We start from the raw sequence: 115,343 nt of genomic DNA, 5'->3' as shown, positions 1-115,343 counted from the left end.
TGTAAAAGGAAAAATCGACATTCCAGCAAACCCAAAACGCATTCTCATAGATGGATATTTAGGCAGTGCAATTGCATTGGATGTTCACCCTGTAGGTGCAACAACACAAGATTTAAAGAATGTACACCTGAAGGACAAGATCAAAGGGATAGAGGACATTAGTGACGAGCGTTCAGCTGAAAAAGCACTTAGCTTAAAGCCTGATCTAATTATCACCGCAGTACAGGATGAAAAAATCTATGATGTGTATAAAAAAATAGCGCCAACACTCGTATATCCTTACAATTCATTCAAAGACGCACATGAGGAAATCACAACTTTGGCTAAGGTGCTAAACAAAGAAGAGGAAGGAAAAACGTTTCTCGCCTCTTTTGATCAACGTATTGAAGCAGCTCGAAAAAAAGTAAAGTCTGCATTAAAAGAGAATGAAACAGTTTCCATCATGGGCGCATTTAAAAACGATGTGTATGTGTATGGGAACGGAATTTACCGAGGCGGACAGGCGCTATATCAACAATTGAAAGTGAATCCGCCAAAAGAGGTTGAAGATACAATTTTAAACAGTAAAACAGGCTATGAGGTACTCTCCTATGAAACCCTTCCGAAATATGCAGGGGATTATATCTTCATTGATGAATCCAATGGCGGGACATTTGATAAAAATAATTCCATCTGGAAGAGTTTAAAAGCTGTTAAAAAAGAGCAAACCTATCAACTGGATGCAGAATTCTTTTGGCCTTATGATCCCATTGCAGTCATGAATCAAGCTGAAAAGTTTGCTGATTTATTGACAGATTTATCTCATCATTAGGAGGTCTGTCAATTGTTTAAACGTTTTTTTTCATACTACAAACCTTATATGGGACTGTTTATATTAGATTTTTCCTGTGCGGTACTGGCTGCCTTACTCGAACTATCCTTTCCGCTAGCCATCAGTAAAGTGATGGACGATTTACTGCCCAATGGTAATTGGGAAGCCATTTGGTTCTGGGGCAGTTTGCTGCTCATTTTATATGTCATCAGTTCCACCATGCATTACGTTGTGACTTATTTTGGCCATAAGTTGGGGATCAATATTGAGACCGATATGAGGAATCAACTATTCTCTCATGTACAAAGAATGTCATTCCGTTTCTTTGACCAAAAGAAAACAGGCAAGCTCGTATCACGCATGACCAATGATTTAATGGATATTGGAGAGATGGCACATCACGGCCCAGAGGATTTATTTATCGCCATCATGACATTAACGGGCGCGTTTGGTTTGATGCTATCGATTAACTGGCAGCTTGCGGTTCTCACATTTATTGTCGTTCCATTCCTGATCGGATTATCAGTCTACTTTACGAAAAAAATGTCTGCTGCTTTTGATAAAATGTTTTCAAGCATTGGACAATTCCATTCACGAGTGGAAAACAATATTAGCGGCATTCGTGTGGTGAAGGCCTTCGGGAATGAGTCACATGAAATGGATCGTTTTATCGAGCATAACGAGCAGTTTAGAAAAACAAAACTGACAACATATCAAATGATGGCACTGCATACAGCAGTGAGTCATTTACTCATTAAAAGTGTCACCGTATTTGGACTGGTGTGCGGTGCATGGTTTGTGCTGCAAAAAAATATGACATATGGGGAATTTGTTTCATTCGTGCTATTAACAGGTATTTTCTTAGGACCCATTCAACAAATCAATGCAGTCATTGAAATGTATCCAAAAGGTGCAGCAGGCTTTAAACGATTCGCATCACTGATCGACCAAACACCAGATGAAAAGGATGATGAGGATGCAATCGAAGTCCATCAGTTAAATGGGAATATCATTTTTGAGCATGTATCTTTTCAATATGAATCAAACAAACCTGTTCTGCATGACATCAATCTTGAGGTCAAACAAGGAGAGAAAATTGCCATTGTCGGTCCATCTGGTGCTGGAAAATCGACGCTTTGTAATCTGCTTCCCCGGTTTTATGAATGGCAGGAGGGGAGTATTACAATTGATGGCATAGACACGCGAAAGATGACACTTGCATCGCTGCGCGCACAAATTGGTGTCGTGCAGCAGGAGATTTATTTATTTCATGGAACAATACGTGAAAACATCCAATACGGAAAACTGAATGCATCTGAAGAAGAGATTTGGCAAGCAGTAGAGAAAGCTCAGCTAATGGACTTAGTCAATAGTTTGCCAAAAGGACTTGATACAGTCATTGGTGAGCGCGGGATGATGTTATCTGGAGGACAAAAACAGCGTATCTCCATAGCACGTATTTTCTTGAAAAATCCGCCCATTTTCATTTTAGATGAGGCGACCTCTTCGCTTGATACCGAGACAGAGTCTTTTATTCAAGCATCACTAGAAGAGCTGGCTGAAGGACGAACGACCTTTATCATTGCGCATCGTTTAGCGACAATTCAGCATGCCGATCGCATTATCGTACTCACAAAAGAAGGCGTAAAAGAGCAGGGAAAACATGAAGAATTACTCAAAATGGATGGACTTTACCGTCGTTTATACGAAACACAATTTAGAATGTAACATTTCAAAAAGGGCTAAAAATCATTTTAGCCCTTTTTGATGTATAGAAAATGAGAAATTAACTGCGAGGCGCAAATAACATCACACTGACTCCAGCCAAACAGATCAAAGCACCCATCCAGTCATATAGATCAGGTGTTTTTCGATCGACCCACCAGCCCCAAAACACAGCAAGAATGACAAAAACACCGCCATAGGCAGCATAAACCCGTCCGAAAGTCGGAAACTGCTGGAAGGTTGGAATGACGCCATATGCAACCAAGATGAGGCTGCCGGCGATCCCAAAGCTGACAGGTTTTGCTTCACGCAGCCAAAGCCATACCAAATAGCCTCCGCCAATTTCTGCTAAACCTGCTAATAAAAAAAGAACAATCGTCACCATCATATACGGACACTCCAATTTCTCCAATTTACACCCTATTATGACATGTGGAAAGAATGCGTTCTACCTCAATTGAATTGAGAGGGAGACGAGAGCTTGCTAAAATCAACTGATCAGAGAGTGGTCACACATGGATTCTTGACTTTTGTACCATAAGTGATCCAAATGGTTTGTTATGTCGTAAAGTAAATACATTCTCATGAGGAGCACACTTCCTTTTTCAGCGCTCTTTTTTTCTCCTTGAAAAAAGAGTAAAGTACAAGGTAGGCTTATTTCAGCAAATCGAGTGATAAGCAATACGTGAAGGATTTCATGATGGATGCGCATGCTCTTTCTCATGAAAAAGGAAGGAGATGACCATGGACACATTGCAAGATTTTGAGCTGTATCACAAGATCAAATATGATCGTCACAAGCCCTCGCTTGAAGTGCTGTACGATCGTTATGAACGTGTGTTATATTCGTTTATTTATAAAATGACTGGCAGCCGTGAGCTCGCGGAGGAAGTGCTTCAAGAGGTCTTTATCAAGCTCTGGCGCGGCATAGGAGAATATCATACGGATAAAGGGAAATTCTCCTCGTGGTTATTCATGATGTCACGAAACACGGCCATTGATCTCATAAGAAAGAAACGGAATGAAACGGCTTTGGAAGATGAGCATATTGAATATTTAGCCGATCATCAAGAAGATGTATCAAAAGAAGTGGAATGGAACGAGGAAAAACAAATCATACGTGAAGCAGTATCTACACTGTCAAAAGAACAGCAAGCCATCATAGAAGATGTCTATTTTAAAGGGATGACACAAAAGAGCATCGCGGAAAAGCTGGGCATCCCTATTGGTACGGTAAAGGGAAGGGTTCGATTGTCATTAAAGCATTTGCGATCAAAACTGTCTCGCGGAGGAAAGGAGGAAGAGGCATGACTCAGTGTAAACATCAAGTGATTGATTATTTCAACGGGCATTTACAAGGAGAAGAAAACGCGCAATTTGAAGAGCACATCAAGCACTGCTCAGCTTGCAAAGAAGAGCTTGAAGAATTGACATCGCTCATGTCTGACATTCCATTTCTAGCCGAAGACCAAACACCTCCGGCAGGGATGAAAGACCGTATTTTATCCCAGGTGTTTGAAGAAGAGACAGTAGAAGAAAAGAATAGCCATAGAAAAGAGCTCAAGGCTGCATCTGAGCCAAACGAAATCAAACCACTGAAAAAGAAACGAAACCAGTGGCTCCTACCGCTCGTTGCGGCATTGTTTCTCATTTCAGCAGCTGGAAATGTGTATTTCTTAACGAATGGAAAAGAACAGGCGGAAGAACCTGTCAGAGTTGTTGCCACAAAATCACTGGCATCGTCCGCATCACCAAAAACGACAGGTGCTTTTTCAGTGATAGAGCATAACGGCAAAAAAGAACTTGTGGTGAGTGCAGATGGCTTAAAGGGTCAGCTTGATTCATCTGCTGTTTATCAAGTGTGGCTCATTAAAGGAGATCAGCCGGTGCCAGCCGGTGCCTTTAAAACAGATAACAAAGGGGAAGGAACCGTCACCTATGCGTTATCTGAAAAAGAAGCAAGCGAATCATGGGATACCGTGGCTGTTACCCTTGAACCAAAAAAGGATAACAAGCTTCCGCAAGGTCCTGTCGTACTAAGTGCTGCTTTTTAAGTTTGATTCATGAAAAGGATGCCTTCTTGAGGCATCCTTTTTTGATAGCGAAGGGGAACATTTCGGCCAATGAAACGTAGTACATATGGAGGTGAAACAGATGAAAACATCCATAGAAAAAGACCTATTTCTCTTATCAGTTAGACACGCATTGATTGCCTGTTATTTTTTAGTGTTTCCGTTCGTTGCACAAGTCCTTTATACCCCGTCACCTTTATTGATCGCCCTCATCGCTCTTTTTATGATTCATAACCTAACAGAAAGTATCATTTGGTTCTACAAATCGAGAAAGATTAGAAAGCACCAGTCTGGTGATCTATCAAAACGCTGGCATGTCTTTAGCCAGCTCGTCCAAAGACTTGAACAGCTCATCATTCTCGGTTTTATAATTCTATTGATCAATGAATGGATACAAGGAAGGGCGGATCTATCTACACTCTCATTCACTTTTTTCCTATTGATCGTTGTTTTTCTGCAGCACATTCAGTTTTACTACGTTCAGCTGTTTTTTAAATCCAACAGCTGGTTCACTTATGTTCCTTCTTTGCAAAAGGCACGTCCTTCATACATGGCGAGAGAGCGAAAGGCCCTGAAAAGGTCATAAATGTGCCATCACTCGTTTGATCCAGCCATAAACATCAGAAAATTATGATAAAATGTGGAAAGAAAGAATGGAGAAAGGGAGTGCGAGCGAGTGAAAGCAGTTGGACTATTGGAGTATTTGCCGATTGAGCATGAGCAAAGCCTGATGGATCAGGAGGTTGAAAAGCCTAAAGTGTCTGGCAGAGATGTACTGGTGAAGATAGAGGCTGTGTCCGTGAATCCAGTTGATACAAAGGTGAGATCACCGAAGGATCAGAAGGAAGAAAAACTGAAAATTCTAGGCTATGATGCAAGCGGTACGGTTGTTGAAGTAGGTGAATCGTGTACATTGTTTCAGCCAGGTGATCACGTATACTACGCGGGAGATATTACACGTCAAGGCTCGAATAGTGAATATCAGCTTGTGGATGAGCGTATTGTGGCGAAAAAGCCTGCCAATCTATCCTTTGCAGAAGCCGCCGCGATGCCCCTTACAACAATTACGGCTTATGAGGCTTTATTTGACCGGATGCATATGAAGCGGAATGCTGAAGGCTCAACCTTGCTGATTATTGGTGGTGCAGGCGGTGTTGGGTCTATCGCCATTCAACTAGCCAAATTAGCGAAGGCAACTGTGATCGCTACCGCATCAAGACCAGAAACAAAAGAGTGGTGTCTGTCATTAGGAGCCGATCATATCATTGATCATCATCAGCCGCTTTTAGCGCAGCTCGAGGAAAAAGGAATAGGCGAAGTGGATTTTATTTTATGCTTAAATGATACAGATGGACATTTCAAAGGCATGGCAGAAGCTATCAAACCGCAAGGCACGATCTGTACCATTGTCGAAAACCAGCACAACCTAGACATTCAATTACTCAAAAATAAAAGTGCGGCATTTGTATGGGAATTCATGTTCACACGCCCTATGTATGAAACAGCGGACATGATCAAACAGCATGAGCTTTTGACAGAGGCGAGTGAGTTATTTGAGCAGGGAAAAATAACGCATACCTTAACAAAGGTTCTCAGTCCGATCAATGCTGCTAACTTGAAGCAGGCACATCAAACACTTGAGCAAGGAAAGATGATTGGAAAATTTGTGCTTGAAGGATTTGAGAGAGGAGAGAGCGTATGACGTCATTACAATATCCGATTGGCTTATATGAACCGGTAGAAACAAAAACGAAAGCACAGCTTGAAGCATGGATGGATCAGCTGGCTGCAATCCCCGAAGAGTATGAAGCGGTGACCGCACCGCTGACAGATGCTCAGCTTGATACACCTTATCGGCCGGGAGGATGGACTGTTCGTCAGCTCATTCACCACGTAGCAGACAGCCATCTGAATGCATACTTACGATTCAAACTTGCTTTGACAGAAGATACACCGGACATACGTCCATATGATCAGGAGGGATTTGCCTCACTTCCTGACAGCAAGGCGCCCATCAGTTTATCCCTGCCTTTGATCAGCAGTCTGCATCGCAGGTGGGTCACTTTACTGCGGGGAATGTCAGAGGAGGACTTCAACGCTTCTTATTATCACCCTGCCGATCAACAAACGGTGTCCTTATATGATGCAACGGGAATGTACGTCTGGCATTCAAAGCATCACCTTGCCCATATCACGGAATTAATCAAAAGAAATCAGTGGAATTAAAGGAGTAAACGCATGTCTGGAAGAAGAATTGTCGGCGCCATGTTTATTTGTATGGCTGCATTGTTTTATTTAGCGAAATATGTTCTTTTTGAGATACGCTATAGTAACAGCTTAGGCTCAGAAAGAACGATTGAGGAACTTGAACAGCTGCTCCCTGGCGGTACGTGGATCAGCATCTTTTTTCTCATCATCGGTTTAGCCTATCTTTTATGGGATGACAGGGAAGTGATTCGTAAAAATCTTATCACCCCAGATCGACAAGTAGAAGAAACAAAAAAGACGGACTCCAAGTGACCGTCTTTTTTCCTTTTCTTTTGTTAGCCGCGTTCAGGACGCAGTGCTTTTTCTAAGATAGCAAGGCCTTCATTGACTTTTTCTTTTTCCTCGTCATTGAGCCGCTGCAGGGAATTTTTGATTTTTTCGTGTCCTTTTTGATAAATGCTTCTGAAAATATTTTTCGCTTCCTCTGTCAGCTCTACAACAATGATTCTCCGGTCACGCTCAGAGTGCTTTCGCACGACAAAGTTAGACTGTTCTAACCGGTCAAGCAGACCTGTCATATTGGACAAAGAAGCGCCCATTTTTTCAGCGATTTCGGATACTTTGAGAGAGCCATGGTTATTGAGCAGCATGAGCACCTTCATTTGAGGCATACTCATATCAAGCTTCATCCATTCAGAAACATCTCCAAGGCCTGCAGCTGTGAGCACTTTCATATAAAGAACCCATGTCTTTTTTTCCTCTGGAGATAGAATCTCTTCTTTTAATACGGTGGTGTCATGAATATTATATTCCACGCTTGTTCACTTCCTTTAAGCGGCTCTTTTTCTTTATATTACTGATTTTTACTTCTAATTGAAAGGTTCGTCAAGCTTTTGAATGTTAAACTGCATGAATTAAGTGGTATTTGTTGTATAATAATGGTCAGTTGAAATAATTGAAGCAACCTAGAAAGTTGGGAAAAACATGTGGAACAAAAAAACGGGTATGACGGTCTTAAAAATGCTTTTTCCGATCGTGATTATCCTTGTCTTGATCTTTGTCGCGAAGCAGGAGCTGAGCGGACTTTCCATTAAAAAGACGTTTTATATTATTGACAGCTTGAACCGAATGGACTTGTTTATTCTTGTCTTTCTTGGACTTGTCGCTGTTTTATCGATGTCCTTATATGATTTTATTTTACGAAAAAGCCTGAATATGCCGATCAGCGGCTGGAAAACGATTCGCATTTCCTGGATTGCGAACTCCTTTAACAGCGTTCTTGGATTTGGCGGTCTATCAGGAGCAGGGCTTAGAACGCTTCTCTATAAGGAGTACATAACAGATACGAAAAAATTGCTGAAAGGCATTGCCCTTTTGACTTCCTCTGTCCTTTTGGGCTTATCTATTTTCAGTGATTTGATCTTGGTCAGGGTGCTTCCTGTTGAAAGTATTATCAGCCAGGAGCCGTGGCTATGGGCATTTGTCATTATCTTTGCCTGTATTGTACCGATTTATATCGTCATGGCATCCCTTCGAAAAAGCTCGATTGAGAGCGGTGAAAATGGACTGAAACATCCAATTTACGCTTATATCGGTGCATCGTTTTTAGAATGGCTGGCAGCTGGTCTTGTCATGTACATGGCTGTCGTCTCTATGGGAATGAATGTCGATGTCCGAATTGTATTAGGTGTATTTGCGATTGCGTCAATCGGCGGTTTAATCAGTATGGTTCCGGGCGGATTTGGTTCGTTTGACCTCATCTTTTTACTGAGCATGCAGTACATTGGTTTCGATAAAGAAATGGTGCTGACGGCGCTCGTCTTGTACCGCTTCGTGTACTCAATCTTCCCGTTTATCTTAGGGCTTTGTCTAGCTGCTTACGATTTAACGGGAACGACACTTAGACGCCTTGAAGGCAATCCGAAAATGGCGCCTGCCATTGAAACAACGAACGTCTTAATTGTTTTGCACCGTGCTTTATTAATCCGTTTATTGTACGGATCATTATCGATTTTAACCTTTGGAAGCGGCTTGCTTATCATGGCGTCTGTTGTGCTTCCGGTCGATCGATTAGGTGTGATTACCAGCATTCCGCGCTTTCTGTTATCGGGATTTAATGGTCTTTCTTTAATGTTCGGAATCATTCTGATGATTTTGTCCATTGAAGTGTATAAAAGAACGAAAAGGTCGTACGTGCTGACAATGATCTCCTTAGCAGGCGGTTTTGTGTTCACTTTGTTAAAGGGATTTAACCTCAGTCTGATCTTTATTTTGCCAGTCATCATGGCTGTGTTTTTCTCTCTTCGAAATCAATTTGTGAAGCAGCAGGCACCTTATTCCTTGAATCAGTTTGTGGCGGCAGCCGCTGGTTATTTACTCGTGCTGTTTAACTATAATGTCATTGGCAACTTTATTTGGACAAAAATCGGGCATTTCTTAAGTAAGGATTACTTGGTGCATAATGAACGGCATATCACAATGACAAGCATGATCGCTCTCATCGGCGTACCGCTTTTCTTCTTCATTAGTAAATTGATCTTTAATAAGAAAGCATTTCCGATTGGAGAAAAAGCAGATGAGGAAAAACTAAAATCGTTTTTAGAAGAAAAGGGGGGAAATGCTCTCAGTCATCTTGGCTTTTTAGGCGACAAAAAACTATTTTTCTCAAGTGATGGAGAAGCGATGCTTCAGTTTGGGCGAATTGGGCGCTGCGTCATTGTGCTCGGAGATCCATCTGGACGTGAGGCGTCTTATCCGCTTGTACTTGAAGAGTTTTTAAAGGAGACAGAAAAAGCCGGCTACCGCGTTGCTTTTTATCAAGTAGAACGAGAAGGAATGGCTCTCTATCATGACTTAGGCTTTCACTTCTTTAAGCTTGGGGAAGAAGCCATGGTCGATTTAGAAACGTTTTCTCTGTCAGGTAAGAAAAAATCAAATTTACGAGCTGTGGCGAATAAGTTTGAACGAGAAGGCTACACCTTTGAAATGCTGGAACCGCCCTTTTCGGATGAGTTGATCTCAACCTTAAAACAGATCTCTGACAGCTGGCTCGGAAAGAAAAAAGAAAAAGGATTTTCGCTCGGTTATTTTCAAGAAGACTATCTACAAAAGGCACCGATTGCGATTCTAAAGGATGAACAAGGGCAGATCATTTCCTTTGTATCATTGATGCCGATGTATCAAGAAGGGGAGATTTCCATCGATTTAATGCGTCATATGCATGATGCACCGAATGGGATGATGGATGCGCTGTTTATCCACCTGTTTCAATGGGCGAAAGAAAGAGGCTACAAATCGTTTAACATGGGAATGGCACCTTTATCGAATGTGGGGACGTTCCACCAGTCCTTTCTCACGGAGCGTTTGGCAAGTGTCATTTTCAACAATGTCAGATATATGTACAGCTTCAGCGGCTTACGGTCTTTTAAACAGAAATATAAGCCTGAATGGCGCGGGAAATATTTAGCGTATAAAAAGAATACGTCACTTCCTGTCACAATGGTGCTTGTCACCAAGCTGATCGGGATGGACCCCAATCGAAAGCGGCGTCCATAAACCAAAAGACCTTTACCTTTCACTAGGTGAAGGTTTTTTTAGACAAAAGAATAGCAAAAGTGGTAAAGTTGAAGGGTAAGGGGGATGTTCATATGACATTAAATGAATGGTTTACAAAGGGATTAGCTGAACGTACATATGTACACAATATGGAGAAAAACCGGGAAAATCTGCTCACGGTGTACAACCAGTACGCAATTCATCAAAAAGAAAAAGAGCTGCTGCAAAAGCTGCAAAAGAAAAAACTCAGAGCGCTTGTCATCACTGCGGATTGGTGCGGAGATGCGATGGTCAATGTACCGATTTTCATGCGTATTGCAAATGAAGCACTCATTGATGCGCGCTATTTCATTCGGGATGAGCATCTAGACCTGATGGATCAGTATTTAACGAACGGGACCGCAAGATCGATTCCGATTATCGTCATCATTGATCAGGATGGGAATGAAGTGGGGAAATGGGGCCCTCGCTCAGCAGAAGCACAGCGCTTTGTCGACGAGAAAAAACCGGACAAAGATGCACCTGATTATGAAGAAGCTTTTCAAGCATTTGCGAAAGAAGCCGCACATCACTATACGACAGACCGCTACTTATGGAAAGATATTGAGAAAGAAATAGTAGAAGTTTTGGCAAAAATATAAACCAAAAGACTACTTCGCCGCAATGGGAAGTAGTCTTTTTTTATCTTGTTTTTGCGTTTTACCTACAAAACCACCGCATAAAGATGTAGAAAACCGCAGAATTCTATCAAATACCGCAGAAAACCGCAAAGCACCACGATTTTCCCAACCACTTTTAGTTGAAAAACCTCATATATGCCATGAAATCAATGATTTTGCCCTTATCCAAAGGCTCATATAACGCACAACGGTTGGCTTTTTCCCAATACAAGAGGCCCAGCAACTATAGTAATCTAGTTGTAATCTCCTTTGAACGAACTAAAAAAATGACGGAAAAGGACAGGCGATCAATTTATGAAAAAAATCATTTATCTCGATCAAGAAAAAAAGAAGCTCGCTGAATCGAAAAAAAGAGAACAGCGTTCCATTAAATCACTGAGGCTGCTTGTGTTTTATGACGGACAAAGCCCTGCATGTGCAAAAACGATTGATGTGTTAAGATCACTCGATTGGAAAAATCGGATTCACTTTGAATCCTTTAGACACTCGCAGCTGCTCAAACTGAATAAAATAAGTGAAGAGAAGGCGGAAAAACGAATCGTGTCTATTTCCCTAGCCAAAAATCAAAAAAATTCAGGGATCTATACTTGGCTGCGTATGGCTTGCCATATCCCTGTATTATGGGGAACGGTCCCATTCATCATGCTCAGCATCTGGCTTGGCTTTGGACAGCATGCGTACGATTTCTTTGCAAAAAGACGGTATATTCATTCTGTCAAACGGGTGAACCATCATGATACAGATCAACAAGAGACCATTTAATAAATAGAAAAAGCATGACCTTCGATCGGCAGAAGGTCATGCTTTTTTGTAATAGGGAAGATATACTGTTAAATGATCTAACAGTTTCTTTGTGTAGGACTTATAGGCCTGCTCATCAAGCTCAGCACCTGCATAGGTAAGCAAGGTTCTAAGCGCAAACAAATATTCACTGTGCAGCTCATTGTGTTCAAAGTAAGGAAGGGCTGCTTCGACCAAATAGGTTTTCAAATCAAGAGGGTTTTCCTCAATCATCAATTTATAGATTTTGATCATATATAAACAGTTTGGCTGAATACGAGGCTGTTTTAACAGCTCGTGTATGTAGGGAAGTGCTTTTTTGCGGTCATATTCAGCATATAGTGTCGCAATTTCATATAGCGTTTCACAGTAACGATCTTCTATCTGTTCTTGATTAAAGTAATTGAGTGAATCTAGTAAATAAGGCACAGCTGAAGAGAAATCACCTTCACGTTTTAAGAGCACCCCGTAATAAAAATACGCGGACATTTTAATATAGGCATCAGGGTGAAGGGACGTGTGCAAAATCACTTCCTTTATATATTTTTTCGCAGTTTGATAGGCTTTTAGTTCAAGTGAGATCACGCCGTGAATGAGTGTACAGTGAATAATCCGCTTGAAATTGTTCTTTTGTCTATATAAATCCATCGCTTGATGTGTCGCTTCAAGCGCATCACCCAGCTGTCCCATGTTTCCAAGTGCTTTTGCATAATGATAATACAAATCACTTTGTTCGACTGAAGCGTAGGAAAAGCAGCTTTCAAGCTTTTTCAGCCCATCTTCAAGCTGACCAATTTTAATTTGATGAATGCCGTCAAGATATTCAAAAATTTCTTTTTCCGTTTCAATAAAGGTTTTTTCGAATTTTTTGAGCACGCGGTGTGTTTTTAAGGCAAGCGGCTGTTTATCCGTTAATAAATAAAATTGAAATAAGGACAAATGATACTGAATGCCTAAATCGAGCGAAAAGAACTGCTCCTCATGCTGAATAATCATTTCTGCATTTTGTTCAGCCTGATCGAGAGCATAGAAATACATATTCATTTGAAACTCATCCAAAAGTGACAGTAGATGACGCGCCTTTTGTGACAGCTTTTCTTGGCTGATGCCAAGCCGTTCAAGCAGCAGATTGATCGTATCTTGATTGGCCTCCTTTGAGCCATTTTCAATTTTACTTAAATGAGAGACAGAACAAATTCCTTCTGCCAATTCAGATTGGGTCATATTTTGTTTATAACGGTAGAGTTTAATGATTTGTCCAATATTGATTTTCATTCCATCCAGAAGCCTCCCTTCCAATCATGGTTGAAAGCCTTTTGACAAAAAAACAGATCAGATAAAATGGTAATACTTGATAATCATTTCATCATCTTGGCTTTTTTCTCAAAATTTGTTTAAAACGTAATATGATTGTAACATTACTTGAAAAAGTCAAACAACTATTTAGCAGACGGGGAGGAGGGATACTTGATTTGCAACTGCACGAGATGACGTTTATAATGTGAATGAGAATCAATTTCAATTAAGTTGATTGAAAGGATGACATATATGCCAGAAACGAAACAACAAACAGAAGCGTTAACGGTTCGAGACGCTGTCAGATATAGACGATCGATTCGAAAATTCAAAGACACACCGGTGACGATTGAGCAGCTTCAGCCGTTATTAGAGGATGCGGTCTATGCACCGAACCATAAAATCACGGAGCCGTGGCGCTTTTTATATGCGGTGACGGATGAAGCCAAAGCGACTTTTGTAGAGCGCTTCATTGCTTTCTTTCAGCGCAACAACCCAGATGCAAAAGAAGAAAAAATCAATCATTACAGAGATTACTTCTCCAAGGTCCCAGCGCTTTTACTTGTCGTACTAAAAGAAGACGAGAACCCTGTGGTGAGAAATGATGATTTTGCCGCTGTGAGCGCGCTCATTCAAAATCTTCAGCTGCTTGCGTGGGATCAAGGGATCGGTATGGTATGGAAGAGCGGACGTATTTTATACGACAAAGGCTTTCAACAAGACATGGGATTAAAGGAAAACGAACGGTTTGCTGCGATCCTTCATATAGGTTATCCAGAAGAGGTGCCTGAGGAAAAATCACGTCAGAAAGCATCAAGTCTTCTTACTGAAATCAAATAAAAGAAAAGCAGACCGCTGAATGAGGTCTGCTTTTTTACTTATTGTTTTTTGGCGCGCTGATCGGCTGCTTTCATACGTGCCATTGCTTTTACGTCATTCGGATCTGCAAGTTCTTTGGAAAATTCAACATATTCGCCATCCGTCTCTTGTGCCGCGAGCTCGTGGTTGGATTTTTTGTGTTGGTCTTTTTTCAAAGCCTTTCCCTCCTTTACAAGATCACTTTAGTTATGTGCTTGTTGGAGGGGAATATCCATTTTATTTGTTTCTTTTTTCTGCTGCTCTTTCCGCTTTTTTGAATTCCTGCTGATACAGGACTTCCTGGGTTTTCTTCAGCTTCGAAGTTGGCTGGTGTTCTTTTTTCTTCATCAAAATCGCCCCCTCATATCATTTCTAATAGGATGGGTGTTTTTGACAACATTTATTCCTTAGAATGCAAAATCGCTTCTTTTAGTTCAGGATGCAAAAAGTCATAAGAAGAAAGCAGTGCTTTTTTTGGCAGAGCACGCTGACCTTCTAAAACAAGTAATGACATTTCGCCAAGTACCGTTTTCATCGCAAAAGATGGGACCTTCAGCCAATGAGGACGGTGAAGGACAGAGGCGATGGTTTGTCCGAGCTGCTTCATTTGTACAGGATTCGGAGACGTGACATTAAGTGGTCCTGAAATGTCGTCGTTTTGAATGGCATAATGAATGAGGTGTGCCACATCCTCGACATGTACCCATGAAACCCATTGTGTGCCAGAGCCCATGGTCCCGCCGGCAAACAGCTTATATGGCAGTGCCATCAGTGGCAGTGTCCCTTTTTCTCCTAACACGACGCCAAAGCGTGTGTAGACCGTACGAATGCCGAGGGCTTCAATCTTTTGTCCCTCAGACTCCCAAAGCTTTGATGTATGACTTAAGAAATCAGTATCTGCAGGAGGTGATTCCTCCGTAAAATCTCCTGTTTGAGATGTGCCATAAATTCCGACAGCACTTGCTTGAATCAGCACAGATGGTTTCGATTCCTGCGCTTCTATAATGCGTCTTACCTCTTGTGTTGATTTGAGACGGCTGGAGAGGATGCCTTCTTTTGCCTTGTCTGTCCAGCGTGTAAAAATGGATTTTCCAGCAAGGTTAATCCATACATCGATGGCAGGCAATTCATGCTCAGGCGCAGCACCTTCGGTCAGCCACTGCACATAATGTAAATGATTTTGTTCGGATTCCTTTGGATTTCTTGTTAAAATATATAGATGATGTCCCTCAGCAGCGAGCACTTTTGTGATATGCTGGCCGATAAAACCGGTTCCTCCGGTAATGGCGATATTCAATTGACATCTCTCCTCTCATATACATACCTATATCTTTCACGATTTTGAATCAGAAGAAACATCCTGACTGTTTTGGAAAAGGAGTGATCACAGGATGCCCTATATTACAAAAATTTCTGCTCAGAAAAACAATACAGAGCGGGTAAACATCTTTCTTGATGAAAAGTACGCCTTTAGCGTTGATTTAGATGTGCTCGTCCAGCACGATTTGAAAAAAGGAAAAGAGCTGGACGAAGCAGATATCATTGAGATTCAATTCGGTGATTCGGTGAAAAAAGGATTTCAGCAGGCCGTTGATTATTTATCCTACCGAATGAGATCAGTGAAAGAAGTCACCGATTATTTAACGAAAAAAGAAATCCCTGCACCTGCTATTAGTGAAATTATACACAAATTGAAGCATTATAAGTATGTAAATGATCTTGAATTTGCAGAAGCCTATGTCAGCACCCACCGGAAAACGAACAGTAAAGGACCGTCCGTCCTAAAAAAAGAATTGAAGCTCAAGGGGATAGACGATGACACGATTGAACAGGCGCTATCGCAATACCCTGATGACCTACAGCTCGAGGAAGCTGTAAAGCAGGTGCTCAAGCTTGTCAAAAAAGAAAAAAATCGTTCTGCAAAAGAGATCGAGCAGCGCATCAAGCTGCAGCTGCAGCGAAAGGGATTTTCGTTTGAGATCATTGATAAAGCCCTTCAAGAAGCCTATGATGGACAAGAAGAGGAAAAGGAAGAAGAAGCCCTCCTTTATATGCTGGAGAAGGCAAAACGCAAGGTAGGATATGACGGATCATTTGAAAAAAAGATGAAAGTGAAGCAATTTTTATTCAGAAAAGGCTTTGATCTCGATACAATTGATCACGTTTTAGACAAAGGGGAATGACAGATGGAAAAACGCTATAGTGAGATGACAGAATACGAATTGAAGCAGGAGATTGCCTCCCTTTCTGAAAAAGCACGAAAGGCTGAGCAGCTTGGCATTGTGAATGAATACGCAGTTTTAGAACGGAAAATCGATATGGCGAAAGCCTATTTATTAGATCCAGCCTTGATTCAAACGAAAACAACTTACCAAATCAAAGACACAGAAGAAGAGTTTTATGTAGAATATCTAAATGGCGTTTTTGCGTGGGGATACAGAGTATCGGCTCCAAATAAGGAAGATGCCCTGCCGATTTCAATGCTGACGCAAAAGGACTGATCGAGCGCGCGGACAAACCGTCGCATTTGCGCTTAGGCAAGAAGAAAAAATGCTAACATTTTAAAAAGGGACTGATCTTAGTGATCAGTCCTTTTCTTTACTTCGAACGCTGTTTACGGACGTTGTTCTGAAGTACGATGTCGTGCTGCGTTTGCTGCGTTTCTCCGTTGACCTGAGAGGCAGAATGCTTTGCATTTGCCCATGGTTGAGGGTAAGCGGTTGTCCTTAATTGAACAAAGTCTGCCATATACGATTTCCCATTTGAACTCATATCTCAAGCACTCCCTTTGGAAAAATTAGCGTTTCCCTGATGCCCTCATACGTTCCTGTGGACGTGTATTCGTTTCACCATTCGGCCGTTTAGAGGCATAAGCATCTGTAGCGCCTGGTTCGCCTTCAAACTTGTGATTTACCTGATTTGGAAAGCCTTTTGCTTTATTACGCATATCGATTCCCTCCAAACAATACAAATCATTTGCGTCTTTTGAAGACGTAAGGGTAGTATATGAAAAAAGAAGTTTTTTTAAAAAGGCACTTTCTGCTAGATGAAGGAGGAACAGGCATGGAACAATACTTTGAGCGACTAACAGAACAACTTATGGAGAAAAACAATATGCTGACATATGACGAAGCACGTACATGGGTAGAACTGCTTTGGAGTGATTTTGAAACGACTTATGCAAAGGCTGGCCGCAAGTATAAAGGACAGGAAACAACAGAACGAATTGTCCAAGAGTGGATCGAGAGCTACGGCGCGCAGCTGCATTTATTTCAAAATAAACAATCAAAGGCAAATGAGCATCTGCAACAAAACAATCGAGGGCTGCTTCACTAAAAGGTTGCCCTTTTACTTCCATTCATCTTTTTCAATCATTTGGAAAATATACTAATGAACAAATAACTTTATGACACAATACCCAGTCTGTGATCGAAATTACAGGCTTTTTACAATGATTAAACTTAAAATTACATTAAATTCATCTTACCGAAAATCACTGGAAATAAAACTCTGATATAATGAAACGATTGAAGACACATGTAATTTATGGATAATAAAAAAGGGTTTCGTTTTCTGACAAAAAAGGAATAATGAACATATCAGACTATATGAAAAAAGTGAAGAGAAGGTGCGATATGGAACGGGAACTGCTCTCTGTGATAATTCCTTCTTACAATGAAGGTGAAAACATCAGACGAATCTTTGAGGCACTCGAGGAAGAGTTTCGCGATTTTCATTATGACTTTGAAATCATCTTTGTGAATGATGGAAGCAAAGACAACACGCTACAATACATGAGAGAGCTCTCTCGCAAAAGTGCAAAAGTTAAATATATTTCCTTTTCGCGTAACTTTGGAAAGGAAGCCGCTATTTTGGCAGGTCTTGAACATGCAAAAGGAGCAGCTGCGATTATTATGGACGCCGATCTGCAGCACCCGACGTATTTAATTCAGGACTTTGTCAGAGGGTATGAAGAAGGTTATCATCAAGTCATTGCCAAACGGAATCGGAAAGGTGACAGCAAGCTGCGCTCATACCTGTCATCTATGTACTATAAGGTGATGAACAAGGTAGTAGAAGTGGACTTGCGTGATGGCGTCGGGGATTTCCGTTTAATCTCACGCCAAGCCATCGATGCACTGCTTCAGCTGAAAGAGGGAAATCGTTTTTCGAAAGGGCTTTTTTGCTGGATTGGGTTTGAAGAAAAGGTCATCTATTATGAAAATGTAGAAAGACAGCATGGTGATACAAAATGGTCACTAAAGAAATTATTTAACTATGGCATAGATGGCGTCATTTCTTTTAACAACCGCCCGCTGCGAATTTGTTTTTATACTGGCATACTGATCTTATTTCTCTCATTGATTTACATCGTAGCCACCTTTATTCAAATCGTCAGAACGGGCATTATGGTGCCGGGTTATTTTACTTTAATATCGGCTGTCCTGTTCCTCGGAGGTGTCCAACTTTTGAGTCTAGGTGTGATTGGAGAATATATTGGCCGTATCTATTATGAAACGAAAAAGAGGCCGCATTATTTAATCCAGGAATCAAATGTGATGGAACAAGAGACAAGCTCAAAGGAACAAGACCGAGTGTTAACACAGTTATTTAAATAACGTGGAGTCAAATAACCGGCAAGCACGAATCGCTTGCTGGGTTGTTTTGTTTCAAAGAACAGTGGATCTTTTGTGGAAAGGATTTAGATGATGAAACGTAGATGGATAATCATTGGAATGTGCCTCATTCTCGCTTTATTAGGCCACTCTTTTTTCTTATATGAATATACGCAAGGGCGGTACATGACAGGAGATGGAGACGGGATCTCGCAAATGCTCCCTTTTAAAAAGCTGCTTTACGATGAATACGTCAAAGGGAACTTCTTTTATTCCTATCAATTCGGACTGGGCGGCGGTACATATACGCAATTAGGTTATTATTTCACAACGTCGACTGTCTTTATGGTCACAGTCGCTGTCGTCTGGCTGATGAATGCGCTCCATCTCATCCAGTCAACGGACATTCATTTCTGGGCAAATGCCGTCATTTGGCTGAGTGTGATCAAGCTGACGCTTATTCTTTTCATCGCTTACCGTGTGCTTCTTTCAATGGTTCAGCATAGGCTGAGCGCATTAACAGGAGCCGCAATCTACGGATTGTCTATTGTGTATTTTCGGCATCAAACGTTTTGGGAGTTTTTCACCGACAGTATGATGTGGCTCCCGCTGCTTGTACTTGGGGTTGAACGGATTTTCAAAACAGGTAAGCCGGCTTGGTTTATTGCGAGTTGCAGCCTGATGCTCATCAACAATTTTTACTTTGCTTATATTCATTTTATCTTTTTAGCGATCTATCTTGTCTTTAGGTATATTATCAAGCTGAGAAGTGAGGAGCATGGGTGGAAGGTGTTCTGGACGCTGGCGGTCTCTACGCTGTTATCCTTTGGAATCAGTGCTGCCTTTTTTGTCCCGTCTGTCTATGGATTTCTTAATAATATAAGACCTCCTTATGAACAGGCCATCCCTTGGTTCGAGCTGCATGATCATCTGCTGTTTACAAGCAGGGTGTATTTATTACCTGTGATCTTTCTCATTTGTATGTTCCTCGTTCCGCTTTACCGGAACAGGTGGTTTTTCATGTTTACATCGATCAGCGTTCTGCTCATTGTTTTTCATTACAGTCCAAAGATGGCGAGCGTGTTTAATGGTTTTTCAGCACCGCAGTACAGGTTTGAATACATTCTTGCTTTTACAGTTGGAGTGGTCGCAGCCATCACCATCAAGCATTTCTCGCAAATTGAATGGAAGTGGAAAAAACGTGCGGTCTTAGGCGCTTGGATCGTGTTTCTTCTCGCAGTCATCTTATCAGAACGAGCAAAGGGAAATATGGATGTTGTTGTATTTACAGGCATAGGACTGCTTGTGATCAGCTTGTTTTTCCTTGTGATTCATGCAGAAAAACGCCAGCACCTTCGTCTCTTTTCAGCTGTGCTCATCGTTTTCAGCTTACTGACAGCAGGCGTGTATCAGCAGGGCTACTTATCTGAAAGAAGCAATATTAAGAGCGTATCAGATACGTATCTGAATAGTGAGGCGTATGCTGGACATGAGCAAATGAAGCTCATTCAGCAGATTCAAAGCCGCTCCTCAAAAGATCCGCTTGCCCGGATTGATTGGATGAATGGCGTGCGCAACAACACCCCGTTATTTGAAGGCTTTCAAGGCATGAGTGCGTATTCAAGTATATTGAATCAGCATTTGCTCAATTTCTACTGGAATGACCTGCAAATCGATATGGGACGTGAAAGTGTCAGCCGTTATGCAACAATGGGGGACAGGGCGAATTTATACAGCCTGACCTACGGAAAGTATTATATGAGAGACAATACGATGCCTTACTCACCGCCAGCTTATTTTAAGCCAATATTGGAAAGTGAGCATTATAAAGTGTATGAAAATACACGGCCGCTGCCATTTGCAAGAACAACAAGCACGATTTATTCAGAAGAATCCTTAAAAAATGCCTCAGCACTTGATAGGGAGCATGCGATGCTGCAGGGTGTGATTTTAGACAAAAAAGGAAACGCTGAAATTGAGCATGCGCCAGATCGAGTCAAGGATACAAAGATTCATACGGAACAAGCTGTATACGAACACGGCGTGCTTGATGTATACGGAGAAACAGGCGGTCTGAATATCACGCTGCCAGATGATATGGCCCGCGCTGGGGATGTGTATGTGAGCTTTTATGTGAAGCGGACAGACCGGAACGAAGGATTTCAGTTATCCGTTGACAACTACGTCACCTCACGAAAAAGCAATACATCCATCTACAAAACAGGTGTCAATGAAGTGACGATTCGAGTCCCTGCAGAAAAAATCCTTTCCATTCGAGTACCAAAAGGGACGTATGAGCTCGATCAACTAAAGCTGTATCAAGAGCCTTACCGCATTCTAGAAAAAGCATATGAAAAAGAAAAACAGGATAATGGCAGCCAGCAGGTAAAGCTCGAAAACAACCGCTTTACGATTTCATATGATAACAAACGCGGCGATGATTATATGATCTTGCCAGTACCATATGAAAAAGGCTGGGAGCTCACGGTAAACGGAAAGCAGACCGATATTGAACAAGCCAATTACGCCTTTATCGGTTTTCCAATAGAAAAAGGCAAAAACGAGATTGTGCTAACCTACTATCCGCCTTATATCAGAATTCTTGCGTTGATTTCACTCGTCAGTTTGATTGGTGCGATCCTATATGCACGGAGAAAACACAAGAAACACCACTTTTCATCATAAGTGGTGTTTTTTTATCTTTCATCTCATACGTAAGTTTCTTCATCCCATTCAATATTGTATTCGTTCATTTTTTTATCAATATCGTTTTGAATACTCATGTGCTGAAATAGCGCATTCAATTCTTCTGTCCTCTTTCTTCGATCCTGTTCATAATAATAGAACGCATCTCGATAATCATGATCCCTCAGCATCTTTGCTATGACCATCGCATCTTCTAGACTATACGATGCTCCTTGACCAACAAAAGGATTAGCCGTATGTACAGCATCACCTACAAGAACAACGCGTCCTTTTGACCACACAGAGAGATTCTTGATTTCATAAATACTTCTTGGGAAAAACATCTCTGTATGATCGATAATGTCATAAAGGTGCTTCGGAATATTCCAGCCTTCCATTTGTTGATATAATAACTGTCGAATGGTTTCTTTATTGGCTTTCTCAAAATGTTTTGTAGGTAACTTCTCAGGACACTGAGAGAAAGCTTGCCATAAAATATTCATTTTATTTGTTGGATGCGCTTTTCCAAAAATGAATTGAAAGTTTCCGTCATTGTAAAAATAACTTGTTGCCTCATCCAATACAAAATCCTTCACAAACGATACCCCTTGAAGTCCCCAAAAACCGCTATAGTCTAATTTAGCATTAAACGCAACCGCTTCTCTTGTTTTCGAAAAAGTTCCATCTGCTCCTATTACAATATCACCTGTTATCACAGTTTCATCTTCAAAAAGAACTTGAACGGAATGAGGTTGCTGTTTGATCGAGGTTACCTTTTTGTTGTATTTCACTTCTATTCCTTGGCGTTGCACTTCCTTTAAAAGAATGGTTATGATTTGTGCTCTCATGACGTTGATCAAAGGGGCATGATGATATTTTTCACTATGATTGTTAAAGATTGCTTCCACTTCATTTTCACTGTTTATTTGCTGGATTTTCTTTATCACGGTTGCATTGGCTATCACTTCATTTTTACACCCGATTTCATCCAAAATCTTTACCCCATTTGGAGACAGTAAAAAACCTGCGCCTGTTTCTAATTTTTCATCTGACCTGCTTTCATAAATCGTACTTTCCATTCCAGCCTTTTTTAAAAATAAAGAAGTAGCCAATCCTGCTACACCACTGCCGATAATGATCACATTTTGAGATTTCATCATTTTTCCTCCTTTTTTATAAACAGACCGGTCGGTTTATTTTAGTGCAAAAAAATAAGCTTTTTCATGTAGGACAGCGTATGACAATTCCCCCTTTTTATTTGGTAATTAAAGTATATGATAATATGTTATACATGATTTCGCAAGGATGAAACAAACCAATTTCTGATAAAACAAACATGGAGGAGATAACAAAACATGAACAAAGACACCGTGATAAAACACTATCAACACTCCATTGAATGGGTACAGTCGCTAACGGAATTAACAGACAAAGAGTGGCGCAGCGCCATCGCTGAGGGAAAATGGAGCATTGCTGAGATCATCGCTCATTTCGTTTCGTGGGATGAATTTATTTTACACGACCGTTTAAAGGAATGTTGGAACGAGCAAGCGTTACCGCAGGCACCTGATGCGCATGAAATGAATCAGCAGTCAGCCGAAAGAGCAAGAAAGGAAGAAAGAAGCGAGACGATTGGGCGATTTATTTCTGTCAGAACAGAATTACTTCAAGAAATAAAAAAATCGAACCATCTCGCTGGAATGAACCTTTTTTTATTGGTCAAACCATGCTGACATTATTAAGTTATTTCCAAGGGCTGATCGAACACGATATCCATCATATGAAGCAAATCACTGAGCTTCTTTCTCAAACGAAAACGTCGCATAATCAAACAAAAAATGAAACAACCAAAGGCTTAGGGCAAAGAGAATTTCCTCAGAAGTAGACAGTAAAATGCCGCCTACCAATTCATCTGATAAATAGACAGCACCCCAAATAAACAAGAGATGAATTGAAATGGCATAGAAAACGATGGAGCGTTTTTTGGAACGGCACTTTCTAACAATCCTCATGAGCACATGCTCCACATGCTCAAAGGATATCCCAAGTACCACATAGATGCCCATAAATAAAAGCATCGATAAAATCGATTGATAAAAAGCACCCGTTAAATGAAAGAACAGTACACAAAACAACAAAAATATGTAACAGACAGCCGACGCCGCCATGAGCCATTTCAGCCCTTGCCATAAAGCGTGAACAGATTGCTGCATAGTTGAACAAACACTCCTTTACATGAAGATACCTGCAAAAAGGACAGCCTTTTTGCAGGAAGTTATATGTTAATCCTCTTTTTTAGGTGCAGCGATCACAGGATGTTTTTCAGTATCAAGCAGTTTTAAGAAATCTTCGCCTTGATCTAAATGATCAAGAACAAGCTGTTTCGGTGTGACCGCAAGCCACTGATTGAGTGAAATGTCTGCATAATGATCGCTCTTAAAGATTTCTAAGAAATAAAGCGGTTCGTCGCCTGTATTTTCTACATAATGTCCCATCGCAAATGGGACATATCCAACGTCTCCCGCCTGATAGTTGAAGGTTCTCGCATGTCCATCAGAAGCAAATACCGTCATTCGAGCTTTTCCAGAAATGAAATATTGCCATTCATCCGTATTTGGATGCCAGTGCAGTTCGCGAATGGCACCTGGATCAACTTTCACAAGAGCAGATGCAATCGTTTTAGATGCTTTGAAATTGGTAGAGTCCGCAATCCACACTTGTCCGCCGCTTGACGTAATCGGCTCTTGTTTTAAAAGCTCATATTTAAAGGAATTCGGGACTTCTCCTTGCTCTGTTTTCACCTTGTCACATTCAAGGGAACCAGGAATTCCTTTTTGGAAAATATACTTTTCTTTCTCTGGCAGCTTGTCAAACTGCTCTTTTGTCATACCGAAGTTCTTAAGCACGACTTCTTCTGGCGTATGGGCAAGCCAATCGGTTACTTGGAACGTACTATTTTCTGAGAATGACCCATCATCAAACACAAGCAAGAATTCAGCTCCCGGTTCAAGTGCTTGGATAGAGTGCGGCAGGCCAGAAGGGAAGTACCACAAATCACCCTCAGTCACATCCTCTGTAAAATTGCGCCCCTCTGCATCAACAGATGTAATCCGGGCTTCCCCATAAATCATGTACGCCCATTCCGCTTCCTTATGCCAGTGAAGCTCACGAATCGCACCAGGCTTTAGCCGCATATTGACAGATGCAAGACTTTTAGAGATCGGCAGTTCGCGGACCGTTACCTCTCGGGCGTAGCCGCCTTTTTCTAAACGATTGTGTGTATCAGAAAAAGAATATTTCAGGTTGGAGACAGTTCCATGATCGGTTTCTGGCGGCGTGAGCATATCTGGATTTTGTCTGTCCCGCTCGAGATTACGTGGAATTTTGACCGTTGCTCCTTTTTCTCCTCGAATCGGCTGTGGTATTCCATTTGGCTTTTCACTCATGATAAAATCCCCTTTCAACATCGTATTGTGTGAGGTGGCAAAAGGCCTTTCATTTCGCCCTCGTTTTCATAAGGTGAAACGAATCAAGCAGATGTCAATCTGATTCATCATTTTTTTGAGCAGCGACTAATCGTTGGATGAGCTTGCTTAATTCATCAAACTTTCGTTCAAAGCGTGTCAGCAAGTAAACCGTCAAAATGGCAGGAAAGCCAGCCTGACCGAGCTGCTTCAGCCATTCCTCTGAAAAAAAGGTCTCCATTTGTCTCACCTCCCAGCGGATACTCGTCTTCTATATAAGTGGTATGAAAGAAGAAAAAGGAAAGTAGAGGGGGAGAAAATGAATCATTAGACCCGTTTCACGAAGTTTACTTTTTTTAACTTTTGTCCACTTAATGCTAGTAGAGGGAACAAAGGGGAGGATGCACATGGATTATCGGCTGTTATTGAAAGCAAAATGGAAAGAAATCATTGATCACCCGCTCATTCAGCAGTTTTTAAGCAACCCGAAAAACGAGCAGCTGCTCCGGCAAGTCATGGAAGAGCCAAACGAGGAAAATGCCAAAAAACTAGATTCCGAGTTCAAACAGTTCTATCAGAAAATCCGCATCATCAAGTATATCTCCACAATGATACGCATCTTTTCAGTCGACTTTGACAAACGAGTAAAAAAGAAACAGCAGCGTTTTCCGCTCATACTCGATCATCCTGATACGCAAGAAGTGAAAGACCCTGTTCAAACAGATACGTATGAAGCCGTGCTCTTCAACCAGCAAGACCTAGGGGAGCACTTGCAAGATCAAACATTGTACAAGGCCTACCAGCAGCTCACAGACAAACAAAAAATGGTCTTAACCCAAATCTATGTCGAAGGCCAAACGATGAAAGAAATAGCCGATCAGTTAGGCGAAACAAGACAAAACATCTCAAACATTCACAAAAAAGCACTCAACAAACTAAAAGAAGAAACAGGGGGAGATGTCCGTGCACGGAGACAAAATCACCAATGGAGAAATGGAAGAACTCATTGAAACCTTCACACCCATGATCAAAAAGAAACTACAAAACACGGCATATCAAGAAAGAGAAGACCTCGAACAAGAACTCTACATCAAACTCATCGAAAAAATAGACCGGCTGATTTATCAAGAGGGGCCTGGCTTTTGGGAGTTTATTGTGGAATATATGACGAAGTTGTAAGAGAAGCTGATGGTGCGAATGTGAGGTGAACATAAAATCCCCGGTGCATTCGCACCTTTTTATTCGACAAAATTGAGAGAAAATGTATATTTTATGAAGGGAAAAACAAAATTCTTTATTGAAAGTTGTGGATTTTGCCTATCATTTCCTGAAAAATGTTACAATTAGGGCAGAAATCGCAGTCGCACTCTACATGAGTGCGTGGATTGAAATATTTCCGATTCGATGACAGGCACGTCCACTTTTTGTCGCACTCTACATGAGTGCGTGGATTGAAATCCTTTGACAGTCACAAATTTAACCGAAGAATCTTCGTCGCACTCTACATGAGTGCGTGGATTGAAATATGCATGTATCTATATTGCGCCCACCCGAATGATGGTCGCACTCTACATGAGTGCGTGGATTGAAATATCTTGATTTATCGTCTTTGAATCCATATGAGCGTCGCACTCTACATGAGTGCGTGGATTGAAATATGTTGTTGTGCATATTGTGTCTGATTAGCTTTTGTCGCACTCTATCTGAATGTGAGGAATAAAATTCTTGTCAGTAGGTAGCTTGAAAGATTTATTGACATTGCGCTTGAAATAGGTGTGAAAAACATAAATCTGTCTCGCCATTTTATTAATGAATTCAAAGATGTTGATGAAGCAGCGAAATAAGTATGATTATCATCAGTAATAGTTTTTAATTAAATAGGATTAAGAGAGATTCGGTGCGAATGTGAGGTGAACATAAAATCCCTGGAACATTCGCACCTTTTTATTCGACATAAATGGGTAAAAATGTATATTTTGTGAAGGAGAAAACAAAATTCTTTATTGAAAGTTGAGGATTTTACCTATCATTTCCTAAAAAATGTTACAATTAGGGCAGAAAACGCAGTCGCACTCTATATGAGTGCGTGGATTGAAATAAAAATATTTATTGTCTCGTCTTTCACTATATTTGTCGCACTCTATATGAATGCGTGGATTGAAATAAGAAGAGAAGAGTATATTATATGTGAAAATACCAGTCGCACTCTATATGAGTGCGTGGATTGAAATCATTCAATGGTCTATATTCTGTTTCAAGGTTTGCTGTCGCACTCTACATGAGTGCGTGGATTGAAATTTCCATCTGCAACCGTTGTTTATATCCATCAAGTCGCACTCTACAAGAGTGCGCGGATTGAAATTTCGGTTTGTAACTATATTTCGCACCTCTTACAGTCGCACTCTACAAGAGTGCGCGATTTTAAATGATTGTCTCTTAAACGGGTATAGCCACCTCAAATCCATCTTCTTACAATATCCTCTTTCAATTAGCCATCAAATATACTGTTCATTTGTACAGTGAAAACATGACTCCTTGCAGTCATGTTTTTTTCTTCTTCTTTTTCCTAAATAAACCTTAAAAAATCTCAAAATAAGTCGAAATGAAAAGTAGTCATTTAGATTCAAATTTTATCCATTCGTAGTGAATGATGAAGGAGGAATTGTTTTGGGTGAAACGGAGCGAACCGGTAAAGTTGAGCAGCTGATCTTAGAGAATTATCAAAGATTAAACAGCATGATATCCGAAGAAGTAGACTTTGCTTCTAATCATGGCGGGCTGACAGGAGATTCTAGAGAAGTGATGTGGTTGGAGTTTTTTCGGAAAATTATTCCTAAAAAATATTCATTAGCACAAGGTGTCATCATTATTGACTCAGAAGGAAATCATTCTAACGAAGTCGATATTGCCGTATTTGATGAACAGTATACACCGTATGTGTTCCAACACAATTCGTTGAAGTTTATACCGATTGAGGCGGTTGCGGTTGCTATTGAATGTAAAAGCTCTAATTTGAAAGAAAAAGGTTTAGAAGAATGGTCTGAAAAAATAAAACGGCTAACACCAAAAACAACAGGAATTGCTAGAATGGCTACAGGTTACTTTACAAGTGAAAGTAACACACAAAAGAGGACGCGTCCTTTACTCATTTTAGCAAGTAACTTTAAAAGAGAAGAGGACCAAACAATTTCAAATAAAGCAGCTGAATTAGCGGTGTCTTTTGATTTTATGCTCATGAAAAAAAGCAATGAATTTCAATTAAAAGTACCTAATGAACATGAACATCTAAGATGGTGGTCAAACGAATTAAATTGTTTCAAACAAGAAAAACGATCTAAGGAAGAAGAACAATTTCTAGATGAAAACAAACTCAGCGATTTACGTATTGATGGATACGATCTGTTGACGCTAAACTTCCAATTAAATCAATTGCTGATGCTCATTAACAATCCCATGTTTTTCCCTCACTATGCATATGCCAAGCTGTTTCAGAAACAGATAACAAAGTGAAGAAAGGAGAGCGACATGACAAGGGAATCTAGTAAACCCAAAACCAATTGGCATGATGTGAAACATGCGATTGACACGAAAATCCATGAGGACCAAAGACTTTTTAAAGAGCCGCTTACTATTCATTTGGTTACGCCAATGTTTGGGGGAGGGCCCCAATCAAACTCAATTGATCAAGACAGACCGATTCGAGAAAGTGCAATTCGTGGTCATCTTCGTTTCTGGTGGCGTGCAACTCGAGGAGCTGCTTGCAAAAATGCGAATGAATTATCTAAAAGAGAAGCAGAGATATTTGGTCATACAGAACAAGCGAGCCAGATTCAAGTGGTAACCCATTATGAAACAGACGAAGTGAAAAGAAATTCAAAAGTATTTTTTAAAAAGAAAAATCATCCTTTTCCACGGTATGTTCTTTCAAATATGAAAGATGAAACACCATACCTCATGAAGGCGCAATTTTCTTTAAATATCCGGTTATCTAAAAAAACAACCCAATATGAGTTAATCAAAAAAGAAGTTGAAGCTGCCTTGTGGGCTTGGATCAACTTCGGTGGACTTGGGTCAAGAACGAGACGTGGGTGTGGCAGTTTATATTGCAAGCAATTTTCACCATACAACAAGAGGACAAAAAGCCAATTGGAAAAATGGTTTGAGCAAAAGCTTTTAGAATATGACATTCAATTGCCAGTATCAAGTCGAGAATGGCCAACGCTTAGTCGAGAATTCAAAGTACAGGCATTTCCATCATCAATTATCTCAAGCTGGCGATCCGTCATTCAGACATATGAAACATTTCGAAGAAGGTCAAACCCGAATAAAAAAATGGGGAGAAGTTGTTGGCCGGAAGCAGATACTATTCGTCTGTTAACAGGTAAGGCTAAATCAGGTCATGAAACCCCATATCCAAAAGAGAAACCATTTGAATATCAAGCATTTCCTAGAGCTCAATTTGGTTTGCCTATTCAGTTTCGATTTGCTCCTAAAGATAAGGGGAAAGACCCAAATCCTACAATGCTCCTACCTAAAGGAAAGGATCGCTTAGCTTCACCACTCATCTTAAAACCGTTAGCTATTAATCAAAAGGAATCAGTGGGCATGGTGATGGTGTTGCAGCAACCAAAGATCGAAGCTTTATCGCTTTTAGGGAAAGGAAAGCCTTTGCCTGATGTGACAGATGAACAAAGTATCTACCCAACAGCCACCTACTCAAAAAACCCATTACAAGACGAGAGTGGCCGGACGCACTCATCGGCGATTCAAGCCTTTTTACATAGCAAGGAGGTGCAAACATTTTGTCAGAAGAATCAAAAAAACAAACATTAATGCTATTTTCTATAGGGCCTGTTCAAGAATTTATTGCGCAAGCAAGGCGGACGCGTGATTTATGGTTTGGCTCTTTTCTACTTTCTGAATTAAGTAAAGCAGGTGCGAAGAAATTTCAACAACTGGGTGGAACGCTTATTTTCCCTGTGTTCAACGAATCCTCTGCAGAATCAAACAACGCACCAAATAAAATATTGGGGGAAATCTCACACGAACAGCCTTCATCCGTTGCAAGACAAGTGAAAAAAGCAATATATGACAAATGGAAGGAATACGCAGATTTTGTAAGAGGGAAAGTTGATCCTTATATTCAAAAAGGCACATGGAATCGACAAGTTGATGATTTATTGGAATTTTATGCTGTGTGGACTGAGATGCAAACTCAAGAGGAAGCGGCAAATGCGTCCGCAAGTCCATATCATATGGCTCTTCAAGAAGTCGAAGGTTTAATGGCGGCAAGGAAGACGTTAAGAGATTTTAAACAAAATGAGCCAGGGGCGTTATTCGGTGAACCAAAATCATCACTTGATGGTGGACGAGAGTCTGTTTTCCAAAAGCAAAAAACACCACAGCAAGTGGCGCAACTAGCGAAATGGGGAATTGGTGAACATGAATCATTAGATGCGATTTCAGTGATCAAACGATTGTCCTTACATAAGCACCCGAGTATGACATTTCCATCTGTATGTGATAAAGCTTTTGCTCCCTATCAAAATATGTTGGACCGAAATGAACAGATGAAGAAAGCAGCCACACAATATGTGAAAAATGTAGAAACGTATCTTGAGAATACGAACCTGACAGTATCTCCTATTGATTGGAGTGAGGCATCGCTTTTTTATGAAAGAAGAATTGAAGATTTTCTTGAACAACGAGGACTTGTCGGGACCACACGAACAGAATCGAAAAACGACATCACACAGCTGCTCGAAAAATATTTCAAAGGTGAATACAGCAAACATCACGGCCAGCCGATCAAACCACCAGTACCTTCACCTTACTATGCCTTTCTCATGGCCGATGGAGATAAGATGGGCAGCCAACTGCGAAATATACAGCATGTAGAAAGTCATATTGCATTTTCTAAAACACTCTCAACTTTTGCTTCAAAGGCTCGTGGGATTATTTCCAAATGTGAAGGTACATTGATCTATGGCGGTGGAGATGATGTCATGGCTTATGTACCGGTGCACCAATGCTTAGAAGCAGCTGGGAAATTACAAAGAGAATTTGTTTCAACGATGAAGGCTCATCAACATAGTGAAATATCTCCTTCGATTTCAATTGGAATTGCCATCGTTCATATGCTTGAGCCTCTTGAAGAAGTAAGAAGCATGGCACGTCAGGCCGAACAATATGCAAAACAAGAGCGAAATTCATTAGCGATTCATTTCCAAAAGCGAGGCGGAGGAGACACAATGAATATCTCAGTCTCATTTCAAATAGATCCAGTTGCCTCTATCCAAGAGATGACTACGTGGTTAAAACAGTCTTATTTCACATCTGGCTTTGCATATGGCTTACGAGAGTTGTATCAAACATACGAACAGTCTTCTTTTAGAAAACAGCCGGAAATATTAGATGAACTCATTCCACTAGAGATAAGACGTCTTGCATTCAAAAAGAAAACGGAAGCAAAAACAGAGCAAGAAACGAAAGAGTGGATCGATCAATTGATTGCGAAGTATATACCGAAGAAGAATACATTAGAAGAATTACATACAATCGCTGAATGTATGATCATTGCTCTTCAACTGGAGGAGGTAAGTGGACATGCCTGAAAGATGGTTTCACATTCAACCGCTTGATCCGCTGCTTATTCGTGATGCACGCCCATTTCAAAGTGTACCGGGTATACGGGCGCGTTCACTAAACGATGTTCCGCCAAGTGTGGTCGCAGGAACACTTCGAACAGCACTAGCGAAGAAACGACAATCAATCAAACACACGACGCCACTTTCTTATTATGCGAAATCTCTTGTGCGAGGTCCTTTATATCGCTGGCATGATCATTTATATGTGCCAATGCCTAATGACCTTGAGTTATTCGATGATGAGTATGGCATGTATCAAGTGAGACCGAAGCCAATGAATTCGAAAGGCCGGGGCTTTTTTGGTACAGGAAAAACAGGACGTTTTAGTGAAGAATTATGGCCGCCAGTTGGAGCTGGTGCTCGTAAAAAAATGAAATCGCCGCCTGCTTTTGTATCACTAAAGTGGATGGTGAACTGGCTGACAGACGCAGTGAATGAGAGTCAGGTGAAGGAAGCCTTGACTGAATATCAACACATGCAGAAGGAAAATCATTCTTTCAAAAAGGAAACACCACCGGCATTTATTCCAGCATTACAGCGTCAGGAACGAACACAAATTGAGGTGGAAACTGGCAGTAAAAGAGCAAAAGATCAGCATCTATTTTCAACAGAATCGCTCTTATTCCCAGATGACTTTAAACTGGAGGCGGGAATAGAGTTATCTACTGAAGAGTCAGAAGGATTAAAGCCTTTCTCAGGCATTCACCCGATAGGTGGTGAACGTCGGCTGGCTCATATAGAAGACAGGCCACATGTATACCAACAAGATTGGACATGTCCGGATGCTATTAAAGAATCGCTTAAGAACAAGCCGTATGTTCGCATGATATTGGCGACACCTGCTTATTTCAGTAAAGGATGGCAGCCCGGCTGGCTGGATGAACAGCTCATGTCAAAACCACTATTTGATACAAATGTACGACTGAAATTGGTTTGGGCATCTGTTCCACATTGGCAGCCTATCTCTGGATGGAGCTTAGCAAATAAAGACAAAGGGCGTGAAAAAGCAATACGCCGCTTAGTCCCCGCAGGTAGTGTTTACTTCTTTACAGTAGAAGAAGGAGATCCAGCAGAACTGGCCGAAAAAATGTGGCTTCAATCAGTATCTGATCGTAACCGGCGCAAAGAAGCGTTTGATCGTGAAGATGGCTGCGGGTTAGCACTTTGGGGAACATGGACACCGAATGAATAAGAGGAGTGAGAAAATGGAAGCAAGCCGTTGGTTTTGGATACATTGTTTATCCCCCCTTCATATTGGAGCGGGTGAAGGAGTTGGCGTGATTGATATGCCCATTCAACGAGAAAAAGTAACAGAATGGCCGATTATACCTGGAAGCAGTATCAAAGGCGTGCAGCGTGAACATTATCGCGCGAAAGGACAAGACACATTCGTACAAAAAGTATTTGGTACACAAGGAGATCAAGATGGAAGCGCAGGAGCAGTCGTCATGACAGATGGCCGGTTATTTTCATTCCCGGTGGCGAGTAGATACGGTACATTTGGATATGTGGCAAGTCCACTCATATTGAAAAGATTAGCCCGCGATGCAAAAGCATTAGGCGTATCGCTGGATATCCCTGATCTCATCGAAGAATCAAGCACGCTAGTCACCATGAATTCTAAATTAGTAGAGAATGACGAATTATACCTAGGTGAATTCCAAGGGGCTGCAAAAAAATCTCCACAACTAACCGATTTTGCTCAAAAGATGGCCAAACTTTTATTCGACGATAAACAATCACAAACTCTTTGGATAGAACGATTTGTGATTGTAAGTGATGACGTTTTTCAATACATTGTCACCATGAATTCTGAAGTGACACCTCGTATTAGAATTGATCATGAAACCCAAACAGTTAGTAAAGGAGCTCTCTGGTATGAAGAGTATGTACCAGCAGAAGCCATATTTTATGGGCTCATGTGGTGTGATCGTGTCGATGGAAGCAATGATTTATCTGTTAGACACCAACTTTTAAATCAACTAGAAAAACAGATGTATCTTCAATTAGGTGGAAACACAAACGTAGGTAAAGGAAGAGTATCCTGGCGTATGACAGGAGGGGAGGGATCATGAAACTCATTCAACATCATTATGCTGAGAAAGCGTATCAACATGTGATGAATGCCAAATCGAATGAGGAGAATTTCTCAAATCAATATGGACAACTCTGTCACAGATTCGCCTCAATGATCTTAACAAATGGATTAAGGCTCACCATTACATTTTTTGAGGCAAAATCAAAAAAAGGAAATGCTTATCAACAATTCGTTCAAGATATAAAAGAAACACTAGATATACAAGGAGATTGGTCAGCTTCCAATCGAGATTATTTAATCAAATCAAGACAAGCTTTAAGTGCATCTGTTTGGTTAAAAAGATATGCGGAATCTATTTTAAAGGTGGAACAAGGGGCGGAAAATGTGGAGGACATCCAATGAATCTGTCATTAACCTTAAACAAAAGCAAATGGGAGATTGGTGGTTCTACATTGTCGGACATCATAAAGGACAGTTCGAAGAAGCAGTCATTTTATGAAAATGTGATTAGTGTACATCAAGAACAGTGGAAAAAAAACAATCACTTGTTGTATGAAAGATTTGTGGAGCAATATTATGCCGATACGAAACCCACATGCCTAGTCAAGTCCATATCGCCGTTAGTCATTGGACATGGTGGAGAGGGTGTACTTGAAACGGGATTATTATTACACCCGATATACGGCGTTCCTTATTTACCAGGAACCGCTTTAAAAGGTGTAGCCTCTCACTATGCCCACTCTGTATTAGGTGAAAACTTTCCAGAACTAAAACAAGGTGGTAGTGATTACAACACATTGTTTGGAACAAACGAACGTGCTGGCATCATCGAATTTCATGATGCGCTCATGATGCCTGAGACGGTAGGAGAAGCATTCAAAGTGGATGTGATGACACCACATCATTCAGACTACAACAGCGTCAAGCTAGATAAGATGAACAAAGGGGGAAGTGTTCCAGCCCCTCGAGACGATGATTCACCAACACCGATTCATTTCTTAACGGTGGTCAACGGCCGCTTTCAACTTCTATTGAAAACAAAAAAGAATCTATCAGAAGATGCGGAATGGCTCGAACTCGCCAAAACCATCTTACTAGGCGCTTTAGAACACGAAGGAATCGGTGCTAAAACAAATGCAGGTTATGGAAGACTTAAAATGGACGACGTCATTTCATAAGACTAAGTGCGAATGTGAGGTGAACATAAAATCCCTGAAACATTCGCACCGTTTCATTCAAAAAATGAGAAAAAATGTATATTTTTTAAGGGTGAAAACAAAATTCTATATAGAAACTTAAGGATTTTGACGATCATTCCCTAAAAAATATTATAATTAGGGCGAAAATCGCAGTCGCACTCTACATGAGTGCGTGGATTGAAATTAATAGTTAGTGTGTTTAGTAGTTTTTTCATACAATCGCACTCTATATGAGTGCGTGGATTGAAATTCTTCAGCATAATTTTCTAGCTCCACCAATTTCGTCGCACTCTACATGAGTGCGTGGATTAATAATTGCGAAAACATAACTCTGCCTCCTGACTCAGTAGTCAAGTATCTAATTGAATTCAATTGTTGCTGAAATATAAATAAGAATGATTAACAAGTTTCAATAGATTTAAATAATTAGATTTCATACTAAGAAAAAGTCGGTGCGAATGTGAGGTGAACATAAAATCCCTGGAACATTCGCACCGTTTTATTCGACAAAAATGAGAAAAAATGTATATTTTTTAGGGGTGAAAACAAAATTCTATATAGAAACTTGAGGGTTTTGACGATCATTCCCTAAAAAATGTTATAATTAGGGCAGAAATCGCCGTCGCACTCTACATGAGTGCGTAGATTGAAATCAAAACAGTCTCTATTTATTACATAGTTTGAAGGGTCGCACTCTACATGAGTGCGTGGATTGAAATTATCGGCAGCCGTTGGATAAATCATGATGCCCTGCCGTCGCACTCTATATGAGTCTGAGGACTGAAATTCTCGTCAGTAGGTGGCTTGAAAAATATATTGACAATTGTGCTTGATTTAGGTGTGAAAAACATGACTCTGGATCTGTAGTCATGTTTTTAAATGGATTCAAAGCTGTTGATGAAATAACTACCTTTAAGCAATAGTTTTTAATTAAATAGAATTAAGAAAAACTTGGTGCGAATGTGAGGTGAACATAAAATCCCTGGAACATTCGCACTGTTTTATTCGACAAAAATAAGAAAAATTGTATATTTTCAGGAGTGAAAACAAAATTCTATATAGAAACTTAAGGGTTTTGACGATCATTCCCTAAAAAATGTTATAATTAGGGCGAAAATCGCAGTCGCACTCTACATGAGTGGATGGATTAAAATTGCGAAAACATAACTCTGCCTCCTGCCTCAGTAGTCATGAATCTAATTGAATTCAATTGTTGCTGAAATATAAATAAGTATGATTAACAAGTTTCAATAGATTTCATACCAAGAAAAAGTAGGTGCGAATGTGAGGTGAACATAAAATCCCTGGAACATTCGCACCGTTTCATTCGACAAAAATGAGAAAAAATGTATATTTTTTAAGGGTGAAAACAAAATTCTATATAGAAACTTGTGGGTTTTGACGATTATTACCTAAAAAATGTTATAATTAGGGCGGAAATCGCAGTCGCACTCTACATGAGTGCGTGGATTGAAATACTGCTTCAATGTATTTTTTAACAAGCAGATTGGTCGCACTCTATATGAGTGTGTGGATTGAAATATGATCATTAATTCTAGTGAATTGCCCGTTACGCGTCGCACTCTACATGAGTACGTGGATTGAAATCTCTGTAATATCAATCAGGTGGCTAGTGATCTTGTCGCACTCTACATGAGTGCGTGGATTGAAATATTTTTGGTGATATACAATTTTAATGATGAATCGTCGCACTCTATATGAGTGCGTGGATTGAAATTTAGGACAATCTTCATACCTCGCGATGACTTCGAGGTCGCACTCTATATGAGTGTGTGGATTGAAATTTGCATTTTCTTGGAGTCTTTCTGTCTCTTCGCGTCGCACTCTACATGAGTGCGTGGATTGAAATGGTGAATGGTGGGAAAAGACAAGAAAGCTTGGTGTTGCACTCAACATAAGTGCATAGATCACTGTTTCTGCGAATTACATAAATTCAAATATCTATCCAGTTCAAAATTTACACAAATGAATAATCAAAACAATGTACTTTCCCCCTAAATCCAAGCCCTACACAACAAAAAAGACTCGCTCACACAGAGCCGAGTCTTAATTTTTTTTGCAGTTTTTCTTCACTGAAAATCCAGCCGGTATAGGAATTTTTGATTTGGTGGTCCATGTCGATATGGCAGATCGCGACAAAAGGATAGTGACCTTTGCTGCGGTAGCGCAAATCAATGAACCGCACCTCGTAATGATCCTTGTATTTATCCACTTCCCACCGGTAGACAGGGGAGAAGGAGAGAAAGGCTGAAATGTTTTCATCTTGTTTGGCAATTTTCATAATTTCGGTGTCAGGGACCGGCACCCGGTTAAAGGTGTCTAAAATGACAACCTCTCCATTCATACTGCGCCCAACATGGAAAGAGGATTTACATTTCACGGCAATGCGCCATTGTCTGAACTTCATTGTAGGCGAAATAATAATCTCTTCAATTTCATCGAATCGTGCACGCAGCTGACGTTTAATCTGAAGCTGCATGATGACCCTCACGATATAGTAACAGAAAATCACGGCATACAGCGTAATAAACGTATAGCCGGGATGTCCGCCAATCGCCCAAACGACAATGGCGACAAGGTGTGTAAAAAAGATAAACGGATCAAACGTATTAATGATCCCAAGTGCTACCCATTTCTTTGAAAATGGACGAATGGCCTGCGTACCGTATGCATTGAAAATATCGACAAACACATGAAGCACAACGGCTAATAGTGTCCATAACCAAAGGTGAAGTAAATTCGCCCCCGGCACAAATGGAAAAATCACAGCCGGAATCAGCAATGACCAGAACAGTACAGCCGGAATGGAATGTGTAAATCCTCGGTGATTTCTTATATAAACCGCATTATTTTTTAGTTTTAGCACAGTATCAATGTCTGGTGCTTGGGAGCCGGCGATGGTCGCAATCATCACGGCGTGTGCCATGTGTGGATCTGCGCTGACGGCTGGATCTAAAAGTGCAAGTCCCCCAAGAGAAATGCCCATTACTACATGAGTACCAGTGTCCAATTGATTACCTCCTAGTTGTCATGCTTAGGAACAATCATACAAAGTATACGTCTCCAATCAAGACTATGTGCAAAATCACTTTTGCTTTATCCCGATTTAATGTAACATGTTAACGTATCTACAAACAGTATACAACAAATAAGGTTCTATTCAGAACGTTAGCCCTCGGTCCAATGAGAAGGAGTATAGATATGAAAGACATTCAAGAAAAGCTGGACCGCAAAGATATTGCGGGCTTTCAGCATGATTTAATTGATTGGTATGAAAAAGAACAACGAACATTGCCATGGCGTGAAAATCAAGATCCATACCGCGTCTGGGTATCAGAAGTGATGCTTCAGCAAACGAGAGTAGATACGGTCATTCCGTACTTCAACCGGTTTATGGAGCAGTTTCCGACGGTGAAAGATCTCGCTTTAGCTGATGAAGAAAAGGTCATGAAAGCATGGGAAGGTCTTGGCTACTACTCAAGAGTGCGTAATTTACAGGCAGCTGTGAAAGAAGTATATGAATCCTACGGTGGCATTGTCCCTGATACGAAAGAGCAATTTTCAAAGCTCAAAGGTGTAGGCCCGTATACGAGCGGCGCAGTGCTGAGTATCGCCTATAACAAGCCGTATCCTGCGGTAGACGGCAACGTGATGAGGGTCATTTCTCGTATTTTGTCCGTATGGGATGATATTGCAAAACCAAAAACGAGAAACATTTTCGAGTTTGCAGTCGATCAGCTCATTTCCCGGGAAAAGCCGTCAGAATTCAATCAAGGGCTGATGGAGCTTGGTGCGCTCATTTGCACTCCAACATCCCCTGCCTGCCTCATTTGCCCTGTGAATATGCATTGCTCGGCACTCGAGGAAGGCGTTCAGCATGAGCTCCCAGTGAAAAGCAAAAAGAAAAAGCCGACTGCAAAATCAATGGCAGCAGCGGTGTTATTTGATGACGCAGGCAACCTATATATTCATAAGCGGCCAAGTACAGGCCTTCTTGCGAATTTATGGGAATTCCCTAACATGGAAACCATGAAGGGAAGAAAAACGGAAAAAGAACAGCTGATTGATTTCTTAAAAGAGGAGGCGGGTGTACAAGCGGAGCTTGGTGATTTAGAAGGCACCATTCAGCATGTATTTACCCACCTCATCTGGAATATTTCTGTTTTCTTTGGACGAGTTACCTCTGTATCTGATGACACGATGCTGAAAAAAGTCACAACAGAAGAATTTGAGGCGTATGCTTTGCCAGTCTCACACCAAAAAATTTGGAAGCTGGCACTTGAGCAGCCTAGTCGTATTTAACCGTTGTACCGTGGGTATAATCAGCTTCATTTCGGTGCAATCCCCCGCGGTCTTCAATTTCAGAAATGATTTCTCGATACTTAGATTGCCCTTCTTCATTCAAATAAGGTAAAATTTGTTGGAAAGCATGATGAAAGTAAGCAAGCTCAGTATCTTTCCATTGATCCTTGGACATCATGCCAAGCTGGCTTAAATCGCGTCCGACATACATGAATGTAACCTCCTAATAGGAACTTTCCTATTAGTGTGAAGCGAATGAACGAAAACTATTCAAATCAGGAGATGAACCATAATGAGTCAACGTAAATGTGCATTAATTACAGGAAGCAGCAGAGGAGTAGGGAAAGAAGTGGCCCTTCGCCTCGCTGAAAAAGGATATGACATTGTCATTAACTATGCGAGAAGCAAAAAAGCCGCACTTGAAACAGCGGAAGAAATTGAAGCGATGGGTGTCAAAACATTGGTTGTTAAAGCCAATGTAGGCCAGCCTGAGAAAATCAAAGACATGTTTCAGCAAATCGATGAAACCTTTGGCCGTTTAGATGTATTTGTAAACAATGCGGCTTCAGGTGTTCAGCGTCCAATTATGGACCTTGAAGAAAATCATTGGGACTGGACGATGAATATCAATGCGAAAGCCTTGTTATTCTGCGGACAAGAAGCGGCGAAACTAATGGAGAAAAACGGCGGCGGACATATCGTCAGCATTAGCTCTCTTGGCTCTATTCGCTACCTTGAAAATTACACAGTAGTCGGCGTATCAAAAGCAGCACTAGAAGCTTTGACACGTTACCTTTCAGTGGAGCTTTCACAAAAAAATATCGTCGTCAACGCTGTATCAGGCGGCGCGATCGATACCGATGCACTTAAGCACTTCCCGAACCGTGAAGAGCTTTTAGAAGATGCGAAGAAAAATACACCTGCCGGCCGAATGGTGGAAATTAAAGACATGGTCGACAGCGTGGAATTCCTTGTATCAGGCAAAGCAGACATGATTAGAGGCCAGACGATTATTGTGGATGGCGGACGTTCTTTGCTTGTTTAAAAAAATCATGAATAGGATGTACACCTTCTGCACAAATTAATGTGCGTGGAGGTGATAATGATGGATCAACAACAAAACAAAACAAACGCACAACAAGTGAAGAAACAAAACCAAGCTGCTGCACAAGGTGGTCAATACGGCACTGAATTTGCTAGCGAGACTGACGCACAGCACGTAAAAAAATACAATCAAAAAGCTGAGCAAAACAAACAACAAAACAGCTAATCACTGAAACAAAGGAAAGCACTTCATATACGAATGAAGTGCTTTTCTTTTTGCCTCTCACCACCATCCGACAAAACCTGTAAAACCTCTACATAAACAGTCAAAGGATTTCCTCCTTCTTTCAAGAAATGGTATACAGACAAAAAGTGGATTCGATGAAAAGGGAGGAGTTAGATGTCTGATTTTGATCAGCTTGTAAAAGAACAAATGCAGCTCATGGATCAGCTGCTCGATGTGCAGGGAGAACTCGATCTATGCTTAGAAACAGAAAAACAATTGCTGCAGGATGAAAAAAAAGAAGAGTGGCATAGGCTTTGTGATCAGATCAAACAAAAACGTGAGGAACTGCAAAAAGTGCAAACCTTATTTACAAAACAGACAGAAGAGGTCATCAATTCATATAAACAGATGGAAAAGAGTTCTAGCGTGATGTAAGTCAGTGTGCCGTTCAATTGGGTTGAATGGCTTTTTCATTTCATTTTTTAATGATGTAACGGTATAATATAATAGAGACATGTTTAGTTGGGAAATTAGGTCTTTGGACTGTTAGGTTTGTTTGTTATAGAAAGTAGGGGAGAAAATATGGGCTATCCCAAGGAAGGAGAAACCATCCAAATTCAAAGCTATAAACATAATGGCTTGATCCACAGGATTTGGAATGAAACCACCATTCTGAAAGCAACGGAATTGTGTATCATTGGTGCAAACGACCGTACAATGGTGACTGAATCCGACGGCCGTACTTGGATGACGAGAGAACCGGCTATTTGCTATTTCCATGCAAAACAATGGTTTAATGTAATTGGGATGCTTAGAGATGATGGGGTATATTATTACTGCAACATCAGCTCTCCTTTTGCGACAGATGATGAGGCAATTAAGTATATTGATTACGATTTAGACGTCAAAGTCTTTCCAGACATGACGTACAATATTTTGGATGAGGACGAATATGCAGATCATAAGAGGCAGATGAATTATCCAAAAGAAATCGATAGTATCTTAAGAGAGCATCTGAATACATTACTGCATTGGATTCACCAGCGGAAAGGTCCGTTTGCTCCTGAATTTGTGGATATGTGGTATGAACGTTTTTTACATTATACAAAATAAGCAAGAGCATCCAAAAACCTGTTTGGCTTTTTAGGCTAACAGGTTTTTGACTGCGTACGGATAAGAGGCACTGATAGATTGGGAAGGAGATTTACATGGGGGTCATTAAACGCTACATGGCTTTTGTAACACCGTATAAAAAACAGATTGCATTAACAATGGTCATCGGGATGATTAAATTCTCGATTCCGTTAACATTGCCTCTGCTTTTAAAGTATGTCATTGATGATGTCATTCAAGGCTCGGGGTCTGCTGAAGAAAAGACATCAACTCTACTGATCATAATGGGAATCATGCTCGTATTATTTTTAGTGATGAGGCCGCCTGTTGAATACTATAGACAATACTACGCACAGTGGACAGGCAGTAAAGTATTGTTTGATATTCGGGAGAAGCTGTTCTCACATATTCAAAAGCTAAGTCTTCGTTATTATGCCAACACGAGAACAGGAGAAATTATTTCAAGAGTGATCAACGATGTGGAGCAGACAAAGGAATTTGTCATCACAGGTCTCATGAACATTTGGCTGGATATGATGACCGTACTGATCGTGATCGCCATTATGTGTACACTGGATATTAAGCTCACCATCGTGTCTGTCATTATTTTTCCGCTATATGCGTTTGCAGTAAAATATTTTTACGGACGGCTTCGTAAGCTGACAAAAGAGCGGTCACAGGCACTGGCTGAAGTGCAAGGGCACCTGCATGAGCGGGTACAAGGAATGCCGGTCATTCGAAGCTTTGCGATTGAAGAATATGAACAAGAGAATTTTCATGATGAAAACAAAAATTTCTTAAACAAAGCAATCAACCATACGAATTGGAACGCCAAAACATTTGCTGTCGTCAATACCATCACCGACATTGCGCCGCTGTTAATCATTGCATTTGCGGGTTACACCGTGATTAACGGGTCGCTTTCAATTGGGACGATGATCGCCTTTGTCGGCTATATTGACCGGATGTACAACCCGATTCGCCGTCTCATTAACTCATCCACGACGTTAACCCAGTCCGTTGCATCAATGGATCGGATCTTTGAGTTTATTGATGAGCCATATGAGGTCACAGACCGGCCGAATGCAAAAGAAGCCAATCATTTAAAAGGAGAGGTAGAGTTTAAAAATGTGTCGTTTCGTTATGAACACACGCAGGAAGAGATTCTGCACAATATCTCCTTGAAAGTAGAAAAAGGACAAACGGTTGCGCTTGTAGGAATGAGCGGTGGAGGGAAGTCGACACTCGTCAGCTTAATTCCAAGGTTTTATGATGTCACAAACGGGTCACTTGAAATTGACGGCATTGATATAAAAGAGTACAAAGCAAGAAGTCTTCGAAATCAAGTCGGAATGGTGCTGCAGGATACATTCCTATTCAGTGACACGATTAAAGAAAATATTGCGGTTGGTGACCCTGAAGCATCTTTTGAAAAAATCGTGTCGGCTGCAAAAGCGGCAAATGCGCATGATTTTATTATGTCTCTTCCTGAAGGATATGACACGAAAGTAGGAGAACGGGGCGTGAAGCTGTCAGGCGGACAAAAGCAGCGGATTTCTATTGCAAGGGTATTTCTTAAAAATCCACCGCTGTTGATTTTAGACGAAGCGACGTCTGCACTTGATTTAGAAAGTGAGCATTACATTCAAGAAGCGATGCAAAAGCTGGCGAAGGATCGCACAACTTTTATTGTCGCACACCGATTATCAACCATTACACACGCTGACCAAATTGTGGTCATGGAACAAGGCGAAATTGTGGAAAAAGGAACACACGAAGAACTAATGAACCAAGACAGCCACTATCGTCATTTATTTACCATTCAAACATTAAATTAGTAGAAGCCTATCCGATTCTATCGGATAGGCTTTTTTATGTTGTCAAAAACATGACATATTTCCCAGCTTGTCTCAATACAATTTTAAAAAGTATGACGGGGTGGTGAATATGTGAAAGAACAAGACGTGCTGCTAGATGTCAAACAGCTGTCCATTGCGTTTCAGCAGAAAAAGCAAAAAGTGCCCATCGTCCATCACATATCGTTCTCGATTCAAAAAGGGGAAACGTTAGGGATTGTGGGCGAATCTGGCTGCGGGAAAAGTATCACAAGCATGTCATTAATGGGATTGAATCAGCAAACCGATACAACGGGCGAGATTCATTTCGAAGGGCAAAATCTGTTGTCACTTTCAGAGAAACAGTGGCGAGAGATAAGAGGAAATGACATTTCGATGATTTTCCAAGAGCCTATGACCTCTCTGAACCCATTGATGACCATCGGCAAACAAATGACGGAAGCCCTTTTCACACATCAAGCAATCGGTCAGAAAGAAGCAAAAGCGAAGGCGATTGATCTTCTTCAAACAGTTGGGTTGAAGCAAGCGGAATCGTTACTTAAAAAATATCCACACGAATTATCAGGCGGTATGCGCCAGCGTGTGATGATTGCAATGGCAATGCTTTGTCACCCCAAGCTTATGATCGCTGATGAACCGACAACTGCACTTGATGTGACCATTCAAGCGCAAATCCTTCGTCTGCTCAAAAAGCTGAACGAAGAGATGGACACTGCTATTTTATTTATTACCCACGATCTAGGCGTCGTGCGGCAAATATGCCAGCGAGTCATGATTATGTATGCCGGTCGAATTGTAGAAGAAGGAACCGTTGACCGTATTTTTCAAAAACCTCTGCATCCCTACACGAAAGGTCTTTTCGCCTCAGTTCCATCGTTTAAAGAGAAAAAAGAAAAACTCATCTCTATTGCAGGTTATGTGCCTAAGCCAGGAGCCATCCGGTCCGGATGTCAATTTGCACCACGCTGCCCATATCAAATGGCGCAATGTCTTGAAAGAGATCCAGCCTTACAATCCATTGAACAGAATCACCGCGTGGCATGTTTTCTAATGGAAGGAGGAGAAGACACTGAGTCACACACTCTTGCAAGTGAATCAGCTGACAAAACGGTATGACACAGCCGCTTTTTTTTCTAAACATAAACAATCGACTTTGGCTTTAAATCAAGTGTCCTTTCACGTGAAGGAAGGAGAAACGCTTGGCATTGTTGGTGAATCAGGCTGCGGGAAATCAACACTTGGCAAAAGCCTAATGAGATTGACTGAACCGACGTCAGGCTCTATTCAATTAAAAGGGCAGGAGATCACCCTTCTAAAAGAACGAGATATGCGTTCCTTAAGAAAAGACATTCAAATGATCTTTCAAGATCCATATGCTTCTTTAAATCCAAGAATGAAAATCAAAGATATTTTAGAGGAACCGCTGATTGTCCATCAGCATGGGACGAAAGCAGAAAGACGGAAACGGGTAAAAGAGATGCTGCACATTGTTGGTTTTGATCCTTCCTACGGAGAACGTTATGCGCATCAATTCAGCGGCGGACAAAGGCAGCGTATCGGTATCGCTAGAGCACTTATAACGCACCCAAGTCTAGTTATTGCCGATGAACCAGTTTCGGCTTTAGATGTATCCGTTCAAGCGCAAATTTTGAATTTGATGCTTGAATTGCAAAAGACGCTTTCTCTGACGTATTTGTTTATTTCTCACGACCTTGGGGTTGTCAGATATATGAGCGACCGGATCGCCGTCATGTATGCTGGGCGCATTGTCGAGATGGGGCCTGCCGAAGATGTGTTTCACAGTCCGCTCCATCCCTATACGTCGCTGCTTCTGAAATCCATTCCACATATGGATCACGTACTAGAGGCGCAAGATGTGGCAGCAGAAGAGACCACATTGATGGAACACGGCGGCTGTCCTTTCTACAAAAGGTGTCCAAAAAGATGGGAGAAATGCTTGAAAGCAGTTCCTGCTTTGTATGAGGAGGCACCTGGGCACGCGGCCGCGTGTTATTTATATCAAAAGGAGGAACACAATGAAGAAGACATGGTTATTCAGTAGTTTCATTTTTGTGCTGGCACTGGCGCTCTTTTTAGGGGGATGCTCGTCTTCACCGACATCGGAAGAAAAGGCAACAAAAGATACCCTCGTATTTGGCAGAGGGGGAGATTCCACTTCACTAGATCCAATCACAACGACAGAAGGCGAAACTTTCAAGGTCACAGAGAATATATTTGAAAAGCTTTTGAATTACGGTGAGAAAGACACGACCATCCATCCTGGACTCGCAACAGAATGGGATGTTGCAAAGGACGGAAAATCATACACGTTCTACTTAAGAAAAGGTGTGAAATTCCACGATGGTACAGACTTTAACGCAGAAGCAGTGAAATTCAATTTTGAGCGCTGGATGAATGGAGACGCAGAAAAGTTTCCTTACTATGGTATGTTTGGCGGCTATAAAAAAGATAAAGGGCATGTCATTAAAGACATCATCGTCAAAGGCGAGCATGAAATTGAATTTCAGCTAAAGCGACCGCAGGCGACATTTCTCAAAAACATTGCTATGTCACCATTTGGCATTGCCAGTCCAGCGGCCGTTGAAAAAAGCGGTGATTCATTTAGAGAAAATCCAGTGGGGACAGGGCCATTCAAGTTTAAAGAGTGGAAGCAAAACGACCGTATCGTGTTAGAAAAAAATAAGGATTATTGGCAGAAGGATAAACCAAAGCTGAATCAAATCATCTTCCGCTCCATTCCAGAAAACTCTGCTCGTTTAAATGCCCTTAAAACAGGCGAGATCGACTTAATGGATGGCGTGAATCCGTCAGATTTAGATGGCATTAAAACCGACAAAGCACTCCAGCTCATTGAAAGACCATCGATGAACGTAGGGTATATCGGACTGACCGTCACAAGAAAGCCGCTTGATAACAAGCTGGTTCGTCAGGCACTTAATTATGCGGTCGATAAAGAAGCGATTATTGAGTCATTTTATGGCGGACTTGCTGAGCCAGCAAAAAACCCATTGCCGCCAGCTTTAGAAGGCTACAATGACGACATTGAGCCATATCCGTATGATCCAGAAAAAGCGAAAGAACTATTAAAAGAAGCGGGCTTCCCTGACGGCTTTCGCATCAAGCTTTGGGCAATGCCTGTACCACGTCCATACATGCCAGATGGGATGAAGGTAGCAGAAGTCATTCAGTCAAATTTTGAAAAGGTCGGCGTCAAAGCAGAAATTGTGACATATGACTGGGCAACCTATTTAGATAAAGCAAGTAAAGGGGAAGCAGATGTGTTCTTATTAGGCTGGACAGGGGATAATGGTGATCCTGATAATTTCATTTACACACTGCTGGATAAAGACAGCATCGGCGGTAACAACTATACATTCTTCGAAAACGATAAAATGCATGACATCCTCATTGAAGCGCAAACAGACACAGATCAAAAGAAACGAAATGAGCTGTATAAAAAAGCGCAGGAAATCATTCATAACGAAGCGCCTTGGATTCCATTGGTGCATTCAATTCCAATGCTCGCCGCATCTAATGATTTAAAAGGCTACCAGCCGCACCCAACTGGTTCAGAAGCTTTAACTGACGTGTATTTCGAATAAGCAAATAAGGGAGATCTTGTATCTCCCTTATTCAAACAAAGAAAAAGGCGGTGAAAGCTGTTTGTTTGCTTATTGTATGAAGCGGGCAGGAATGCTCATCCCAGTACTGATCGGAATGACATTGGTCGTGTTTTCAATTATTCGTTTTATACCTGGAAATCCAGCGCAGGTCATCTTAGGACAGCGGGCAACGAAAGAGGCAGTAGAACAATTAACGATCCAGCTCGGTTTAGATCAGCCATGGTACGTTCAATACGGTCATTATATGCTTGGCCTTTTAAAAGGGGATTTAGGGACTTCCATTCGAACAGGAGCGGCTATTGCCCAGGAAATGAAGCCTTACTTATTTGCGACGTTAGAATTGACCTTTTTTGCCATGGTGCTGGCGATTGTCGTGGGAGTGAATGCCGGAATCATTAGTGCTTGGTTTAAGCATTCCTTCTTTGATTATGCCGCAATGTTTATTGCACTCATCGGAGTGTCCATGCCGATTTTCTGGTTAGGTTTAATGGGGCAGTGGCTGTTCTCGATCGAATTAGGTGTTTTGCCGACAACGGGCCGAGAAGACGTAAGGAATCCAGTGGAGTCGATCACGTATATTCATACACTGGACACGCTTTTGCAAGGCCGGTTTGATCAATTCGCTGACAGCATCAAGCATTTGATCTTACCAAGTACAGCACTCGCCACAATCCCTGCAGCGATTATTGCGAGAATTACAAGGGCAAGTATGCTGGAAGTGCTTCATTCAGACTTTATTCGAACAGCAAAAGCAAAAGGGGTACGTTCATTGTTCATCATTTATCAGCATGGCCTGAAAAATGCGCTCATTCCGATCTTGACGATTATTGGTCTTCAGACGGGCCTCTTGCTTGGTGGAGCGATTTTAACAGAAACCATTTTTGCTTGGCCGGGAATCGGGCGGTATATATATGACGCCATCAGTTATCGTGATTACCCTGTCATTCAAACAGGTATTCTCGTCGTTGCGCTTATATTTGTCCTAATCAATTTCATTGTGGACATCTTGTATGCGGTCATTGATCCAAGGATTAAATATTAGGGAGGGAGAGTGACAATATGGAAGCACAAAAAGAGCTTGAACCACCTCAGCCAAAAGATGAACGCTCTCAATCATTGATTCTTGAATCAATGAAGCAGTTTTTTCAGCATAAGTTGGCAGTCATTGGCAGTGTGATAGTCTTTTTATTTCTGATCCTAGCAATCTTTGCACCGCTCATTGCTCCTTATGGAATCAATGAACAATCACTCGGTGAGCGATTTAGTGCCCCTTCAGCTGCACACTGGTTTGGTACGGATGATTTCGGCAGAGATATCTTTTCAAGAGTTGTGCATGGAGCACGGATTTCCTTATGGGTGGGCTTCTTCTCGGTCCTCGGGTCTGTCATTTTAGGCACACTGCTTGGATTGATTGCAGGCTATGGCGGAAGAGTGCTAGATGCTGTGATCTCCAGACTGTTTGATATTTTACTTGCTTTTCCTAGCATTCTATTAGCGATTGCTATTGTCTCCATTCTAGGCCCCTCCTTACAAAATGCCCTTATTGCCATTGCGATTATTAATGTCCCAACCTTTGGACGGCTCGTTCGTTCAAAAGTGCTGAGTATTAAACAAGAAGAATACGTGCTGGCAGCAAAGGCGGTGGGGATGTCACACCGCCGCATCGTACTGCGTCACATTCTGCCAAATAGTATGGTGCCAGTCATCGTACAGGCAACGCTAGCAATCGGAACCGCAATTATTGAGGCAGCCGCTCTAGGCTTTTTAGGGTTAGGCGCACAGGCGCCAAGCCCAGAATGGGGGAAAATGCTCGCCGATGCGAGACCTTATCTCGTTCAAGCCCCTTGGACATTATTCTTCCCAGGGATAGCGATCATGCTGACGGTTCTAGGCTTTAACTTGATGGGGGATGGATTAAGAGATACATTGGATCCTAAAATGAAGAAAATAAAATAAGACCGATTCTCATAATCGGTCTCAGCGCGCGGTCAAACCCTCGCATTGGTGTCAGTCCTGCGTGCCAGGCTCGTTCTTCCTAGACTGGATGACAAAGAGCTAAAATAAAGACCATTTTAGCTCTTTGTCAACAATTTAAGGACGATTCTTGGAATCGGTCTTTTCTGTTTATGCTTCTTTTTCTTCTGTCTCAATTTCACTATCTTTTGGGTGATACGTCTGGAAGCTTGTAATCAATGTATCTAAGTGCTCTAATTCATCACGGTATTCGATGATGCTGGACATGACATTCAGCATGTTGTAATCGAGCAGGTCATTTTCTTGGTTTTGCTGATGCTGAATAAATGATTTCGTTAACGTCTCAAGGCGAAGAGAGCATTCATTTTGAAATTCATCGTCCTGCGGCTTCATTTTTCCGACAAATTTCATCAAGGTGCGCTCATGCCAATATAATAAATAATCAATTTCATCCGTTAAGCTTTCCCTGAAATGCTCTGGCATCAAATGAATTTCATTTTCTAATTTATGAAGCTTTTTCAGTAAATACAACGCGCGATTTGATGTCATAATGGCCTGCCTGAACAAAACAAGCTTTCTTGATTTGACATACGTGGTTTTCTTTAAATAGCTTCGTTCTTCTTTGTATAACAAGTAAATGTGATCTAATTTGATCATGCGTTCTTTTATTTGATCGATGTCATCCTTTAAAGTGGAATGATCAGTAGACTGTCTGGAGGTCAGACGGATCCATTTTAAAATCTCCTCCGTATTTTCCATAATGTGATGAACAAGTTTTGTTTCATACTTTGGCGGCAGGAAGATTAAATTCACTAAAAATGAAGAAAGAACTCCTAACACCACAGTAGCTGTTCGAATTAAGGCAAAGGAAAGGAAATGATCCCCTGCACTTTCTAAAATCGCGATGACGGTTACAAGTGCAATCGGAATGGTGTGTTCAATCTTCAGCTTTAAATTAATGGCGATGACCATGACGGCGGTTAAACCGATAATGACTGGTCCTGTGCCAAAAAGCAGACCGAACGTAATGGCAAGTGCTGCTCCAATAATATTGGCTTGCACTTGATCAACAATGGTTAAAAAAGATCGATAAATAGATGGCTGGATAGCAAATACAGCTGCAATTCCCGCGAAGACGGGTGTTGGCAACCCAAGCCACGTTGCCAGGTAAAGCGCGAGTACAATGGCAATACCAGTTTTTAAAATACGGGCTCCAAGTTTCATTGGTTTTGTCCCTGCATTCCTTTCTTTTCGATAATAGATGATCACTCGTCATTTATCATTCATATTTTGATGAAACAACTAAGTAATATACAGCGGTCTTCCGAAATATTCAAGTGATTTTTGAAAGTTCATGAAAACATCTAAAGAAGGTATTGAGAAGAAATGTAACAGATTCGCACGCTTTTGACAAACAAGAGCTGGTCAATAAAAAAACAGGCGCATGTTTTTACGCCTGTTTTGGACTTCATTATGATTGTTTCAGCTGTGCAAATGCATGATCTACTGCTGTTAGCGTCTCAGAAATATCTTTTTCAGTATGTGCGATCGTTAAGAACCAAGCTTCATATTTAGAAGGAGCGAGGTTAATGCCTTGCGCGAGCATTAATTTGAAGAAGCGGGCAAACATTTCGCCATCCGTATTTTCAGCCTGCTCGTAGTTCACAATCGTTTCTGTTGTGAAATAAATTGTGAGAGCGCCTTTTAAGCGATTCACTGTAATATCTACCTGATGCTTTTTGGCATGGGCTAAAATGCCTTCTTCTAACATAGCGCCAAGCTGGTCAAGACGCTCGTAAACGCCGTCTTCTTTTAATAATTCCAAGCAGGCAATACCTGAAAGAATGGATGCAGGATTTCCTGCCATTGTGCCAGCTTGATAGGCTGGTCCAAGCGGAGCGACTTGTTCCATAATTTCTTTTTTACCGCCGTAAGCGCCGATAGGAAGTCCGCCGCCAATAATTTTTCCTAATGCAGTGAGGTCAGGTTTTACTTGAAGCAAGTCCTGTGCACCACCATACATAAAGCGGAAAGCGGTAATGACTTCATCATAAATCACCAGTGCGCCTTTTTCGTGTGTGAGGTCATTGACCTGCTGCAGGAAACCGTCCTTAGGCTCTACGATGCCAAAGTTCCCGACAATTGGCTCGACAAGGACAGCTGCTACTTCATCACCCCAGCGGTCTAATGCTTCTTTATAGCTGTCAATATCATTAAATGGAACGGTAATGACTTCATTAGCGATACTCTTTGGTACGCCCGCTGAATCAGGTGTTCCTAAAGTGGAAGGACCAGAGCCGGCTGCCACTAGCACAAGGTCAGAGTGGCCGTGGTAGCACCCGGCAAACTTAATGATTTTTGTTCTGCCTGTATATGCGCGAGCTACTCGAATCGTTGTCATCACCGCTTCTGTACCTGAATTGACAAAACGAACTTTGTCCAAAGCAGGCATGGCTTCCTTCAGCATTTTAGCAAAAGTGACTTCATGCTTCGTTGGTGTTCCGTAAAGGACACCTGTTTCAGCCGCTTTCGTGATGGCTTTTGTAATATGCGGGTGGGCGTGTCCTGTAATAATAGGACCGTATGCAGCCAGATAATCGATATAGCGGTTTCCGTCAACATCCCAAAAATAAGCGCCTTCTCCTCTTTCCATCGCAACGGGTGAACCGCCGCCTACTGCCTTATATGAACGAGACGGGCTGTTGACACCTCCAACAATGTGCTCCAGCGCCTCTTGATGTAATTTTTCTGATTCTGTGAATTTCATAAATAGCCTCCTATCTCAACGTATCACGTCGTCTATCATTATTTTAACATGCCGATGCAAGCGTCCTTAGTTGAATATCCTCTCAAAATTGGATAGGCTAATTAAAAAATAGGTTGGAGGGATTGTGTCATGACAATCGAAGTAGGGCAGCAAGTACCTGACATTGAATTAACCGGTGACAACGGGGAGAAAGTAAAGCTTTCTGATTTTAAAGGAAAACATATTGTTCTTTATTTCTATCCAAAAGATATGACACCAGGCTGTACAACAGAAGCATGTGATTTCCGCGACCGCCATCAAAGCTTTGCAGAATTAGATGCTGTCATTATCGGTGTAAGCCCAGACAGTCAGGACAAGCACCAAAAGTTTAAAGAAAAACATGATTTGCCGTTTCTGCTTCTTGTAGACGATGAACAGAAATTGTCTGAAGCCTTTGGGGTATGGAAGCTGAAAAAGAATTTTGGCAAAGAATATATGGGAATCGAGCGTTCAACGTTTCTTATTAATAAAGAAGGCACGCTTGTGAAAGAATGGCGAAAAGTAAAGGTAAAAGACCACGTAGAGGAAGCGCTTGAGGAATTGAAAGCTCACGCTTAATATCCTCACAGGATGAGATCGGCAGTCATGCCGGTCTTTTTTGTAAAGAAGAATAGGTAAAAAAGAGGATTGTAATTGACAAAGTTTCTGCTCTGGGGGTACACTATTTATAAAGATTATAATATAAGAATATTTTTGAAGAGAGGTGCATGATGAAATGGCTGCTCACGAACTAAAAGACGCTTTAGATGCTCTAAAAGAAACCGGTGTTCGAATTACTCCGCAGCGCCATGCCATCTTGGAGTTTCTCGTAAATTCTATGACTCACCCAACCGCGGACGATATATATAAAGCACTTGAAGGAAAATTTCCAAACATGAGTGTCGCAACGGTTTACAACAATTTACGAGTCTTCCGGGAATCTGGATTAGTAAAGGAATTAACGTATGGTGATTCCTCAAGCCGATTTGATTTTGCGACATCTGACCACTACCATGCGATTTGTGAAAACTGCGGAAAAATCGTAGACTTTCACTATCCTGGCCTTGATGAAGTTGAACAGCTTGCATCCCATGTGACAGGCTTTAAAGTCAGTCATCATCGTTTGGAGATCTATGGTACTTGTCAAGAATGTGCGAAAAAAGAAAATCATTAATGAAAAAGCTGACCGTTTAAATGGTCAGCTTATTTTTATGACTTTTTTCGATTGTAGGATTCATCAAACTCTTTACCTTCTAATGCTGGATCAAGTGTAAGCGGCTCCCTGCAATGCATGCACATGTCCACCCGCCCAAGCACTTTTGTTTCCTTCTCACAGCCTGGACAAACGACACGTACCGCCTTCGTAGAAAGCATACCAATCCAAAAGTAAACGGCTGTACTTAATCCAATCGATAAGACGCCTAGCAGCATAAAGAAAGTCGACAGCCAGATCGATTCCTTGAAGAACACACCGATATACATGATCAGAAAGCCAACAAAAACCAAACTAAGTGCAAATGTTCTGATTTTATTAATCTTACTGGAGTATTTCGCCATCCCTAGTCCCCCTTATCTCCAATATAGCACATTTTACCTTTCCGTTTGAATTAGTTATAGAGTTTTGTGAATAAATTGCTTATAATGATTCAATGATCTTTTTTCATGTATTGAAGGAATTTTGATTCTATGAGGAGAAATACATAGCATTAGAGAAGAACTTTACACCCGAGTATTGGAGGAATCACTATGGAAAATCTTCTCCGTCCTATTTATCAAGAGAGAGCAAGCCATCCAGACACATTAGCTGTGATTATAGTAGAAAGAAGACATAAAGTATCTTCTGAGACGGATAACTTTGATGCAGCACTTTTAGTCATCGTAAAAGAAGCGGAAGAGCCGTTATTTATCAAGCACTATGAATCAGATCACCAAACAGCTTCTTTAAATGTTGTCACAGATGATCAACTGAAGGAATGGATTACCCTCGGTACTAACCGCCGAATCATCGATTGGATTTTGAATGGCAAAGTCCTATTTGATCGAAATGAATATATCTTCAACTTAATTGATGAACTAAGTACATTCCCGTTTTCAAACCGCAAGCTTAAAATCGGTTTAGAATATGGCAAGCTCATTCGCAGATATATAGAAGGAAAAGCATTTTTTGAGTCAAATCAATTCCTTGATGCATATAATTCCATTGTGCATGCCCTGCATCACTTAGCACGTATTGAAGTAATTGATAAAGGCTTCCATCCAGAAGTGACCGTTTGGAACCAAGTGCGTCATATGGAGCCGGAAGTATACAAACTTTATTCAGAACTGATTGAAAGCCATGAAAGTCTGCATAAGCGTTTGGAACTTCTATTTTTAGCAAATGATTTTTTGATCCATTCAAAAGCGGAGATTGGTGCCGCTCATTTGCGTCATGTCATGGAACAGAAGGATATATGGCTTTTTGGTGAGCTTCTTGCACACCCTGATCTAAAGTATTTCACGCCTGACCTTAGCGTGATGATTGATTTCTTTGTGGAAAAAGGAATTGTTCAAGTGGAGCCAATTGAGACAAAGGGACAAAAAATCTATCATCGAGGATATTTTGTGAAAAAAGATATTGACGCATGAATATTATGATGGTATATTATTAAACGTCGCTAACGAGCAACTGAGTTGCTTTGAAAGAAAAGCTGACAAAAAGAAATTCCAAAAAACACTTGACGCACACGGCGCTCAAATGTTATATTAAGAAAGTCGCCTCTGAGCGATAATGAAGATGATCTTTGAAAACTAAACAAGACAAAACGTACCTGTTAATTCGAGTTTTTATAAAAAAATCCTATGATACTTCATAGGTAGTCAGTCAAACTGGCGAGGCAGGAAATGATCACATGCTAAGTTCGCTACATCGTGTAGCAACGCATGTGTGATATGCATCCTGCATACCTCGGAGAGTTTGATCCTGGCTCAGGACGAACGCTGGCGGCGTGCCTAATACATGCAAGTCGAGCGGACAGAAGGGAGCTTGCTCCCGGATGTTAGCGGCGGACGGGTGAGTAACACGTGGGTAACCTGCCTGTAAGACTGGGATAACTCCGGGAAACCGGAGCTAATACCGGATAGTTCCTTGAACCGCATGGTTCAAGGATGAAAGACGGTTTCGGCTGTCACTTACAGATGGACCCGCGGCGCATTAGCTAGTTGGTGGGGTAATGGCTCACCAAGGCGACGATGCGTAGCCGACCTGAGAGGGTGATCGGCCACACTGGGACTGAGACACGGCCCAGACTCCTACGGGAGGCAGCAGTAGGGAATCTTCCGCAATGGACGAAAGTCTGACGGAGCAACGCCGCGTGAGTGATGAAGGTTTTCGGATCGTAAAGCTCTGTTGTTAGGGAAGAACAAGTGTGAGAGTAACTGCTCGCACCTTGACGGTACCTAACCAGAAAGCCACGGCTAACTACGTGCCAGCAGCCGCGGTAATACGTAGGTGGCAAGCGTTGTCCGGAATTATTGGGCGTAAAGGGCTCGCAGGCGGTTTCTTAAGTCTGATGTGAAAGCCCCCGGCTCAACCGGGGAGGGTCATTGGAAACTGGGAAACTTGAGTGCAGAAGAGGAGAGTGGAATTCCACGTGTAGCGGTGAAATGCGTAGAGATGTGGAGGAACACCAGTGGCGAAGGCGACTCTCTGGTCTGTAACTGACGCTGAGGAGCGAAAGCGTGGGGAGCGAACAGGATTAGATACCCTGGTAGTCCACGCCGTAAACGATGAGTGCTAAGTGTTAGGGGGTTTCCGCCCCTTAGTGCTGCAGCTAACGCATTAAGCACTCCGCCTGGGGAGTACGGTCGCAAGACTGAAACTCAAAGGAATTGACGGGGGCCCGCACAAGCGGTGGAGCATGTGGTTTAATTCGAAGCAACGCGAAGAACCTTACCAGGTCTTGACATCCTCTGACAACCCTAGAGATAGGGCTTTCCCTTCGGGGACAGAGTGACAGGTGGTGCATGGTTGTCGTCAGCTCGTGTCGTGAGATGTTGGGTTAAGTCCCGCAACGAGCGCAACCCTTGATCTTAGTTGCCAGCATTCAGTTGGGCACTCTAAGGTGACTGCCGGTGACAAACCGGAGGAAGGTGGGGATGACGTCAAATCATCATGCCCCTTATGACCTGGGCTACACACGTGCTACAATGGACAGAACAAAGGGCTGCAAGACCGCAAGGTTTAGCCAATCCCATAAATCTGTTCTCAGTTCGGATCGCAGTCTGCAACTCGACTGCGTGAAGCTGGAATCGCTAGTAATCGCGGATCAGCATGCCGCGGTGAATACGTTCCCGGGCCTTGTACACACCGCCCGTCACACCACGAGAGTTTGCAACACCCGAAGTCGGTGAGGTAACCTTTATGGAGCCAGCCGCCGAAGGTGGGGCAGATGATTGGGGTGAAGTCGTAACAAGGTAGCCGTATCGGAAGGTGCGGCTGGATCACCTCCTTTCTAAGGATATATGGAGCAGCGTACGTTTTCGTCTTGTTTAGTTTTGAAGGATCATTCCTTCAAAACATGTCTCTAGCGAGACAGGATTGTTCTTTGAAAACTAGATAACAATAAGTAATACATTCACATTGAATGCAATGCAAAGTTCATCACACATAGTGATTCTTTCTAAAGTAAGAAATGGTTAAGTTAGAAAGGGCGCACGGTGGATGCCTTGGCACTAGGAGCCGATGAAGGACGGGACGAACACCGATATGCTTCGGGGAGCTGTAAGCAAGCTTTGATCCGGAGATTTCCGAATGGGGAAACCCACTGCTCGTAATGGAGTAGTATCCATACTTGAATACATAGAGTATGAGAAGGCATACCCGGGGAACTGAAACATCTAAGTACCCGGAGGAAGAGAAAGCAAATGCGATTCCCTGAGTAGCGGCGAGCGAAACGGGAACAGCCCAAACCAAGAGGCTTGCCTCTTGGGGTTGTAGGACACTCTATACGGAGTTACAAAGGAATGATATAAGCGAAGAGGTCTGGAAAGGCCCGCCAAAGAAGGTAACAGCCCTGTAACTGAAATATTATTCTCTCCAGAGTGGATCCTGAGTACGGCGGAACACGTGAAATTCCGTCGGAATCCGGGAGGACCATCTCCCAAGGCTAAATACTCCCTAGTGACCGATAGTGAACCAGTACCGTGAGGGAAAGGTGAAAAGCACCCCGGAAGGGGAGTGAAATAGATCCTGAAACCGTGTGCCTACAAGTAGTCAGAGCCCGTTAACGGGTGATGGCGTGCCTTTTGTAGAATGAACCGGCGAGTTACGATCCCGTGCAAGGTTAAGCAGAAGATGCGGAGCCGCAGCGAAAGCGAGTCTGAATAGGGCGCATGAGTACGTGGTCGTAGACCCGAAACCAGGTGATCTACCCATGTCCAGGGTGAAGTTCAGGTAACACTGAATGGAGGCCCGAACCCACGCACGTTGAAAAGTGCGGGGATGAGGTGTGGGTAGGGGTGAAATGCCAATCGAACCTGGAGATAGCTGGTTCTCTCCGAAATAGCTTTAGGGCTAGCCTCAAGGTAAGAGTCTCGGAGGTAGAGCACTGATTGGACTAGGGGCCCCTACCGGGTTACCGAATTCAGTCAAACTCCGAATGCCGATGACTTATCCTTGGGAGTCAGACTGCGAGTGATAAGATCCGTAGTCGAAAGGGAAACAGCCCAGACCGCCAGCTAAGGTCCCAAAGTATACGTTAAGTGGAAAAGGATGTGGAGTTGCTTAGACAACCAGGATGTTGGCTTAGAAGCAGCCACCATTTAAAGAGTGCGTAATAGCTCACTGGTCGAGTGACTCTGCGCCGAAAATGTACCGGGGCTAAACGTATCACCGAAGCTGCGGACTGTTCTTACGAACAGTGGTAGGAGAGCGTTCTAAGGGCTGTGAAGCCAGACCGGAAGGACTGGTGGAGCGCTTAGAAGTGAGAATGCCGGTATGAGTAGCGAAAGACGGGTGAGAATCCCGTCCACCGAATGCCTAAGGTTTCCTGAGGAAGGCTCGTCCGCTCAGGGTTAGTCGGGACCTAAGCCGAGGCCGAAAGGCGTAGGCGATGGACAACAGGTTGATATTCCTGTACCACCTCCTCACCATTTGAGCAATGGGGGGGACGCAGGAGGATAGGGTAAGCGCGGTATTGGATATCCGCGTCCAAGCAGTTAGGCTGGGAAATAGGTAAATCCGTTTCCCGTAAAGGCTGAGCTGTGATGGCGAGCGAAATTTAGTAGCGAAGTTCCTGATTCCACACTGCCAAGAAAAGCCTCTAGCGAGGTGAGAGGTGCCCGTACCGCAAACCGACACAGGTAGGCGAGGAGAGAATCCTAAGGTGATCGAGAGAACTCTCGTTAAGGAACTCGGCAAAATGACCCCGTAACTTCGGGAGAAGGGGTGCTTCTTAGGGTGTTAAAGCCCCGAGAAGCCGCAGTGAATAGGCCCAGGCGACTGTTTAGCAAAAACACAGGTCTCTGCGAAGCCGTAAGGCGAAGTATAGGGGCTGACGCCTGCCCGGTGCTGGAAGGTTAAGAGGAGCGCTTAGCGTAAGCGAAGGTGCGAATTGAAGCCCCAGTAAACGGCGGCCGTAACTATAACGGTCCTAAGGTAGCGAAATTCCTTGTCGGGTAAGTTCCGACCCGCACGAAAGGCGCAACGATCTGGGCACTGTCTCAACGAGAGACTCGGTGAAATTATAGTACCTGTGAAGATGCAGGTTACCCGCGACAGGACGGAAAGACCCCGTGGAGCTTTACTGCAGCCTGATATTGAATGTTGGTACAGCTTGTACAGGATAGGTAGGAGCCTTGGAAACCGGAGCGCTAGCTTCGGTGGAGGCATCGGTGGGATACTACCCTGGCTGTATTGACCTTCTAACCCGCTGCCCTTATCGGGCAGGGAGACAGTGTCAGGTGGGCAGTTTGACTGGGGCGGTCGCCTCCTAAAATGTAACGGAGGCGCCCAAAGGTTCCCTCAGAATGGTTGGAAATCATTCGCAGAGTGTAAAGGCACAAGGGAGCTTGACTGCGAGACCTACAAGTCGAGCAGGGACGAAAGTCGGGCTTAGTGATCCGGTGGTTCCGCATGGAAGGGCCATCGCTCAACGGATAAAAGCTACCCCGGGGATAACAGGCTTATCTCCCCCAAGAGTCCACATCGACGGGGAGGTTTGGCACCTCGATGTCGGCTCATCGCATCCTGGGGCTGTAGTCGGTCCCAAGGGTTGGGCTGTTCGCCCATTAAAGCGGTACGCGAGCTGGGTTCAGAACGTCGTGAGACAGTTCGGTCCCTATCCGTCGCGGGCGCAGGAAATTTGAGAGGAGCTGTCCTTAGTACGAGAGGACCGGGATGGACGCACCGCTGGTGTACCAGTTGTTCTGCCAAGGGCATCGCTGGGTAGCTATGTGCGGACGGGATAAGTGCTGAAAGCATCTAAGCATGAAGCCCCCCTCAAGATGAGATTTCCCATTCCGCAAGGAAGTAAGATCCCTGAAAGATGATCAGGTTGATAGGTCTGAGGTGGAAGCGTGGTGACACGTGGAGCTGACAGATACTAATAGATCGAGGACTTAACCTATATTCTAATGTGAAGCATGAACATTGTTATCTAGTTTTGAGAGAACATTTTTAAAATATCTCTTGATTTATTTTCAATACATAGTATAATATCTTTTGTCACTAAATTGTCTGGTGATGATGGCGAAGAGGTCACACCCGTTCCCATACCGAACACGGAAGTTAAGCTCTTCAGCGCCGATGGTAGTTGGGGGTTTCCCCCTGTGAGAGTAGGACATCGCCAGGCTTTCTTCATTCCGCAGTAGCTCAGTGGTAGAGCTATCGGCTGTTAACCGATCGGTCGTAGGTTCGAATCCTACCTGCGGAGCCAATTTGGAGAGCTGTCCGAGTGGCCGAAGGAGCACGATTGGAAATCGTGTAGGCGGTAACCCCGTCTCAAGGGTTCGAATCCCTTGCTCTCCGCCACAATTTACATAATAAAGGGCCCGTTGGTCAAGCGGTTAAGACACCGCCCTTTCACGGCGGTAACACGGGTTCGAATCCCGTACGGGTCACCATTTTTTATAGAATACACACCAGCATTTTTTATTCGGAGGATTAGCTCAGCTGGGAGAGCATCTGCCTTACAAGCAGAGGGTCGGCGGTTCGAGCCCGTCATCCTCCACCATATCTTTTATATCGTCGCGGGGTGGAGCAGTTCGGTAGCTCGTCGGGCTCATAACCCGAAGGTCGCAGGTTCAAATCCTGCCCCCGCAACCAAAATGGTCCGGTAGTTCAGTTGGTTAGAATGCCTGCCTGTCACGCAGGAGGTCGCGGGTTCGAGTCCCGTCCGGACCGCCATTTTTCAAAAGAATACTTGGCTCGGTAGCTCAGTTGGTAGAGCAACGGACTGAAAATCCGTGTGTCGGCGGTTCGATTCCGTCCCGAGCCACCACTATTTGCCGGTGTAGCTCAACTGGTAGAGCAACTGACTTGTAATCAGTAGGTTGGGGGTTCAAGTCCTCTTGCCGGCACTGTTTTTCAAAAAGTGGAGGGGTAGCGAAGTGGCTAAACGCGGCGGACTGTAAATCCGCTCCCTCCGGGTTCGGCGGTTCGAATCCGCCCCCCTCCACCATTTTTATTTTCATAGGGGCATAGTTTAAAGGTAGAACAGAGGTCTCCAAAACCTCCGGTGTGGGTTCGATTCCTACTGCCCCTGCCAATTTTCTTAATATGATTCATAACATCTATGGCGGTTGTGGCGAAGTGGTTAACGCACCAGATTGTGGCTCTGGCACTCGTGGGTTCGATTCCCATCAATCGCCCCATTTTATTATTGGGCTATAGCCAAGCGGTAAGGCAACGGACTTTGACTCCGTCATGCGTTGGTTCGAATCCAGCTAGCCCAGTTGATGTGCGGAAGTAGTTCAGTGGTAGAACACCACCTTGCCAAGGTGGGGGTCGCGGGTTCGAATCCCGTCTTCCGCTCCAATAATGGCGGCATAGCCAAGTGGTAAGGCAGAGGTCTGCAAAACCTTTATCCCCGGTTCAAATCCGGGTGTCGCCTTTTTTGAAAAGACTGCCGGGGTGGTGGAATTGGCAGACACACAGGACTTAAAATCCTGCGGTAGGTGACTACCGTGCCGGTTCAAGTCCGGCCCTCGGCACCATTGTTTTTTAATATAAGATGCGCTCTTTAATGATCATGCCGGTGTGGCGGAATTGGCAGACGCGCACGACTCAAAATCGTGTTCCTCACGGAGTGCCGGTTCGACCCCGGCCACCGGTATCAGTATTATTATATTGCTTAATTTAAAAGAAGATTATTTTGCTCGTAAGCCTTGATTTATAAGGGTTTGCGAGCTTTTTCTTTTTATCGAGTATGCGATAGGAAACGATTGAATTTCGAATGATTTTATACATTTTTTACACAATCATTTTCTCAAATACATTGATTGTTTCTCTTGTTCATCTTTCTCTCGCAGCTCTTTTCGTGTTGCTAATTACTTTGTATTTAGATGCTGTACTATAAAATGTTAACTGATGAATATTTGTAGGCATATTTTTAAATAGCTTTTTAAAGTGCTTCATAGTCTTGGAATCCATTATTATAGTTCGGTTTGATTGCTCATTTTTTGTAGGACCGAAGCCTTCGTGATGTCTTTTCAAATAGCCCCATGTTTTGTTGATTCTGATAGTATTGTTTACAAAATCAAAATCATTTCTCGTTAATCCTACAAGCTCTCCAAAACGCATTCCTGATGTTAAAGCTAATAGTAATAGTGAATAACCCAATCCTTGATCAAGTCGATTCCAGATCTCTTTTAACAGCAATTTGCTTTCTTTATAGTTTAAGCTCTTTTGATCAGATTTTTTAGCAGGAACTGTCCAAGTTATATTAGCATTTCTAGTAAAATCGCGATGTATAATTTGTTCATCCACTGCGTCCTTCACACAAGAACGAATATGAGTATTGACCTTTAGCACGGTTTCCTTAGCTTTATTACAGCCGAAATCTGCTTTTATTGCCCTAGACGTGTATTCATAATGCTTAAGAGTAGTAACACTTATATTTGTCTTATAAAGCTTAACCCATTTGTCAAAATACTCATCTATTGGAACAGGTGTTAGAGGCGGAAGCAATCCTTTGCTTAGTTGTGACTCTATTTCTGCCGCTGCTATTTGAGCTTCTTTCTTAGTACTAAAGACTCCCTTGCGAATTGGTCTTGACTTCCCGTTTACAACATGACTTACTGTAAACTGATATGTTTCACCTCTCTTTTGAATGTTAGCCATATTTTCCCCTCACTTTAATGATAGGGGTGGACGGCCGAAATAGGTTACCCCTATCTTAACAAGTTTCAATAAATTTTGTAGTTACACTTCATGAATATTGTTAATTACTAAATATTTGGTGGGAATTTTTCTCCAAAAACTCAGCTTTTTTTTGTAGCTTGAAAACACCATGTTTGCCCTTTTGTTTTTGGATAAAAGACAAACCCGCCATATTCCACATCAAGCGATGTTCGAAACCTTTTTGGATAAAGAATATTCTCTTTAATCCATTCATGTTTTCTACTAAGTCTTGTTCAAGATCCTTCATTGACCAATAAACGCCTTTTAATTGCTGCTGTTTTAGTTCTTGCAACTCTACTTTTGAAACAATGAATTACACAAGTTTACCCATGCTGTTAGTGAAGTTAACCCAAGTGAGTGGGATGTAAAAATATTATTTCCGGAGTTTGATTATTTGAGAGAAGCAATTTCTAGTTTATTAACATATACTCTTTTTGACTCTAATGATAGACCACTAGATACTAAAGGTAGTGGACATACGAATGATGAAAGGCTTATTAATGCTGGATCCCAGAATGATTCTATTTATTTATTTTACAGAGAAATACATCAGACCCAATTTATCTATTATGGTAGGGTATTTTTAGTTGACTATAAAGTTTATGCTGATAAGCCCTCAATTTTTATTTTATCAACAACCAAAAGCATGGCAGTAGGCGCTAGTGCTTACGCAACTGAAATGAACAAGACAAGTTTGATTGAAGATGATTTTATACCTGACCAGGAAGGCGCAAAAAGAGTCAAAACACATGTAAGTTACGAAAGGAGTTTAAAAAACCGAGCAAAGGCAATCGAAATACATGGGACGGTTTGCAAAGCATGTGGTTTTGACTTTAATTTGTTTTACGGAAAAGATTTGGCTTTCCATTTTATCGAAATCCATCATGTAATCCAACTTTCGGAACTTCGGGAGGGAACAAGTATTAATCCTGAAACTGATTTGGTTCCTCTATGTTTAAACTGCCACAGTATGATTCATCGTAAAAGGGAAAGTACCCTGTCGGTAGAAGAGCTAACTATGGCAATCGAAAAAAGAAGGAAGCAAGTGCTATTAAAATTATAAAAGAGCTAGTTGGAATTCCTTATCAAAGGGGTTCCATTTTTATCATGATAGATATTAATCATTTCTTCCTTTTTAGAGACTCCAGCAGAAAAGATTTAGACTGAACGCAAATGATATTCGCTCCACTACAGAGAAATAGTGCAGATCCGGTTATCTACTTCATAATTTCCCCCAGAATACAATCATCTGAAAAAGTTTAAGGCATGACATGGTTAATAATTAAAATGATTTTTCTCCTAGAATACCAATTTCTTCAGGAATTGTAGTAAAATTATTATTATATGGCTAGGGCGTATTATTTGCACCGGGAAATAGTACCCATTAGAAACAGAGGTAGGAAATCCTAATGGGCATAACTGTAACGATGCTCTTTAAATCCTTTAAAACTGGGAGAATTGGCGGCACTCAATGAAGCCATCATTGAAAATATGCCCGAACAAATAATAGATTTTAAAAAAATAGAAAGAGAGGTTAATAATAATTGATATGACCATGATAAATGTTATGAACGATTTTTCTTCCCCAAAGTATGATGAGCATCGAATGGCAGTCGAAAGGTTGCGTAAAAAAGGACGGGACTGGGATTTTATTAAATATTATGGCAAGCATGATGTAGAGGGGCTAAAATATAAACTTGAATTATTACAAGAAGCCGATCAGATTCCAGAAGATTTGAATGCACAAATGTGGTTGGCGATCGTAGATTTTTTGCGTGAGGCAGAAGAGCTTGAACAGTTGATTGAAGAGAAAATTGCCAATAATCGTATTTTAAGTCGTCGGATAGATAATGATTTGACGATTCCAACTAGCGCCGCAAGTAGCTGGCTATTATATAAGAACAAGTTAATCCAACAACGTTGGACTGATGAATCGATAAAAGATGTTGAAAATACAACAATCAGTATTTTAAGAAAGCTCCGGGTAGAGACAGAGAATCCGATAAAAGGTTTAACCATTGGTCATGTGCAGTCAGGTAAAACAGCAAGTATGGCTGCATTAATGGCAATGGCAGCTGATTGGGAGTTTAATTTATTCATCGTTTTATCCGGAACAATTGAAAATTTGCGTAAACAAACAGAAGATCGTCTCATGGATGACTTGAAAAATCCAGGAAATCTTTCTTGGGAACGTTTAAGTCAGCTTTCATTAAAGCCGGGTTCTTCCCATAAAGTCAGCAGTCTTTTATTGAATGAAAGGTCACGTGACCGTTACTTAAATGTATGCTTGAAAAATAAGACACGATTAAATGATTTAATTCAATGGTTAAAAGAAGATGGAAAAAAGCTTTCTCAAATGCGTATTATTATTATTGATGATGAATCCGACCAAGGTGGAATAAATACAAATGATGTAAATGATTCCTTGGCGGAACGAACAGCATTGAATAAAGCAATTGTAGAACTCGTGAATATTCAAGCAAATGATGGTTCGAAACCATTAAGTATGAATTACGTCAGTTATACAGCTACACCCTATGCAAATTTTTTAAATGAAGCTTCACAAGAGTCCTTATACCCACGTGATTTTGTTGCTGTTCTAAATCCGGCGAAAGAATATTTTGGTGCCAAACAAATTTTTGGTTTAGACAATAATGAATATTATCGCGGGTTGCCAATTGTTCGTGAAATTTCCATTAACGACCGTGATTTAGTAGTAGATGGTATTCATAAAGGAGAGGAATCATATTTACCACAATCATTTGAAGATGCACTCCATTGGTTTTTATTAGCTACTTCCATTATGCGTTATCGTAAATATAAAAAGCCGATAAGTATGCTTGTACATACGAGTCAAAAGCAAATACATCATCAAATTTTTGCTGATTTAATCAACTCGTATTTCAGAAGTACATCGAAAGCGCAAATTATTGAAAATTGTAAAGTATTATATGAACAAGAGCAAAAAAAATTTACAAAAGAAGACTTTGAAATGGAGTTTGAAGTTTATCCAAATAAAGAGGATGTAAAAGATTATCCGCCATTTGAAAAAATTGAAGAAGAGCTAAAACGTTTAATCCGTCAATATCCTTCTCACATCAATGTGTTAGAAGATACAAAACGATTGGAATATCATGACGGATTGCATTTATGCATCGATAACTGTGCAAATAATGGTATAACGGAAGATTTAGAGCATGTACGTTTAGTATATCCAGATCCAAAATCACCAAATTACCCTGCTCCAGCGCCAGCATTTATTGTTATTGGTGGTAGTACATTATCGCGTGGTTTAACTATTGAGGGGTTAGTAAGCACATATTTCCTTCGTGCGACCTCTCAGGCAGATACGTTACTTCAAATGGGGCGTTTCTTTGGTTATCGTAAAGGTTATGAAATGTTACCGCGTATTTGGCTAACAAAGGATACAGAAGCGAAATTTAGATTTATGGCTACCCTTGAGGAAGAATTACGTGAGGATATTGAAACATATATTTTAGAAGGTATGGATGCCAACGAATACGGACCAAAAATTAAAAACTCACCGAAAGTATCATGGTTGCGAATTACAGCAAAAAAACGTATGCAAAGTGCAGAGGAAATCGATTTGGACTTCTCTGGGACATCGAGTCAGACCATTGTATTTGATGATGATGCGGTTATTCAGAGACAAAATATCAATGTAACCGAACAATTTCTAAATCATTTAGGTTCGCCAAACGAAACACGGAATAATCGAGGTCTCTATTGGGTAGATGTGTCGTTCCAACAAATTATGGATGACTTTTTCCGTAAATTTACATTTAGTCAGAATGGTGAATTCTCTAATATTGAAACCTTTTTTGAATGGTATCAAAAGAAACAAACGGAAGCCGGTTTTACTAACTGGAATGTCGTTTTATCTAGCAGTGGTAAGTTAGATGATCTCACACATAAACAATGGATAGTCTGTGGTCGTGGTGTAGGGCTAGCTACACGTAGTCGTCGTGGATCGGCTACTGGCGAAAAAATTAATATTGGTGTGTTACGTACTCCATCTGATTTATATGCAGATATGACGAAAGAAATGTATGACTCTATTCCAGAGGAATTTAAGTTAACACAAGCTGGGAAAGCAGAGCGCGCACGTATTGAAGATCAATTAGAAGAAATTGATCAAAAACAGCAAAAGAAAAGTGTTGTAAATGAGATACGTAAAGTTGCCGGTATTGGTTTAACACCTCAGCTACTTATATATCGTATTGATAAAGATTCAAAATTTGAAAAAGGACAAGGCCCAAATACAAAAGAAGCTGATAAACGTTATGACTTAAATGCTTCAGAAGATTTAATTGGTGTTAGTTTGTTTGTTCCGGGGTATCGTTCGGGCAAAAATTTAGCTACAAAATTGTCAATTCGAATTGAGAATCCAATGGGGGAGTCTGAAACGGAAGAAGGAAATGAGTAATGCAAATTGAGATTGCAGAGTTTGGGAAAATGTCCCAAACTGGCAGTTCATTATTAAAACTTATTCAAAATAACGATTTACCGATTTTAGATTTACTTGTCCGTGAAGCTGTGCAAAATAGTTTAGATGCGGGTATTCGTGTAGAAGGGCATGACTCTGTGTATGTGGACATTGGCATCAAGGATGTCAATGTCCCGAACTTTGCTAAGCATTTGGATGGAATTACAGATCGATTAATCGAAAAGTATGGAGCCTCCCCACAAAAGGCGATTTATATTGAAGATGCCAATACAACCGGATTAACGGGTTCATTAGACTTTAAACGTTCACCAAATGGCAATATTTTCAAACTAATCTATGGGATTAGCATGGCACAAGAAACACCAGGTGCTGGCGGGTCTTGGGGATTAGGGAAAACAGTTTATTTCCGTATAGGCATTGGCTTAGTTGTTTACTATACACATATTTTAAATGACAATGGTTGTTACGAGCATCGTTTAGCTGTGACATTAGTAGAAAACGAGAAAATGCCGGATCCGATTATTCCAAGATCCGCCGGAAAAGTCCCGAGCGGAATTGCCTGGTGGGGACAACGTATTTCATCTGATCAATTTGATACTATTCCAATTACAGATCAAGTATTGATTCGAGATATTTTACAATCCTTATCTATTGAGCCGTTTGAGGGTGACCGTCTTGGTACAAAAATCATAATTCCATTTATTGATGATCAGCAGTTACTAATTAAGCACGAAATCAATCCAGATGAAAACAAGCCATGGGAATCAAATGTAGTCGATTATATACGAGTGGGAATGCAACGTTGGTATGCACCGCGCTTAGCTAATAAAAAATATCATTATGGAAAATATTTAGACGGGCATGTCAATGGAGAGAGGCTAGAAAAGGACGATTTTTTACCAGTATTCCTTGAGTTACAATTAATGTACAACGCAGCTGCACTCGGTGTTAATTCAAATCGTTATTTTGTCAATGACATTCAAATTCGTAATTACTTTGAACACAATAAAGTAAATAACGCGGGGCGAGTAGCGTATAGGAAGTTCACTATGAAGGAGCTAGATATGCTAGCACCTTTAAATGGTCCGAGTCCATTTACATGTGTGAATAAGAAGAATCTGTATGTTGAGCAAAATGCTCCAATAATGGCTTATGCAAGAAGACCGGGAATGATTGTGAATTATGAAACAGATGGCGAATGGTGTAAAGGACTGGGTGCAACAGAAGAGAACGAATATTTAGTGGCTATTTTTGTGCCAAATTCCAATACGAAATTACTGAATCCAGAAAATGATGTCGTAGATTTAGAGGGCTATTTACGAAAAAGTGAGATGGCAGATCACACCACTTGGACAGACCTTATTATAAAAAGTAAACCGTTTGATATTGTTGAGAAAATTCGAGCACAAGCTCGCCGTAAAATCAAAGCGTCATTTGAAAATAAAAAAGAAGTGAAAGAAAAGCAATCTCTTAATAAACTAGCACGCAATGTTGGAAAGATGCTATTACCGCCGACCGGATTTGGACGTCGTGCTTCCAGTCGCAATCGAGCGGGCGGTCCGAAGCCTCCCACTATTAGAGGTAATCGTGGCAATAGTTTTACGATTGTATCACAAAAATATTTAGAAACTGGTACTTTAGAAGTTCATTTTCAATTGAAACTAGCAAAAAATGTTGCTGCTTTTACAATAGAGTTATATATTGCTTCCGAAGGTGGGAAAATCTCAGCAATGGATTGGGAATCAGTAGATAGTGTAGGGACACCATTCCCTGCACAAATTACGTACTATTCTTTCCCAAATACTATGGGTCTATTTGGGAGGTCCTCTGCTCAAAAAAGTGACAGCAAAGTGTTGCATGCTATACGTATTGAGAAAAGCGAAGTGCCAGTTGAATGTTCAGGTATATTAGTATTCACTTGTACTGACCCTCATGTGCAAGTCGAAATGTTGATGAAGCCAGAAGGAAGTGTAGACAATGGCTAATAAGATTAGCATGCATCGACTTTATAATGAGGCTATGGAAGAATTGTTAGATGTCTCGATAGATTTCCAGTTCTTTTACAGGGGTGAAGATGGTAGAGAATATGTCCTCAATCAAACTGAAGACTATGAATATAAAACATTGTTGAGTAATGAAGATGATAGCTGGGACTATGTAGAAAAAGGTTTTGGGCTCTCAGGCAATTTAAAACTAGGATGTCCATCCAGTTTGTTCGGACCAACGCAATTGGTAAATAGTGATGCCGAGTTAGGGATTGCGATGCAATGGCTGTCAAAGCAATCTTCTCAGCGCGGTGTTATCCCGGTTGGAACCATTACAAGTACAACGCTGAATGGTTTGATTATACCTATTGATTATTATTTCCCAAACGATAAATTATTTGGCGAAGTATATATTTCAATTGTCATTTATTTAAAAAAAGCGAGCCGCAATGGAATGCATGGACAATCACAACTACCAGGTACGATCTTAGGGAAGTTAGTAGAATGGGCTATTATTTTAGATGGATCTGGTTCGACATTCCCGATTGTGCTTGTAAATGAACCGGATAAACCTTTATGGTATGTCGACTTCAATTATACTGAGCCTTTAGTTGAACCGTTTGACAAAGAATATATCGCGATTTATTTAAATAAAGCACATGTCGCATTCCCGTCGATTCAAAACCCGAAAACGAAGCTCGATCAAGCATTATATGTGGAGTTTTTAGCAAGCGCCCTTCAGCTTATATTGCAAAACTTGATGGAATGTCCGGATTGGTATGATATTCAAGACGGGAGAAACTGCGAAGAAGGTTCTATTGGGCAAGTCATGCATTATTTTAAAACAACTCTGAATTGGGATTTCGATACGCCAGAAAAACTTGCGATGTCTCTTCGCAAAGATTTAGAGACAAGAGTAAAGACAGGTGAAATGTAGTGTGGGAAAGTGTGGTATATACAAAAGCACAAGCAAAATTTAAGTTTCAGCAAATTATGTCCGAACCGGAAAACTGTGCACCACGACAAGTCAAAGCGCCTTTCGATCAGCTGCGTGAAATCATGATGAATGAAAAAAAAACATTTTTAATGGATGGAATGAAGAAAATTAATTCTTATGCATTTGATTTGCATATGGGATTGTTATTGTACCGTGTACTAAAAGAATATTACCGCTTTAATGAGAGATTAGCAGCTCAAGATGAGATATGGCGTTATTTATCGTTAGAAGTATTTCCGGACTTAGTATACGAACGTTATGGGATGAATGATCAACGTTTTTTTAAAGGAACACGTCGTATTTGGCTGAAAGGTATTTGGTGGTATATTCATCTTTCTTGGCAAGGAACAGAGGAAGAAACGTTCGATACATTAAAAGATGATTCGTCGGATGAAATCCTACAGCTACTCGACCGATCAGGCACCGGCGGTTATCGTTTAGAACTGACACGCGAAATTATGCGTCAGTATAAAATACATGCTAGTAGCAAAGTTCCACAATTATTTCGTCGTGTGTTGAAATTAAACACCGCACGGTTAAATATGATTGAACCTAATTTAGTAGAAGGTGGCATAGAAACATACGTAACTGATTTGTATAATTATTTTTTAAATGATTTTTGCACAATTGGAGAAAAGAGTCCGGTATATGGAAAAATTACAAAAAATTAGAGATAGGTTCGCTTATTTTCGAATATCTGCAAAACGTTCCATCGCGTTCAAAGAGCTTTATTATTGGATTATAAAAATTGATGGGAAGCAAGGTGTTGCAATTGAAATCCCGACAGATAAACATGTAAATGAGCGGTTTGCCAGCATATCTTATTATACGAAAGAAATTGTAGTTGGTGGTGAAGAACGGCATTTATTAATGTTGCTATCCGATCATCCGAAGTTATACGATGATTTTGCAATTATTTGTTCAGGCTTTTTAGAGAAAGTACTCAATGCAGAATCCTATCAAGAAATCAAACAGAATCCAATCTCATGGTGGCATTCGATGAAAGAACTGATGGGCAATGCCAATATTGAAAAGGCAACCTATAGTGTAATAGCAGAAATGCTAAGTTATTATCATTTGCTTAAAGAAGAAAGGGACGTTTCTTGGGTTGGACCATTTGGTGGTTCTATTGATTTTAATTGTAATGATGGGAGTTATGAGGTGAAATCGACTGTAGCACGATATGGTTCAAAAATTACAATTAATAGTCAATACCAGCTAAAAGCAAAATATTTGTTATTTTATCGTTTTGAGCCAGATGTACACGGTATTTCAATTCAGGATATGGTAACAAAATTAGTAGAATTGGGAGTAGAAAAATCGGAAATAGAACGTGCACTTGAAAAGCTAAAATATCCACTTGGCAGTGAGGTTCGAAGAAAATCATATCGCCTGCTCGAAGTAAAGAAATATGAAGTCGATGAAAGCTTCCCAAAAATCGTACCAGAAAGTTTTAAAGATGAACAGTTGCCAAAACATATTAGCGGACTCGTTTATACATTAGATTTAGATGGTTTGAATGGGGCAGTTATCGACTTGAAGGAATTCCAATAGAAATAGTGATGTTTTTTTAAAATGAGCATCAAGGACGTAATTTCAACGCTCCAGATGAACGCAAAGAAGGTTTTGCCAAGATAACTCAATTCAGAAAACGCCTCTTCAGAGGCGTTTTTAAAATTAATTCGAGTAAGGAGTGGGTGAAAAATCAAACAGACCACTTTTTCCGGTTATTAAACAAAGGGAGTTTATCATTCACACTTACTTTGGTGGTAAGTTGTTGTTTTTTCATTCCGGTTCGAAAGAAAAACCCACCCAAATAATTAGTGAAAAGTGACGATAATCCTCCGGTATACTGAGGATATGAGGTCTCAAAAATAACTGTAACACATATATGTTAAGGTTAGTTATTTGCATGTAAAGTTGATGTAAATAACGGGAAAAGAATTATTATACTAATACTTAATCGCTGTTCCGGAGAACAAAGCAACGCCAATCTGCCCACCGTAAACGCCAGCCAGTCAGTCATAGTAATGGCATACGCGCCAATACTTGTCTTTCTTTACACTCCAAAATCCATGAAATAGGTTTCATTATCAATTTTATAGACTCTCACACTTGTTCTTCCGTAAGCGATGACATCCTGTGCGTATACTCTCCCACCGAAAGGAACACCAATCCGGTTACGGAAATACCGTCCCATGAGGCTGTTGTTCTTTTAATATTTACAAATAAAAATCCTTTTACACAAGTTTTACACTTTAACCGAATAAAACCTTGTAATTTCAATATTTATTAACCTATTTCGACCCCGGCCACCGGTATCTTATTACTGCTTGCTAATGCAGTGAAATCAACGTTTCTTACACTTTGTAAGGAACATTTTTTATTTATCTTCAATACGATTCTTATAAAAATAACGTGTACATATAATCGTGTGCGTACCTGTCATTAAACAAGGAGGAAATTTTATGACAAGGCGTACAAATGAATTATCAAATGATGAATTATCCATTATTAACTCACCGAGAATTGTAAAGGAAATCGATTTTAAAACGGCTCTTTCTTTATTTGTTGACGATTGTAAAATAAGAAATCTTAGACCACAAACAATCCAATATTACAGAAATGAATTATCGGTTTTTTATAAAATAATTCGAGAAAAGGAATTTAACCCTGCTCCTACCAAATAAAAAGCATAATTCTGGACATGAAAGAAAAAGGATTACAAACAGTTAGCATTAACACACGTTTAAGAGCCATTAGAGCATTTTCTAATTTTTTGAATCGCGAACGGCATATTTTAAAAAATCCACTAAATTACATAAAGCTACTAAAAGACCGTAGGAAAGTAGTTGAAACCTTTACTAATGAACAGCTTCAAACGCTTTTTAATCAGCCAAATTTACGCTCATTTGTTGGAGAGATTATACTATTACTGCTTGAAACAGGCATACGTGTGAGCGAATTAGATGGAATTTATGTTCAAGACATTTTATTGAATGAATCTAAACTTCATATCAGAAATACTAAGACGTATAAAGAGTGGATCGTACCTATACAGTCAAAGATGAAAACACAATTACTAAAATATATTCAAATTCGTGGGGGAATGGACACGGATGCTTTATTTGTCACTCATGATGGTGAAAAATGTCTAAAAGGCAATTTCAGAACAGAGTGACCTATTACGGCAAGCAGGCAGATATTAAAGGGGGAAGAGGCTCCTGCCACACGTTTAGACATACCTTTGCAAAATTAAGTGTAAAGAATGGTGCAGGAATTTTTGAATTAGGGCATACGAGTATAGTAATGGTGAGAGTATATGTCAATCTGTTTAGTGATGATGTGATGGATAAGCATAAATACTTTTCACCATTGATTAATCTTAATGTCAGAATGTAAATGAACTTTTCAATCAATCTACTTTGATTAAATATTCAAATTATTGTATATTTATAATGTTAAAGGAGGGATATATTTGGAGATAAAGTTTGCTAATTTATCAGATACATCGGTAATACATGATTTAATGATAAATGCATTTATCGAGTATAAAGACGAAATGCCACCTTCAAGTGCTTTGAAGGAAACTGTGCAATCCGTTTTAATTGCCTTAAAAGACGGAGAGAGGAGTTTAATTTGTTATATTGATAATCAGCCAGTTGGGATGGTTCGCTTTAAAATAAAAGAAGATAGTTTATATTTTTATAGACTATCAGTAATTCCAGAAATGCAGGGTCATGGTATTGCAAAAAAATTATTAAGTTTTTTAGAAGATTTTGCAATACAAAAAGAATTAACTACGATATTTTGCAAAGTTCGTATGACCGTGACTAAAAACATAAAATTATATAGTTCAATGGGGTATTACATCTACGATGAGGAAGTTGTACATAAGCCAAATGGTTTAAGTATAAAAGTTGTTTCAATGATGAAAAAACTAGGTTGAAAAATTATCGAAGTGAAAAAATAGAAGATTATTTGCTTGAATTAAACCAAGTCAATTATACTAATACTATTATTAGGTCGAAAGTAGATGAACTTTTTATTCCGGCTCAAACTGAAATTGAAAAGACAAAACTTGCTTATGAGTATGTTCGTGATGAAATATCTCATTCTTGGGATATACAAGGGAAACGAGTAACATGTAATGTATCGGATGTATTAGTGTATAAAGAAGGAATATGCTCGACCCCGACCACAGGTATCTCTTAAAAGTTTTGTCAGCGGGATTTATCGCCAATCTAACGTTACTCTCTTGTGGTGAAACGTTTTTTTTGTGTTAAATGAAGTATTGAGATTTAAAATATAAATCTATTAAAAAATAGAATCATGTTATTTCTCTTAGCAATATCAATATACGAAAGCTGCTAAAGCATTTAGAAAAAAAGAATTTCTCCTATGCTCCAAGGTATTTAGGGATTGATTGTCCTTTATTGATGGCGTAGCTGGCCATGATCCCTTAAAAGAATACATGTGCTCTCACCAAGTCTTAAAAGAAATAGCGAAAATGCTTAGACTGTATCATGATGCTGTTTGTGATTTTTCCATTCCAGGCAATTGGGAACGAATGGACAATACGCCTGGAGAAATAGAGGTTGTATGCCATAATGATTTTGCGATGTACAACATCATTTTCAAAGATAAAAAACCAGTAGGTATCATTGATTTTGATGTAGCTGCTCCTGGTCCAAGACTTTGGGATATCGCATATACTCTGTATACATGTGTACCTATCAGTAGGTTTTTTCGCACCAAAACAGGAGACATCGTAAACTATCATTCATCAGAACATGCAGACCAGATAAAGGATAGAGTCAAACTATTTTTTGAAGCTTATGGTGAGGAAATAGCAGAAGATTATTTGGAGATGCTGCTGCTGCGTTTAGAAGGATTATGTCAGTATATGAAACGAAAAGCGAGTGAGGGTGATATCGCTTTTCAAGACATGATTCATGAAGGACATCTTGAACATTATCAAAAAGACATTCAATTTATTCATGAACATAGAAAAGAATGGATGTAAAACTGAAAGAAAAAAGAATGAATGTAAAGAGGCGGCGTTGTGAACATGCAAACGAAGACGATATTACAGGCTATCATTCAAGACGAGGGAGTAAATGATTATCCTCTTTTTAGACAGTACTGTGTGAGAAAAGAACAGGGCCTGCGTAAAGATGCGCTAAACGTTCTTCAGGCCTTTATTGAAGAGATGAAAGAGAACGATTTTGAAGTACAGCGTGAATTTACTGCTTGGCTGTTTGAGTGGATTGAACGGTTTGAGGATGGTCATCATCTGCTTGTGTATCCGCTGGTAAATGGGGTGATCCAGCCTGTTTTTCAAACGTGGGAGAATGTTGATCCTATGGATGTGAGACCGTATCGCTGGAAAGGCTTGTTTGTGCATCAGGGAGAAGGGCTGCCTCATTTATTGAAGGCACTAGAGCTTGGGGGCAGCAAGGAACAGCGTGTGATTGTTCAAATTTGTGAAGTCTATTTATCGGCCTTGTGGTATTCGTTTCATCATATACATGAAGATCTTTATTTAAGCACCTATGAGAAAGATCAAGAGAGAATTCAAGGGATTGAAAGTGTTATGATGCTGATTCAAGATAAAAGAACTCGAACCAATGTTCAAAAACAAGCCGTCTATTATGGCCAGCTTTTAACGGACTGGATGGCGTTTCAGCAAACGGAAACAAGAGGTTTTATGAAATGGTGTGCGGAGCGTAAGAAACCGTATGAGTGGGTAGAGGCCTTTTATTATCAGCAATAGATGAGAAAACGGCAGAGTTCATTCTGCCGTTTTTTTAATGCCATATTCGCTTTGTTTCTATATGACCTGGACTAAAATATTTCAGAATATAGACATCTGGATTGCTTAGTTTCTCCCACTCTTCGAATCCAATCGTTGGATCGGCGTGTTTAAGAAGCAGGCTCATGATATTGCCATGTGTGACGAATAGGGTATGATCTTTTTCTAATTTTATTTGTTCATGGAGTGCTTCTACAATACGATTCATGGCTTCTTGGCTCGATTCTCCGCCTTCACAGGTCATATGTAAGTCTGTAAAACTGAGCTTTAGCTTCTCATACCAATTGTCTATTGGCTTACTGCTTAATACACGTTCAGAGAGGCGCTGATCGATTTTTATCTCGAGCTGTTTTGCATGAGCAAGGGGCTCAGTAGTTTGGATCGCTCGTTTATAAGGACTTGAGATAATCTGATTGAGATGAATGCTGGAAAAAAACTGTGCGAGTTCGTAAGATTGAGTGATGCCTTGTGGCGTTAAAGCTGCATCTTTAGATTGTCCATCTGCTTGGCAGTGTCTGACGATATAATATGTTTTCATTGGATACACCTTTCATTGAGTATAAAAAAATCATCCAGTATTGGATGAGGATTTACGAAGGTTAGGTAAGCTTGTTCGTATCTGTTTCTTTATAGGGATCTGTGAGCTTAGAGGTCAGGTCTAGGTTGAACAAAAAATCATCGACGGTGTCTGTACCAAAGGGAAGTGTGGAGAAGTTGATTGGGATGCTGTCTTCTTGCTTTTCTGAAGTGACTTGCTGTGCAGGCTGCTGCTTTTTTCTCCAGTTCTTAAACAAGCGCATGTGAGGCCCCCATTTCTTTAAAAAAGATGGATTTATACATAATATACGGGGAGAGTTGTCCAGGCGTCAAATGTTTTCTTCAAAAGGAACGATTCAATTGATAAAAAAGAGCCACAGGAAAGTGCGGCTCTTGTTGTCAGTTTACATTGCGCGTTGTAATGCTTGTAGTAATTTACGTTCGCATCTTAAGTTGTATTGCTTCTTATGGAGTTTCTCCCTTTTAAACTTGCCTATGACACGTCGAACATCGGGATGATAAATGATGAGGTCCCTGAAAGTTTGATCATGTAATAGTGCTTGAAACCAGCTATATTTTTTGAGATGTACTGCGTTCCTTGAGATATCCTCTTCATCCACTTGTAGAAAAGGGATATACACAGCAAGTGAAAAGATGTCTAAAATGAATCCCATTTTGCTTCCTCCTTTCATATTATTCATTACGCTTAGGAGAAGGCAAGGTTTCATTCAATAAACGTTAGAAACAATCCCAGTGCATAAACCATTCTTTTAATTCTTTGTTGTAATAGAAATACATCGTGCCGTTATCACCAATCATGAAACGAGGTTTTTCTTCTGAGGCGATTTGCAGCATGAATTCGCCTTGTTGTTGATGGGGTGGGGATTGAATATACGCCCCATATCCACCGATTTTTGTGAACGAATAATTTGTGTATTGATTAAAGAAGTGGTCCGTCGCTTCTTCACTTTCGTTTACTTCTGTTAGATCCACATATGACCATGCTTCTTCCCAGCAAGGGTAGTCCCTTTGCTCACTTTTGTTCCATTGGATTTGAAAGGGTTTGAGTCCTCTCACTTCTTCAGGAGTTTCAACTACTTCTAATTCTTCGATTGTTGAATATTCAATGAGCTTCCAGCCTTCGCCGTTTTTGGTGATATCAATCGGAAGTGCTTTCTGGTTGAGAAAGATTTGAATCATCTTACATTCATTGAAGCCGCTCATTCCTCCTGGCACTTCTGGTAAATAAATTTGTAAAATCGGAATCATGGCCCCATCTTGATCTGTCGGCCAGCCTTGATGAGGATCGATGAAAAAATGGCCGGCAAACCAGCTGTGTACAGCTGGTTCAGGACGGAAGCCGCCAATTTTGGCGATGGCTGGCGTTTTCCCAATTAGATTTAATTGTTGAAAAGCTTTGATTTCCATGGATTGTCCCTCCAGCCTTTAGCCTGCAATGTGTGCATCATGAAATGTGCCATTTATATTTCCTGTGACAATAATGACATGTCCCCAAAATAATTCACCGTCATGATAGTAGACTTCAAACTCTCCCTCAGGGTAAACATGCAGGCTTTCAAGTGAAATGCGGCTTATAAATTGATTCAGTGTGAGTTCTTCTTGCTTATCAGCTGATTCGTCTTGTTCTTGCCAATCTTTTGCTAGATCTATCAGCTGATTCGCAGCAAATGATTTAATAGAAGAATCCCATTTGGCCTGTTCTTGCATGAGTCGGTTTGCTGTTCGAAGAGAGTCATTTATTTTTTCATCTTCTTCGAGGTTGAAGTAGAGAAGGCACTCTTCATTGCTCCATTGAATCGTCTTTTCAAATAAGTCTAGTCCTTTCACTAACTCAAAGGTTCCGAGTGTATCATCATGATAAAACACAGGCTTTTGGGCTTCTTCTAAGATTTCTTGAAGCGCTTGATCCTTTGTGTCTGTATCGATCAAAGATACAAGCATGAATTCACTTTCGCCTTTTCGAACCTGAAGTGTAACGATTGATTCTTTATGTAATTGTGCCTGTTTTTCCCGTAATCCCTCGTCATCTGTTAACCAGCAAAGTCTTACATTTTCGGTTATGATATGGCCGTTTTCTTTCCAAGCAATCAGTGGAATAGAAGCGGTCCAAAGAGGTGCCTGTCCTGCTTTCCCTGCCCCTACGCCAGAAGGTCCTGTAACAGCAATGATAGTGACTACATCTTCTGAAAATCTCTCTTCAAAAGTGTTGATTTGTTTGTTAATCTTCATGTGATGTCCTCCAGCCTGATTTTTTGTCATGAACATAAGGATGATATGATTAAAAGCTACCTCTTAATCACACCGCACATCAGTAGGGAAAATCAAGCTTTTTTTGTTTAAAACTGTTTTTTTAGGGAGGTACATGGATTAATGGAGCTTGAGTCACAATAAAAGAAGCATGGCTCGAATTTTGTATAAATTTGGGTAAGTGAGTCGAAAAGCCTAGGTTATTCTTCCTTTTCTTTATAATTACTTTGACACGAATAGATGAAAAAAGTAAAGTAATACTGAGTGATTTACAAAACCTTCTTCATCCACTAAAACATGAAGTGTGCGTAAATTTAATGTAAATGGATATTTTTCCTTTTATTTACTCGTATTTTTTTTGAAACTTATGATGCCTCTCATTCGTTATATTAAAGGAGCGCATGTATCCGGCGGAGACAGAGCATCGGCATGCTTGGTGAAGAAGATTTACATTTGCAAAATGAATGTAAATTTTTTATGATTTCATTTATATCAGAACGATGATAAGAAAGAAGAGGTTTTATGAAAAAAATATTTGCAAACAAATATAGCTTTTTTGTTTTGGCTGTCCTTTTATTCTGGGCAAAATCGTACACAGCCTACAAAATGGACTTTAATTTAGGAGTAAAGGGTTCTTTTCAAGAGGGGCTTCTCTTATTAAATCCATTTAGTTCAGCCATTGTGTTTTTTGGACTTGCTCTCTTTTTGAAGGGGCGTAAATCTGCCATTGTTTTAATTGTTATTGATTTTATTATGACCGCACTTTTATATGCAAATGTAGCGTATTACCGTTTCTTTGATGACTTTTTGACTTTCTCAACAATGAAACAGGCAGGAAATCTTGGGGGAGGCATGACTGGCGGTGTGTTAGCAAGCATTAAGCCGCATGACCTTTTGTACTTCCTTGATATTATCATCTTGATTGCGATTGTCATTTGGAGACCAGAAGTGAAGAAGTTCCAAATGAAAAAGACGTTTGCTCTGCTGATTGTAGCTGCAGGTATTGGACTGTTCTTTGTAAACCTTCATTTGGCTGAAAAAGATCGTCCAGAATTATTAACGAGAACCTTTGATCATAAGTATGTTGTCAAATACTTAGGTGTTTATAATTATACGATTTATGACGGGGTACAAGCAGCACAAAACGCAACACAGGTAGCAAATGCAAGCAGTGAAGATTTAACGGATGTTGTGAACTATACGTCATCTCACTATGCGAAGCCAAATGCAGAGTATTTTGGTAAAGCAAAAGGCAAAAACATTATTAAAATTCATTTAGAAAGCTTCCAGTCTTTCTTAATTGACTACAAATTAAATGGAGAAGAAGTGACTCCATTCTTAAACAAACTGGCTCATGGGAAAGACGACTTTACGTATTTCGATAACTTCTTCCATCAGACTGGTCAAGGGAAGACATCAGATGCTGAGCTGATGATGGATAATAGTATGTTTGGCTTGCCAGAGGGAGCAGCATTTGTGACAAAGGGTGAAAATACCTTCCAATCACTACCTGCCATCCTAGATCAAAAAGCAGGCTATACGAGTGCAGTGCTTCACGGGGACTATAAATCTTTCTGGAACCGTGACACGATTTATAAACATATGGGAATTGATCAATTCTTTGATGCTTCTTATTACAACATGGATGAAGAAAACCTTGTGAATATGGGTCTGAAGGATAAACCGTTCTTCAAAGAATCAATTCCAATGCTAGAATCAATGAAAAAGCCATTTTATGCACATTTAATGACACTGACAAATCACTATCCATTTAATTTAGATGAAAAAGATGCGACAATCGCTAAGGCAACAACGGGCGATAAAACAGTCGATAACTATTTCCAAACAGCAAGATATTTAGATGAGTCATTAGAGCAATTCTTCAAAGACTTGAAAAAATCAGGTATGTATAAAGACTCAGTCATTTTATTATATGGTGACCATAACGGTATTTCTGAGAACCATAACCGTGCAATGAGTGAAATTCAAGGGAAAGAAATCACTCCTTATCAAAATGCACAAAACCAGCGTGTACCGCTCATGATTCGTATCCCTGGTAAGCAGGGCGGCGTGAACCATACGTATGGTGGTGAAGTCGACGTTATGCCAACACTTCTTCACTTACAAGGTATCGATTCAAATGAATTCGTGAATTTTGGAACAGACCTATTCTCTAAAAAGCATGATCAGACCGTTGCCTTCCGTAATGGAAACTATGTGACACCGAAATATACACTTGTCGATAATACCGTTTATGATACGAAAACGGGTAAAGTGGTGAAACAAAATAAAAAGACAGAGGCGATTAAAGCCCGTGTTGATAATCAGTTAAGTCTTTCAGATAAAGTGCTCTACAGGGATCTTCTTCGATTCCATAAGTTATCTGATTTCAAACCAGTGAATCCATCGGATTATTTCTATGGTAAAGCAAACAAAGAAAAAGAAGCGGATTCTTCTGCTAACTAACTGAGTTTTGGGCAAGCACAGAAAGGTGCTTGCCTTTTTCTCTCTCATTGCTTGATTTGTTGGCAAAATATGTTTATATTTAGGGAGAAACAAGCGTGATGCCGGCTGACGCTGGTGACACACATTTCGTCCTTGGGGAATTCAGGAGGAGCTTATGACAACAAATACAAAAACACAAAAAAAGAAATCAGAATTATGGGGCTGGATCAAAGCCATCTTAATCGCATTTATTGCTGTTTTTATCATCCGGAACTTTTTATTCGCGCCATACATTGTCAAAGGATCTTCTATGTATCCGACATTGCATGATACAGAGCGGGTGTTTGTGAATAAAACAGTTGATTATTTCGGTGATTATAAACGGGGCCAGATCATTGTTCTTGATGGGGAAGACCGCAGCACCCATTATGTCAAACGATTGATTGGTTTACCTGGTGATAAAATTGAAATGAAAAATGATCAGCTATATGTTAATGGAAAAAAAGTGGCGGAGCCTTACTTAGCGTCAAACAAAAAGAAAGCAGCTGCAGATGGCACCTTGCTGACACCTGATTTTGGTCCTCTTACTGTTCCAAAAGGAAAGTACTTTGTCATGGGGGACAATCGCCAAAATTCAATGGACAGCCGCAACGGCTTAGGTCTTTTTACAAAGCGTGATATTCAAGGAACTACCTCATTTGTATTTTATCCTTTCCAAGACATTCGATTACTCAATCAATAATAAACAATAAAAAAGCACACAGCTGTGTGCTTTTTTCTATGTCATTCAGAACTGACTTTTTGTAATCGCCTGTTCAAGATCTGCAAGAATATCTTCAATCGCTTCTGTCCCAACAGATAAACGAATGAGCTCTGGTGTGACACCTGTTGCTTTTTGTTCTGCCTCACTTAATTGTTGATGCGTTGTGCTGGCAGGATGAATGATGAGAGATTTAGAATCGCCCACGTTTGCGAGATGGGAGAAAAGCTTCACAGAATCAATGAGCTTTTTACCTGCTTCGCGTCCACTTTTAATACCGAACGTGAGGATCGCGCCTTGTCCTTTTGGTAAATAGGTTTGAGCAAGCTCATAGGATTCGTGACTTTCAAGGCCCGGATAGCTTACCCAATCGACAAGAGGATGATCCTGTAAGAATTGTGCTGTTTTCAAAGCATTTTCACTATGCCGCTCAAGACGAAGGTGTAATGTTTCTAAACCTTGCAGAAGTAAAAATGAGTTGAATGGCGACAGAGCTGCCCCTAAATCACGTAAGAGCTGTACTCGTGCTTTTGTGATATAAGCCGCTTCTCCAATTGCTTCTGTATATGTCAGCCCGTGATAGCTTGGATCTGGTTCAGTCAGCCCTTTGAACTTATCGCTGTCAGCCCAAGGGAATCGGCCGCTATCAACGATGACACCGCCAATTGATGTACCATGACCGCCAATAAATTTCGTCGCTGAGTGGACAACAATGTCAGCACCGAACTCAATAGGTCTTAATAAATAAGGGCTGGCGAGTGTGTTGTCCACAATAAGCGGGATATGATGCTTGTGTGCAATGGCTGAGATGGCTTCAATATGTAAAATGTCGCCTTTTGGATTCCCAATGCTCTCTGCATACACTGCCTTTGTTTTGTCAGTAATCGCTGCTTCGAGTTCTTCAAGGTTGGATGAATCGACGAATTTTACTGTAATTCCAAGTTTTTTGAGTGTATGGGCAAATAAATTGTAGGTGCCGCCATAAAGACTGCTTGAGGAAACGATTTCATCTCCGGCTCCTGCAATGTTTAAAATAGAATAAGTCGTCGCTGCTTGTCCAGAAGAAACAGCAAGTGCACCAATTCCACCTTCAAGCTCAGCGATACGCTTTTCAAATACGTCATTTGTAGGGTTCATAATACGTGAATAAATATTTCCCGGTTCCTGAAGACCAAATAAATTCGCTGCATGCTCACTATCTCTAAAACCAAAGGAGCTCGTTTGGTAAATAGGCACGGCTCTTGAATAGGTCGCTGAATCAAGCTCCTGACCTGCGTGAATGGCTTTTGTTTCTAAACGAAATGGACGTTCTTCTGACATGGGTGTATCCTCCTTTTGTTAGATAAAACCAACTGTTTTGATAAGAAATATTTAATAAGACTATAAATCTTGTTCCTTGCTTGGTCAATCATTTTTTAGATAAATCTGAAAAAACAATAAATGTAGTTGACAGGTAGGAATAGTGTGTATTAACATGAGCATACTGAAAACACGAACAAGAATGGCTGATCGGTCAACCGAAGGCTCTATCACTCAAATATGAGTGAAGAGCCTTTTTTTATTTGAATGAGAAAGGATGATGAAGATGGAAAAAAAGAAAAAACGAAAAAAATACAGAAAACATATGGATATCACACTAGACATATTGATTGAGCGCAACAAATATGAGATTTACAGTAACAAGGAACGAATAGAAGCGATTTACGATCGAATCGATGAAAAGCATACAAGGACAAAATAACCATTTTATAAAATTGAGTTGATTTATAAGATTAGTATGATTTAGGATGGTGCTAACAAATCAATATGATTAGCTGATCGGACAACGCGAAGGCTCTTATCTCTTTTTTGGGATAAGGGCCTTTCTGTGTATTTATCTGATCGCAAGAGGAGTGGAGGGTTTCAATGACGATTTCAATTGATATTGTGGATAAATCCTTTTGGAAAGACAAACAGACCATTCGGGTTCTTGAAGACTTAAGATTGAGCATGATTCCAGGTGAATTTGTAACAGTGATAGGTCCGAGTGGATGCGGAAAAAGTACGTTGCTAAAAATCATAGGTGGGCTCGACACAGCGTATGATGGACAAATTTTGATAGGAGACAGACGGGTTACAGAACCAGGAATGAAACAGGGCTTTATCTTTCAGGAACACCGCCTGTTTCCATGGCTGTCAATCGAAGAAAACATAGCAGCCAATTTCAATTTAAAACAACAGGATGTACGCCGTAAAGTGGATGAATTGATTGAAATTGTTCGATTAAAAGGATTTGAACATGCTTATCCACATGAGCTTTCAGGAGGAATGTCGCAACGGGTTGCCATTGCGAGAGCACTCCTTCGTGATCCGGAGATCTTATTGCTTGATGAACCGTTTGGTGCGCTGGATGCATTCACACGAAAACACTTGCAGGATGTGCTGCTGGACATTTGGCAGGAGAAAAAAACAACGATGATGCTCGTAACTCATGATATTGATGAATCGATTTATTTAGGAAATGAAATTGTGCTAATGCAAGCGAGACCTGGCCGAATCCATAAAATTCTTCCTGTAAATCTACCTTTTCCGCGTGATCGAACGTCAACCTCTTTTCAACATTTAAGACAAAAGGTGCTTTCGGAATTTGAGAAAACAGATGAATTGTTACTAACTGATGGATCAGGGATTTAGGGAGGGGAAATCGCATGAAAAAGATACAAATGATCATGATTTTTTTGAGTCTTCTACTTGTTTTAGCAGGGTGTGGTCAAGCAGCAGACGGCTCAGAAAACAAGGTGAAAGAAATTCGGATTGGGATTCAGCAAAGTTTGAGCCCGCTGCTTTTAGCAAAGGAAAAAGGGTGGTTTGAACAATCATTTGAAAAAGAAGGAGTGAAGGTAAAGTGGGTGGAGTTTCAAAGTGGTCCTCCCCAATTTGAAGGACTTGCTGCAAATCAATTAGATTTCTCGCAAGTTGGAAACTCACCTGTCATATCAGGTCAGGCAGCTGGTATTAATTTTAAGGAAATTGGTTTATCTCAGGATGGGCTGAAAGCGAACGGTATTTTAGTGAATAAGAACAGTAAGATTCAAAAAGTAGAAGACTTAAAAGGGAAAAAAATCGCTGTCGCTAAAGGGAGCAGCGGCTTTGACTTTTTATACAAAGTATTAGATCAGGCAGGTTTATCTGCGAAGGATGTTCAGATCATTCAGCTACAGCCAGATGAAGCGATATCAGCATTTGAAAATGGGTCCGTTGATGCTTGGTCGATCTGGGAGCCGTTCTTATCACTTGAAACGATAAAGAAAGGAGCAAAGCTGCTGGTGAATGGGGAAGCGACCGATTTATATTCTCCAGGTTTCACACTTGTTCGAACTCAGTTTGCTGATCAGCATCCTGAACTAGTAGTGAAATTCTTAAAGGTATATGACCATGCGGTGAAGTGGCAGAAAGCACATCCAGAAGAGGCTGTTACTCTATATGCGCGTTTAAAAAATTTAGATAAGAAGGTCGTTACACAAGTATTAAACAATACGGAACCACTCAATAAGCCCATTTCGAAGAAGATCATCAATGCTCAGCAGCATACCGCTGATTTTCAATATAAAACAAAGGCGATCCAGCGGAAAATTGATGTCAATCAGGTTGTAGATAATTCGTTTATTGAAAAAATGCTAAAAGAGGAGATGAGTAAATGAAAGCTATTTCGAACCCGGCTTTAGCATCTAAAATTGAGCGGTCAAAGAAAAAAAGGAGCAAAGCTTCTTCTTTATATAAGTTAAAGGGACTGGTATTACCTGTTCTACTTATTGCGGTTTGGCAGATCATAGCTGGTTCTCAAATCGTTTCTTCCACTGTACTTCCTGCGCCTGTCTTGATTGCAGAATCTTTTCGAGATTTATTTCGTTCTGGTGAACTGTTTGGTCATCTTTACATCAGCCTTTATCGAGCGATATGTGGATTTTTACTTGGGGGTGGTTTAGGTCTTTTGCTGGGCGTATGCGTAGGGTTTTCTAAAAAAACAGAGCAGTATGTAGATCCGACGTTGCAAATGCTGAGAACCGTTCCACATTTAGCGGTCACTCCTTTATTTATCCTCTGGTTTGGCTTTGATGAAACGGCGAAAATTTTATTGATTGCACTTGGGGCTTTTTTTCCGATTTATATTAATACTTTTCTAGGTATTCGCAGTGTAGATAATAAGCTGTTTGATGTGGCCCGCGCCTTAGAGTTTAATCTGTATCAAAGCATCACAAAGCTGATTTTACCGGCTGCTCTTCCTCATATTCTTCTGGGCGTGAGGCTGTCATTAGGAATTGCTTGGCTTGGACTAGTGGTAGCTGAGTTGATGGGTTCAAGCAGCGGCGTCGGCTATATGATTATGGATGCAAGGCAATTCTCTCAAACGGATAAAGTGTTTGTAGGAATTATCATCTTTGCAGTAGTAGGTAAGCTGACAGATTCATTTGTACGTCTGTTAGAAAAGCGTCTGCTCAAGTGGCGCACTAGTTATCAAGGTGAATAATAACAGGGGGCGATGTCATGAATATTTTATGGTTTATTCCAACGCATGGAGACGGCCGTTATTTAGGTTCAGCGAAAGGAGCAAGACAGGCAGACTATCCATATTTTAAACAAATTGCTCAAGCTGCTGATCAGCTTGGTTACACAGGGGTCCTGCTGCCTACTGGGAGATCATGTGAAGATCCATGGCTGACGGCAGCTGCTTTAGCTGCTGAAACAACTCATTTAAAGTTCCTCGTGGCTCTTAGACCAGGGCTGATGCAGCCGTCTGTTGCTGCTAGAATGACTTCTACATTGGATCGTCTTTCAGGCGGGAGGCTGCTGATTAATGTGGTAGCAGGGGGAAGTAAAGAGGAGCTTGAAGGGGATGGGCTGTTCATTTCTCATGATGAACGCTATGAGGCAGCAGAAGAGTTTTTGACGATATGGAAGCGGTTATTGAAAGGAGAAAATGTACAATTTCATGGCAAACATCTACAAGCGGAGAATGGCCGGCTGTTATTCCCACCAGCTCAAACACCCCATCCACCAGTCTTTTTTGGCGGATCATCATCAGCAGGAATTCAAACAGCCGCCAAGCATACAGATGTTTATTTAACTTGGGGCGAACCGCCTGCACAAGTAAAAGAGAAAATTGCTCAAGTGAAGAAACAGGCTGAAAAGGAAGGAAGAACGGTGAAGTTTGGCATTCGTCTTCATGTGATCGTGAGAGATACCGAAGAGGAGGCATGGCAGGCAGCGGAACATCTGATTCGTCATTTGGATCAAAAAACAATTGATGAGGCGCAAAAAGTGTTACAGGGGATGGACTCGGTAGGTCAAAGACGAATGGTGGAATTGCACCAAGGGAGGAAAGGCAAACTTGAAATCAGCCCAAATCTTTGGGCAGGCATTGGTTTAGTACGCGGCGGTGCAGGAACAGCACTCGTCGGAGACCCGCAAACAGTAGCAGATCGTATCATAGAATACCAGTCGCTAGGCATTGATACATTTATATTTTCTGGATACCCGCACTTAGAAGAAGCTTATTATTTAGCAGAGCTTGTTTTCCCGCTCCTTCCATTCAAGAGATCAGGGGATACAGGACTCTCTGTGCCAGCTGGTGAAATCATTGGGAACAATCATTTTCCAGATGCAGCCTCTGCTGCTAGTTCCTCATAAATATGAAAAAGCAAAGCAGTCTGCGATGGCTGCTTTGCTTTTTTTCATAGAAAGGAGCGAGTCATATGTTGTGTGCTGCTGAAAAAAGGCAAGGGCTTTTTTCCCAATCGATTTTCTTGTATATACATATTTTCAGAGCCAAGAGAAGAAGGAAAATATGCTCACTCTTTTATCGGAATTATCAGTAAATATTTCATAATTGACGTTATTGCGACATATAATCAGGACTTTTATATCTGATATATCGGGGGAATTCTTGCTATCTCACAAAAAAGAAAGAACATATATCACAGATGATAAATATGAACTATTTCAAAAAAGAAAGAAAAAAGATGGCCAAATTGACATTATATGGGTTTTGTGGTTCTTATAGGGTGTCGAAATCTAGTAAATAAGAGAGGGTTTGAGCAGTTGAAAGTGAATAATTGAATAAAAAGTCACATTTTAATCAAATGTATGTTCGGTCAAAAATGGGATGTTCTGTAGATGTTTGGAGTGTGACGCCTATGATACGATCATCATAAGCTGGGAGGTGAAAAGTATGACTTATGCAGCGCCGCAAGTTGACTATTCCACTATGGAACCTGCTATTATGGACCAAGCTTGGTTCTTAGTATTTGTTGCTGTCCTTCTTGGATTGGGAGCAACAGTTGTTCTAGGAGCAGCAGTTTGGTGTTTAGCAAACGGCAAGGGTAGCTTTACAGGAGCCGTTCAGTGGGAAAGTGGCTTAAAAGTCCAAATTGAATGTAAGTAGCTATACTTAGGATTCATCTTTTTACTTCTTAGATAAGACACCAGGGCTAAACCGTCTGTGGCGGGCGGTTTAGCCTGATCTGTTTTTAAAGAATATGCAGACACTTGGAGGTTATATGTTTACGATTGAGAATTTAACCAAGACGTATAAAAATAACGTGACTGCTGTCAATGATTTTCATTTAAAGATCGACCCTCATCAAATCGTTGCTGTTGCTGGACCGAATGGTTCGGGTAAAACAACGATGATTAACTGTATACTCGGCATTATTAAGCATACAGAAGGAAGGATTCACTTGCAGGACGTCACAAATGATGAACCATCCTTTAAAAAACAAGTAGCCTATGTTCCAGATGACCTGCTGCTCCCTGAAGCATTGACTGGTGCTGAATATTTAGATTTTGTTTCTTCTATGTATGAATGTAAAACAATTCACAGAAGAAATCAACTAATTGAACTGTTTGATATGGACTCGGCCTTATCAAGACCGATCGAAACTTATTCACATGGTATGAAAAAAAAGACACAGCTGATTGCAGCATTTATGCTTGATAGTCAATTGGTGATCATGGATGAGCCCTTTAGAGGACTTGATATTGAAGCGGTTATAAACACAAAGAAACTGATGAAGCGGTATGCCGAGCACCATGGTGCGATCTTGCTTTCAACGCATGATATGCTTTCAGCGGAAGAGCTGTGCCACAAAATCGCCATTATTTCTAAAGGAAATAAAATGGATGAAGGAACGGTCTCAGCCCTAAAGGAGAAGTATCAATCAAGCACACTGGAACAGGTGTTTCTGAAAGCTTCAATGTTAAGTGATAGGGGTGCACATTTTGATGAAATCATTAATCATTTCTAAAATGATGCTTAAAATGTGGCAGCAGGAGATGTATAAGCTCTTTGATACTCAAACGAAGCGGATCATTGTGGTCTTATTCTTTTTGTTTGCCGTCACAATGGGAGCCATTATCGGATACAGCTTTACGGGTGTCTTTATGAAGGCTTTCTTAAACGGAGATGAACGTTCACTCGGATTACTCGTCGTGTCAATGGCGATTAATGCCTCCATTTTTACAAGCTTGTTATTCGTTTTGATCAAGGTTAGAACACCTGAACAAGACCGGTTTTCTATGCAGCTCAGCTGGTTCCCGCTCTCTACCTTTCAGAAAAGTTTTGGTTACTTCATTCCGATGGTGACAGTAGTGACAGGGCTTGTTTTATTTTTTATCGGCATTCTGCTTTTACCTAATTTTATTGCCCAGGGAATTGGTATTTTCTTTATTTTTACTTTCTTTTTGATGGTGCTTTTGCAGTCGCTTTTTGTCTTAATGCTGCTGCAGTTTATTTACAATATTACTTATTTGCTCGTTCTGAAATTAAAATTACCGTTGCAAAAATTTGCAGCGATATTTGTTTTATTGGCACTGGTTGTCGCGTATGGATTGACGCACTTTGATATTAGCCAAATTCAGCAATCATATATACAGTTTGATTATCATTTGATGTATTTTACAGCTCCGTTTTTTCTAGCGGGACAAGGAATGTCTCCTGAAGGGGTAAATTATGCCGTCTTGATTCTGTTCATCCTCTTATCGGCAGGCGGCGCATTTCTATCTCTTGCGATGATGCCGATTATGGCAGAGAAAAAAGCGTTAACCTTTTTACACAAACTGCCGTTCACTTCTTCAAAGAAATGGTCGCTTATTGTGAAGGAAATGAAGTCACAGGTGCGAAATGAAGAAAATATTTTAAATTTTCTTATTCTCCTCATTGTGATCTTATTTGTCCGTTATCAGTTTGGATTCCGATTTGAAGAAGAAGCATTTTTTGTTCTATGCGCTCTTGCTGGATTAACAGCTTTCAATTCGTTTGGCAATGATAAACGAATGCTGGGGATGTATAAAACATTTGGCCTGAGATCGTGGGAAGTAGCTTTGTATAAGTTTATCGGCCTTCTGCTCGTTGGTGTACTGCAAATTGTTTTATTCATGCTGACAACGCTGACGCTTCCTGATCAGATTTGGCACGTATTGATTGGTGCCGCTGTCTTATGCAATGCCACTGCGCTTTTTTATGTGGTAGGTATTTTACTTCCTCTTGATCGAAACAATCCCTACACAGGCATTTTTTCATTTGGAGCGCTTATTTTACTCATGATTCCGATTGTTTTTATTGGGAACTATGTCATAGGGGCGTCTAGTCAAGCGCTTCAGTGGCTGCTTGTGGCTGCATTTGAGGGTCTGCTCATCTTTGCCATATACAAAGGTTTTTCATGGAGGTATTCACATGATTCAACTTCTTAACAATAAGCTAAAGATTGAGCGGGTGCCGGCACTAGCGCCGTATGTGACCTTACAAAAGAGGCATCTCACGGATACGCAGTATGGAAGCACACTCCCGATCAATGAAAGTGCCTATCATATGTTAACGAAAGTGGACGGTAAAAGAACAGAAGCGAGTATTACCGCAGAGCTCGCTGATTTGTTTCAGGTCGATGAGTCGGTGATTGCTCGTGACTTTTATCAGCTGATGACGGGATTGAATCAGCATCACTTGCTGTCTATTCATTATCATTCACCATATCGGATTGTGACAGCCTGCTGTCAATTTTTCAAGCAGTATCAAGTCAAAATGAAGGAACGATTTGATTGCACTGGTCACTCGTTCCTTCACATTTTTGGGACGGCTTTGCTCATGGTGACGCGTAAAATCATCTTTTTCTGGATGCTTTTCATGGTCATGGCAGGGATCGCTTTTTTATTCATTCCCGATCCGTCGATTGCAGCCATTGCGATTTATTTTACGATTATTTATTTCGGGTTAATTACCGGGACCGCTTTACATGAAGCGGCACATGGCTATGCGCATCGAAAATTTGCAGGGCGAGATGGTCCTCAAGGCTTTTTTGCGAGTGACATGATGTCAGTGAAATTTGTAAGACCCGTATTAGATCCATTTCAGAAAAAGCAGGTATGGATTACGCTGCTTGGACCGCTCGTTCCCGGTGTGATTGGCGCAGCAGGCATCGTTGTGACCATTTTATTTCTAAAAGAAAACCCGGTTTCGACCGCTTTTTTCATTTTTTCAATCACGTATTTTATTCAATTACTCTATCTTCTTCCGTTTATGGGGGATGGTAAGTCCATTATGAAGCAGCTATTGCTTGGAGGAATGGGAGGACAACGATCATGAACGTACAGGCGATGAAACAAGGCGCGATAGTTGGTAGTTTTCTAGGGTTCTTAGGCTTTCCAATGCTGACAATCGGCGTACTGTTCTATCATTTATTTCAATCAAAAACGAATGATGCTTTATTATTTAACAGTCTCGCTTTTGAGATGGAAGGCTCGTCCGCGTTTACTTTTCAGATCAAGCCAAACTTTTTTATTTATATGATTGTGATTTTTGCTGCGAGTTTTCTCATTGTGGCATTCCTATCAGCTATGAAACAGAAAAAAGCAAAAGGTTAGGAGAATTCTCCTAATCTTTTTTGGTATGATCAACCAAATTTTTGTATAATAAGAAATAAAAAACATCAAAGGGGATCACAATGTTTAAAAAATGGAGCATTCTTATCTTCACAGTTTTTCTATTAGCAGGATGCGGCGAGAAGGACGAAGAAACCACGACAACCGAAAAGACGGTTTCGACAATAAAAACAGAGCCTGCCACTAAAAACCAAGTAACCATCGAACAAATGAAACTCTCAAAAAAAGAAAAAAACTTACTAGAAGCAGCAACGACTAATGAAAAGGTGGCTCTGACACTGAAAGGATTAACGAAGAAGAATAAGAGTATTACGTTTATCGGGAATCATTATAAAAATGGACGATTAGTGAATAAGGAAGCATCATCTGCTACCTTTACTTTACACCAGAATGGAACCGACCAAACGGTGAATGTACTTCTTCAATTACATCATGAGAAAGATACATATGAATCACAATTTAGTATGTGGTCAGATAAAAAGAATGATGGAATGACGAAAGCGACATCAAGCTTCCCGTTCAAAGTAAGTGACTATGTATTTTCTGCACAATCTGAAACTGTCAAAGTTGCTTCTGGAGGAAAGGCGCTGATTGCGTATACAGCGGCAATGGGGAAGGATGGAAATTCACCATTGATTGAGGAAATTCAGAAGAATCCAAAGCAAGCGCTGAAAAATAAGTCACATGCATCCTTATTTTATATCCAGCTAGATAAATAACTATCGTAATATATACGGAGAATATGAAGTTTTTTGACGAAAAATCTTCATATTCTCTTGACGAATTGTTAAGAAAGTTGTAACATAATAAAAGTCAACGCGATGACGTTGCTTTTAAAAGATTGATGCGGGTGTAGTTTAGTGGTAAAACCTCAGCCTTCCAAGCTGATGTCGTGAGTTCGATTCTCATCACCCGCTCCAATACATAATTTTGTTTATAACGCAGTATTTCGTTTCTTAGATAAACGAAGTGTTGCGTTTTTTATTATGTCAGTATAATGTAAAAAAGCACTGTCAGGCTACAGTGCTTTTTCAATGAGTTCATATTTGCTTTCTCCGCCATGTATTTGTACAAACATCTTCGTCAAGGATTGAATAAGAGCTTCACTCTTTTCCCGGGAAATAGATGGCGGGAAAAGGATGATTTGAAGAATGTTCTTTGTGTCTTGAGAAATTTGTGCTTTACTTGCTTGAGAAAATAATCCATTCAATCCTGCGCCGTCCTGCCATTCGATGTGACCAGCCTCATGTTTTGCCAGTGATAGCGGTCCTTTTATGCGATCGGCATCTAATGTCAGGATGGGTAAGAAATATTTTAGTGAGAAAAATATCGACAAATCCTGTACGGAATTGGTCGAGTCAATAAATTGTTCCTTTTGGATGTCAGAAAGAAGTGGAAGGAAAGGAACGTCTTTTAAAATATCCGTCCATTCTTTGATTGCTGGTACTTCTTCTAAGACTTTATCTTCGTATTCAAAAAATAAAGATTCTTGAAACAGGCGTAAGCGGCCTTTTAACATTTGAGGTGATGTACCCACTTCAATATGCGAATATTCAATCTGTCCAACATGGATAGACGGGTTTTGAGGATGAGAAATTTCCATATGTATCTTCACAGTGACTCACTCCAATCGGTCATGATACACTCGTATTATACTGAAAACAACAGAAGAAACAAAGAAAGGAGGTTTGCAAGGTGATTCATGTTGGAGAATTAAAAGAAGAATTGATTCAATATGCGAAAGAAATTGGTGTCGATAAAATTCGTTTTGCAAGTGCCGATACATTTGATTCATTAAAGGACCGCCTCATCTTACATGAATCGTTAGGGTATTTGTCAGGTTTTGAAGAGCCTGATATTGAAAAACGGACAAACCCTTCTTTGCTGCTTCCGAAGGCCAAATCAATTGTTGCGATAGCGCTCGCGTATCCTTCCAAAATGAAAGATGCTCCACGAAGTACTAAAGATGCGAGAAGGGGAATCTTTTGCCGGGCTTCATGGGGAACGGATTATCATGTTGTGCTGAAAAAAAAGCTTGATATGCTCGAAGAATTTCTGCGAAGCAAGCATGTCGATATAAGGACAAAATCAATGGTGGATACAGGAGAATTGTCTGATCGTGCTGTAGCGGAACGTGCGGGCATTGGTTTTAGTGCAAAAAACTGTATGATTATCACGCCAGAGTTTGGATCTTATGTGTATTTGGCTGAAATGATCACAAATGTCCCATTTGAACCGGATGAGAAAATTGAAGATCAGTGCGGAACTTGCAATAAATGTGTGGATTCGTGTCCAACGGGTGCACTGGTGAATCCAGGACAACTGAATTCTCAGCGGTGTATTTCATTTTTAACGCAGACAAAAGGATTTTTACCTGATGAGTTTCGTTCGAAAATAGGGAATCGATTGTACGGGTGTGATACGTGCCAAATCGTCTGCCCGATCAATAAAGGAAAAGACTTTCATCTGCATCCTGAAATGGAGCCGGACCCTGAAATTGCGAAGCCGCTGTTAAAGCCGCTTCTGACGATCAGCAATCGTGAGTTTAAGGAAAAATACGGTCATGTTTCAGGTTCATGGCGGGGGAAAAAGCCCATTCAGCGGAATGCCATTTTGGCACTTGCTCATTTTAAAGATACATCTGCTTTACCAGTGTTAATTGAGTTGATGCACAAGGACCCAAGACCGGTCATTCGGGGAACTGCTGCTTGGGCAATTGGCAAAATTGGCGACGATCAGCAGCTTCCAGAGCTGGAAAAAGCCCTTGAACGGGAAAGTGATGAAGAAGCAAAAGAGGAGATTGTGAAAGGGATTGAGCTCCTGCAGACACCTTTAAATACTAAATAACATCCCTGTGAACATAGAATGAACCAAACAGAGATTTTAAATAATGTTTGGTGGTGTCTGTGTGAAACAATTATTAGAGAAAACTTTAGAAGACAGGCTGGCGTATTTAATCAATGACCGTGCAATCAAGCAGCCGCAGCTTATGTCTGATGTGGAAGCAGTAGAGCGGAAAAAAGAGCTTTTTGCTAGAAGACAGGTTGAGATTGTGAAGGCGAAAGCAAAAACAAAACTTCTCGATTCAGCCATACAAGATGATGGAGCTCAACATGTGCAGTACCTTGCTCATCTCACTTATGTATGCAAGGATGTAGACGATTCTTTCTATTTAGAGGAACAGGTGGAAAAAAGAGAAGCGTTCCTTTATAACGACATGCTTGTCAAAGATCGGATGATGCTAGAAGAGCGGCAAAGGGAAGAGCTTATGGATGAGCGCTTTCAGACCGAAGAACAATTCGGCAGAGCTTTTCACTATGACCGGCGGGCAGCCGTGCAGTATGCGGAGACATACTGGAATAAGCGGAATCCAGCCTATAAAAACTTTGAAGATAACTGTACAAATTTTATTTCACAATGTTTGAAAGCAGGGAATGCGCCAACGAGAGGATATCCGAACCGCGGGTCTGGCTGGTGGGTGCGTCCGCATACGTGGAGTTATAGCTGGACGGTGGCTCATTCGATGAAAAATTATTTAGCGAATTCGAAAGCGGGTTTGAGAGCAAAGAAACTCAAAGAAGCGCACGAGCTTCAAATTGGTGATGTCATTTGCTACGATTTTGAAGGTGATGGAAGGTATAATCATACAACCATTGTTGTTGATCATGACAAAGGCGGAATGCCTCTTGTGAATGCACAGACGTATGACTGCCGCATGCGTTATTGGTCATACGAGGATTCGACCGCCTATACGCCTGCTATTCGTTATATGTTTTTTCACATTTTGGACGATGCCGCGAAGGATAGTTAGTGGTATAATGTTGAGCGGAAAAGAAAATTAGAGGTGAACTTTTTTGGGACTTCATGTCGTTTTATATCAACCAGAGATTCCAGCTAATACTGGAAATATTGCGCGTACATGTGCAGCAACAAATACAACCCTTCATCTGATTCGTCCGCTTGGTTTTTCGACAGATGACAAAATGCTGAAGCGTGCAGGACTCGATTATTGGAAATATGCCAATGTGGTCTATCATGATTCACTTGATGAATTGTTTGAGGCTCATCCGAAGGGGCAATTTTTCTATATCACAAAATTTGGCCAAAAGCCGCATACGACATTTGATTACTCTCAGCTGGATGAAGACTATTTCTTCGTCTTTGGGAGAGAAACAAGTGGATTGCCAAAAGATTTGATTGAACAGAATATGGACCGTTGTCTTCGTCTACCGATGACAGAGCATGTTCGTTCCCTAAATCTGTCGAATACGGCAGCCATTCTTGTATATGAGGCACTTCGCCAGCAGCAATATCGCGATCTCATATAAGATCATGAAAAAAGCCGAGATTCTGATCTCGGCTTTTTATATGAGATCAGAAACAGAAGAATAAAAAATATGACGTAATCATACTTTTTTTGACATGTTAAATGAAAAGGATGTTCCGCAAATGGAACATCCTTTTTTTCATTTACCAGGCTTGCCTTCGTAGCCAGCAGTGAAAATGGATACTAAAAACGTAATGATGACGCCCATCATAATGACCGTTCTCATATAAGCTCCCCCTTATCCCTTTGTTCCGTTCGCTGCCTGTTTCATATGATGTGAAGTTCACCTTGAAAAGCAGGAGAAGAAAATCATTTTTCTCCTATTTTTCCTTTATTATGAAGGGTCTTGCGGATGGTTGTCAATTCAGTTTGCCAATTCGTCATTTTGAAGAACGAAAGCATGTAATAGGACGCCTCCGCATAGATTGTAAAACAGTATCTGATTTCTAGCTTCAATCTTGAAAGAGGAGGTTCATATGGATATTTTAAAGAAAATCGAACAGCACAGAGAAGAAGAGCAGCGTCTCAAATGGGAAGGCACATTCAGCGATTATTTAGACATTATTAAGGAAAATCCACTTGTCGCTCAATCTGCTCATTCTCGCGTTTATCATATGATTAAAGACAGCGGGATTGAAGAGGAGAATGGGGTCAGAACCTACAAATTTTTTGATCAGGAGCTGTTTGGGTTAGAGGAATCACTCGAAAGATTAGTAGAGGAATATTTTCACCCTGCTGCAAAGCGGCTAGATGTCAGGAAGCGTATTTTATTACTGATGGGACCAGTAAGCGGGGGGAAATCGACGCTTGTCACTAGATTGAAAAGAGGTCTTGAAGAATATTCACTCACAGATCATGGCGCAGTTTATGCGATCAAAGGCTGCCCTATGCACGAAGATCCGCTTCATCTCATTCCGCAAAATCTGCGGGAGGATTTCTATAGAGAATATGGGATTCGTGTGCAGGGGAATTTGTCGCCTCTGAACATGATGAGACTGGAAGAGGAATATGGCGGCAGAATTGAGGATGTAAGGGTCGAGCGGATCTTTTTCTCTGAAGATAAACGGACCGGCATTGGTACCTTTAGTCCGTCTGATCCGAAATCTCAGGACATTGCCGATTTAACAGGAAGCATCGATTTTTCAACTATTGCTGAATTTGGATCAGAGTCAGATCCCCGTGCGTACCGCTTTGATGGAGAACTCAATAAGGCAAACCGAGGGATGATGGAGTTTCAGGAAATGTTAAAGTGTGATGAGAAATTTCTCTGGCACCTCCTGTCATTAACACAGGAAGGAAATTTTAAGGCAGGAAGATTCGCCTTGATTAGTGCAGATGAATTGATCGTCGCCCATACGAATGAAACCGAGTACCGGTCGTTTATTTCAAATAAAAAGAACGAGGCTTTGCATTCAAGAATTATTGTGATGCCAATTCCTTATAACTTAAAGGTCACAGAAGAAGAACGCATTTATTATAAAATGATTTCAGAAAGTGATGTCTCAGATGTGCATATTGCCCCTCATACGCTGAAGGTAGCAGCGATGTTCTCCATTTTGACGAGATTGAAAGAGCCGAAGCGTTCTGATATTGATTTGGTGAAAAAAATGCGTCTGTATGACGGAGAAAGTGTCGAAGGCTTCCAGTCAGTCGACATTGATGAGATGAAAAAGGAATTTCATGACGAAGGGATGAGCGGAATTGATCCGCGGTATGTGATCAATCGAATTTCATCCACGATCATTCGAAAGAATATGGAATCGATCAATGCACTGGATGTCCTTCGCTCCTTAAAAGAAGGGCTCGATCAGCATCCGTCTATCTCCAGCGAGGACCGGGAGCGTTATTTGAATTTCATTTCAGTCGCGAGAAAAGAATATGATGATATTGCGAAGAAGGAAGTGCAAAAGGCATTTGTGTACTCCTATGAGGAGTCTGCGAAAACGCTGATGGATAATTACTTAGATAATGTCGAGGCATACTGCAATAAAAACAAGCTGCGTGATCCGTTAACGGGTGAAGAAATGAATCCTGATGAAAAACTCATGCGTTCAATTGAGGAGCAGATCGGTATTTCTGAAAACGCCAAAAAGGCATTTAGAGAAGAAATTCTGATTCGTATTTCGGCTTATGCGAGAAAGGGAAAACGCTTTGATTATAATTCACATGAGAGATTGCGGGAGGCCATTCAGAAGAAGTTGTTTGCTGATCTAAAAGATGTGGTGAAAATCACAACATCCACGAAGACACCGGATGAACAGCAGCTGAAGAAGGTCAATGAAGTAGTGGCTAGATTGATTGATGAGCATGGCTATAATTCAACAAGTGCGAATGAACTTTTAAAATATGTAGGCAGTCTTCTGAATCGTTAATAAATGAAGGAGGCATTATTGGCGCATCAGCACCGGTAATGTCTTTTTTAGAAATGATCGTCAACTTGGATGACGAGCAGCATACGATAAAGGAATCGATGGTTAGAAGAATTGTGCAAATAGGTGAGGAGGGGGATGGATGTCCCGGCAAGAAAAAAGTCAGTTTATTGTGTCACAGGAAGACTGGTCCCTCCATCGAAAAGGCTATGACGACCAGCAGCGTCATCAGAAAAAAGTCAAAGAGGCGATTAAAAACAATTTGCCGGACCTTGTCACAGAAGAAAGCATCATTATGTCGAATGGAAAAGATGTTGTCAAAATTCCGATCCGTTCATTAGATGAATATAAAATTCGGTATAACTACGACAAAAATAAGCATGTGGGTCAAGGCGATGGAGACAGTGAGGTTGGCGATGTTGTTGCGCGCGACGGCTCAGACAGTAAGCAGGGGCAAGGAAAGGGGCAGGGCGCTGGAGATCAAGCTGGTGAGGATTATTACGAAGCAGAAGTCTCATTAATGGATCTCGAGGAAGCACTGTTTCGTGAACTGGAGCTGCCAAACCTTAAGCAAAAGGAGCTTGACGACATCATTGTCGAACAAATTGAGTTTAACGATATTCGCAAAACCGGGTTAACAGGTAATATCCACAAAAAACGAACGATGCTGTCGGCATTTAAACGAAATGCGATGACAGGCAGTCCTTCCTTTTATCCAATCTACCCAGAGGATATCAAGTATAAAACGTGGAATGAAGTGACCAAACCAGAGTCGAAAGCCGTCGTTTTGGCAATGATGGATACGAGCGGAAGTATGGGACTTTGGGAAAAATATATGGCGAGAAGTTTTTTCTTTTGGATGACACGTTTCTTACGGACAAAGTATGAGACGGTCGATATTGAATTTATTGCCCACCATACAGAGGCGAAGGTGGTAGACGAAGAACATTTCTTCTCACGGGGTGAGAGCGGGGGGACCATTTGCTCGTCTGTCTATCGAAAGGCACTAGAGCTCATAGACGAACGATACCCGCCGTCGCGATATAATATTTATCCTTTTCATTTTTCTGATGGGGACAATTTGACCTCAGACAACGCCCGATGTGTGAAACTTGTTTCTGAGATCATGAAAAAAGCCAATTTATTCTGTTACGGTGAAGTGAATCAATACAACCGGCATTCTACGTTAATGTCAGCATATAAGCATATTCAGGATGAGAAATTTAAGCATTATATTTTGAAGCAAAAATCAGACGTTTTTCTCGCACTAAAAAAATTTTTTCAGCAGGAAGAAGTTCATTCATAACGAGCACATTTAAAAAAACCTTTCAGCATAAGGGCTGAAAGGTTTTTTTGTGTGGAGAAGGAAAGGATCACCAGAAAAAAAGTAAAACTTTCTCTTTGACATTTCAATTTTCATTTATTAATATTTAATCTTGTTAAATATAAGTTTTTCAAAAAAGATGCCGATCGTCTTTTCTTCTTTTTCTGCTCTTTGCTCATAAGTGAACAATAAGTATAAATGGGCTGCACACCATGATAGGGGCGGGAGTAGATGAAGGGAAAAGGACAGATTGTTGAGCTTGTTTCATATTCTGTCAGATGATGGGCATTCTAAGTTTGCTAAAGCAGATGACACTATATTTTTATACATGAAAGGAGAAACAAAACATGAACAGAGGGCGTTTATTGCTAACGAACATTATTGGCCTTATTGTGATTCTTGCCATTATTGCTGGAGGTGCTTATTACTACTACGAAAGCACAAACTTTGTTAAAACAGATGAGGCAAAAGTGACAGGTGACATGTATCAAATTACAGCACCAGCAGCTGGACAAATCAAAGGCTGGGATATCAACGAAGGTGACGAAGTGGAAAAAGACAGCACGGTTGCAAAAGTTGAAGGACAAACAAAAACAAACATTAAAGCAGTGGCTGATGGCACATTAGTCAAAAAAGAAGTACAAAACAATCAACAAGTGCAGCCTGGTACAGTTCTTGGTGAAACAATTGATTTAAGCAAGCTTTACATCACAGCAAATATTAAAGAAACAGATATTAAAAACATTGAAAAAGGCGACAAAGTCGACATCGTTGTAGATGGCGATCCTGATACAACATTTGAAGGAAACATTGAACAAATTGGTTATGCGACAAACTCAACATTCAATATGCTGCCAGCAACAAATTCAAGTGGCAACTATACAAAAGTAACGCAAAAAGTAGCAGTGAAAATTTCAATTAAAAACCCATCAGACAAAGTACTTCCAGGTATGAATGCTTCTGTCAAAATTTCATCTTAATGATGATTGATATCAAAAAATGAAAGGAGGTTGTCTGAGATGGCAAATCAACCTGCAGCGACAAAACAGGGAACAGGCTCCTTGTCTTTACTGATCATTTTAATGGCCGGTTTGTTCGTAGCGATTTTAAACCAAACGCTTTTGAACGTAGCCATGCCCCATTTAATGACTGAATTTAATGTAAGTGCAACGACGATTCAGTGGCTTACCACAGGCTACATGCTTGTCAACGGTGTGCTGATTCCGTTATCTGCGTTCTTAATCACACGTTTTGGACAGCGCAGCTTATTCCTAGTGGCTATGATCTCGTTTACGCTAGGTACATTTATTTGCGGTATTGCGCCAAACTTTTCAACGATGCTCATCGGCCGTTTGATTCAGGCTGTCGGCGGTGGTATCTTACAGCCGCTTGTCATGACAACAATCCTTTTTATTTTCCCTCCGGAAAACAGAGGGAAAGGAATGGGGATTTTTGGTCTTGCGATGATGTTTGCTCCTGCAGTAGGACCAACATTATCTGGTTACATTATTGAACATTATTCTTGGCGTATTATGTTTTATGGACTTGTGCCAATCGGTGCGATTGTCATTATCGCGGCTTTCTTTATGTTTAAAAATATTGTAGAGCCTAAAAAAATCAAGCTGGACAGTCTTGGTGCGATTCTTTCAATCGTCGGTTTTGCTTCCCTTCTATACGGAGTGAGTGAAGCAGGAAGTGATGGTTGGACAGATCCGATCGTCTTATCTACGATTATTATTGGTGCGATTGCGATCATTCTCTTTATTTTCCAACAGTTGAAAGTTGATAATCCGATGCTTGATTTCCGCGTATTTAAATACAGCATTTTCTCATTATCAAGTGTCATTAACATCATTATTACGGTTGCTTTATATACAGGGATGTTCTTACTTCCGATTTATCTGCAAAACCTCGTTGGGTTTACGGCATTGCAATCTGGGCTATTAATGCTTCCAGGGGCACTTGCGATGCTCATTATGTCCCCGATTTCAGGGATCTTGTTTGATAAATTTGGACCTCGTCCGCTTGCCATTGTGGGGATGCTCATTACCGTTGTTACGACATATGAGTTTACAAAGCTGACAATTGATACTTCCTATAGTCACATTGTGCTCATGTATGCAGTACGTGCATTTGGTATGTCACTCTTGATGATGCCGGTTATGACAGCAGGGATGAACCAATTACCACAGCACTTAAACAGCCATGGTACAGCGATGTCTAATACATTAAGACAAATTAGCGGTTCCATCGGTACGAGTTTGATCACAACGATTTATACGAATCGGACGACATTCCATTATTCCAATATGGCGGATCAAACAAATACAGCGGACCCGTTCTTTATGAATTCATTCCAGACGGCTGTATCGAATGTGATGCATCATATGGGCATGACAGCAGAAGCTGCTCAAAAATATGTATCCACCCAGCTCTTTACGAAAGCACAGATCGATTCAAACGTGATGGGTATCAATGATGCTTACATGTGGGTGACATTATTCTGTGCGGCTGGTGTCATTCTCAGCTTGTTCCTGCGAGATGTTCGTAAGGATAAAAAGCGAAAAGAACAGCAGCATAAGAAACAAGAAATATCATTGCTTCCAGCACCTAAGGAAGCAAACCAAGATGCAAGATAAGTGTGGAGGGACCGTACATGAAAATTTATGTTGTATACGATAGTGAAGGTGACCATACAAAAGCACTTGCAGAAGCGATTGCAGCAGGCGCAGGTGAAACAGAGCAAGCTGAAGTATTCATTGATCACGTGAAAGATGCAGACATTCGCAAGCTCGATCAAATGGATGCGATCATTTGGGGCTGCCCTGGTCACTTTGGTACCATTAGTTCTGGGTTAAAGACATGGATTGACCGTCTTGGCTACTTATGGGCAGAAGGAAAACTAATCGATAAAGTCGGGGCTGTTTTCTGTACAACTGCTACAACACACGGCGGTTTAGAAATGACCATGCACAATTTGATTACACCAATGTTCCACCAAGGAATGCTTGTTGTCGGCCTTCCTGGAAATGTTCCAGAGAATGCTTTATATGGCTCTTACTATGGAGCCGGTGTGACATGTCCGATTGATTCAGATGAATTAATTTCTACTGAAGGCATTGAACTCGGAAAAGCACTAGGAAGACGTGTAGCATCAGTCACTGCATCATTTAAGCGATAAGGAGAGGGTTCTTTTGGCGACGATTATTGTAGCGTTAGTAGCTGCTGTTCTAGTCATTATTGGATTAGTAGCGTTCAATGTCAGACACGCATCGGCCGATAAGGAAGAGATCAAAGAAGATGTCTCCAATCAGCCTGACGTGCCGCATAGCGAGCCAAAGGCTGCGGCGAGACCTGTAGAACCTGAGGTTGAAAAAAAAGCGTCAGAGCCTTCTCAAACAGATGATGCTGCGTCTGGCGATGATTTTTATAGACAGGCGCTTCAAAAGTTTAAGCAGCCAGAACCACCTGTCAAAGAAGAAGAACCAGAGACAAAAATGAATGATGATATGTATCGTTCTGCTTTGCAGAAGCTAAAGCAGAAGGACAAATAAAAAAGAGAACCTTTCATCAGGTTCTCTTTTTTTTATGGCACAAAAAAACCGCCGGCAAAAGCCGGGCGGTTTTCCTTCACTCTATAAAGTGCTAAAAGAGCAGATGCTCTTAAATTACGCTTTGTTAACGTTAGCAGCTTGTGGTCCACGGTTACCTTCAACGATTTCGAAAGAAACTGCTTGACCTTCTTCTAAAGTTTTGAAGCCTTCGCCTTGGATAGCAGAGAAGTGAACGAATACATCGTCTTGACCTTCTACTTCGATGAATCCGAAACCTTTTTCAGAGTTGAACCATTTTACTTTACCTTCTAACATGAAATTTCCTCCTAAAGCGATCTTAACGCTTAAATTCACTATTCTTGCTCTTACACAAACTTCAAAGACGAAAACTCTTTCAAAACTTTCTTCTTAAAGATGATACGAACAAAAATAATTACCTTTACTTTACCAGTGTTTGCGGGAAAAAACAACTGTTATACGAAAACTTTTTTAAAAATAATTAGCGCTAACAAATTGAGGAAAATGCCTATGTCAATTGGTCTTTTTTTCTCTCTGAAAAGCTCACTTGATTTCGGCCGGACTCCTTCGCTTTATAGAGCTCCTGGTCAGCTATAATCGGTAATTGCTTGATGTCTGCACTCGTTCCATAAGAATAAGCACACCCAATTGATACCGTAGTGTGAATGGACATGCCATTTTTTAAATAAATCGGCTGATCTGCTATTTTTTTTCGTAAGCGTTCTGCAATCTGCCATGTTTTTTCAATTGTACAATTTGGTAGAAAGACAGCGAACTCCTCACCGCCAATCCGCCCAATATAATCAGAGCTTCTTGTGTTTTTAATCAGCCTTGTACCGATTTCTTTTAAAACGATATCTCCCTCATGATGCCCATATTGATCATTGATGGTTTTGAAGTAATCGATGTCTAGGTAAATAAGGGACATTTGATGGATAGGCTGCTTCAACTTCTTAGTAAAAGCATCACTTAATACCTCATCGAACTTCCGTTTATTTAAAACACCTGTTAAAAAGTCATAATGAGCTTGAAATTTATACAAATTTAACAGCTGATATGCTTTTGTTTGATGCTCTATGACATAAAAATTAAACAACCCAGCAATATATGAGAAAATCCAATAAGTAAAATGCAGTTGAAATGATGTCTCGTGCACGACCATAATAAACAGGCTTGTGGCCATCACATTACCAATCGTAATGGATAACAGCATTTTCACAACATGATTCATATGACGCTCTGCAATCAAAAAAGAAGAGGTTGCGATAAACATCATGGAAAAAATATTGATGGAAGAAGCGATGTTGGCTTCAATTAATAATCGGCCAATGATGACAACAAAGGCTGCAATCATTGTTTGAGCGATGCCTCCATAAAAGGCCGTTAAAATAAGGGGAATATGTCTTAAATCGATGATAGCTGGTCCTGTTTTAATAGAGAAGAACATCAAAAGGACACCGAGTAACCCAGAAAGCATGCCTTTGCATATTTGTCTGAGCAAGGTATCTTCTTTCTTTAGAAAATTCTCTTTAAACACAAGCATAAATAAATAATGGAAAGTGACAAGAATTGTTAAATTAATAAAGAGGTCTTTTAGCAAAATAGAATCACCTTTTTAAAATTACTAAAATTTGTTGCAAAAGAAAAGGGGAAAAAGGATAATTAATAAAAATTTTAATGATGAGGAATTGAAGAAAATGCGGGGAAAACGCTTTCCAGATCGAACGGACTGGCTTTCTTTTTTTGAAAAAATGCCAGATGCCGGATTTGAAAAAGAAATGCCGATTGAATATCAAGATTTGACGTTTCGATTCGAGAATCAGGAGGAGCGATTTGTTGTGAATATGTCGCTTGCTATGAAGGAATTTACCTTAAAGGTCGTTCGAAAAAAGACCGAATCTGTTTTGGGAATATATGATTTTAAAACAGTGCAGCATGTAGAAATAAAAAAAGATCGGAAGGAAGAAAAGGAACTTTTGCTGATATTAGAGCATCATGACGACTTCATCACAACAATTGAAATGACATTTTTACCTTCCTTTTGTCTCATGGTCAAAGAACATTTTTCTGGAGAATAAACAGGAGCCTCTTTTTATGAAGGCTCCTGTTTTGATTATTTGTGCTCGATGTCATTGATGACTTGCTGGATCGATTCATCATCCATCACATTCATCACACTTTCATCAATGTGAAGAGATTGCGCATAAGACTCTCTTGGCTGATGGGTTCTTGATGGTGCTTGGTGCTTGTTCGATTGATTTGGCTGGACAGCTGTGAATGCTTGCTTGATCATTTGTCCAACTTCACCTGTACTTTTTGATTCTTTGTGTGAGTGTGACTCATGGCGAGATGAGTCTTGGTGCTGATGGCTTGCGCCTTTCATCATTGAAGACATATTCATTTGTGTCATGCTTTTCAGCCTTCTTCGTAAAACCGGGGAGAATAATGCAATGATAGCTGTTGATACTGCGATCATTGCGCCAGTGCTCATACCTTTTCTTTTTCTAAACAAACGAATCCCTCCATTTGATCGTGATGATCTTTCATCAAGTTTAGGATGACCAAACACAGCTGAATTATGAATTCATTTTGCGGAAACAGAGGATGGGTGCATAAAAAGCCGGCTGGATGAAAAACCTATGAGCAAAAGGAGGGAATAATTGATGAATAAGAAATGGATGCTATCTTTACTGCTCGTGCCAACATTAATCACCGCTGGGTGTGGAATGAACAACCAAGGCGATGAGCGTAGAGGAACAATGAAACGGCAGTATGAAAATGTCACATATAAGAATGACAACATGAGACAGGATCAGCCAGATGTTCAAACACCTCAGAAGGTCAAAGTTGCAGATAAGGCGTCAGAGCTTGTAGCCAATATGTCTGAAGTGAAGACAGCGAACGTGCTTGTCACAGGAAAAAATGCATTTGTTGCCGTTGTACTTGAAGGCAATAAAAGCGGTGATGTGACGGACGATCTGAAAAAGAAAATTTCAGACAAAGTCAAATCAACGGATCAACAAATCGACAATGTGTATGTATCTGCTAATCCAGACTTTGTCGATCGTATGCAAGGTTACGGAAAACGTATTAAAAGCGGAGAGCCGATTTCAGGATTTTTCGATGAATTTACTGAAACGGTTAGACGTGTCTTCCCTGAATCAAAATAGCTACGACAAAAGCCGTATGTCATATGCGGCTTTTTTGTTTGGAACCGCACCTCGCGCACCTGACTGCATAAAGTAAAAAATATATCACCTCTTGTTGATCTTTGTTTCTTCATAGAAAGAGAAAGAGGGTGCAAGATGAATTCAGGTGGGGAGCAAATGAAAGCCAAGCCGTCATTGATCCATAAAAAACTTGTAGGCGGAATGATTGCAGCAGGTCTGATTTTTTATGCTTTCACCGCGTACTTGATTTATGTTGCGTTTCAGCTGACAGGACAATATTTGGAGCAGTCTTCTCCTAAAACGGTTATCACGGAGGGACTCAATAAGCAAGTCTATGAACATATTCGAATCTACTATTCAGAGGAAGAGGATGCTTTTGTTGATCTGACCATAGAGGCCATGAAACAGGCAGAGAAGAGAACAGCATCAGTGTTTCAGTTTGAAGCTGACAGACCTTTAGATGTTATTTATTTTGATGATAAAGAGACGATCGAACAAATGGCTGGAATTAAGCATATAACCGGATTTTACTCTGATCATGATCAAATGATTGGGCTATATCCAGATAAACGAGAAGCATTATTGAAGAAAGAGACACTGCCTTTATACTTTTTCAATTCGCTTTTTATTCATGAGTATGCTCATTTTGTTTTCTATGAAAAGGTCCATTCATATGAAGTGTCTCCAGGAATTTTTCCGCTTTGGTTCCACGAAGGAACAGCAGAATGGACGGCCTATGACGTGTTGAATGCTACGTCTGAACGCTTCGACGTGATTCCTTTTCAATCTCTTCATTCTGATCAAGACTGGCAGAACTCTCGGGTAACGTATGAAACTGATGTCTATTTACAAAGCTATTATATGATCTATGAATTGGTGCAGCTTTACGGACGAGACGTCATACATGAGATTATGGAGGAGACTGCGAAAACGGGCCAGTTTGCTCGCGGCTTTGAACAGGCGACGGGGGAGAGACTCAAAGATTTTGAAGAACAGTTTAAAGTGATGTACCAAAGAAAAAACGGCTGACCAAAGAAGGGGGTCAGCCGTTTTTTTAATGAAGAGGCTTTTGTTGATCGGCCTTGCTAGAAGGCATTTGAACTTGCCCCTGAAGTGGTGCAAAAGCTGATGTCATGGCTGTCATATCTTGTTTGGAAAGCTGAGGAACTTGATAGTAGCCATGCTTGTTTTGATACAAGAAAATTTCATATGCCATTTCGATAAAGTTCGGAATCTGCGCAGCAAGCACACGTCTGACAACAGGATTTGTTACTTCTAATGCGGACATGGAAAGTAACCCAGCATGTGATTTGACTAGGCTGAGCATATGTCCTGTGATCCCTAAGTCTTTTACATCCTGTAATGACTGATTCGGCTTCTTCGGCTGAGAAGGTTTGATTCCGTATGTCACTTGTGTGTGTTCTTTCATCATATAAGTAGCAGTTTCTTCACTAGGCTTTTGGCCGGTAGAAAAACAATCTACAGTGACATTGTACTGGGATAAAACGAATTGATATTGTCGATCCAGGATGTCGGATAATGCAGGATCTTGAATGAATTGCCGCAAGATCATATATTGATCCAAAATATTAATCGTGCCGGCTAAAATTTCATGTAAATCGAATAACTCATGCCCGCCATGGTTGAGCTCAGGCTGCTGAGCGCTTCCTTGAAACATTGGTTGCTGATCGTTTTGCATTGAGATTCCTCCTTCTGTTTATACAATCTGTTTTAATGTGAGGATGTTTTCACGTTTTCATGCAAAAAACATTATTTACAATTAGAGGGTTTTCTTCCTTTTTGTCGAAAAAAAGTATCAGACGAATGAACATGGGGGTACCAGATGCAGGACAAAATCATTAATCGTTTGATAGAAGACGAACATGTGCAGGCACCAGTGATTGGCATCGGTGTTTCGCCGTTTGAACAGCATCATCTTGAGGCTTTTTTTCAATCGTTTCCACATGAATTAAATGCCTCTTTTATTGTTGTGCAAAATCATGTGACAGGCGATTGTATAACAGATTTGGAAGCACTTGTTTTACCGATTGGCTACCGGGCAAAAACGATTAAACATGGTGAGAAAGTCATGAAGAAGACCATCTATTTTTGTCCGCAGCATGCGGCTGTGACGTTAACAGAAGATCATCGGCTGCATGTATCAGAGCAGCTGCCAACAAACAAGGCATGCTCTGTCGACTCGCTTTTTAAGTCACTTGCCAGTGTTCAAAAGGAAGAGGCATTTGCGATCTTTTTTCAAAAAGGTCATTGTGTGGGGAGTGGATTGCTTCAGTTGGTTGAGCAAGGTGGTACAGCCTTATCGTGCAGTGAGGTAGAGAGTGGTTTTGACAGCATGTATCATCACACATTCAAAGATCCATCTACCCTTGCGGCATATATGGCCAATATCATTAATGTCCCGCATGCTGATGAGACAGACCCAGCTTTACTAAGAATCATTGAACGTCTTGAAATGTATAAAGGAATTGCCTTTTCAACCTATGAAAAGAAAAGGCTGCTTTCTGTCATTCAAAAACGGATGCGCGCTGCAAATCAGCCGATGTCATTATTAGCAGAGTACGATCGTTTATTAGAAAGAGAACCAGATGAGCTTGATCGCCTGCACGTCCAGCTTTTAAGCGGCACGACTACTTTTTTTAGAGATATGGAAGCTTTTCGTATATGTGAACAGAAGATCATACCATCAATCATTGACCATTTGATGAGCAACGGGAAATCTCGCTGCCGAATTTGGATTGCGGGATGTTCCACAGGGGAAGAAGCCTATTCTTTTACGATTTTATTTTTAGAAGAAATGAAGCGAAGAAATGTGTCCATTGAACTTCAAGTCTTTGCGACAGATATCAACCGAAAAGCCATTCAAATAGCTAGTAAAGGTCTTTACTCGAGAGAGTCAATGGCAAGCATACCGGAAAAATGGCGGGCGCGATATTTCGAAACAAAAGGTGACGCTTTTATTGTGAAGCAGTCGCTTAGAAAACATATTGTTTTTGCTCCTCACAATTTATTGATTGATTCACCTTTTATCTACCTCGATTTTATCAGTTGCCGAAATGTTCTGATGTACTTTGAGCCAGAAGTACAAAAACGAGTATTATCCCGATTCCAATATGCTTTAAAAGATCAAGGGATGTTAATATTAGGGCCCGATGAAACTGTCCCCAATATCCCTCGATTGTTTCAACTGTTCAATGAAAAGTGGAACATTTACACCCATTCAAACATTTCTACATCTAGTGTACATGACGCTCGAGATGCCAAATTACAAAAGCGAGCCGCACAATATATGCAAGAAGTGAGCGAGGATTATGATGCATGTATGGTCATCAATGATGGTAACAAAATCCTGGCGATGTCAAATGGGGCCTATTCTTTCTTAGACCACAAAGAAGTGTCAGATCAATCATGTGAATATGTAACGCCTGATTATTTGAAAGAGATGTTGAGTCAAACCTTTCAAAAGGTGTGGACAGACGAGACGGAGGTTGTGTTTCAGCATGTTCTCATTTCGGAAAAAGGCAGAAAGCAGTATGCGGATTTTACTGTAAAGAGTTTTGATCGCCGTTTTAAAGGAGTATACGTCATTCTCATTCGACTGAATGAGAGAGGAAAAAATCAAAAGAACGGCAGGGAAAAAGGGATGCCAGATCAGAATTCAGTCTATCAGCAGCGTATTGTCGATTTAGAAAATGAACTCAATGAAGTAAAACAAAAGGAGCAGGAGGCAAGGGCTCAATTAAAAGCGAAAAACACGCAAATAGTGCAGCTTGAGAAAAAACACGAGCATTTCATTAATATCATAAACAACTTAAGGGTGACAAGGGAAGAACTGTACAGACCTTCTGTTAAACCAGAGCTTGCGACGTTGTTTGTGGACCGGGACATGAATATTCGCTACTACACTCCTACAGCTGCCTCTTTATTTACTTCAGCTCAAATAAGGCACCAGCAATCCTTTCAGTCGCTGGCCAAGAAGCTCACGCAGGAAACGCTCTATCATGACATACAATCCGTTATCTCGGACAGGCGCGTCATCGAACGAGAAATTGAAACGAATGAAGGCGAACAATTCACTGTTCACATCACACCTAACTTTGATCAAGATCATGAGGGAGCGGTGATGACGTGGATTAAAATGACGGAAATGACAAAAATCAAACAGGCACTCCATCTAGCGATAACAGCACTGGATAACAGCCATATCCATATTGTTGTTGCAACTGAGGAAGGGGTCATCCAATGCGTGAATCAGCGCTTTTGCCAGTTTGTACAGCAGCATGAATATGACCTGATCGGCAAAGATATCTTTTCTGTCTATCATGCGCTGTGTCAATGTGATGATTTAGAAAAGCAATGGGACGTTTGTTTAAAAGAAGGCAGCTGGACAGGTGAGCTGTACTTTCAGGATTTATCAGGCCGTGAACGATGGGAGAGAGTCTCTTTACACCGAATTGATGATCCTGACAAAATGCAGTCAACTGTGATGCGGATTTCAGAGGATATTACGAATCAAAAGCAGTCAGAGAAGATGCTGATGAAGTCAGAGATGCTGTCCGCAGTGGGTCAGCTTGCAGCCGGTATCGCCCATGAGATACGGAACCCGCTGACATCGTTAAAGGGATTTTTACAGCTGATGATTCAAAGTAAGAAATATCAGAAGGATTATGCAGATGTCATGATGTCTGAATTTAATCGGCTCGAGGCCATTATTAATGAATTTCTTGTGCTTTCTAGAAGCAAATCGGTGAAATTTGAGCCGGTTCATGTCAATCTTCTGCTCGAAGAAGTGATCATGGTCGTTGAATCACAGGCGGTTTTAAAAGGCGTGTCTATTCAGAAGAATTTGTCTCCGTCGCTGCCAAACATTCAAGGTATACCGAATGAGCTGAAACAAGTTTTCTTAAACATTCTTAAAAACGGTATTGAAGCGATGGATGGTGTGACAGGTGTCATTCAGGTCACATCCGTATTGGAACATAATCAGATGATGCTGATTTTTGAAGACCAAGGAAAGGGCATACCAGAAGACGAAATAGGGAAACTGGGTGAACCTTTTTATACAACGAAAGAAAAAGGGACTGGCCTTGGTTTAATGATGACCATTAAAATCATTGAAAGCCATGGCGGCAGCATTCGTTTTGAAAGCAAAAGCTTTGAGGGGACACGAGTAATTATTACGTTTCCAATGAGCTAACAGACATAAGATTTACAAGAAATCCATCTACCATCAATATTTACTTAGTACACTATGAGAGATGAAGCTCAGAAGGGGAGAGGTCTAATGAAACGTGTTCGATCCATTCGAATGATCTGCTGTTTGGTTTTGGTGATCTTTAGTCTGCAATCCTTACTGCCTGGCATGATCACAGCAGAACAAGCCAGCGCGTCTGAAAAGAAGGAAACGGTATGGAACCAAAAGAAGCCAATCAAAATCAAGAAAGCCCGCCAGCTGATCGGGGAGACGGTGACGGTGAGCGGAATTGTGACAGCAGATCAATCTGCTATAGGCAATGGGAAACTCTCAACATACATTCAAGATCAATCAGCTGGAATCAATATTTATTCAGCACAGCAAAGCAATTTCCCAGAACTAAAAGCGGGCATGAAGGTGACAGTATCGGGTAAGATCACGTCTTATAAAGGACTGATTGAAATTGTGCCAGATCGAGACCGCCTGAAAATCGATGGTGTGAATCAAACCTTACCAAAGCCGAAGCGAGTCTCACTGAAACAACTAGAAACGGATCAGGCACGTAAACATGAAGGAAAACTTGTGAAGGTCAAAGGCTATGTTGAATCAAAACCAGAGCAGCCGGCTGGTGGTGGATACAATGTGATGATCATTGATAAAAAATATCACAGCACCATCCTTAGAGTGATGGTGGATACAAGTGCCATTGATGAAGTAAAGACAGGGAAATGGTATGAGTTTACAGGAGTGTTAAGCAGATATGATACGCTGCAGGTGCTTCCAAGACACAAGGGTGATGTCAGCCTGCTGAAACGCCAGCCAAAGCCGCCAAAAATCAAGAAAGAATATGCGGCAACGGTTGACCGGGTGGTAGATGGAGATACGATTCATCTAAAGAAGCCTGTGCTTGGTACAACAAAGGTGCGCTTTGTGAATATGGATACGCCGGAAACGTACCATAAGCCAAAAAATGAATTAGATCAAAACCAGCTGCGTTTTGGACAGAAGGCGGCGGACTATTTAAATACGCTTCTTTCAAGCGGAGATAAAGTCACATTAAAGATCGGTCCTGAAGCGAAGGACGGCTACGGACGTCTTTTAGCTCAAGTGAAAACCAAAAAAGGGGTTAATACGAATTTAGAGCTTGTGAAAAAAGGATATGCCCCTACGTATTTCATCTGGCCAGTTGGAGATGAAAAGGACTATCAGACGTTCCAAAAAGCTGTCAAAGAGGCGAAAGAAAAAGGGCTGGGCATTTGGAATGAAGCGGATCCGCTGCTGGAACAGCCGTTTGAATTTAGAGCACGTGAACAGAAAAAAGGACTGACACGCTATGTCGGTGATTCATCGGCGAAAACCTATGTATCGCCTGACAGCTGGAAAGAAATCGCTGTAGATAAACGCATCTTTTTTGCTTCAAAAGAAGAAGCAGAACAGGCTGGCTATCAGCCGGCAGAAGAAGCTGGGGAAGTCCCATTAACCATTTTAAGCATGAATGATTTACACGGGAAAATTGATCAACAATATGAACTGGACCTGAAAGGTGATGGTAATAAAGGAACGTACGGACGGATGGATTATGTGGCGGCTTATATGAAACAAAAACAAGCAGCACACAAAAATACGATCACAGTCCATGCTGGAGATATGATTGGCGGCAGCTCTCCAATATCTTCTCTTCTTCAAGATGAACCAACAGTTGAACTCATGGAGAACATTGGCTTTGATGTTGGCACGGTTGGCAACCATGAATTTGATGAAGGCGTGGACGAGCTATTACGTATCATAAATGGTGGAGATCATCCTAAAGGCACAAAGGGATATGATGGACAGAATTTTCCGCTCGTTTGTGCAAACTGTGAATACAAGGAGACAGGCAAACCACTTTTACCTGCTTATGAAATCATGGATGTTGAAGGAATCCCTGTAGCATTTATCGGTGTTGTGACAAAGTCAGCCGCCGGAATGGTGATGCCAGAAGGGATTAAAGACATTCAATTTACAGATGAAGTCAAAGCCGTGAATGATGCTGCGAAGGAATTAAAACAAAAAGGGATCAAAGCCATTGCAGTTTTAGCTCATATGACAGCCTCCCAAAATGGAGATACCATCACTGGGGAGAGTGCAAAGCTTGCCAAAGAAGGCGATGATGAAATTGATGTCATCTTTGCAGGGCATAATCACGAAGTGGTAAACGGAGAGGTCAATGGGAAATTAATTGTTCAAGCCTTTGAATACGGGAAGGCTATTGGCGAAGTCAATGTAACGCTTGACCGCAAAACGAAGGATATTGTCAAAAAGAGTGCAAATATCCAGTATGTAGACCAATCTGGTATTGAAAAGGACAAGGAAGCAGCCGGCATCTTAGCTCATTACGGGAAAGAAGTTGAGCCGATTATTAGTGAGGTAGTTGGAGAAGCCGGTGTCAAAATGGAAGGCGGCTATTCAAATGATGGAGACACGCCGCTCGGTAATTTGATTGCCGATGGTATGAGATATTCTATGAAAAGTGATTTTGCCATGATGAATGGCGGCGGGATCAGGCAAAACCTTGAAAAAGGGCCGATTACGTGGGGAGATCTGTTTAATATTCAGCCTTTCGGCAACGTCTTAGTGAAACTTGAGATTGAGGGGAAAGACTTGGCTGAGATTATAGAAGCGCAAATTTCACCTCAATTTGGACCAGATTATAGCATTTCGGGCTTTTCATATTCCTATGATCCGGTAACATATAAAGTAGTCGACTTAAAGCTGCCTGATGGTTCATCCGTTGCGCCCGATCAAACATATACACTCACCGTGAATAACTTTATGGCAACTGCCACTGGCAGTAAATATGCGCCGATAGGCCGGCTGGGGAAAAATCCCGAAACAGGTCCAGAGGATTTAGAAGCCACTGTCGCTTTTGTGAAGAGCTTTGAAGGAGCTTCTATTGTGTATCAAAAAGAGGGTCGAATTCAAAAAGCAAAACAAGAAGAAAAAGCAGCAAGCTAAAGAGAGTGAATCATCTAAGAGAAATGTAACAGGCAAAGGAGTTTAAGCATGAAAAAGTGGCTTGCACTTACTGTGATGACAGCAGGAATAATCTTGCTCGGCTGGGGAATTTGGCAAATCGCCTCTACGCACCTTCAAACGGCACAATCATTAGAAGACGCGAAGAAGGCAGTAGCGGACGATCAAGGGATGTCAAAGAAGAAGTTTTCTCCTGAAATAGGGAAAGCTTCTGGCATCCTGACGATTCCGAAATTAAAAGCGGACCTGCCCATTGTCGAAGGGACAGATGCAGATGATCTTGCCAAAGGAGTCGGGCATTACAAAGGCAGTTATTACCCTGATCAGAAGGGACAAATCGTCCTATCTGGCCATCGTGATACGGTATTTCGCCGAACAGGTGAGCTGGATATTGGGGATCAGCTGAAAATCACTGTGCCGTATGGTGAGTTTGTTTATGAAATTACGCATACGAAAATCGTGGATCAGCATGATACTTCCATTATTACTTTGCAGAATGAAAAGGAAGAGCTCGTGTTAACGACATGCTATCCATTTCATTTCGTCGGCAATGCACCAGAGCGGTACATTATTTATGCAAAAAGAGCGTCTGTCTAAAGAAAAAAGAGCCTGCTTATCAATAGCAGGCTCTTTTTTAATGAATGATCTCGTCCATGAGCTGAGCCATATCTAGTGGAAGCGGTGCTTCTATGCTCAAGTGCTCACCTGTAAAAGGATGTGTCATGTCTACTTGTTTGGCGTGCAGAGCACATCTGTTGATATGAGTGCGAGCCCCGTCATAAAGTGTATCCCCGGCTAATGGATGCCCGAGACTGCTAAGATGGACACGAATTTGATGTGTTCTTCCGGTCTCTAATTGCAGCTTAACAGCTGTCATTTGCAGACGTTTATTGGTGTCCATAACCTGAAAATGAGTCACAGCACTTTGACCAGTAGGAGAGATTCTTCGTCTGACAGCATGATGCTTATCACGTCCGATCGCTGCATCGATAGTGCCTTTCTTTTTCTTGAAAAGTCCTTCTGCGATGGCGATGTATGTTCTGCGGATCGTTTTTTTAGAAAGCATTTGATCAAGCACAGCATGAGCTAACCTATGTTTAGCAAAAATGACAGTGCCGCTTGTATCTTGATCAAGCCTGTGAATATGTCTCACCCGTTTCTCTTCGCCATTTGCTTGAAAATGGAAGGCCACA

The 115,343-nt window shown here is 40.9% G+C and carries 110 protein-coding genes, 17 tRNA genes, 3 rRNA genes, 3 pseudogenes and 1 CRISPR repeat array (2 of these 134 only partly in view); of the genes and pseudogenes, 101 read left to right on the top strand and 32 right to left on the bottom strand.

Annotated elements, in window-relative coordinates:
- Together JVX94_RS10530 and JVX94_RS10525 are read left to right on the top strand one after the other, a co-directional pair.
- Nucleotides 1–811, top strand: the 3' portion of a protein-coding gene (locus JVX94_RS10530; protein ID WP_095408007.1) for an ABC transporter substrate-binding protein. It extends 116 nt beyond the left edge of the window; only the last 811 of its 927 coding nucleotides appear in the window; the start codon falls outside the window, past its left edge; its stop codon occupies nt 809–811.
- Nucleotides 812–823: 12 nt separating this feature from the next.
- Complete coding sequence (locus JVX94_RS10525) at nt 824–2,539, top strand: ABC transporter ATP-binding protein (protein WP_144472413.1); 1,716 nt, start codon at nt 824–826, stop codon at nt 2,537–2,539.
- Between the two features lie 58 nt (nt 2,540–2,597).
- Here JVX94_RS10525 and JVX94_RS10520 read toward each other — a convergent pair whose 3' ends face one another.
- Nucleotides 2,598–2,924 carry a YnfA family protein gene (locus JVX94_RS10520; protein WP_024425817.1) on the bottom strand — a complete coding sequence of 109 codons (327 nt, stop codon included), beginning with the start codon at nt 2,922–2,924 and terminating at the stop codon, nt 2,598–2,600.
- Nucleotides 2,925–3,280: 356 nt separating this feature from the next.
- Between JVX94_RS10520 and JVX94_RS10515 the strand changes: the two genes are divergently transcribed.
- From JVX94_RS10515 to JVX94_RS10490, 6 genes are all read left to right on the top strand, one after another.
- Nucleotides 3,281–3,847 (top strand): RNA polymerase sigma factor, encoded by a 567-nt coding sequence (locus JVX94_RS10515; RefSeq protein WP_205182995.1) that lies wholly within the window; start codon nt 3,281–3,283, stop codon nt 3,845–3,847.
- On the top strand, nt 3,844–4,590 hold the full coding sequence (locus tag JVX94_RS10510; protein WP_205182992.1) for an anti-sigma factor: 747 nt from the start codon (nt 3,844–3,846) through the stop codon (nt 4,588–4,590). Before JVX94_RS10515 ends, JVX94_RS10510 begins: the two co-directional genes overlap by 4 nt.
- Before the next feature lie 100 nt (nt 4,591–4,690).
- Nucleotides 4,691–5,194: a hypothetical protein gene (locus tag JVX94_RS10505; protein ID WP_095408011.1), complete on the top strand. Its 504-nt coding sequence runs from the start codon at nt 4,691–4,693 to the stop codon at nt 5,192–5,194.
- A gap of 90 nt (nt 5,195–5,284) precedes the next feature.
- The gene (locus tag JVX94_RS10500) at nt 5,285–6,310 is read left to right on the top strand and encodes a zinc-binding alcohol dehydrogenase family protein (RefSeq protein WP_095408012.1); all 1,026 of its coding nucleotides are present in this window, start codon (nt 5,285–5,287) and stop codon (nt 6,308–6,310) included.
- A complete protein-coding gene (locus tag JVX94_RS10495) occupies nt 6,307–6,834 on the top strand; it encodes a YfiT family bacillithiol transferase (RefSeq protein ID WP_095408013.1) in 528 nt (175 codons plus the stop codon). The genes JVX94_RS10500 and JVX94_RS10495 overlap by 4 nt, the downstream gene beginning before the upstream one ends.
- Nucleotides 6,835–6,846: 12 nt before the next feature.
- Entirely contained in the window at nt 6,847–7,128 is a 282-nt protein-coding gene (locus tag JVX94_RS10490) for a hypothetical protein (RefSeq protein WP_144472409.1), read from the top strand.
- A 23-nt stretch (nt 7,129–7,151) separates the two neighbouring features.
- On the opposite strand, the gene JVX94_RS10485 is transcribed toward JVX94_RS10490, so the two are convergent.
- A complete protein-coding gene (locus tag JVX94_RS10485) occupies nt 7,152–7,631 on the bottom strand; it encodes a MarR family transcriptional regulator (RefSeq protein WP_024425228.1) in 480 nt (159 codons plus the stop codon).
- A gap of 169 nt (nt 7,632–7,800) precedes the next feature.
- On the opposite strand from JVX94_RS10485, the gene mprF reads away from it, so the two are divergent.
- From mprF to JVX94_RS10470, 3 genes are all read left to right on the top strand, one after another.
- Entirely contained in the window at nt 7,801–10,371 is a 2,571-nt protein-coding gene (mprF, locus tag JVX94_RS10480) for a bifunctional lysylphosphatidylglycerol flippase/synthetase MprF (protein WP_203129461.1), read from the top strand.
- A gap of 92 nt (nt 10,372–10,463) precedes the next feature.
- Nucleotides 10,464–11,012: a thioredoxin family protein gene (locus tag JVX94_RS10475; protein WP_144472406.1), complete on the top strand. Its 549-nt coding sequence runs from the start codon at nt 10,464–10,466 to the stop codon at nt 11,010–11,012.
- A gap of 333 nt (nt 11,013–11,345) precedes the next feature.
- Entirely contained in the window at nt 11,346–11,813 is a 468-nt protein-coding gene (locus JVX94_RS10470; protein WP_205182989.1) for a thiol-disulfide oxidoreductase DCC family protein, read from the top strand.
- Between the two features lie 36 nt (nt 11,814–11,849).
- On the opposite strand, the gene JVX94_RS10465 is transcribed toward JVX94_RS10470, so the two are convergent.
- The gene (locus JVX94_RS10465; RefSeq protein WP_024425225.1) at nt 11,850–13,106 is read right to left on the bottom strand and encodes a transcriptional regulator; all 1,257 of its coding nucleotides are present in this window, start codon (nt 13,104–13,106) and stop codon (nt 11,850–11,852) included.
- A gap of 273 nt (nt 13,107–13,379) precedes the next feature.
- Between JVX94_RS10465 and JVX94_RS10460 the strand changes: the two genes are divergently transcribed.
- On the top strand, nt 13,380–13,967 hold the full coding sequence (locus tag JVX94_RS10460) for a nitroreductase family protein (protein WP_048240071.1): 588 nt from the start codon (nt 13,380–13,382) through the stop codon (nt 13,965–13,967).
- A gap of 38 nt (nt 13,968–14,005) precedes the next feature.
- Here the strand turns inward: JVX94_RS10460 and JVX94_RS10455 are convergent, their stop codons facing one another.
- The 3 genes from JVX94_RS10455 to JVX94_RS10445 all read right to left on the bottom strand — a co-directional run bounded on the left by JVX94_RS10455 (nt 14,006) and on the right by JVX94_RS10445 (nt 15,282).
- Nucleotides 14,006–14,161, bottom strand: coding sequence for a YfhD family protein (locus tag JVX94_RS10455; RefSeq protein WP_024425223.1), 156 nt, complete (start codon nt 14,159–14,161; stop codon nt 14,006–14,008).
- A 61-nt stretch (nt 14,162–14,222) separates the two neighbouring features.
- Nucleotides 14,223–14,333, bottom strand: a complete 111-nt coding sequence (locus JVX94_RS10450; protein ID WP_017358836.1) for a YfhE family protein — start codon at nt 14,331–14,333, stop codon at nt 14,223–14,225.
- A 52-nt stretch (nt 14,334–14,385) separates the two neighbouring features.
- Entirely contained in the window at nt 14,386–15,282 is an 897-nt protein-coding gene (locus JVX94_RS10445; RefSeq protein ID WP_144472404.1) for a TIGR01777 family oxidoreductase, read from the bottom strand.
- Nucleotides 15,283–15,376: 94 nt separating this feature from the next.
- On the opposite strand from JVX94_RS10445, the gene recX reads away from it, so the two are divergent.
- Both recX and JVX94_RS10435 read left to right on the top strand, forming a co-directional pair.
- On the top strand, nt 15,377–16,168 hold the full coding sequence (recX, locus tag JVX94_RS10440) for a recombination regulator RecX (RefSeq protein WP_024425808.1): 792 nt from the start codon (nt 15,377–15,379) through the stop codon (nt 16,166–16,168).
- A 3-nt stretch (nt 16,169–16,171) separates the two neighbouring features.
- Nucleotides 16,172–16,486, top strand: coding sequence for a YfhH family protein (locus tag JVX94_RS10435; protein WP_095408017.1), 315 nt, complete (start codon nt 16,172–16,174; stop codon nt 16,484–16,486).
- A gap of 97 nt (nt 16,487–16,583) precedes the next feature.
- On the opposite strand, the gene JVX94_RS10430 is transcribed toward JVX94_RS10435, so the two are convergent.
- A complete protein-coding gene (locus JVX94_RS10430) occupies nt 16,584–16,757 on the bottom strand; it encodes a YpzG family protein (protein WP_008360604.1) in 174 nt (57 codons plus the stop codon).
- 25 nt (nt 16,758–16,782) lie between these two features.
- Nucleotides 16,783–16,932, bottom strand: a complete 150-nt coding sequence (locus JVX94_RS10425; RefSeq protein ID WP_003217849.1) for a small, acid-soluble spore protein K — start codon at nt 16,930–16,932, stop codon at nt 16,783–16,785.
- Between the two features lie 116 nt (nt 16,933–17,048).
- Here JVX94_RS10425 and JVX94_RS10420 point away from each other — a divergent pair, with 116 nt between their 5' ends.
- From JVX94_RS10420 to JVX94_RS10410, 3 genes are all read left to right on the top strand, one after another.
- Nucleotides 17,049–17,321, top strand: coding sequence for a YfhJ family protein (locus tag JVX94_RS10420; protein ID WP_024425219.1), 273 nt, complete (start codon nt 17,049–17,051; stop codon nt 17,319–17,321).
- A 299-nt stretch (nt 17,322–17,620) separates the two neighbouring features.
- The gene (locus tag JVX94_RS10415) at nt 17,621–18,604 is read left to right on the top strand and encodes a glycosyltransferase family 2 protein (protein ID WP_024425218.1); all 984 of its coding nucleotides are present in this window, start codon (nt 17,621–17,623) and stop codon (nt 18,602–18,604) included.
- A gap of 87 nt (nt 18,605–18,691) precedes the next feature.
- Entirely contained in the window at nt 18,692–21,286 is a 2,595-nt protein-coding gene (locus JVX94_RS10410; protein WP_205182986.1) for a YfhO family protein, read from the top strand.
- Between the two features lie 23 nt (nt 21,287–21,309).
- On the opposite strand, the gene JVX94_RS10405 is transcribed toward JVX94_RS10410, so the two are convergent.
- Complete coding sequence (locus JVX94_RS10405) at nt 21,310–22,443, bottom strand: FAD-dependent oxidoreductase (RefSeq protein ID WP_144472396.1); 1,134 nt, start codon at nt 22,441–22,443, stop codon at nt 21,310–21,312.
- 198 nt (nt 22,444–22,641) lie between these two features.
- Between JVX94_RS10405 and JVX94_RS10400 the strand changes: the two genes are divergently transcribed.
- Complete coding sequence (locus tag JVX94_RS10400) at nt 22,642–23,019, top strand: DinB family protein (protein WP_240193752.1); 378 nt, start codon at nt 22,642–22,644, stop codon at nt 23,017–23,019.
- Nucleotides 23,020–23,076: 57 nt separating this feature from the next.
- Here the strand turns inward: JVX94_RS10400 and JVX94_RS10395 are convergent, their stop codons facing one another.
- The 3 genes from JVX94_RS10395 to JVX94_RS10385 all read right to left on the bottom strand — a co-directional run bounded on the left by JVX94_RS10395 (nt 23,077) and on the right by JVX94_RS10385 (nt 24,991).
- Nucleotides 23,077–23,499, bottom strand: coding sequence for a regulatory YrvL family protein (locus JVX94_RS10395; protein ID WP_205182984.1), 423 nt, complete (start codon nt 23,497–23,499; stop codon nt 23,077–23,079).
- A gap of 69 nt (nt 23,500–23,568) precedes the next feature.
- Nucleotides 23,569–24,732 carry an oxalate decarboxylase family bicupin gene (locus JVX94_RS10390; RefSeq protein WP_061110592.1) on the bottom strand — a complete coding sequence of 388 codons (1,164 nt, stop codon included), beginning with the start codon at nt 24,730–24,732 and terminating at the stop codon, nt 23,569–23,571.
- Between the two features lie 94 nt (nt 24,733–24,826).
- Nucleotides 24,827–24,991: a YvrJ family protein gene (locus JVX94_RS10385; protein ID WP_073204399.1), complete on the bottom strand. Its 165-nt coding sequence runs from the start codon at nt 24,989–24,991 to the stop codon at nt 24,827–24,829.
- Nucleotides 24,992–25,157: 166 nt separating this feature from the next.
- Between JVX94_RS10385 and JVX94_RS10380 the strand changes: the two genes are divergently transcribed.
- The 9 genes from JVX94_RS10380 (at nt 25,158) to cmr6 (ending at nt 34,613) form a co-directional block, all read left to right on the top strand.
- Nucleotides 25,158–25,760 (top strand): sigma-70 family RNA polymerase sigma factor, encoded by a 603-nt coding sequence (locus JVX94_RS10380; RefSeq protein WP_144472392.1) that lies wholly within the window; start codon nt 25,158–25,160, stop codon nt 25,758–25,760.
- Entirely contained in the window at nt 25,708–25,929 is a 222-nt protein-coding gene (gene rsoA, locus JVX94_RS10375) for a sigma-O factor regulator RsoA (RefSeq protein ID WP_186318701.1), read from the top strand. The genes JVX94_RS10380 and rsoA overlap by 53 nt, the downstream gene beginning before the upstream one ends.
- 181 nt (nt 25,930–26,110) lie before the next feature.
- Nucleotides 26,111–26,407: a CRISPR direct-repeat array (repeat unit 32 nt; unit sequence GTCGCACTCTACATGAGTGCGTGGATTGAAAT).
- Nucleotides 26,408–27,417: 1,010 nt separating this feature from the next.
- Nucleotides 27,418–28,260 carry a DUF6602 domain-containing protein gene (locus JVX94_RS10370; RefSeq protein ID WP_205182981.1) on the top strand — a complete coding sequence of 281 codons (843 nt, stop codon included), beginning with the start codon at nt 27,418–27,420 and terminating at the stop codon, nt 28,258–28,260.
- A 57-nt stretch (nt 28,261–28,317) separates the two neighbouring features.
- A complete protein-coding gene (gene cmr1, locus JVX94_RS10365; RefSeq protein WP_240193751.1) occupies nt 28,318–29,583 on the top strand; it encodes a type III-B CRISPR module RAMP protein Cmr1 in 1,266 nt (421 codons plus the stop codon).
- Entirely contained in the window at nt 29,553–31,364 is a 1,812-nt protein-coding gene (gene cas10 / locus JVX94_RS10360) for a type III-B CRISPR-associated protein Cas10/Cmr2 (protein WP_205182975.1), read from the top strand. The genes cmr1 and cas10 overlap by 31 nt, the downstream gene beginning before the upstream one ends.
- Nucleotides 31,357–32,589, top strand: coding sequence for a type III-B CRISPR module-associated protein Cmr3 (gene cmr3 / locus JVX94_RS10355; protein WP_205182972.1), 1,233 nt, complete (start codon nt 31,357–31,359; stop codon nt 32,587–32,589). Before cas10 ends, cmr3 begins: the two co-directional genes overlap by 8 nt.
- Nucleotides 32,590–32,602: 13 nt before the next feature.
- Complete coding sequence (gene cmr4 / locus JVX94_RS10350) at nt 32,603–33,472, top strand: type III-B CRISPR module RAMP protein Cmr4 (protein WP_205182969.1); 870 nt, start codon at nt 32,603–32,605, stop codon at nt 33,470–33,472.
- Nucleotides 33,469–33,837 (top strand): type III-B CRISPR module-associated protein Cmr5, encoded by a 369-nt coding sequence (cmr5, locus tag JVX94_RS10345; RefSeq protein ID WP_056766955.1) that lies wholly within the window; start codon nt 33,469–33,471, stop codon nt 33,835–33,837. The genes cmr4 and cmr5 overlap by 4 nt, the downstream gene beginning before the upstream one ends.
- Nucleotides 33,834–34,613 (top strand): type III-B CRISPR module RAMP protein Cmr6, encoded by a 780-nt coding sequence (gene cmr6, locus JVX94_RS10340; RefSeq protein WP_240193750.1) that lies wholly within the window; start codon nt 33,834–33,836, stop codon nt 34,611–34,613. The genes cmr5 and cmr6 overlap by 4 nt, the downstream gene beginning before the upstream one ends.
- Before the next feature lie 2,071 nt (nt 34,614–36,684).
- Here cmr6 and JVX94_RS10335 read toward each other — a convergent pair.
- Entirely contained in the window at nt 36,685–37,665 is a 981-nt protein-coding gene (locus JVX94_RS10335) for a metal-dependent hydrolase (RefSeq protein ID WP_034623275.1), read from the bottom strand.
- A gap of 191 nt (nt 37,666–37,856) precedes the next feature.
- On the opposite strand from JVX94_RS10335, the gene mutY reads away from it, so the two are divergent.
- The gene (gene mutY, locus JVX94_RS10330; protein WP_197198044.1) at nt 37,857–38,957 is read left to right on the top strand and encodes an A/G-specific adenine glycosylase; all 1,101 of its coding nucleotides are present in this window, start codon (nt 37,857–37,859) and stop codon (nt 38,955–38,957) included.
- On the opposite strand, the gene JVX94_RS10325 is transcribed toward mutY, so the two are convergent.
- Complete coding sequence (locus JVX94_RS10325; RefSeq protein ID WP_003217808.1) at nt 38,944–39,168, bottom strand: hypothetical protein; 225 nt, start codon at nt 39,166–39,168, stop codon at nt 38,944–38,946. The two genes, mutY and JVX94_RS10325, sit on opposite strands and share 14 nt — an antisense overlap.
- An 81-nt stretch (nt 39,169–39,249) precedes the next feature.
- Here JVX94_RS10325 and fabL point away from each other — a divergent pair, with 81 nt between their 5' ends.
- From fabL to JVX94_RS10275, 10 genes and pseudogenes are all read left to right on the top strand, one after another.
- Entirely contained in the window at nt 39,250–40,002 is a 753-nt protein-coding gene (gene fabL / locus JVX94_RS10320; RefSeq protein WP_024425211.1) for an enoyl-[acyl-carrier-protein] reductase FabL, read from the top strand.
- A gap of 75 nt (nt 40,003–40,077) precedes the next feature.
- A pseudogene (locus JVX94_RS10315) lies at nt 40,078–40,227 on the top strand (gamma-type small acid-soluble spore protein); the annotation flags it as partial.
- 174 nt (nt 40,228–40,401) lie between these two features.
- The gene (locus JVX94_RS10310; protein ID WP_039177303.1) at nt 40,402–40,662 is read left to right on the top strand and encodes a YgaB family protein; all 261 of its coding nucleotides are present in this window, start codon (nt 40,402–40,404) and stop codon (nt 40,660–40,662) included.
- Nucleotides 40,663–40,809: 147 nt separating this feature from the next.
- Nucleotides 40,810–41,340: a nucleoside tri-diphosphate phosphatase gene (gene ntdP, locus JVX94_RS10305; protein WP_024425209.1), complete on the top strand. Its 531-nt coding sequence runs from the start codon at nt 40,810–40,812 to the stop codon at nt 41,338–41,340.
- 95 nt (nt 41,341–41,435) lie between these two features.
- On the top strand, nt 41,436–43,178 hold the full coding sequence (locus JVX94_RS10300; protein WP_144485675.1) for an ABC transporter ATP-binding protein: 1,743 nt from the start codon (nt 41,436–41,438) through the stop codon (nt 43,176–43,178).
- 111 nt (nt 43,179–43,289) lie between these two features.
- On the top strand, nt 43,290–44,312 hold the full coding sequence (locus JVX94_RS10295; protein WP_205182963.1) for an ABC transporter ATP-binding protein: 1,023 nt from the start codon (nt 43,290–43,292) through the stop codon (nt 44,310–44,312).
- Nucleotides 44,281–45,258, top strand: a complete 978-nt coding sequence (locus JVX94_RS10290; protein WP_095408029.1) for an ABC transporter ATP-binding protein — start codon at nt 44,281–44,283, stop codon at nt 45,256–45,258. Before JVX94_RS10295 ends, JVX94_RS10290 begins: the two co-directional genes overlap by 32 nt.
- Nucleotides 45,233–46,819 (top strand): ABC transporter substrate-binding protein, encoded by a 1,587-nt coding sequence (locus JVX94_RS10285; protein WP_205182960.1) that lies wholly within the window; start codon nt 45,233–45,235, stop codon nt 46,817–46,819. The genes JVX94_RS10290 and JVX94_RS10285 overlap by 26 nt, the downstream gene beginning before the upstream one ends.
- A 61-nt stretch (nt 46,820–46,880) precedes the next feature.
- Nucleotides 46,881–47,882, top strand: a complete 1,002-nt coding sequence (locus tag JVX94_RS10280) for an ABC transporter permease (protein WP_205185545.1) — start codon at nt 46,881–46,883, stop codon at nt 47,880–47,882.
- Between the two features lie 17 nt (nt 47,883–47,899).
- Nucleotides 47,900–48,796: an ABC transporter permease gene (locus JVX94_RS10275; protein WP_025093464.1), complete on the top strand. Its 897-nt coding sequence runs from the start codon at nt 47,900–47,902 to the stop codon at nt 48,794–48,796.
- 168 nt (nt 48,797–48,964) lie between these two features.
- Here the strand turns inward: JVX94_RS10275 and JVX94_RS10270 are convergent, their stop codons facing one another.
- Nucleotides 48,965–50,038 carry an FUSC family protein gene (locus JVX94_RS10270; protein WP_024425203.1) on the bottom strand — a complete coding sequence of 358 codons (1,074 nt, stop codon included), beginning with the start codon at nt 50,036–50,038 and terminating at the stop codon, nt 48,965–48,967.
- 247 nt (nt 50,039–50,285) lie between these two features.
- The gene (locus JVX94_RS10265; protein ID WP_144472365.1) at nt 50,286–51,581 is read right to left on the bottom strand and encodes a glutamate-1-semialdehyde 2,1-aminomutase; all 1,296 of its coding nucleotides are present in this window, start codon (nt 51,579–51,581) and stop codon (nt 50,286–50,288) included.
- 129 nt (nt 51,582–51,710) lie between these two features.
- On the opposite strand from JVX94_RS10265, the gene bcp reads away from it, so the two are divergent.
- Together bcp and perR are read left to right on the top strand one after the other, a co-directional pair.
- Nucleotides 51,711–52,178: a thioredoxin-dependent thiol peroxidase gene (gene bcp, locus JVX94_RS10260; protein WP_024425791.1), complete on the top strand. Its 468-nt coding sequence runs from the start codon at nt 51,711–51,713 to the stop codon at nt 52,176–52,178.
- A gap of 157 nt (nt 52,179–52,335) precedes the next feature.
- Complete coding sequence (gene perR, locus JVX94_RS10255) at nt 52,336–52,773, top strand: peroxide-responsive transcriptional repressor PerR (protein WP_012009347.1); 438 nt, start codon at nt 52,336–52,338, stop codon at nt 52,771–52,773.
- A gap of 35 nt (nt 52,774–52,808) precedes the next feature.
- Here the strand turns inward: perR and JVX94_RS10250 are convergent, their stop codons facing one another.
- Entirely contained in the window at nt 52,809–53,156 is a 348-nt protein-coding gene (locus JVX94_RS10250) for a YgzB family protein (RefSeq protein WP_024425201.1), read from the bottom strand.
- 189 nt (nt 53,157–53,345) lie between these two features.
- On the opposite strand from JVX94_RS10250, the gene JVX94_RS10245 reads away from it, so the two are divergent.
- From JVX94_RS10245 to JVX94_RS10150, 20 genes are all read left to right on the top strand, one after another.
- The gene (locus tag JVX94_RS10245; protein ID WP_024425790.1) at nt 53,346–54,224 is read left to right on the top strand and encodes a nucleotidyltransferase-like protein; all 879 of its coding nucleotides are present in this window, start codon (nt 53,346–53,348) and stop codon (nt 54,222–54,224) included.
- 316 nt (nt 54,225–54,540) lie between these two features.
- Nucleotides 54,541–56,089: ribosomal RNA gene (locus JVX94_RS10240) — 16S ribosomal RNA — on the top strand.
- Nucleotides 56,090–56,271: 182 nt separating this feature from the next.
- Nucleotides 56,272–59,203 (top strand): 23S ribosomal RNA (locus JVX94_RS10235).
- 109 nt (nt 59,204–59,312) lie between these two features.
- Nucleotides 59,313–59,428, top strand: a 5S ribosomal RNA gene (rrf, locus tag JVX94_RS10230).
- Together the 16S, 23S and 5S rRNA genes with 16 tRNA genes alongside form the textbook arrangement of a ribosomal RNA operon.
- A 9-nt stretch (nt 59,429–59,437) precedes the next feature.
- A tRNA-Asn gene (locus JVX94_RS10225) sits at nt 59,438–59,512 on the top strand.
- A 4-nt stretch (nt 59,513–59,516) separates the two neighbouring features.
- Nucleotides 59,517–59,607 (top strand) — tRNA-Ser (locus JVX94_RS10220).
- A gap of 17 nt (nt 59,608–59,624) precedes the next feature.
- A tRNA-Glu gene (locus JVX94_RS10215) sits at nt 59,625–59,699 on the top strand.
- 34 nt (nt 59,700–59,733) lie between these two features.
- Nucleotides 59,734–59,809, top strand: a tRNA-Val gene (locus tag JVX94_RS10210).
- A gap of 15 nt (nt 59,810–59,824) precedes the next feature.
- Nucleotides 59,825–59,901 (top strand) — tRNA-Met (locus tag JVX94_RS10205).
- 4 nt (nt 59,902–59,905) lie between these two features.
- Nucleotides 59,906–59,982: transfer RNA gene (locus JVX94_RS10200), tRNA-Asp, on the top strand.
- An 18-nt stretch (nt 59,983–60,000) separates the two neighbouring features.
- Nucleotides 60,001–60,076: transfer RNA gene (locus JVX94_RS10195), tRNA-Phe, on the top strand.
- A 6-nt stretch (nt 60,077–60,082) separates the two neighbouring features.
- A tRNA-Thr gene (locus JVX94_RS10190) sits at nt 60,083–60,155 on the top strand.
- 16 nt (nt 60,156–60,171) lie between these two features.
- Nucleotides 60,172–60,256, top strand: a tRNA-Tyr gene (locus JVX94_RS10185).
- A gap of 13 nt (nt 60,257–60,269) precedes the next feature.
- A tRNA-Trp gene (locus tag JVX94_RS10180) sits at nt 60,270–60,343 on the top strand.
- Nucleotides 60,344–60,373: 30 nt separating this feature from the next.
- Nucleotides 60,374–60,449: transfer RNA gene (locus JVX94_RS10175), tRNA-His, on the top strand.
- 9 nt (nt 60,450–60,458) lie between these two features.
- Nucleotides 60,459–60,530 (top strand) — tRNA-Gln (locus JVX94_RS10170).
- Between the two features lie 7 nt (nt 60,531–60,537).
- A tRNA-Gly gene (locus JVX94_RS10165) sits at nt 60,538–60,612 on the top strand.
- 5 nt (nt 60,613–60,617) lie between these two features.
- Nucleotides 60,618–60,688: transfer RNA gene (locus JVX94_RS10160), tRNA-Cys, on the top strand.
- A gap of 14 nt (nt 60,689–60,702) precedes the next feature.
- Nucleotides 60,703–60,791 (top strand) — tRNA-Leu (locus JVX94_RS10155).
- 37 nt (nt 60,792–60,828) lie between these two features.
- Nucleotides 60,829–60,910 (top strand) — tRNA-Leu (locus JVX94_RS10150).
- A 179-nt stretch (nt 60,911–61,089) separates the two neighbouring features.
- Here the strand turns inward: JVX94_RS10150 and JVX94_RS10145 are convergent.
- Nucleotides 61,090–61,917 (bottom strand): Arm DNA-binding domain-containing protein, encoded by an 828-nt coding sequence (locus tag JVX94_RS10145; RefSeq protein ID WP_205182957.1) that lies wholly within the window; start codon nt 61,915–61,917, stop codon nt 61,090–61,092.
- A 100-nt stretch (nt 61,918–62,017) separates the two neighbouring features.
- Nucleotides 62,018–62,269: a DUF771 domain-containing protein gene (locus JVX94_RS10140; RefSeq protein WP_240193749.1), complete on the bottom strand. Its 252-nt coding sequence runs from the start codon at nt 62,267–62,269 to the stop codon at nt 62,018–62,020.
- A 102-nt stretch (nt 62,270–62,371) separates the two neighbouring features.
- Between JVX94_RS10140 and JVX94_RS10135 the strand changes: the two genes are divergently transcribed.
- The 6 genes from JVX94_RS10135 to JVX94_RS10110 all read left to right on the top strand — a co-directional run bounded on the left by JVX94_RS10135 (nt 62,372) and on the right by JVX94_RS10110 (nt 70,981).
- A complete protein-coding gene (locus JVX94_RS10135; protein WP_205182955.1) occupies nt 62,372–63,040 on the top strand; it encodes an HNH endonuclease in 669 nt (222 codons plus the stop codon).
- A gap of 543 nt (nt 63,041–63,583) precedes the next feature.
- Nucleotides 63,584–66,424 (top strand): Z1 domain-containing protein, encoded by a 2,841-nt coding sequence (locus JVX94_RS10130; RefSeq protein WP_205182944.1) that lies wholly within the window; start codon nt 63,584–63,586, stop codon nt 66,422–66,424.
- The gene (locus JVX94_RS10125) at nt 66,424–68,430 is read left to right on the top strand and encodes a hypothetical protein (RefSeq protein WP_205182941.1); all 2,007 of its coding nucleotides are present in this window, start codon (nt 66,424–66,426) and stop codon (nt 68,428–68,430) included. The genes JVX94_RS10130 and JVX94_RS10125 overlap by 1 nt, the downstream gene beginning before the upstream one ends.
- Nucleotides 68,423–69,367, top strand: coding sequence for a hypothetical protein (locus tag JVX94_RS10120; protein WP_024425357.1), 945 nt, complete (start codon nt 68,423–68,425; stop codon nt 69,365–69,367). Before JVX94_RS10125 ends, JVX94_RS10120 begins: the two co-directional genes overlap by 8 nt.
- On the top strand, nt 69,367–70,098 hold the full coding sequence (locus tag JVX94_RS10115; protein ID WP_205182938.1) for a DUF6339 family protein: 732 nt from the start codon (nt 69,367–69,369) through the stop codon (nt 70,096–70,098). The genes JVX94_RS10120 and JVX94_RS10115 overlap by 1 nt, the downstream gene beginning before the upstream one ends.
- Nucleotides 70,076–70,981 carry a PD-(D/E)XK motif protein gene (locus JVX94_RS10110; RefSeq protein ID WP_205182935.1) on the top strand — a complete coding sequence of 302 codons (906 nt, stop codon included), beginning with the start codon at nt 70,076–70,078 and terminating at the stop codon, nt 70,979–70,981. The genes JVX94_RS10115 and JVX94_RS10110 overlap by 23 nt, the downstream gene beginning before the upstream one ends.
- Before the next feature lie 505 nt (nt 70,982–71,486).
- On the opposite strand, the gene JVX94_RS19790 is transcribed toward JVX94_RS10110, so the two are convergent.
- The gene (locus tag JVX94_RS19790; protein WP_193743937.1) at nt 71,487–71,627 is read right to left on the bottom strand and encodes a hypothetical protein; all 141 of its coding nucleotides are present in this window, start codon (nt 71,625–71,627) and stop codon (nt 71,487–71,489) included.
- Between the two features lie 268 nt (nt 71,628–71,895).
- Between JVX94_RS19790 and JVX94_RS19785 the strand changes: the two genes are divergently transcribed.
- From JVX94_RS19785 to JVX94_RS10085, 6 genes and pseudogenes are all read left to right on the top strand, one after another.
- A complete protein-coding gene (locus tag JVX94_RS19785) occupies nt 71,896–72,117 on the top strand; it encodes a hypothetical protein (protein ID WP_411210258.1) in 222 nt (73 codons plus the stop codon).
- Between the two features lie 17 nt (nt 72,118–72,134).
- A pseudogene (locus tag JVX94_RS10105) lies at nt 72,135–72,829 on the top strand (tyrosine-type recombinase/integrase).
- Nucleotides 72,830–72,905: 76 nt separating this feature from the next.
- Nucleotides 72,906–73,376, top strand: a complete 471-nt coding sequence (locus JVX94_RS10100) for a GNAT family N-acetyltransferase (RefSeq protein WP_205182932.1) — start codon at nt 72,906–72,908, stop codon at nt 73,374–73,376.
- Nucleotides 73,373–73,642 (top strand): hypothetical protein, encoded by a 270-nt coding sequence (locus tag JVX94_RS10095; protein ID WP_024425351.1) that lies wholly within the window; start codon nt 73,373–73,375, stop codon nt 73,640–73,642. Before JVX94_RS10100 ends, JVX94_RS10095 begins: the two co-directional genes overlap by 4 nt.
- 140 nt (nt 73,643–73,782) lie before the next feature.
- Nucleotides 73,783–74,453: pseudogene (locus JVX94_RS10090) on the top strand (phosphotransferase); the annotation flags it as partial.
- A 45-nt stretch (nt 74,454–74,498) separates the two neighbouring features.
- Entirely contained in the window at nt 74,499–75,203 is a 705-nt protein-coding gene (locus JVX94_RS10085; protein ID WP_205185543.1) for a hypothetical protein, read from the top strand.
- Nucleotides 75,204–75,237: 34 nt separating this feature from the next.
- On the opposite strand, the gene JVX94_RS10080 is transcribed toward JVX94_RS10085, so the two are convergent.
- The 5 genes from JVX94_RS10080 to JVX94_RS10060 all read right to left on the bottom strand — a co-directional run bounded on the left by JVX94_RS10080 (nt 75,238) and on the right by JVX94_RS10060 (nt 78,029).
- A complete protein-coding gene (locus JVX94_RS10080) occupies nt 75,238–75,780 on the bottom strand; it encodes a histidine phosphatase family protein (RefSeq protein ID WP_205182931.1) in 543 nt (180 codons plus the stop codon).
- A 61-nt stretch (nt 75,781–75,841) separates the two neighbouring features.
- The gene (locus JVX94_RS10075; RefSeq protein WP_095408043.1) at nt 75,842–76,042 is read right to left on the bottom strand and encodes a hypothetical protein; all 201 of its coding nucleotides are present in this window, start codon (nt 76,040–76,042) and stop codon (nt 75,842–75,844) included.
- A 141-nt stretch (nt 76,043–76,183) separates the two neighbouring features.
- Nucleotides 76,184–76,453, bottom strand: coding sequence for a hypothetical protein (locus JVX94_RS10070; RefSeq protein WP_205182929.1), 270 nt, complete (start codon nt 76,451–76,453; stop codon nt 76,184–76,186).
- A 64-nt stretch (nt 76,454–76,517) separates the two neighbouring features.
- Entirely contained in the window at nt 76,518–77,207 is a 690-nt protein-coding gene (locus JVX94_RS10065; protein ID WP_205182927.1) for a DUF1963 domain-containing protein, read from the bottom strand.
- A gap of 18 nt (nt 77,208–77,225) precedes the next feature.
- Nucleotides 77,226–78,029 carry a DUF2262 domain-containing protein gene (locus JVX94_RS10060; protein WP_205182925.1) on the bottom strand — a complete coding sequence of 268 codons (804 nt, stop codon included), beginning with the start codon at nt 78,027–78,029 and terminating at the stop codon, nt 77,226–77,228.
- 540 nt (nt 78,030–78,569) lie between these two features.
- Here JVX94_RS10060 and ltaS point away from each other — a divergent pair.
- Nucleotides 78,570–80,513 (top strand): lipoteichoic acid synthase, encoded by a 1,944-nt coding sequence (gene ltaS, locus JVX94_RS10055; RefSeq protein ID WP_048240180.1) that lies wholly within the window; start codon nt 78,570–78,572, stop codon nt 80,511–80,513.
- A 154-nt stretch (nt 80,514–80,667) separates the two neighbouring features.
- On the top strand, nt 80,668–81,234 hold the full coding sequence (lepB, locus tag JVX94_RS10050; protein ID WP_144469974.1) for a signal peptidase I: 567 nt from the start codon (nt 80,668–80,670) through the stop codon (nt 81,232–81,234).
- Between the two features lie 45 nt (nt 81,235–81,279).
- Here lepB and JVX94_RS10045 read toward each other — a convergent pair whose 3' ends face one another.
- Complete coding sequence (locus tag JVX94_RS10045) at nt 81,280–82,572, bottom strand: homocysteine synthase (protein ID WP_205182923.1); 1,293 nt, start codon at nt 82,570–82,572, stop codon at nt 81,280–81,282.
- 265 nt (nt 82,573–82,837) lie between these two features.
- On the opposite strand from JVX94_RS10045, the gene JVX94_RS10040 reads away from it, so the two are divergent.
- From JVX94_RS10040 to JVX94_RS09985, 12 genes are all read left to right on the top strand, one after another.
- The gene (locus JVX94_RS10040) at nt 82,838–82,993 is read left to right on the top strand and encodes an FbpB family small basic protein (RefSeq protein WP_048240183.1); all 156 of its coding nucleotides are present in this window, start codon (nt 82,838–82,840) and stop codon (nt 82,991–82,993) included.
- Between the two features lie 164 nt (nt 82,994–83,157).
- A complete protein-coding gene (locus tag JVX94_RS10035; RefSeq protein WP_205182921.1) occupies nt 83,158–83,925 on the top strand; it encodes an ABC transporter ATP-binding protein in 768 nt (255 codons plus the stop codon).
- A 29-nt stretch (nt 83,926–83,954) separates the two neighbouring features.
- Entirely contained in the window at nt 83,955–84,932 is a 978-nt protein-coding gene (locus tag JVX94_RS10030; protein WP_481748193.1) for an aliphatic sulfonate ABC transporter substrate-binding protein, read from the top strand.
- Nucleotides 84,929–85,759: an ABC transporter permease gene (locus JVX94_RS10025; RefSeq protein WP_205182919.1), complete on the top strand. Its 831-nt coding sequence runs from the start codon at nt 84,929–84,931 to the stop codon at nt 85,757–85,759. The genes JVX94_RS10030 and JVX94_RS10025 overlap by 4 nt, the downstream gene beginning before the upstream one ends.
- Before the next feature lie 17 nt (nt 85,760–85,776).
- Nucleotides 85,777–86,919 (top strand): FMNH2-dependent alkanesulfonate monooxygenase, encoded by a 1,143-nt coding sequence (gene ssuD / locus JVX94_RS10020; RefSeq protein WP_095408051.1) that lies wholly within the window; start codon nt 85,777–85,779, stop codon nt 86,917–86,919.
- A 541-nt stretch (nt 86,920–87,460) separates the two neighbouring features.
- Nucleotides 87,461–87,673, top strand: coding sequence for a hypothetical protein (locus JVX94_RS10015; RefSeq protein WP_003211695.1), 213 nt, complete (start codon nt 87,461–87,463; stop codon nt 87,671–87,673).
- 115 nt (nt 87,674–87,788) lie between these two features.
- The gene (locus JVX94_RS10010; protein WP_111291908.1) at nt 87,789–88,535 is read left to right on the top strand and encodes an ABC transporter ATP-binding protein; all 747 of its coding nucleotides are present in this window, start codon (nt 87,789–87,791) and stop codon (nt 88,533–88,535) included.
- On the top strand, nt 88,513–89,979 hold the full coding sequence (locus JVX94_RS10005) for a hypothetical protein (RefSeq protein WP_197198484.1): 1,467 nt from the start codon (nt 88,513–88,515) through the stop codon (nt 89,977–89,979). The genes JVX94_RS10010 and JVX94_RS10005 overlap by 23 nt, the downstream gene beginning before the upstream one ends.
- The gene (locus JVX94_RS10000) at nt 89,963–90,868 is read left to right on the top strand and encodes a PqqD family protein (protein WP_205182918.1); all 906 of its coding nucleotides are present in this window, start codon (nt 89,963–89,965) and stop codon (nt 90,866–90,868) included. The genes JVX94_RS10005 and JVX94_RS10000 overlap by 17 nt, the downstream gene beginning before the upstream one ends.
- A complete protein-coding gene (locus JVX94_RS09995) occupies nt 90,865–91,146 on the top strand; it encodes a hypothetical protein (protein ID WP_048240191.1) in 282 nt (93 codons plus the stop codon). Before JVX94_RS10000 ends, JVX94_RS09995 begins: the two co-directional genes overlap by 4 nt.
- An 80-nt stretch (nt 91,147–91,226) precedes the next feature.
- Nucleotides 91,227–91,883: a hypothetical protein gene (locus JVX94_RS09990; RefSeq protein WP_205182917.1), complete on the top strand. Its 657-nt coding sequence runs from the start codon at nt 91,227–91,229 to the stop codon at nt 91,881–91,883.
- Nucleotides 91,884–92,010: 127 nt separating this feature from the next.
- Nucleotides 92,011–92,084: transfer RNA gene (locus tag JVX94_RS09985), tRNA-Gly, on the top strand.
- A gap of 98 nt (nt 92,085–92,182) precedes the next feature.
- Here JVX94_RS09985 and JVX94_RS09980 read toward each other — a convergent pair.
- A complete protein-coding gene (locus tag JVX94_RS09980) occupies nt 92,183–92,779 on the bottom strand; it encodes a hypothetical protein (RefSeq protein WP_240193748.1) in 597 nt (198 codons plus the stop codon).
- An 83-nt stretch (nt 92,780–92,862) separates the two neighbouring features.
- Between JVX94_RS09980 and queG the strand changes: the two genes are divergently transcribed.
- The 9 genes from queG to JVX94_RS09935 all read left to right on the top strand — a co-directional run bounded on the left by queG (nt 92,863) and on the right by JVX94_RS09935 (nt 102,738).
- Nucleotides 92,863–94,011, top strand: coding sequence for a tRNA epoxyqueuosine(34) reductase QueG (gene queG, locus JVX94_RS09975; RefSeq protein WP_041816180.1), 1,149 nt, complete (start codon nt 92,863–92,865; stop codon nt 94,009–94,011).
- Nucleotides 94,012–94,072: 61 nt separating this feature from the next.
- The gene (locus tag JVX94_RS09970; protein WP_095408671.1) at nt 94,073–94,975 is read left to right on the top strand and encodes an amidase domain-containing protein; all 903 of its coding nucleotides are present in this window, start codon (nt 94,073–94,075) and stop codon (nt 94,973–94,975) included.
- A 43-nt stretch (nt 94,976–95,018) separates the two neighbouring features.
- A complete protein-coding gene (gene trmL, locus JVX94_RS09965) occupies nt 95,019–95,492 on the top strand; it encodes a tRNA (uridine(34)/cytosine(34)/5-carboxymethylaminomethyluridine(34)-2'-O)-methyltransferase TrmL (protein WP_034282301.1) in 474 nt (157 codons plus the stop codon).
- 475 nt (nt 95,493–95,967) lie between these two features.
- On the top strand, nt 95,968–97,863 hold the full coding sequence (locus JVX94_RS09960; RefSeq protein ID WP_111291904.1) for a PrkA family serine protein kinase: 1,896 nt from the start codon (nt 95,968–95,970) through the stop codon (nt 97,861–97,863).
- 139 nt (nt 97,864–98,002) lie between these two features.
- Nucleotides 98,003–99,166: a sporulation protein YhbH gene (yhbH, locus tag JVX94_RS09955; protein WP_034282299.1), complete on the top strand. Its 1,164-nt coding sequence runs from the start codon at nt 98,003–98,005 to the stop codon at nt 99,164–99,166.
- Between the two features lie 365 nt (nt 99,167–99,531).
- Nucleotides 99,532–100,164, top strand: a complete 633-nt coding sequence (locus JVX94_RS09950; protein ID WP_087978746.1) for a biotin/lipoyl-containing protein — start codon at nt 99,532–99,534, stop codon at nt 100,162–100,164.
- A 39-nt stretch (nt 100,165–100,203) separates the two neighbouring features.
- Entirely contained in the window at nt 100,204–101,823 is a 1,620-nt protein-coding gene (locus tag JVX94_RS09945; RefSeq protein ID WP_205182916.1) for a DHA2 family efflux MFS transporter permease subunit, read from the top strand.
- Nucleotides 101,824–101,840: 17 nt separating this feature from the next.
- Entirely contained in the window at nt 101,841–102,365 is a 525-nt protein-coding gene (locus tag JVX94_RS09940) for an NAD(P)H-dependent oxidoreductase (RefSeq protein WP_024425322.1), read from the top strand.
- Nucleotides 102,366–102,378: 13 nt separating this feature from the next.
- Nucleotides 102,379–102,738 carry a hypothetical protein gene (locus JVX94_RS09935; protein WP_095408060.1) on the top strand — a complete coding sequence of 120 codons (360 nt, stop codon included), beginning with the start codon at nt 102,379–102,381 and terminating at the stop codon, nt 102,736–102,738.
- A 114-nt stretch (nt 102,739–102,852) separates the two neighbouring features.
- On the opposite strand, the gene cspB is transcribed toward JVX94_RS09935, so the two are convergent.
- Entirely contained in the window at nt 102,853–103,053 is a 201-nt protein-coding gene (gene cspB / locus JVX94_RS09930) for a cold shock-like protein CspB (RefSeq protein WP_003212277.1), read from the bottom strand.
- A gap of 211 nt (nt 103,054–103,264) precedes the next feature.
- On the bottom strand, nt 103,265–104,356 hold the full coding sequence (locus JVX94_RS09925; protein ID WP_205185485.1) for a GGDEF domain-containing protein: 1,092 nt from the start codon (nt 104,354–104,356) through the stop codon (nt 103,265–103,267).
- A gap of 97 nt (nt 104,357–104,453) precedes the next feature.
- Here JVX94_RS09925 and JVX94_RS09920 point away from each other — a divergent pair, with 97 nt between their 5' ends.
- Complete coding sequence (locus tag JVX94_RS09920; protein WP_095408062.1) at nt 104,454–104,834, top strand: hypothetical protein; 381 nt, start codon at nt 104,454–104,456, stop codon at nt 104,832–104,834.
- 35 nt (nt 104,835–104,869) lie between these two features.
- Here the strand turns inward: JVX94_RS09920 and JVX94_RS09915 are convergent, their stop codons facing one another.
- Nucleotides 104,870–105,268 (bottom strand): spore coat protein, encoded by a 399-nt coding sequence (locus JVX94_RS09915; protein ID WP_111291903.1) that lies wholly within the window; start codon nt 105,266–105,268, stop codon nt 104,870–104,872.
- 151 nt (nt 105,269–105,419) lie between these two features.
- On the opposite strand from JVX94_RS09915, the gene JVX94_RS09910 reads away from it, so the two are divergent.
- Nucleotides 105,420–105,926 carry a YhcN/YlaJ family sporulation lipoprotein gene (locus JVX94_RS09910; protein ID WP_034282294.1) on the top strand — a complete coding sequence of 169 codons (507 nt, stop codon included), beginning with the start codon at nt 105,420–105,422 and terminating at the stop codon, nt 105,924–105,926.
- Between the two features lie 156 nt (nt 105,927–106,082).
- Entirely contained in the window at nt 106,083–106,955 is an 873-nt protein-coding gene (locus tag JVX94_RS09905; protein WP_111291928.1) for a hypothetical protein, read from the top strand.
- Nucleotides 106,956–106,980: 25 nt separating this feature from the next.
- Here JVX94_RS09905 and JVX94_RS09900 read toward each other — a convergent pair whose 3' ends face one another.
- Nucleotides 106,981–107,625: a spore coat protein gene (locus JVX94_RS09900; protein WP_048240201.1), complete on the bottom strand. Its 645-nt coding sequence runs from the start codon at nt 107,623–107,625 to the stop codon at nt 106,981–106,983.
- Between the two features lie 144 nt (nt 107,626–107,769).
- Between JVX94_RS09900 and JVX94_RS09895 the strand changes: the two genes are divergently transcribed.
- The 3 genes from JVX94_RS09895 to JVX94_RS09885 all read left to right on the top strand — a co-directional run bounded on the left by JVX94_RS09895 (nt 107,770) and on the right by JVX94_RS09885 (nt 114,747).
- A complete protein-coding gene (locus tag JVX94_RS09895) occupies nt 107,770–111,141 on the top strand; it encodes a CheR family methyltransferase (RefSeq protein WP_205185482.1) in 3,372 nt (1,123 codons plus the stop codon).
- An 87-nt stretch (nt 111,142–111,228) separates the two neighbouring features.
- Nucleotides 111,229–114,132 (top strand): 5'-nucleotidase C-terminal domain-containing protein, encoded by a 2,904-nt coding sequence (locus JVX94_RS09890; RefSeq protein WP_205185479.1) that lies wholly within the window; start codon nt 111,229–111,231, stop codon nt 114,130–114,132.
- A gap of 48 nt (nt 114,133–114,180) precedes the next feature.
- Nucleotides 114,181–114,747 (top strand): class D sortase, encoded by a 567-nt coding sequence (locus JVX94_RS09885; RefSeq protein WP_095408068.1) that lies wholly within the window; start codon nt 114,181–114,183, stop codon nt 114,745–114,747.
- 37 nt (nt 114,748–114,784) lie between these two features.
- Here the strand turns inward: JVX94_RS09885 and JVX94_RS09880 are convergent, their stop codons facing one another.
- A protein-coding gene (locus JVX94_RS09880) for an RluA family pseudouridine synthase (protein WP_205185477.1) crosses the window boundary here: on the bottom strand, nt 114,785–115,343 show its 3' portion. 350 nt of this gene lie beyond the right edge of the window; only the last 559 of its 909 coding nucleotides appear in the window; its start codon lies off the right edge, out of view; it ends in the stop codon at nt 114,785–114,787.

It is taken from the genome of Bacillus sp. PDNC022 (assembly GCF_016919285.1).
GTDB classification, from domain to species: domain Bacteria; phylum Bacillota; class Bacilli; order Bacillales; family Bacillaceae; genus Bacillus; species Bacillus safensis.
The sequence above is the reverse complement of the archived record's forward strand: the minus strand, read 5'-3'. Positions and strand labels throughout refer to the sequence as shown.

What these genes read in the sequence shown, in the direction of transcription:
- JVX94_RS10520 (WP_024425817.1), bottom strand. Translation starts at nt 2,924, where the DNA reads ATGATGGTGACGATTGTTCTTTTTTTATTAGCAGGTTTAGCAGAAATT.
- JVX94_RS10515 (WP_205182995.1), top strand. Translation starts at nt 3,281, where the DNA reads ATGGACACATTGCAAGATTTTGAGCTGTATCACAAGATCAAATATGAT.
- JVX94_RS10510 (WP_205182992.1), top strand. Translation starts at nt 3,844, where the DNA reads ATGACTCAGTGTAAACATCAAGTGATTGATTATTTCAACGGGCATTTA.
- JVX94_RS10505 (WP_095408011.1), top strand. Translation starts at nt 4,691, where the DNA reads ATGAAAACATCCATAGAAAAAGACCTATTTCTCTTATCAGTTAGACAC.
- JVX94_RS10495 (WP_095408013.1), top strand. Translation starts at nt 6,307, where the DNA reads ATGACGTCATTACAATATCCGATTGGCTTATATGAACCGGTAGAAACA.
- JVX94_RS10490 (WP_144472409.1), top strand. Translation starts at nt 6,847, where the DNA reads ATGTCTGGAAGAAGAATTGTCGGCGCCATGTTTATTTGTATGGCTGCA.
- mprF (WP_203129461.1), top strand. Translation starts at nt 7,801, where the DNA reads ATGTGGAACAAAAAAACGGGTATGACGGTCTTAAAAATGCTTTTTCCG.
- JVX94_RS10475 (WP_144472406.1), top strand. Translation starts at nt 10,464, where the DNA reads ATGACATTAAATGAATGGTTTACAAAGGGATTAGCTGAACGTACATAT.
- JVX94_RS10470 (WP_205182989.1), top strand. Translation starts at nt 11,346, where the DNA reads ATGAAAAAAATCATTTATCTCGATCAAGAAAAAAAGAAGCTCGCTGAA.
- JVX94_RS10465 (WP_024425225.1), bottom strand. Translation starts at nt 13,106, where the DNA reads ATGAAAATCAATATTGGACAAATCATTAAACTCTACCGTTATAAACAA.
- JVX94_RS10460 (WP_048240071.1), top strand. Translation starts at nt 13,380, where the DNA reads ATGCCAGAAACGAAACAACAAACAGAAGCGTTAACGGTTCGAGACGCT.
- JVX94_RS10450 (WP_017358836.1), bottom strand. Translation starts at nt 14,333, where the DNA reads ATGAAGAAAAAAGAACACCAGCCAACTTCGAAGCTGAAGAAAACCCAG.
- recX (WP_024425808.1), top strand. Translation starts at nt 15,377, where the DNA reads ATGCCCTATATTACAAAAATTTCTGCTCAGAAAAACAATACAGAGCGG.
- JVX94_RS10435 (WP_095408017.1), top strand. Translation starts at nt 16,172, where the DNA reads ATGGAAAAACGCTATAGTGAGATGACAGAATACGAATTGAAGCAGGAG.
- JVX94_RS10430 (WP_008360604.1), bottom strand. Translation starts at nt 16,757, where the DNA reads ATGAGTTCAAATGGGAAATCGTATATGGCAGACTTTGTTCAATTAAGG.
- JVX94_RS10425 (WP_003217849.1), bottom strand. Translation starts at nt 16,932, where the DNA reads ATGCGTAATAAAGCAAAAGGCTTTCCAAATCAGGTAAATCACAAGTTT.
- JVX94_RS10420 (WP_024425219.1), top strand. Translation starts at nt 17,049, where the DNA reads ATGGAACAATACTTTGAGCGACTAACAGAACAACTTATGGAGAAAAAC.
- JVX94_RS10415 (WP_024425218.1), top strand. Translation starts at nt 17,621, where the DNA reads ATGGAACGGGAACTGCTCTCTGTGATAATTCCTTCTTACAATGAAGGT.
- JVX94_RS10410 (WP_205182986.1), top strand. Translation starts at nt 18,692, where the DNA reads ATGATGAAACGTAGATGGATAATCATTGGAATGTGCCTCATTCTCGCT.
- JVX94_RS10405 (WP_144472396.1), bottom strand. Translation starts at nt 22,443, where the DNA reads ATGAAATCTCAAAATGTGATCATTATCGGCAGTGGTGTAGCAGGATTG.
- JVX94_RS10400 (WP_240193752.1), top strand. Translation starts at nt 22,642, where the DNA reads ATGAACAAAGACACCGTGATAAAACACTATCAACACTCCATTGAATGG.
- JVX94_RS10395 (WP_205182984.1), bottom strand. Translation starts at nt 23,499, where the DNA reads ATGCAGCAATCTGTTCACGCTTTATGGCAAGGGCTGAAATGGCTCATG.
- JVX94_RS10390 (WP_061110592.1), bottom strand. Translation starts at nt 24,732, where the DNA reads ATGAGTGAAAAGCCAAATGGAATACCACAGCCGATTCGAGGAGAAAAA.
- JVX94_RS10385 (WP_073204399.1), bottom strand. Translation starts at nt 24,991, where the DNA reads ATGGAGACCTTTTTTTCAGAGGAATGGCTGAAGCAGCTCGGTCAGGCT.
- JVX94_RS10380 (WP_144472392.1), top strand. Translation starts at nt 25,158, where the DNA reads ATGGATTATCGGCTGTTATTGAAAGCAAAATGGAAAGAAATCATTGAT.
- rsoA (WP_186318701.1), top strand. Translation starts at nt 25,708, where the DNA reads ATGTCCGTGCACGGAGACAAAATCACCAATGGAGAAATGGAAGAACTC.
- cmr3 (WP_205182972.1), top strand. Translation starts at nt 31,357, where the DNA reads ATGCCTGAAAGATGGTTTCACATTCAACCGCTTGATCCGCTGCTTATT.
- cmr4 (WP_205182969.1), top strand. Translation starts at nt 32,603, where the DNA reads ATGGAAGCAAGCCGTTGGTTTTGGATACATTGTTTATCCCCCCTTCAT.
- cmr5 (WP_056766955.1), top strand. Translation starts at nt 33,469, where the DNA reads ATGAAACTCATTCAACATCATTATGCTGAGAAAGCGTATCAACATGTG.
- cmr6 (WP_240193750.1), top strand. Translation starts at nt 33,834, where the DNA reads ATGAATCTGTCATTAACCTTAAACAAAAGCAAATGGGAGATTGGTGGT.
- mutY (WP_197198044.1), top strand. Translation starts at nt 37,857, where the DNA reads ATGAAAGACATTCAAGAAAAGCTGGACCGCAAAGATATTGCGGGCTTT.
- JVX94_RS10325 (WP_003217808.1), bottom strand. Translation starts at nt 39,168, where the DNA reads ATGTATGTCGGACGCGATTTAAGCCAGCTTGGCATGATGTCCAAGGAT.
- fabL (WP_024425211.1), top strand. Translation starts at nt 39,250, where the DNA reads ATGAGTCAACGTAAATGTGCATTAATTACAGGAAGCAGCAGAGGAGTA.
- JVX94_RS10310 (WP_039177303.1), top strand. Translation starts at nt 40,402, where the DNA reads ATGTCTGATTTTGATCAGCTTGTAAAAGAACAAATGCAGCTCATGGAT.
- ntdP (WP_024425209.1), top strand. Translation starts at nt 40,810, where the DNA reads ATGGGCTATCCCAAGGAAGGAGAAACCATCCAAATTCAAAGCTATAAA.
- JVX94_RS10300 (WP_144485675.1), top strand. Translation starts at nt 41,436, where the DNA reads ATGGGGGTCATTAAACGCTACATGGCTTTTGTAACACCGTATAAAAAA.
- JVX94_RS10285 (WP_205182960.1), top strand. Translation starts at nt 45,233, where the DNA reads ATGAAGAAGACATGGTTATTCAGTAGTTTCATTTTTGTGCTGGCACTG.
- JVX94_RS10275 (WP_025093464.1), top strand. Translation starts at nt 47,900, where the DNA reads ATGGAAGCACAAAAAGAGCTTGAACCACCTCAGCCAAAAGATGAACGC.
- JVX94_RS10270 (WP_024425203.1), bottom strand. Translation starts at nt 50,038, where the DNA reads ATGAAACTTGGAGCCCGTATTTTAAAAACTGGTATTGCCATTGTACTC.
- JVX94_RS10265 (WP_144472365.1), bottom strand. Translation starts at nt 51,581, where the DNA reads ATGAAATTCACAGAATCAGAAAAATTACATCAAGAGGCGCTGGAGCAC.
- bcp (WP_024425791.1), top strand. Translation starts at nt 51,711, where the DNA reads ATGACAATCGAAGTAGGGCAGCAAGTACCTGACATTGAATTAACCGGT.
- perR (WP_012009347.1), top strand. Translation starts at nt 52,336, where the DNA reads ATGGCTGCTCACGAACTAAAAGACGCTTTAGATGCTCTAAAAGAAACC.
- JVX94_RS10250 (WP_024425201.1), bottom strand. Translation starts at nt 53,156, where the DNA reads ATGGCGAAATACTCCAGTAAGATTAATAAAATCAGAACATTTGCACTT.
- JVX94_RS10245 (WP_024425790.1), top strand. Translation starts at nt 53,346, where the DNA reads ATGGAAAATCTTCTCCGTCCTATTTATCAAGAGAGAGCAAGCCATCCA.
- JVX94_RS10145 (WP_205182957.1), bottom strand. Translation starts at nt 61,917, where the DNA reads ATGGCTAACATTCAAAAGAGAGGTGAAACATATCAGTTTACAGTAAGT.
- JVX94_RS10130 (WP_205182944.1), top strand. Translation starts at nt 63,584, where the DNA reads ATGGCAGTCGAAAGGTTGCGTAAAAAAGGACGGGACTGGGATTTTATT.
- JVX94_RS10125 (WP_205182941.1), top strand. Translation starts at nt 66,424, where the DNA reads ATGCAAATTGAGATTGCAGAGTTTGGGAAAATGTCCCAAACTGGCAGT.
- JVX94_RS10120 (WP_024425357.1), top strand. Translation starts at nt 68,423, where the DNA reads ATGGCTAATAAGATTAGCATGCATCGACTTTATAATGAGGCTATGGAA.
- JVX94_RS10110 (WP_205182935.1), top strand. Translation starts at nt 70,076, where the DNA reads ATGGAAAAATTACAAAAAATTAGAGATAGGTTCGCTTATTTTCGAATA.
- JVX94_RS19790 (WP_193743937.1), bottom strand. Translation starts at nt 71,627, where the DNA reads ATGGGACGGTATTTCCGTAACCGGATTGGTGTTCCTTTCGGTGGGAGA.
- JVX94_RS19785 (WP_411210258.1), top strand. Translation starts at nt 71,896, where the DNA reads ATGACAAGGCGTACAAATGAATTATCAAATGATGAATTATCCATTATT.
- JVX94_RS10085 (WP_205185543.1), top strand. Translation starts at nt 74,499, where the DNA reads ATGCAAACGAAGACGATATTACAGGCTATCATTCAAGACGAGGGAGTA.
- JVX94_RS10080 (WP_205182931.1), bottom strand. Translation starts at nt 75,780, where the DNA reads ATGAAAACATATTATATCGTCAGACACTGCCAAGCAGATGGACAATCT.
- JVX94_RS10075 (WP_095408043.1), bottom strand. Translation starts at nt 76,042, where the DNA reads ATGCGCTTGTTTAAGAACTGGAGAAAAAAGCAGCAGCCTGCACAGCAA.
- JVX94_RS10070 (WP_205182929.1), bottom strand. Translation starts at nt 76,453, where the DNA reads ATGGGATTCATTTTAGACATCTTTTCACTTGCTGTGTATATCCCTTTT.
- JVX94_RS10065 (WP_205182927.1), bottom strand. Translation starts at nt 77,207, where the DNA reads ATGGAAATCAAAGCTTTTCAACAATTAAATCTAATTGGGAAAACGCCA.
- JVX94_RS10060 (WP_205182925.1), bottom strand. Translation starts at nt 78,029, where the DNA reads ATGAAGATTAACAAACAAATCAACACTTTTGAAGAGAGATTTTCAGAA.
- ltaS (WP_048240180.1), top strand. Translation starts at nt 78,570, where the DNA reads ATGAAAAAAATATTTGCAAACAAATATAGCTTTTTTGTTTTGGCTGTC.
- lepB (WP_144469974.1), top strand. Translation starts at nt 80,668, where the DNA reads ATGACAACAAATACAAAAACACAAAAAAAGAAATCAGAATTATGGGGC.
- JVX94_RS10045 (WP_205182923.1), bottom strand. Translation starts at nt 82,572, where the DNA reads ATGTCAGAAGAACGTCCATTTCGTTTAGAAACAAAAGCCATTCACGCA.
- JVX94_RS10040 (WP_048240183.1), top strand. Translation starts at nt 82,838, where the DNA reads ATGGAAAAAAAGAAAAAACGAAAAAAATACAGAAAACATATGGATATC.
- JVX94_RS10035 (WP_205182921.1), top strand. Translation starts at nt 83,158, where the DNA reads ATGACGATTTCAATTGATATTGTGGATAAATCCTTTTGGAAAGACAAA.
- JVX94_RS10030 (WP_481748193.1), top strand. Translation starts at nt 83,955, where the DNA reads ATGATCATGATTTTTTTGAGTCTTCTACTTGTTTTAGCAGGGTGTGGT.
- JVX94_RS10025 (WP_205182919.1), top strand. Translation starts at nt 84,929, where the DNA reads ATGAAAGCTATTTCGAACCCGGCTTTAGCATCTAAAATTGAGCGGTCA.
- ssuD (WP_095408051.1), top strand. Translation starts at nt 85,777, where the DNA reads ATGAATATTTTATGGTTTATTCCAACGCATGGAGACGGCCGTTATTTA.
- JVX94_RS10015 (WP_003211695.1), top strand. Translation starts at nt 87,461, where the DNA reads ATGACTTATGCAGCGCCGCAAGTTGACTATTCCACTATGGAACCTGCT.
- JVX94_RS10010 (WP_111291908.1), top strand. Translation starts at nt 87,789, where the DNA reads ATGTTTACGATTGAGAATTTAACCAAGACGTATAAAAATAACGTGACT.
- JVX94_RS10005 (WP_197198484.1), top strand. Translation starts at nt 88,513, where the DNA reads ATGAAATCATTAATCATTTCTAAAATGATGCTTAAAATGTGGCAGCAG.
- JVX94_RS10000 (WP_205182918.1), top strand. Translation starts at nt 89,963, where the DNA reads ATGATTCAACTTCTTAACAATAAGCTAAAGATTGAGCGGGTGCCGGCA.
- JVX94_RS09995 (WP_048240191.1), top strand. Translation starts at nt 90,865, where the DNA reads ATGAACGTACAGGCGATGAAACAAGGCGCGATAGTTGGTAGTTTTCTA.
- JVX94_RS09990 (WP_205182917.1), top strand. Translation starts at nt 91,227, where the DNA reads ATGTTTAAAAAATGGAGCATTCTTATCTTCACAGTTTTTCTATTAGCA.
- JVX94_RS09960 (WP_111291904.1), top strand. Translation starts at nt 95,968, where the DNA reads ATGGATATTTTAAAGAAAATCGAACAGCACAGAGAAGAAGAGCAGCGT.
- yhbH (WP_034282299.1), top strand. Translation starts at nt 98,003, where the DNA reads ATGTCCCGGCAAGAAAAAAGTCAGTTTATTGTGTCACAGGAAGACTGG.
- JVX94_RS09950 (WP_087978746.1), top strand. Translation starts at nt 99,532, where the DNA reads ATGAACAGAGGGCGTTTATTGCTAACGAACATTATTGGCCTTATTGTG.
- JVX94_RS09945 (WP_205182916.1), top strand. Translation starts at nt 100,204, where the DNA reads ATGGCAAATCAACCTGCAGCGACAAAACAGGGAACAGGCTCCTTGTCT.
- JVX94_RS09940 (WP_024425322.1), top strand. Translation starts at nt 101,841, where the DNA reads ATGAAAATTTATGTTGTATACGATAGTGAAGGTGACCATACAAAAGCA.
- cspB (WP_003212277.1), bottom strand. Translation starts at nt 103,053, where the DNA reads ATGTTAGAAGGTAAAGTAAAATGGTTCAACTCTGAAAAAGGTTTCGGA.
- JVX94_RS09920 (WP_095408062.1), top strand. Translation starts at nt 104,454, where the DNA reads ATGCGGGGAAAACGCTTTCCAGATCGAACGGACTGGCTTTCTTTTTTT.
- JVX94_RS09910 (WP_034282294.1), top strand. Translation starts at nt 105,420, where the DNA reads ATGAATAAGAAATGGATGCTATCTTTACTGCTCGTGCCAACATTAATC.
- JVX94_RS09905 (WP_111291928.1), top strand. Translation starts at nt 106,083, where the DNA reads ATGAAAGCCAAGCCGTCATTGATCCATAAAAAACTTGTAGGCGGAATG.
- JVX94_RS09900 (WP_048240201.1), bottom strand. Translation starts at nt 107,625, where the DNA reads ATGCAAAACGATCAGCAACCAATGTTTCAAGGAAGCGCTCAGCAGCCT.
- JVX94_RS09895 (WP_205185482.1), top strand. Translation starts at nt 107,770, where the DNA reads ATGCAGGACAAAATCATTAATCGTTTGATAGAAGACGAACATGTGCAG.
- JVX94_RS09890 (WP_205185479.1), top strand. Translation starts at nt 111,229, where the DNA reads ATGAAACGTGTTCGATCCATTCGAATGATCTGCTGTTTGGTTTTGGTG.
- JVX94_RS09885 (WP_095408068.1), top strand. Translation starts at nt 114,181, where the DNA reads ATGAAAAAGTGGCTTGCACTTACTGTGATGACAGCAGGAATAATCTTG.